Origin of the sequence: Litchfieldia sinesaloumensis, assembly GCF_900156865.1 — a bacterium.
Lineage (GTDB): Bacteria > Bacillota > Bacilli > Bacillales > Bacillaceae_L > Ferdinandcohnia > Ferdinandcohnia sinesaloumensis.
In genome coordinates, this window is record NZ_LT732529.1 from 2,931,616 (window position 1) to 3,046,958 (window position 115,343).

117 protein-coding genes (2 of these 117 only partly in view) are annotated in these 115,343 nt (G+C 39.9%); 15 read left to right on the forward strand and 102 right to left on the reverse strand.

Annotated elements, in window-relative coordinates:
- Both CZ490_RS14520 and CZ490_RS14525 read right to left on the reverse strand, forming a co-directional pair.
- A protein-coding gene (locus CZ490_RS14520; protein ID WP_077619555.1) for a hypothetical protein crosses the window boundary here: on the reverse strand, positions 1–159 show its 5' portion. It extends 282 nt beyond the left edge of the window; the window shows 159 of its 441 coding nt (coding positions 1–159); it begins with the start codon at positions 157–159; its stop codon lies beyond the left edge, outside the window.
- A 135-nt stretch (positions 160–294) separates the two neighbouring features.
- Positions 295–660 (reverse strand): S-Ena type endospore appendage, encoded by a 366-nt coding sequence (locus CZ490_RS14525; RefSeq protein WP_142255384.1) that lies wholly within the window; start codon positions 658–660, stop codon positions 295–297.
- A 271-nt stretch (positions 661–931) separates the two neighbouring features.
- On the opposite strand from CZ490_RS14525, the gene CZ490_RS14530 reads away from it, so the two are divergent.
- Positions 932–1,249 (forward strand): S-Ena type endospore appendage, encoded by a 318-nt coding sequence (locus CZ490_RS14530; protein ID WP_077619557.1) that lies wholly within the window; start codon positions 932–934, stop codon positions 1,247–1,249.
- Positions 1,250–1,396: 147 nt separating this feature from the next.
- Here the strand turns inward: CZ490_RS14530 and CZ490_RS14535 are convergent, their stop codons facing one another.
- The 9 genes from CZ490_RS14535 to CZ490_RS14575 form a co-directional block, all read right to left on the reverse strand.
- Positions 1,397–1,618, reverse strand: coding sequence for a hypothetical protein (locus tag CZ490_RS14535; protein WP_077619558.1), 222 nt, complete (start codon positions 1,616–1,618; stop codon positions 1,397–1,399).
- A 59-nt stretch (positions 1,619–1,677) separates the two neighbouring features.
- Complete coding sequence (locus tag CZ490_RS14540) at positions 1,678–2,208, reverse strand: histidine phosphatase family protein (RefSeq protein WP_077619559.1); 531 nt, start codon at positions 2,206–2,208, stop codon at positions 1,678–1,680.
- 21 nt (positions 2,209–2,229) lie between these two features.
- A complete protein-coding gene (locus tag CZ490_RS14545; protein ID WP_077619560.1) occupies positions 2,230–2,640 on the reverse strand; it encodes a GNAT family N-acetyltransferase in 411 nt (136 codons plus the stop codon).
- Between the two features lie 74 nt (positions 2,641–2,714).
- The gene (locus CZ490_RS14550; RefSeq protein WP_077619561.1) at positions 2,715–2,990 is read right to left on the reverse strand and encodes a glycerophosphodiester phosphodiesterase family protein; all 276 of its coding nucleotides are present in this window, start codon (positions 2,988–2,990) and stop codon (positions 2,715–2,717) included.
- A gap of 10 nt (positions 2,991–3,000) precedes the next feature.
- Positions 3,001–3,558: a histidine phosphatase family protein gene (locus CZ490_RS14555; RefSeq protein WP_077619562.1), complete on the reverse strand. Its 558-nt coding sequence runs from the start codon at positions 3,556–3,558 to the stop codon at positions 3,001–3,003.
- Between the two features lie 29 nt (positions 3,559–3,587).
- The gene (locus CZ490_RS14560) at positions 3,588–4,085 is read right to left on the reverse strand and encodes an NUDIX hydrolase (protein ID WP_077619563.1); all 498 of its coding nucleotides are present in this window, start codon (positions 4,083–4,085) and stop codon (positions 3,588–3,590) included.
- Positions 4,086–4,245: 160 nt separating this feature from the next.
- Positions 4,246–4,662, reverse strand: coding sequence for a hypothetical protein (locus CZ490_RS14565; RefSeq protein ID WP_077619564.1), 417 nt, complete (start codon positions 4,660–4,662; stop codon positions 4,246–4,248).
- 147 nt (positions 4,663–4,809) lie between these two features.
- Positions 4,810–5,175, reverse strand: coding sequence for a hypothetical protein (locus CZ490_RS14570; RefSeq protein ID WP_077619565.1), 366 nt, complete (start codon positions 5,173–5,175; stop codon positions 4,810–4,812).
- 270 nt (positions 5,176–5,445) lie between these two features.
- Entirely contained in the window at positions 5,446–5,712 is a 267-nt protein-coding gene (locus CZ490_RS14575; protein WP_077619566.1) for an adhesin, read from the reverse strand.
- A gap of 155 nt (positions 5,713–5,867) precedes the next feature.
- Here CZ490_RS14575 and CZ490_RS14580 point away from each other — a divergent pair, with 155 nt between their 5' ends.
- The gene (locus tag CZ490_RS14580) at positions 5,868–6,470 is read left to right on the forward strand and encodes a LysE/ArgO family amino acid transporter (protein WP_077619567.1); all 603 of its coding nucleotides are present in this window, start codon (positions 5,868–5,870) and stop codon (positions 6,468–6,470) included.
- A 111-nt stretch (positions 6,471–6,581) separates the two neighbouring features.
- Here the strand turns inward: CZ490_RS14580 and CZ490_RS14585 are convergent, their stop codons facing one another.
- The 8 genes from CZ490_RS14585 to norA all read right to left on the reverse strand — a co-directional run bounded on the left by CZ490_RS14585 (position 6,582) and on the right by norA (position 12,559).
- Entirely contained in the window at positions 6,582–7,034 is a 453-nt protein-coding gene (locus CZ490_RS14585) for a GNAT family N-acetyltransferase (protein WP_077621083.1), read from the reverse strand.
- Between the two features lie 34 nt (positions 7,035–7,068).
- A complete protein-coding gene (locus tag CZ490_RS14590; protein ID WP_077619568.1) occupies positions 7,069–7,527 on the reverse strand; it encodes a helix-hairpin-helix domain-containing protein in 459 nt (152 codons plus the stop codon).
- Positions 7,528–7,572: 45 nt separating this feature from the next.
- Entirely contained in the window at positions 7,573–8,004 is a 432-nt protein-coding gene (locus CZ490_RS14595; RefSeq protein ID WP_077619569.1) for an NUDIX hydrolase, read from the reverse strand.
- Positions 8,005–8,147: 143 nt separating this feature from the next.
- Complete coding sequence (locus CZ490_RS14600; RefSeq protein ID WP_077619570.1) at positions 8,148–9,317, reverse strand: MFS transporter; 1,170 nt, start codon at positions 9,315–9,317, stop codon at positions 8,148–8,150.
- Positions 9,318–9,617: 300 nt separating this feature from the next.
- The gene (locus CZ490_RS14605) at positions 9,618–10,409 is read right to left on the reverse strand and encodes a DUF817 domain-containing protein (protein WP_077619571.1); all 792 of its coding nucleotides are present in this window, start codon (positions 10,407–10,409) and stop codon (positions 9,618–9,620) included.
- A gap of 195 nt (positions 10,410–10,604) precedes the next feature.
- Positions 10,605–10,952: a DUF2178 domain-containing protein gene (locus CZ490_RS14610; protein WP_077619572.1), complete on the reverse strand. Its 348-nt coding sequence runs from the start codon at positions 10,950–10,952 to the stop codon at positions 10,605–10,607.
- Positions 10,945–11,181: a helix-turn-helix transcriptional regulator gene (locus CZ490_RS14615; RefSeq protein WP_077619573.1), complete on the reverse strand. Its 237-nt coding sequence runs from the start codon at positions 11,179–11,181 to the stop codon at positions 10,945–10,947. The genes CZ490_RS14610 and CZ490_RS14615 overlap by 8 nt, the downstream gene beginning before the upstream one ends.
- A gap of 190 nt (positions 11,182–11,371) precedes the next feature.
- Positions 11,372–12,559: a multidrug efflux MFS transporter NorA gene (gene norA, locus CZ490_RS14620; RefSeq protein WP_077619574.1), complete on the reverse strand. Its 1,188-nt coding sequence runs from the start codon at positions 12,557–12,559 to the stop codon at positions 11,372–11,374.
- Between the two features lie 97 nt (positions 12,560–12,656).
- Between norA and CZ490_RS14625 the strand changes: the two genes are divergently transcribed.
- Positions 12,657–13,490 (forward strand): MerR family transcriptional regulator, encoded by an 834-nt coding sequence (locus CZ490_RS14625; RefSeq protein WP_077619575.1) that lies wholly within the window; start codon positions 12,657–12,659, stop codon positions 13,488–13,490.
- 71 nt (positions 13,491–13,561) lie between these two features.
- On the opposite strand, the gene CZ490_RS14630 is transcribed toward CZ490_RS14625, so the two are convergent.
- Both CZ490_RS14630 and CZ490_RS14635 read right to left on the reverse strand, forming a co-directional pair.
- Positions 13,562–13,945, reverse strand: a complete 384-nt coding sequence (locus CZ490_RS14630) for a VOC family protein (protein WP_077619576.1) — start codon at positions 13,943–13,945, stop codon at positions 13,562–13,564.
- A gap of 63 nt (positions 13,946–14,008) precedes the next feature.
- Complete coding sequence (locus CZ490_RS14635) at positions 14,009–14,452, reverse strand: VOC family protein (protein WP_077619577.1); 444 nt, start codon at positions 14,450–14,452, stop codon at positions 14,009–14,011.
- Between the two features lie 158 nt (positions 14,453–14,610).
- Between CZ490_RS14635 and CZ490_RS14640 the strand changes: the two genes are divergently transcribed.
- Complete coding sequence (locus CZ490_RS14640) at positions 14,611–15,327, forward strand: LysM peptidoglycan-binding domain-containing protein (RefSeq protein WP_077619578.1); 717 nt, start codon at positions 14,611–14,613, stop codon at positions 15,325–15,327.
- A gap of 213 nt (positions 15,328–15,540) precedes the next feature.
- Here the strand turns inward: CZ490_RS14640 and CZ490_RS14645 are convergent, their stop codons facing one another.
- The 7 genes from CZ490_RS14645 to CZ490_RS14675 all read right to left on the reverse strand — a co-directional run bounded on the left by CZ490_RS14645 (position 15,541) and on the right by CZ490_RS14675 (position 21,683).
- Positions 15,541–17,061: an AMP-binding protein gene (locus CZ490_RS14645; protein WP_077619579.1), complete on the reverse strand. Its 1,521-nt coding sequence runs from the start codon at positions 17,059–17,061 to the stop codon at positions 15,541–15,543.
- The gene (locus tag CZ490_RS14650; RefSeq protein ID WP_077619580.1) at positions 17,048–17,881 is read right to left on the reverse strand and encodes an SDR family NAD(P)-dependent oxidoreductase; all 834 of its coding nucleotides are present in this window, start codon (positions 17,879–17,881) and stop codon (positions 17,048–17,050) included. Before CZ490_RS14650 ends, CZ490_RS14645 begins: the two co-directional genes overlap by 14 nt.
- Positions 17,882–18,369: 488 nt before the next feature.
- On the reverse strand, positions 18,370–18,831 hold the full coding sequence (locus CZ490_RS14655; protein WP_077619581.1) for a hypothetical protein: 462 nt from the start codon (positions 18,829–18,831) through the stop codon (positions 18,370–18,372).
- 91 nt (positions 18,832–18,922) lie between these two features.
- Positions 18,923–19,579, reverse strand: coding sequence for an MOSC domain-containing protein (locus CZ490_RS14660; protein ID WP_077619582.1), 657 nt, complete (start codon positions 19,577–19,579; stop codon positions 18,923–18,925).
- 1 nt (position 19,580) lies between these two features.
- A complete protein-coding gene (locus CZ490_RS14665; RefSeq protein ID WP_077619583.1) occupies positions 19,581–20,174 on the reverse strand; it encodes a DJ-1/PfpI family protein in 594 nt (197 codons plus the stop codon).
- Between the two features lie 92 nt (positions 20,175–20,266).
- A complete protein-coding gene (locus CZ490_RS14670) occupies positions 20,267–20,503 on the reverse strand; it encodes a hypothetical protein (protein WP_159439960.1) in 237 nt (78 codons plus the stop codon).
- A 58-nt stretch (positions 20,504–20,561) separates the two neighbouring features.
- Positions 20,562–21,683, reverse strand: coding sequence for a M20 metallopeptidase family protein (locus tag CZ490_RS14675; protein ID WP_077619585.1), 1,122 nt, complete (start codon positions 21,681–21,683; stop codon positions 20,562–20,564).
- A gap of 223 nt (positions 21,684–21,906) precedes the next feature.
- Between CZ490_RS14675 and treP the strand changes: the two genes are divergently transcribed.
- Positions 21,907–23,334: a PTS system trehalose-specific EIIBC component gene (gene treP, locus CZ490_RS14680; RefSeq protein ID WP_077619586.1), complete on the forward strand. Its 1,428-nt coding sequence runs from the start codon at positions 21,907–21,909 to the stop codon at positions 23,332–23,334.
- Positions 23,335–23,430: 96 nt separating this feature from the next.
- Positions 23,431–24,147 (forward strand): trehalose operon repressor, encoded by a 717-nt coding sequence (gene treR / locus CZ490_RS14685; protein WP_077619587.1) that lies wholly within the window; start codon positions 23,431–23,433, stop codon positions 24,145–24,147.
- A 1,166-nt stretch (positions 24,148–25,313) separates the two neighbouring features.
- On the opposite strand, the gene CZ490_RS14690 is transcribed toward treR, so the two are convergent.
- The 11 genes from CZ490_RS14690 to CZ490_RS14740 all read right to left on the reverse strand — a co-directional run bounded on the left by CZ490_RS14690 (position 25,314) and on the right by CZ490_RS14740 (position 31,594).
- Entirely contained in the window at positions 25,314–25,907 is a 594-nt protein-coding gene (locus CZ490_RS14690) for an NADPH-dependent FMN reductase (protein WP_077619588.1), read from the reverse strand.
- A gap of 177 nt (positions 25,908–26,084) precedes the next feature.
- On the reverse strand, positions 26,085–26,516 hold the full coding sequence (locus CZ490_RS14695; RefSeq protein ID WP_077619589.1) for a hypothetical protein: 432 nt from the start codon (positions 26,514–26,516) through the stop codon (positions 26,085–26,087).
- On the reverse strand, positions 26,513–26,722 hold the full coding sequence (locus tag CZ490_RS14700; RefSeq protein WP_077619590.1) for a helix-turn-helix transcriptional regulator: 210 nt from the start codon (positions 26,720–26,722) through the stop codon (positions 26,513–26,515). Before CZ490_RS14700 ends, CZ490_RS14695 begins: the two co-directional genes overlap by 4 nt.
- Before the next feature lie 116 nt (positions 26,723–26,838).
- Entirely contained in the window at positions 26,839–27,423 is a 585-nt protein-coding gene (locus CZ490_RS14705; RefSeq protein WP_077619591.1) for a putative ABC transporter permease, read from the reverse strand.
- 127 nt (positions 27,424–27,550) lie between these two features.
- Entirely contained in the window at positions 27,551–27,760 is a 210-nt protein-coding gene (locus CZ490_RS22695) for a hypothetical protein (protein WP_077619592.1), read from the reverse strand.
- 152 nt (positions 27,761–27,912) lie between these two features.
- Positions 27,913–28,320, reverse strand: a complete 408-nt coding sequence (locus tag CZ490_RS14715) for a VOC family protein (protein WP_077619593.1) — start codon at positions 28,318–28,320, stop codon at positions 27,913–27,915.
- Between the two features lie 87 nt (positions 28,321–28,407).
- Positions 28,408–29,574, reverse strand: a complete 1,167-nt coding sequence (locus CZ490_RS14720) for a DUF2812 domain-containing protein (RefSeq protein WP_077619594.1) — start codon at positions 29,572–29,574, stop codon at positions 28,408–28,410.
- Positions 29,567–29,887: a PadR family transcriptional regulator gene (locus CZ490_RS14725; protein ID WP_077619595.1), complete on the reverse strand. Its 321-nt coding sequence runs from the start codon at positions 29,885–29,887 to the stop codon at positions 29,567–29,569. The genes CZ490_RS14720 and CZ490_RS14725 overlap by 8 nt, the downstream gene beginning before the upstream one ends.
- Before the next feature lie 164 nt (positions 29,888–30,051).
- On the reverse strand, positions 30,052–30,816 hold the full coding sequence (locus tag CZ490_RS14730) for an isoprenyl transferase (RefSeq protein WP_077619596.1): 765 nt from the start codon (positions 30,814–30,816) through the stop codon (positions 30,052–30,054).
- Between the two features lie 63 nt (positions 30,817–30,879).
- Positions 30,880–31,092, reverse strand: coding sequence for a helix-turn-helix domain-containing protein (locus tag CZ490_RS14735; protein ID WP_077619597.1), 213 nt, complete (start codon positions 31,090–31,092; stop codon positions 30,880–30,882).
- A gap of 10 nt (positions 31,093–31,102) precedes the next feature.
- Entirely contained in the window at positions 31,103–31,594 is a 492-nt protein-coding gene (locus CZ490_RS14740) for a DUF2975 domain-containing protein (protein ID WP_077619598.1), read from the reverse strand.
- 215 nt (positions 31,595–31,809) lie between these two features.
- Here CZ490_RS14740 and CZ490_RS14745 point away from each other — a divergent pair, with 215 nt between their 5' ends.
- Positions 31,810–32,490, forward strand: coding sequence for a YczE/YyaS/YitT family protein (locus CZ490_RS14745; RefSeq protein WP_472924292.1), 681 nt, complete (start codon positions 31,810–31,812; stop codon positions 32,488–32,490).
- Between the two features lie 38 nt (positions 32,491–32,528).
- On the opposite strand, the gene CZ490_RS14750 is transcribed toward CZ490_RS14745, so the two are convergent.
- From CZ490_RS14750 to CZ490_RS14765, 4 genes are all read right to left on the reverse strand, one after another.
- Positions 32,529–32,723 carry a hypothetical protein gene (locus CZ490_RS14750; protein ID WP_077619599.1) on the reverse strand — a complete coding sequence of 65 codons (195 nt, stop codon included), beginning with the start codon at positions 32,721–32,723 and terminating at the stop codon, positions 32,529–32,531.
- A gap of 17 nt (positions 32,724–32,740) precedes the next feature.
- Entirely contained in the window at positions 32,741–33,658 is a 918-nt protein-coding gene (locus CZ490_RS14755) for a DMT family transporter (protein ID WP_077619600.1), read from the reverse strand.
- Positions 33,659–33,788: 130 nt separating this feature from the next.
- Positions 33,789–35,414, reverse strand: a complete 1,626-nt coding sequence (locus CZ490_RS14760; RefSeq protein WP_159439961.1) for a sensor domain-containing diguanylate cyclase — start codon at positions 35,412–35,414, stop codon at positions 33,789–33,791.
- A 110-nt stretch (positions 35,415–35,524) separates the two neighbouring features.
- Positions 35,525–36,409 (reverse strand): DMT family transporter, encoded by an 885-nt coding sequence (locus CZ490_RS14765; RefSeq protein WP_077619602.1) that lies wholly within the window; start codon positions 36,407–36,409, stop codon positions 35,525–35,527.
- Positions 36,410–36,786: 377 nt separating this feature from the next.
- Between CZ490_RS14765 and CZ490_RS14770 the strand changes: the two genes are divergently transcribed.
- Both CZ490_RS14770 and CZ490_RS14775 read left to right on the forward strand, forming a co-directional pair.
- Complete coding sequence (locus tag CZ490_RS14770) at positions 36,787–37,902, forward strand: YibE/F family protein (protein WP_077621085.1); 1,116 nt, start codon at positions 36,787–36,789, stop codon at positions 37,900–37,902.
- Entirely contained in the window at positions 37,899–38,654 is a 756-nt protein-coding gene (locus CZ490_RS14775) for a YibE/F family protein (RefSeq protein ID WP_077619603.1), read from the forward strand. Before CZ490_RS14770 ends, CZ490_RS14775 begins: the two co-directional genes overlap by 4 nt.
- A gap of 55 nt (positions 38,655–38,709) precedes the next feature.
- Here the strand turns inward: CZ490_RS14775 and CZ490_RS14780 are convergent, their stop codons facing one another.
- The 10 genes from CZ490_RS14780 to CZ490_RS14820 all read right to left on the reverse strand — a co-directional run bounded on the left by CZ490_RS14780 (position 38,710) and on the right by CZ490_RS14820 (position 47,601).
- Positions 38,710–39,081, reverse strand: a complete 372-nt coding sequence (locus CZ490_RS14780; RefSeq protein ID WP_077619604.1) for a metal-dependent transcriptional regulator — start codon at positions 39,079–39,081, stop codon at positions 38,710–38,712.
- A gap of 34 nt (positions 39,082–39,115) precedes the next feature.
- The gene (locus CZ490_RS22370) at positions 39,116–39,259 is read right to left on the reverse strand and encodes a hypothetical protein (protein WP_159439962.1); all 144 of its coding nucleotides are present in this window, start codon (positions 39,257–39,259) and stop codon (positions 39,116–39,118) included.
- A gap of 65 nt (positions 39,260–39,324) precedes the next feature.
- Positions 39,325–40,221, reverse strand: a complete 897-nt coding sequence (locus CZ490_RS14785; RefSeq protein ID WP_077619605.1) for a metal ABC transporter permease — start codon at positions 40,219–40,221, stop codon at positions 39,325–39,327.
- Positions 40,218–41,138, reverse strand: a complete 921-nt coding sequence (locus CZ490_RS14790; protein ID WP_077619606.1) for a metal ABC transporter permease — start codon at positions 41,136–41,138, stop codon at positions 40,218–40,220. The genes CZ490_RS14785 and CZ490_RS14790 overlap by 4 nt, the downstream gene beginning before the upstream one ends.
- Positions 41,116–41,871, reverse strand: a complete 756-nt coding sequence (locus CZ490_RS14795; RefSeq protein WP_077619607.1) for a metal ABC transporter ATP-binding protein — start codon at positions 41,869–41,871, stop codon at positions 41,116–41,118. Before CZ490_RS14795 ends, CZ490_RS14790 begins: the two co-directional genes overlap by 23 nt.
- Entirely contained in the window at positions 41,868–42,827 is a 960-nt protein-coding gene (locus CZ490_RS14800) for a metal ABC transporter solute-binding protein, Zn/Mn family (protein ID WP_234987240.1), read from the reverse strand. The genes CZ490_RS14795 and CZ490_RS14800 overlap by 4 nt, the downstream gene beginning before the upstream one ends.
- Before the next feature lie 288 nt (positions 42,828–43,115).
- The gene (locus tag CZ490_RS14805) at positions 43,116–45,062 is read right to left on the reverse strand and encodes an FtsX-like permease family protein (protein ID WP_077619608.1); all 1,947 of its coding nucleotides are present in this window, start codon (positions 45,060–45,062) and stop codon (positions 43,116–43,118) included.
- A complete protein-coding gene (locus CZ490_RS14810) occupies positions 45,052–45,813 on the reverse strand; it encodes an ABC transporter ATP-binding protein (protein ID WP_077619609.1) in 762 nt (253 codons plus the stop codon). The genes CZ490_RS14805 and CZ490_RS14810 overlap by 11 nt, the downstream gene beginning before the upstream one ends.
- 91 nt (positions 45,814–45,904) lie before the next feature.
- Entirely contained in the window at positions 45,905–46,909 is a 1,005-nt protein-coding gene (locus CZ490_RS14815; protein WP_077619610.1) for a sensor histidine kinase, read from the reverse strand.
- Positions 46,906–47,601, reverse strand: a complete 696-nt coding sequence (locus CZ490_RS14820) for a response regulator transcription factor (RefSeq protein ID WP_077619611.1) — start codon at positions 47,599–47,601, stop codon at positions 46,906–46,908. Before CZ490_RS14820 ends, CZ490_RS14815 begins: the two co-directional genes overlap by 4 nt.
- 823 nt (positions 47,602–48,424) lie before the next feature.
- Between CZ490_RS14820 and CZ490_RS14835 the strand changes: the two genes are divergently transcribed.
- Positions 48,425–48,811, forward strand: a complete 387-nt coding sequence (locus tag CZ490_RS14835; protein ID WP_077619614.1) for an SLAP domain-containing protein — start codon at positions 48,425–48,427, stop codon at positions 48,809–48,811.
- A 30-nt stretch (positions 48,812–48,841) separates the two neighbouring features.
- On the opposite strand, the gene CZ490_RS14840 is transcribed toward CZ490_RS14835, so the two are convergent.
- From CZ490_RS14840 to CZ490_RS14880, 9 genes are all read right to left on the reverse strand, one after another.
- On the reverse strand, positions 48,842–49,144 hold the full coding sequence (locus CZ490_RS14840) for a monooxygenase (RefSeq protein ID WP_077619615.1): 303 nt from the start codon (positions 49,142–49,144) through the stop codon (positions 48,842–48,844).
- A gap of 26 nt (positions 49,145–49,170) precedes the next feature.
- Positions 49,171–49,734, reverse strand: a complete 564-nt coding sequence (locus tag CZ490_RS14845; protein ID WP_077619616.1) for an NADPH-dependent FMN reductase — start codon at positions 49,732–49,734, stop codon at positions 49,171–49,173.
- Positions 49,735–49,886: 152 nt separating this feature from the next.
- Positions 49,887–50,117, reverse strand: a complete 231-nt coding sequence (locus CZ490_RS14850; RefSeq protein ID WP_077619617.1) for a hypothetical protein — start codon at positions 50,115–50,117, stop codon at positions 49,887–49,889.
- On the reverse strand, positions 50,110–50,640 hold the full coding sequence (locus CZ490_RS14855; protein ID WP_077619618.1) for an RNA polymerase sigma factor: 531 nt from the start codon (positions 50,638–50,640) through the stop codon (positions 50,110–50,112). Before CZ490_RS14855 ends, CZ490_RS14850 begins: the two co-directional genes overlap by 8 nt.
- Positions 50,627–51,004 (reverse strand): hypothetical protein, encoded by a 378-nt coding sequence (locus tag CZ490_RS14860; protein WP_077619619.1) that lies wholly within the window; start codon positions 51,002–51,004, stop codon positions 50,627–50,629. Before CZ490_RS14860 ends, CZ490_RS14855 begins: the two co-directional genes overlap by 14 nt.
- A gap of 93 nt (positions 51,005–51,097) precedes the next feature.
- Positions 51,098–51,634: an NADPH-dependent FMN reductase gene (locus CZ490_RS14865; protein ID WP_077619620.1), complete on the reverse strand. Its 537-nt coding sequence runs from the start codon at positions 51,632–51,634 to the stop codon at positions 51,098–51,100.
- Positions 51,635–51,767: 133 nt separating this feature from the next.
- Positions 51,768–52,118, reverse strand: coding sequence for a hypothetical protein (locus CZ490_RS14870; RefSeq protein ID WP_234987241.1), 351 nt, complete (start codon positions 52,116–52,118; stop codon positions 51,768–51,770).
- A 145-nt stretch (positions 52,119–52,263) separates the two neighbouring features.
- Positions 52,264–52,611, reverse strand: a complete 348-nt coding sequence (locus tag CZ490_RS14875; RefSeq protein WP_077619621.1) for a DUF4260 domain-containing protein — start codon at positions 52,609–52,611, stop codon at positions 52,264–52,266.
- Between the two features lie 223 nt (positions 52,612–52,834).
- A complete protein-coding gene (locus tag CZ490_RS14880) occupies positions 52,835–53,416 on the reverse strand; it encodes a GNAT family N-acetyltransferase (protein WP_077619622.1) in 582 nt (193 codons plus the stop codon).
- A gap of 90 nt (positions 53,417–53,506) precedes the next feature.
- Here CZ490_RS14880 and pdxR point away from each other — a divergent pair, with 90 nt between their 5' ends.
- Positions 53,507–54,868: a MocR-like pyridoxine biosynthesis transcription factor PdxR gene (gene pdxR / locus CZ490_RS14885; protein WP_077619623.1), complete on the forward strand. Its 1,362-nt coding sequence runs from the start codon at positions 53,507–53,509 to the stop codon at positions 54,866–54,868.
- A gap of 52 nt (positions 54,869–54,920) precedes the next feature.
- Here pdxR and CZ490_RS14890 read toward each other — a convergent pair whose 3' ends face one another.
- From CZ490_RS14890 to CZ490_RS14900, 3 genes are all read right to left on the reverse strand, one after another.
- Complete coding sequence (locus tag CZ490_RS14890) at positions 54,921–56,126, reverse strand: MFS transporter (protein WP_077619624.1); 1,206 nt, start codon at positions 56,124–56,126, stop codon at positions 54,921–54,923.
- A gap of 232 nt (positions 56,127–56,358) precedes the next feature.
- Positions 56,359–57,552: a PDZ domain-containing protein gene (locus CZ490_RS14895; protein ID WP_077619625.1), complete on the reverse strand. Its 1,194-nt coding sequence runs from the start codon at positions 57,550–57,552 to the stop codon at positions 56,359–56,361.
- 711 nt (positions 57,553–58,263) lie between these two features.
- A complete protein-coding gene (locus CZ490_RS14900) occupies positions 58,264–59,709 on the reverse strand; it encodes a S41 family peptidase (RefSeq protein ID WP_077619626.1) in 1,446 nt (481 codons plus the stop codon).
- 519 nt (positions 59,710–60,228) lie between these two features.
- On the opposite strand from CZ490_RS14900, the gene CZ490_RS14905 reads away from it, so the two are divergent.
- A complete protein-coding gene (locus CZ490_RS14905; protein ID WP_077619627.1) occupies positions 60,229–60,828 on the forward strand; it encodes a nitroreductase family protein in 600 nt (199 codons plus the stop codon).
- A 40-nt stretch (positions 60,829–60,868) separates the two neighbouring features.
- Here CZ490_RS14905 and CZ490_RS14910 read toward each other — a convergent pair whose 3' ends face one another.
- Positions 60,869–62,491 (reverse strand): catalase, encoded by a 1,623-nt coding sequence (locus tag CZ490_RS14910; RefSeq protein ID WP_077619628.1) that lies wholly within the window; start codon positions 62,489–62,491, stop codon positions 60,869–60,871.
- 323 nt (positions 62,492–62,814) lie between these two features.
- Here CZ490_RS14910 and katA point away from each other — a divergent pair, with 323 nt between their 5' ends.
- The 3 genes from katA to CZ490_RS14925 all read left to right on the forward strand — a co-directional run bounded on the left by katA (position 62,815) and on the right by CZ490_RS14925 (position 65,410).
- A complete protein-coding gene (gene katA / locus CZ490_RS14915) occupies positions 62,815–64,275 on the forward strand; it encodes a catalase KatA (RefSeq protein WP_077619629.1) in 1,461 nt (486 codons plus the stop codon).
- A 108-nt stretch (positions 64,276–64,383) separates the two neighbouring features.
- Positions 64,384–64,824, forward strand: coding sequence for a Fur family transcriptional regulator (locus tag CZ490_RS14920; RefSeq protein WP_077619630.1), 441 nt, complete (start codon positions 64,384–64,386; stop codon positions 64,822–64,824).
- Positions 64,825–65,059: 235 nt separating this feature from the next.
- Entirely contained in the window at positions 65,060–65,410 is a 351-nt protein-coding gene (locus tag CZ490_RS14925; RefSeq protein ID WP_077619631.1) for a hypothetical protein, read from the forward strand.
- Positions 65,411–65,447: 37 nt separating this feature from the next.
- Here CZ490_RS14925 and ftsX read toward each other — a convergent pair whose 3' ends face one another.
- The 36 genes from ftsX to CZ490_RS15115 form a co-directional block, all read right to left on the reverse strand.
- On the reverse strand, positions 65,448–66,341 hold the full coding sequence (gene ftsX, locus CZ490_RS14930) for a permease-like cell division protein FtsX (protein ID WP_077619632.1): 894 nt from the start codon (positions 66,339–66,341) through the stop codon (positions 65,448–65,450).
- Positions 66,331–67,017, reverse strand: a complete 687-nt coding sequence (gene ftsE, locus CZ490_RS14935; protein WP_077619633.1) for a cell division ATP-binding protein FtsE — start codon at positions 67,015–67,017, stop codon at positions 66,331–66,333. Before ftsE ends, ftsX begins: the two co-directional genes overlap by 11 nt.
- Positions 67,018–67,680: 663 nt before the next feature.
- On the reverse strand, positions 67,681–68,028 hold the full coding sequence (gene cccB / locus CZ490_RS14940; protein ID WP_077619634.1) for a cytochrome c551: 348 nt from the start codon (positions 68,026–68,028) through the stop codon (positions 67,681–67,683).
- Positions 68,029–68,084: 56 nt separating this feature from the next.
- Positions 68,085–68,951, reverse strand: coding sequence for a YitT family protein (locus CZ490_RS14945; protein ID WP_077619635.1), 867 nt, complete (start codon positions 68,949–68,951; stop codon positions 68,085–68,087).
- 195 nt (positions 68,952–69,146) lie between these two features.
- Entirely contained in the window at positions 69,147–72,899 is a 3,753-nt protein-coding gene (locus tag CZ490_RS14950) for a lamin tail domain-containing metallophosphoesterase family protein (protein ID WP_077619636.1), read from the reverse strand.
- A 160-nt stretch (positions 72,900–73,059) separates the two neighbouring features.
- On the reverse strand, positions 73,060–73,401 hold the full coding sequence (locus tag CZ490_RS14955; protein ID WP_077619637.1) for a hypothetical protein: 342 nt from the start codon (positions 73,399–73,401) through the stop codon (positions 73,060–73,062).
- Positions 73,402–73,425: 24 nt separating this feature from the next.
- Complete coding sequence (locus CZ490_RS14960) at positions 73,426–73,767, reverse strand: hypothetical protein (RefSeq protein WP_077619638.1); 342 nt, start codon at positions 73,765–73,767, stop codon at positions 73,426–73,428.
- 96 nt (positions 73,768–73,863) lie between these two features.
- Complete coding sequence (locus CZ490_RS14965; RefSeq protein ID WP_159439963.1) at positions 73,864–79,368, reverse strand: Ig-like domain-containing protein; 5,505 nt, start codon at positions 79,366–79,368, stop codon at positions 73,864–73,866.
- A 5-nt stretch (positions 79,369–79,373) separates the two neighbouring features.
- Positions 79,374–79,967, reverse strand: a complete 594-nt coding sequence (locus CZ490_RS14970) for a hypothetical protein (RefSeq protein WP_077619640.1) — start codon at positions 79,965–79,967, stop codon at positions 79,374–79,376.
- Positions 79,968–80,025: 58 nt separating this feature from the next.
- Entirely contained in the window at positions 80,026–81,966 is a 1,941-nt protein-coding gene (locus tag CZ490_RS14975) for a serine/threonine-protein kinase (RefSeq protein WP_077619641.1), read from the reverse strand.
- A gap of 249 nt (positions 81,967–82,215) precedes the next feature.
- The gene (locus CZ490_RS14980; protein WP_234987242.1) at positions 82,216–83,121 is read right to left on the reverse strand and encodes a PP2C family protein-serine/threonine phosphatase; all 906 of its coding nucleotides are present in this window, start codon (positions 83,119–83,121) and stop codon (positions 82,216–82,218) included.
- Positions 83,122–83,247: 126 nt separating this feature from the next.
- Complete coding sequence (locus CZ490_RS14985) at positions 83,248–84,501, reverse strand: DUF6382 domain-containing protein (protein ID WP_077619643.1); 1,254 nt, start codon at positions 84,499–84,501, stop codon at positions 83,248–83,250.
- 66 nt (positions 84,502–84,567) lie between these two features.
- Positions 84,568–84,870 carry a pore-forming ESAT-6 family protein gene (locus CZ490_RS14990; protein WP_077619644.1) on the reverse strand — a complete coding sequence of 101 codons (303 nt, stop codon included), beginning with the start codon at positions 84,868–84,870 and terminating at the stop codon, positions 84,568–84,570.
- Positions 84,871–84,909: 39 nt separating this feature from the next.
- Positions 84,910–85,212: a WXG100 family type VII secretion target gene (locus CZ490_RS14995; protein ID WP_077619645.1), complete on the reverse strand. Its 303-nt coding sequence runs from the start codon at positions 85,210–85,212 to the stop codon at positions 84,910–84,912.
- 100 nt (positions 85,213–85,312) lie between these two features.
- The gene (locus CZ490_RS15000) at positions 85,313–85,504 is read right to left on the reverse strand and encodes a hypothetical protein (RefSeq protein WP_077619646.1); all 192 of its coding nucleotides are present in this window, start codon (positions 85,502–85,504) and stop codon (positions 85,313–85,315) included.
- Between the two features lie 124 nt (positions 85,505–85,628).
- Positions 85,629–86,342 (reverse strand): hypothetical protein, encoded by a 714-nt coding sequence (locus CZ490_RS15005; protein ID WP_077619647.1) that lies wholly within the window; start codon positions 86,340–86,342, stop codon positions 85,629–85,631.
- Between the two features lie 216 nt (positions 86,343–86,558).
- On the reverse strand, positions 86,559–87,956 hold the full coding sequence (locus tag CZ490_RS15010; RefSeq protein WP_077619648.1) for an Mbeg1-like protein: 1,398 nt from the start codon (positions 87,954–87,956) through the stop codon (positions 86,559–86,561).
- A 6-nt stretch (positions 87,957–87,962) separates the two neighbouring features.
- A complete protein-coding gene (locus tag CZ490_RS15015; RefSeq protein ID WP_077619649.1) occupies positions 87,963–88,679 on the reverse strand; it encodes a hypothetical protein in 717 nt (238 codons plus the stop codon).
- A gap of 945 nt (positions 88,680–89,624) precedes the next feature.
- Positions 89,625–89,876: a DUF2604 domain-containing protein gene (locus CZ490_RS15030; RefSeq protein WP_077619652.1), complete on the reverse strand. Its 252-nt coding sequence runs from the start codon at positions 89,874–89,876 to the stop codon at positions 89,625–89,627.
- Positions 89,869–94,479, reverse strand: coding sequence for a type VII secretion protein EssC (essC, locus tag CZ490_RS15035; protein WP_077619653.1), 4,611 nt, complete (start codon positions 94,477–94,479; stop codon positions 89,869–89,871). The genes CZ490_RS15030 and essC overlap by 8 nt, the downstream gene beginning before the upstream one ends.
- Before the next feature lie 100 nt (positions 94,480–94,579).
- Complete coding sequence (locus tag CZ490_RS15040; RefSeq protein ID WP_142255385.1) at positions 94,580–94,948, reverse strand: hypothetical protein; 369 nt, start codon at positions 94,946–94,948, stop codon at positions 94,580–94,582.
- A gap of 54 nt (positions 94,949–95,002) precedes the next feature.
- Positions 95,003–95,686 (reverse strand): hypothetical protein, encoded by a 684-nt coding sequence (locus tag CZ490_RS15045; protein WP_142255386.1) that lies wholly within the window; start codon positions 95,684–95,686, stop codon positions 95,003–95,005.
- 61 nt (positions 95,687–95,747) lie between these two features.
- On the reverse strand, positions 95,748–96,092 hold the full coding sequence (locus CZ490_RS15050; protein ID WP_077619656.1) for a hypothetical protein: 345 nt from the start codon (positions 96,090–96,092) through the stop codon (positions 95,748–95,750).
- Between the two features lie 640 nt (positions 96,093–96,732).
- Positions 96,733–98,784: a beta-galactosidase gene (locus CZ490_RS15055; RefSeq protein ID WP_077621088.1), complete on the reverse strand. Its 2,052-nt coding sequence runs from the start codon at positions 98,782–98,784 to the stop codon at positions 96,733–96,735.
- An 84-nt stretch (positions 98,785–98,868) separates the two neighbouring features.
- Entirely contained in the window at positions 98,869–99,855 is a 987-nt protein-coding gene (locus CZ490_RS15060; RefSeq protein ID WP_077619657.1) for a LacI family DNA-binding transcriptional regulator, read from the reverse strand.
- Between the two features lie 523 nt (positions 99,856–100,378).
- The gene (locus tag CZ490_RS15065; protein WP_077619658.1) at positions 100,379–101,413 is read right to left on the reverse strand and encodes an aldose epimerase family protein; all 1,035 of its coding nucleotides are present in this window, start codon (positions 101,411–101,413) and stop codon (positions 100,379–100,381) included.
- Between the two features lie 12 nt (positions 101,414–101,425).
- On the reverse strand, positions 101,426–102,916 hold the full coding sequence (galT, locus tag CZ490_RS15070) for a UDP-glucose--hexose-1-phosphate uridylyltransferase (RefSeq protein ID WP_234987243.1): 1,491 nt from the start codon (positions 102,914–102,916) through the stop codon (positions 101,426–101,428).
- A 10-nt stretch (positions 102,917–102,926) separates the two neighbouring features.
- A complete protein-coding gene (galE, locus tag CZ490_RS15075; protein WP_077619660.1) occupies positions 102,927–103,916 on the reverse strand; it encodes a UDP-glucose 4-epimerase GalE in 990 nt (329 codons plus the stop codon).
- A gap of 85 nt (positions 103,917–104,001) precedes the next feature.
- On the reverse strand, positions 104,002–105,165 hold the full coding sequence (locus tag CZ490_RS15080; protein WP_077619661.1) for a galactokinase: 1,164 nt from the start codon (positions 105,163–105,165) through the stop codon (positions 104,002–104,004).
- A 167-nt stretch (positions 105,166–105,332) separates the two neighbouring features.
- Positions 105,333–108,485, reverse strand: coding sequence for a beta-galactosidase, LacZ type (gene lacZ, locus CZ490_RS15085; protein WP_077619662.1), 3,153 nt, complete (start codon positions 108,483–108,485; stop codon positions 105,333–105,335).
- Between the two features lie 84 nt (positions 108,486–108,569).
- The gene (locus CZ490_RS15090) at positions 108,570–109,403 is read right to left on the reverse strand and encodes a carbohydrate ABC transporter permease (protein ID WP_077619663.1); all 834 of its coding nucleotides are present in this window, start codon (positions 109,401–109,403) and stop codon (positions 108,570–108,572) included.
- A complete protein-coding gene (locus tag CZ490_RS15095; protein ID WP_077619664.1) occupies positions 109,403–110,266 on the reverse strand; it encodes a carbohydrate ABC transporter permease in 864 nt (287 codons plus the stop codon). The genes CZ490_RS15090 and CZ490_RS15095 overlap by 1 nt, the downstream gene beginning before the upstream one ends.
- A gap of 66 nt (positions 110,267–110,332) precedes the next feature.
- Positions 110,333–111,604 (reverse strand): ABC transporter substrate-binding protein, encoded by a 1,272-nt coding sequence (locus CZ490_RS15100; protein ID WP_077619665.1) that lies wholly within the window; start codon positions 111,602–111,604, stop codon positions 110,333–110,335.
- A gap of 240 nt (positions 111,605–111,844) precedes the next feature.
- Complete coding sequence (locus CZ490_RS15105) at positions 111,845–112,855, reverse strand: LacI family DNA-binding transcriptional regulator (protein WP_077619666.1); 1,011 nt, start codon at positions 112,853–112,855, stop codon at positions 111,845–111,847.
- 185 nt (positions 112,856–113,040) lie between these two features.
- Complete coding sequence (gene mgrA, locus CZ490_RS15110; RefSeq protein WP_077619667.1) at positions 113,041–114,030, reverse strand: L-glyceraldehyde 3-phosphate reductase; 990 nt, start codon at positions 114,028–114,030, stop codon at positions 113,041–113,043.
- A 43-nt stretch (positions 114,031–114,073) separates the two neighbouring features.
- Positions 114,074–115,343, reverse strand: partial view of a methyl-accepting chemotaxis protein gene (locus CZ490_RS15115; RefSeq protein WP_077619668.1) — the 3' portion only. 227 nt of this gene lie beyond the right edge of the window; only the last 1,270 of its 1,497 coding nucleotides appear in the window; its start codon lies off the right edge, out of view — the gene reads right to left on this strand; the stop codon is at positions 114,074–114,076.

Consider the following 115,343-nt stretch of genomic DNA (forward strand, 5'->3'; position numbering starts at 1 on the left):
AATCATCTTACCGAGCTCTGTTTGATTAATAGTCATATCTTCTTTCACTTCATATACTTTTCCGTCGTGAACAACAAATGCATATGCCCAGCTTAAAGCAGATACGGTTGCTGAAGATAGCAATAAACATACCATCGTTAAACAGACTATTTTTTTCATATTTTTCTCCACTTCCTCATGTATTTGCCCACTTCTTAATATGTACGCGAGATGTTGACAGAAGTTTCAGTTTTATTTACCTTTCCACAAATATAAGCGTTGATTTGTCAGAAATCAACGCTTACTTGTATTTAACTACTCCCTAGAAGAATGTAAATTAATGTCTAGACTATATCTCCCATCGATAGAGCCTTGATTCGTTCTTGAAACATTAATTCGTTCTGCATGATCCACCGTACCTGAACCCGTATTTCCAGGAGGAACATTGAAAAACAGAGAGGAACCATCTTGTCTAAACGCCTCCACTCTTATAGAGCCCGTGCTCGTAGGACTGTTGTAGACTGATACGAACACGGTTGCATCCTTCTCATGGTACCCCTCCCAAATATCTAGACTTCTGACTTGGTTATTTAACTGGAGGTTTCCACAGACAGTTCCAGTTTCTTCTTCGTGTTTAATGACCTCAACTTCCTTGTTTTTACACTTCTTTTTCTTTGACAATTTTCTTACACCTCTTCCAAACACAATTTCTTTATCATATGTATCTGAAAGTTTACTGGCTTGGACGAATACCTTAAGGAAATAGACCAAATTGGGAGATTTATATAGTAGATTCGCCCTAATTCCTTTAAACACTGGCATTGCGCCACGTTAACACCCCTTACAGTGCGATTGTCCATTCTCTAGTAAAATCCGCATCTGTATGGTTCGGGAAGTAGAAGAATTGCATTCTATGGTACTGTAGCAATTTTTTAAAAGGAGTTGATAGGATATGAGCGGAAGCAACAAATCATTTTGCTGCCCTGAGTCTAAGGTGTTAACAGAGGAAATATGCGGTGTACTTGATGGTCCAATTGATCAGGTAGTATGGACTGCCCCTTCACCAAGCGATTATTTTCAAGGTACCTTTACTGTGACAAACACTGGTCCAACATCTTTTATTTTTTCTGTTAATGGCGTTGTCTATACAGTGCCACCGGGAAACACAGTCTCAGTCTCAGTAAATAACCCCGCTAACTTCATCGTTACATTAGTTGAAGGTGACACAGGAAAGTATTGCATTACCCTTTATAAGCGTTTCTTTGTTTAAAAAATCCCCCGCACCTCTTTCAAAGGTAACTTGTACGGAATTCCCTATGAAAAAGTTGCCTTCAGTTTTTGTTAAGTAGGAAGTACGTGTAAAATGTACTTCCTGCTCATACATATAATCCATTGTACCGACGCTTTTGTAACTGGATTACTCGTTTTCTTTTTTTATTTCGTCAACGATATACCTTGCTCCAAAAATTGTACAGAGGATAATCGTAAATATCAACGTTACTAGTAATGCGTGAGTTTGAAGATGATAGGATGATTCAACCGAAGAGTAGCCGATATTAGACATAATTGGAGCTACGATAAATACACTACTAAAAAATAGGACAATTGTGGCTAAAAGTGAGATTCCAATTGTTTTCATGGGAGGGTTCTCCTTTCGTAAGCATTATTCTCATGTATATGATTAATGACGTAAGCGTATTATGTCTCCCAGATACGCTCCAACTTACCTGACGTTAAAAGGTATACATCTGGGTTGGTCAATTTGGCCCATTGCTCAAAGCCAAAGTTGTTATCATAATGATGTAAGAGCAGTGACAGTAAACCTCCATGAGTGACGATGATTGTATTTTCTGCATCTGCTTTTAAAACACCATCAACTACCTCAACAATACGGTTTGTTGCCTCTCGACTCGATTCCCCACCTTCATACTTGAGTTCAAAATCCTCATACGTGACTCTTAATCTTTCAAACCAATCTGGCATGTTTTGTGTACTCAAAACACGTTCAGCTAGCTTGCTACTCGTTTCAATCTCGATATTTAATCTAGTAGTAAGTGGTTCGATTGTTTGAATAGCCCGCTTAAATGGGCTTGAAATGACTCGATCAATTTTCCTACTTTCGAAAAAAGCAGCTAAATCAACAGCTTGTTGATGACCTACTTCTGTTAGAGCTGCACCCGCTTCCTGACCCTCGGCCGTGCAATGCCTAACAAGATATATTTTTTTCATGGCTCTCCCCCTTGTACCTACTTATATCCTTTTCTCCATTATAACGTAGGATTTACCACCTTTTGTAAAAAATATATCCGTTTCTTGTAAGCCAAATTTTTTATAGAAATCCACCTTGTTCTTTCTAGCGTTACACCATACTCTTTCTGCGCCCAGACTCTCAGCTTCCTTCATGACATAGGATAATAATGTGCTGCCATGACCCATCCCCTGTTCCTGCTGAAGAGTGGCGAACTTCCGAAACTGTGCTCCCCTTTGATTAATAAACAGGGAAACCACAGAAACTAATAGGTCTCCCTTAAAAAGTCCATAATGAAATCCAGCATCATCGTCTTCTAGTTTTATATAGTCAAAGTTCCTATCAGGCCACATTACTTTATGTCTGATTTCCCAAGCCATTTCCTTATCAATTTTTGCAATAGTCGTTTTCATAGGTCCTCCTTCGTCTTGAATAATCTCTAATATGTCCATCATATCGTTCTATATAGTTTTGGTCTAAAAACAGGTTACCTTTCCCCATGTTCCTGTAATAATGCCTGTGTAAACTGTACGTAATCTGTAAAGTATCCATCTACTTGGTACTCTTTAATTCTCTTTTGTTCGATTTTTTGCGTTTTGTTGTTTGTAAAATAAACATGGACTTTTTTTCCCTTTTCGTGTAACTTCTGGACTTTGTGTGGTGTTACATCACTTGATTCAATTCCGATTATGGAATAACTTGATGACATTGCCTTATTGAAATTAAATTGGTAATTCCAGTCCACAAATTCCTTCTTATACATTGTGTCTCTTCTACCTTTTCCAGACCTGTTTAACTTCTACTAATTTGTTCCTTTCAAAAGTGAGTCGATATATATCTGGCATATCGAGATTTTCCCAAAAGGCAAAGTCATACTTCTTATCAAAGTAATTCAAAATCAACACCATCAAATTCCCATGAGTTCCTATTACGACATTTTTCCCTTCGTAGTCTTGTAACAATTTTAAAGTAGCCGCAACTCCTCTTTTTTGTGCGGCGAGATTAGACTCTCCACCTTCCAAAGCAACGTTTTCATTCTCCCAAACTCTACGTATAGCTAAACTAAAATTCTCAACTGACCCCTCCGAGAGTTTGCGTTCTTTAAAATCATCCTCAATCAGTATTTTCTTAGCAATGTTGAGTGCGGTACCTTCAACTGTTTGAACTGCCCTTTTATATGGGCTCGAGACAACCACATCTATCTTGTTTTCAGTTAATATTTTTGTAACTTCCTCTGCATCAGCAAGACCTTTTTGTGATAGTGGCCTTGTATATTCTTCAGGTGTGTATTCTGAATGTGCGTGACGGACAAAATACAGATTGGTTCGCAAATTGAGCTACTCCCATCTCTAAGATATTTTCACTTCTTTACTACTGCATCAACCAGTGGAATTCTAGTAAACTCTACTACTTCTTCTCCATCGTATACAAAACGATGTTCATAGTTTGCTTCATCTTGTAAGACTTCCTCTAAATAGTAGTTTAAATTGGCTAACCCAGCATTTTTCGGGTGGAATATCCAAGATAATTCCTTCCAGTCCAGAATTCCTTCGTCGGTTTTAAGTGGTGTATGATAGTGATACGAATCTGATAGCTCTGCCACATATACATACATTCCATCCACATATGTATGTGCTGGATCTGTCCAAGTAATCGTACCTTTTTGTTTCACATTTTGGGGTGTGATCTTGATACCCGTTTCTTCCTTAATCTCACGTAGAATACTTTCAAAAGGAGTTTCTCCTTCCTCCAACTTTCCCCCTACACCATTCCAGATTCCCATCCACTCGGGGGATTCCCGATTAAGTAATAATAGTTTGTTACCTTGCTTGATGAAACAGATTGTATATGAATACATTTGAATTCCTCCGCTTTATATCTTCTACTTAGTACTTCAACAGAATCGCTTGTGAATCCTTTTATTCATTCCAGTCAAAAATAAAAATCACCGTACCCTCAATTGAAGGCCACAGTGATTGAATTTGTTCTTATTTATCGTTGGGAGTTACAGGGGGATTTCATTGTTGTTTTAATCGTTCTAATTCTGTCTCCACATTGAAAACCCGTTTGTTTAAGACTTCTGCTTTGTTTTCGAGATTTTTATTCATTCGCTCTAACATGGCAACAATATCTTGAGGTTGACTAAGTTCAATCCGATGAACAGCTGCTTTTATTTCTAGTATTTCGCTTTTCAGTTCCGTTTTTACTGCTGAAATTTCATCTTTTAAGTCTATTCTCACTGCCGAGATTTCATCTTTTAAGTCCACTTTCACTACCGAGATTTCATCTTTTAAGTCCACTCTCACTACCGAGATTTCATCTTTTAAGTCCACTCTCACTGCCGAGATTTCATCTTTTAAGTCCACTTTTACTGCCAAGATTTCATTTTTCAATTCATCTTGTCCATTAATAATTTGTCTTAATAGTTCTTCCATCCCGCACTCCCCTTTTCTTCTTTAAATTGTATCATGAGTTACTCCAATTTAAAATTAGAAATCCGGTCAGAACTATTTAATAAAGGGCTTCATAGTGTAAAACCACTTGGTAATCATTTTAACCATTTTGCTCTATCAAATTTTTGCTTAATTCCCATCCTTCAAAGCTATTAATGTAGAGCAAAGACTCCTCAATGTGTGTAGTCTACCCGTTAAGATAAAGAGGTCATCATAGTTTCGTTTGACGTATTCCTCAATTACCTCCAAGCCCTTACTAACATCATTCACTAAAAGAATGGAGTAATCTGCATTCCAAGAGAATGTATTAATTCTCCGAAGTTCAGATGAATTAAGTTGAAACTTAAACTCGTCAATTAGTAGGTTGACTTGATACAATTTATCTGGGTTTTCCACATAACTTTTATGTCTATTTTCATAGTTTTCCTGAACAAGTTGAACAAAGCCATCAATTGCGTCAGCCAACATTGTTGCAATCCGCATTTCGTATCTCATTTCTCCATCTCCCCTCTGCGACATGACTTGAAATAGGAGAACTTTTTCAAATGTATCTATTTTACCAGCAAGAATTGTAGTTCCATAGTTAAAACATTCGCTGTATCCTCCTTAAAATCCTTTCCAAGGATACGTAAAGTTGAATCGTACTAATTTGTTCATTAATTAGAAAAAGCGATTGCTATTTAGTAGCAACCGCTCCCTATCATTTTTTTGTTTTCAAAAATCCTATGGGCGTTACTTTTTTGAGAGACATGTTCGTTCCTTCTTTTATGAATAACTACCAGGACCTTTTAAAACTAATCCAACACCGTTCTCATTTTCTTCCTTGTCTAAGGTTAAAATATCAGTTCCGGTTACGCTCGGATCAAATGCTATCTTTATACCTTTAATCGTTTGAACACGGTCAAATTCATGTGGGTCTTCTAGCGCTAAGGCAATCTGAGGTCCATCACTGCCGCCCGGAACCGTGAATAGACGGATTCCCGCTACACCTGATTTCTCCAATAATCGCTTCGCCTCGTCAGTTATGTACATCCCTTTCTCCTCCTCAAACAACTATACATCTATTATATACTCTATTCCCACCCGGACCCAACCCCGGGACATAGGGATTTTATTTTCTAATTTATTTTGAATAATTGAAGAATTGGTAGTCATAGATTATTGTAGTATGAGAGGGAGTTGAGTGAATGGAAGCTATTTTACATGGAATCATCTTAGCATTTGGACTTATTTTACCTTTAGGTGTTCAAAATGTATTTGTATTTTCACAGGGAGCAACACAGCCAAAACTACTTCAGGCAGTTCCTGCGACGATTACAGCTGCGGTCTGTGATACGCTACTCATTCTCTTAGCTGTATTTGGATTATCCGTTATTGTCTTACAGTTCGAAGCCTTGAGGGTTACGTTAATGATTGTAGGAATATTGTTTTTGCTTTATATGGGGTATGCCATTTGGAAGTCTGAACCCGCAACAAATAATACCTCGAAAGCTCTACCAATTCGGCAACAAATTATCTTCACTTTATCTGTTTCACTATTAAACCCTCATGCAATCTTAGATATCGTAGGTGTGATTGGAACGAGTGCATTACGATATGTTGGGACAGATCAACTTTTATTTACATTAGCTTGTATTATCGTTTCGTGGATGTGGTTCTTTGGATTAATGCTAGCTGGGGCAATCGTGAAAAAACTAGATGGAACTGGATCACTAATGAACTTTTTCAACAAAGCTTCAGCCATCTTCATTTGGGCAACAGCCATTTACCTTCTTAGTGGTTTGCTATAAGAATGCAGAGGGACAGGTGCATAGTCCCAACGCTGTCTTTATTGGCAAACCCCTAATGGATTACCGTCTGGATCATAGAAGGTAAAGAATACCGGAAAAATGAGCTATAATTTATACAGATACCTCGTATATGCGAGAACTTTCTCCCCATGGATGGTAACCCGTACCAATATGAGTGAAGCCATATTTTTCATATAATCCTACGTGATCAGTGCAAAGGTATACGTTTGAGAATCCTCCTGATTTGGCGTCTTGCTTGGCACGCTCTATTAAAGCGGCCCCATACTTATTCCCTCTGCGCTCGTCTTCAACATATACTGCACAGACCCACGGATACAAATCCATCCTACTTATGAAATCATTTGTTATGAGACCCGCGCAGCCTACAATTCTTTCTTCAATAATGAGAAGATACCATTGTGGTAATGGGTTTTGGCTCGTTATACAATGTTCAATACAATCTTCATACACTTTCAGACTTTGTTCAGTCGCCCATTTACTTTGAATATATGTGATTGCCTGTTTTTTATATTCTGGCTTTTCTTTGACAGAAATTATTTGCACTTTTCCTACATCCCCTTGACTTTTTACAGTCTCATTATTCATACCAGGCTTTAGTTGGTCTATCCTTTGGATATCCGTAGACTTCGCGATACTGTTTTCTTTCTTCTGTAAAATCGAACCATTGTTTATCGCTACTTGGATGATTTGCAAAATGTATGACACAGCGTAATTGATCTTCAACACAGCTATCTGTCCATACACCTAGCTCTTTCTCCAATAGGTTGAATAAAGTGGCACCGTCTTTTTCTTTTAACTCTTGTAATGAAAATAGATGTAAATGGTTAACAAGCTTAGATGCCAATTCACCCCCGATTGATGGAACCGATTGAAATTCTGCTAACCCCTTAATATGTTGGGCTCTATCCTCAGGGATTTCTAGTAGTTGGATGATTTGAGCAATGGTAAGTTTATGGAGATCTGCGATTTTCACCTTCGCTTTTCTTAACTTTGCTTTTTCTTCAGAGGTTAACGGTAATTTTGGAGTTGAAGCCATTTAAGTCCCACCAGGTTAAATAATCTAGAGTATTTGGTTACCCATTTAAAACTCAACTAAAAACGGCTGATTCTCCTCATCCAAGCAGGATTCAATTCTTTGTCTAAAGTTAGTAAAGGTTACCATTTCTAATGCCTGCTGAATTGGGTAGAACCCGACTTCTAGGCTTTCTGGTGAAGTCGTTAATTTACCCAAGACTGGTTTAGCTAAGAACAGCGTATTGCATATCGATCTGTTCACATTTTGGAAAATACCACAAAACTTTATTACCTCGATATCAATTCCAGTTTCCTCTTTTGTTTCCCTAACGGCAGCATCCTTCAACGATTCGCCTTCTTCAACTTGTCCTCCAGGCATTTCCCAGTCTCTTCTTGGTCCTTTAATTAATAGAATTTCATTTTGGTCATTGATTACAATCGTTGCTGCTGAAACAATATGTTTGGGCGGTGAGTATATTTTTTGGCTGCTGTGTTCCAATTGAGTCCCCCATTTCTATAAATGATTATTAGTTATTTATTCTCCTGCATAATTGTAATATCCTTCTATTTCGGTATAGAAACTAGTAGGGATTTCCAGATAGACAAATTGACTACAAAAAAAGAGCACAAATTGAGATAAACTCAACTTGCGCTCTTTGTTTTATACGTAGTCTTCTTCTTACTGTTTACAGAAATTACGACTGTGAGTAGCGACAGGATAACAAAAATCCCGCCTGCGAATGGATTCATTTCAATTGACAGTGTGTCTACGATGCCAGCCCCGATCACTGAACCGACAGCAACACCTAAATGAAGAGCTGAGTTATTCAAGCTTTGCTGTATTTCAGAAGATTCGGGTGCAATTTCAATTAAATAAGATTGCATCGCAGGCGAAATCGCCCAACTCAGAATTCCCCAAACGATAATGACAGCGAAAAATAAGAGAAGAGATTCTGCTGTGAATGGAAATACAAAGAACACTGCACTAAAGATGAGTAAAGAAATAACCATCGTCTTTCTTGAGCCTAGTACATCTGCCAATAAGCCACCGATCCCCCCACCTGTTACAGCAGAAAAACCGAAAACAAAATAGATGATACTAATCCAAAACGCATTAAAATCAGTGGTTACTTCCAAATAAGGTTTAAAATAAGCATACATGATGGTGTGACCCGTCATATACAAGAACGTCGTTGCTAGTCCCAATGTAATTTTTTGATTTCTGAAGGATGCAAGCTGCTGTCGTAACGGAATTTGAGGCTTTGGATTGATACGCCCCATGAATAAATGGACACCAACAATAGATAATGCTGTCAATGCAGTGATGAGTACAAATGGTGCTCTCCATCCAAAGTTATTTCCGATAATTAAACCAATGGGTACTCCTAAAACCAATGAAGCACTTACCCCCATTGAGACAATCCCGATTGCCCTGCCCTTATACTGTTCACCAACTAAGCTTGGTGCCATCACTAAACACAAGATAATCAACAATGCTCCACTTAACGCTAAAATAATTCTACCTAAAAACAAGACTGAATATGTTGGGGCAAAAACTGTTACGATACACCCAACTAAGAATATATACAAGCAAATTAAGGTAAGTCGTTTTCTCTCAACCTTAGCTGTCATCACAAGTAGAATTGGTGAAGCCACCGCAAAAATAACTGCAAAAATAGTGATGAGCAACCCCGCTTGTCCGATGGTTACATGTAAATCGTCGGCTATTAAATCCAAAATCCCACTTATTATGAGTTCAACCAATCCTATGATGAAGGATATGATCATTAAAAAATAGATACGCTTATCCATGTTGTCTTCCTTCCCTATTTAAATCCCAATCTCTATATCATAACTATTGATAAAAGTTTACTCAAGTATTAAATAAAACATGTCACAAAGACATAATTACCTAAAACTTCAAGGTTTTGATAAAAGATTTAAATGGCTAGGAATCCACATAATATTAAGAAAGGTATTTTACTTTCTCTTGAATTGCTACTCTTTCTATTGGTTCTTTAATTTCATCCGGATACCTGACACCATATACTCCAATGACACCTTATCCGTCAGGAACCCCTAAAATAGTAAAGTATCAACGCACCACTGCATTTATAATGACTGCCCCGTATTTATCGGAGTAGAGCCTTTCCCCTTTACGAGTTTAAGCGTTGCGACGATTAGAAAACTAACGATTACGAGTAAGACCCAAGAACTCACCTTCCCTAAATGAACGAGGCTCCACGCGCTGGTTTGGTTAGGATATTCCCATGCACCAAAGAAAGTTGCTATATTTTCTGCAATCCAGATAAAAAATCCAATGAGTACAAATGAGAGCGCAATTGGCATACGATACAGAGTCCCATTTATCTCGTATGTGACCCATGATCTCCAAAAGACCACCATGACGAGTCCAGCCAAGTACCACCGGATATCAATCCAATAATGATGAGTGAAAAAGTTCAAATAAATCGCTGCTGCAAGTGGGACAACCACCAAAAATGGAGGCCATTTCACAAGTTCAACCTTAAGTCTGCGCCACGCCTGGCATAAATAACTAGCCACACTCGCGTACATAAAACCACTATACAAAGGAACGCCAAATAGCTTGACATAGCCCTCCTCAGGATATGACCACGATCCCATATGTGTTTTAAAAATCTCTAGTGCAAGTCCGATAAGGTGGAAAAGGGTTATCACCTTTAGTTCATCCCTTGTTTCTAGTCCCGAGCGTAGCATCCACCACTGCATCAACAGACAGATTATGAGCAGCCAGTCATATCGTGGCAAAAGAGGAAGGGGGATGACCTTTGTTAAAGCCAATGAGGCAAAAATCACGACCGGAAACAAACATGACAAGGCCTGCTCCCAACCAAACCGAACCAACTGCTTAAATGCCCTCATAACCGATAGCCTCCATTTTGGTACAGGGCGACAGTACCTCACCCATGAACCATTATTGTTTTTATTTATAGTAAACCATTATTTATCGTTTTTCAATAACTAATTATCCTCTTGGGTTACTTTTTTATTGAAATTTTTATTTTTTGATAAAGAAAAAGCATTCCTGTTGGAAGGAATGCCTCGATAAGAGTGTATTTAAAAGAAGTCTTTCTTATATCGAACTGCTAGGTAAATTCCTGAAGCAAGGAATGCAAGTGAATATTTAAATAGGAAAAATATTTGCCACATATGTTCTTTCGGGAAAATGATGTCGCATAAAATGACTACCCATAAAGCAATGAGGGCACTTTTCAAAGATATTTGAGTCGTTCTTTCGTCAGCTTCACCCATTTTTTTGTGAAATACGTATGTTAAAATCCCTCCGACTAAAACCAATACCAAACCGCTAACAATGAGAATATTCCAGTTGCCTGGTGATTGTTCAGCCCATGTTCTAACAGGGGAAAAAATTGCGTTATGGATATCCGAGAAAAACTTATTCATTTTGACCACTTCCTTTCTCATAAGTGAAAATATCATTTACATCAACATTAAAAAATTCGGCAATTCGAAAGGCTAACATTAGCGTCGGAACATAATTACCTTTTTCCATTACGAAGATGGTTTGTTTGGAGACCCCGACTTTTTCTGCTAACTCTTGCTGAGACATTCTGGCTAGTACGCGATATTCATAAACCTTATTTGATATTGAATCACCAAAATCTTTCTTCATGACCATCACCTCTTGAATAAAATTATAAATAAATCTTTTATAAAAGTAAAGTAAACTTATACAAAATTATAAAATTATTATATTTTATCTCAAATTAGTTTAACTATTTTCTACAAAAACGCAAAAAAGAACCTGACGAAATGTTGATTCCGTCAGGTTCACATATCTTGGTAGTCCTTACAAACAAAATTTAGTTTGCCACACTCGCTTTTACCTTACTGACCTGTTTTTCTTTTTTCCAGAATAGTGTTAAGACAATCCCGAAAGCTAGTATTACAGTTGCAAAATAGTAAGGATAATTAATATCGATATCAAACATCATCCCCCCAATAATTGGGCCAGTAACGTTAGCTAAACTTGTAAACATCGAGTTCATTCCACCAGCCCAGCCTTGCTCATTTCCAGCATTATTCGAAAGATACGAAGTTACCGCTGGTCGGAATAAGTCAAAACCGACAAAGAGAATGAACGTAACGAGTAAAATAGAGAAATACGATGAGACGACTGTCATTAAGAAGACCAGTACAGCGGAAATGATTAAACTATAACGAATCAGTTTAATTTCACCCCAAATTCGAGTCAACCGATCGAAAAGGAGCACTTGTGATACTGCTCCAAAGATGGCGCCACCCGTAATCACAATCGCGATATCAGCAGGTGTAAATTGAAACTTGTGGTCAACAAATAAACTAAAGAATGATTCGAAAGCGGCTAAACCGAATGAGGCAATGAATATTAAGATAAACGCAATGAAATACTTCGGCGCAAAAATGCGTTTGAATCCAACCTGTTCCTCTGAAAGTTGTTCGCTCGTTTCATGTTGACGCTCTGGTTCGGATAATAAAACAATCGAAAGAATTGCCGCTATTGTACCAAGTCCACCTGCGAAAAAGAACGGGACCCGTGTTCCTATTTCGGCAAGAAATCCACCAATACCAGGACCGATAATAAAACCTGTACTTATCGCAGCTGACATATAGCCAAGTGCTTTAGGGCGCGTCTTTGATGTCGTGATATCAGCAATAAAAGCCGTAACTGCTGGCATAATAAAAGCAGCACTGATTCCACCGAAAATCCGTGAGATGAATAATATTTCGATTTCTTTTCCAATACCGAACAGGAATTCCGAGAAGCCAAAAATAAATAGGCCAATCACAATCATGATTTTTCTTCCAAATTTATCAACAGCCTTTCCTGCGAAAGGCGAGACAATCAATTGAGCAATAGCAAACACAGCTGTTAAATAGCCAACCGTCGTTCCAGTAATGCCTAATTCATTCATCAATGTAGGTAAAACAGGAATGACAAGGCCAATCCCCAAGAACGCGATGAATAAATTCAATAGTAATAACCATAAGGTGACTTTTTGTGTTTTCATCTTTTCATTCTCCTTCACAAAATGAAATACAAAACCCTTCCATTTTTCTAATCCTAAGGTATATAGTAACTATATAGTCAAGGAGGCAATGTAAAAAATGAGTAAAAAAAATATTAAATATTTAACAACTGGAGAATTCGCAAAGCTCTGTAAAGTGAACAAACAGACACTCCTTTATTACGATCAAATCGGCCTGCTGACTCCTGTATACAAAAATCAAAAGGGATACCGTTTTTATTCCATCAACCAAATGGAATTCTTTTATGTGATTGATTTATTAAAAGATCTTGGAATGTCCCTCCACGATATCCAACAATATACACAAAACAAATCACCCGAACGCTTCTTGAAGTTAATGTATCAACAAAGAGAAGAGATTATCAAAAAGCGCCAGGAAATAGAAATGAAGGAAAAGCTAATTGAGGCAAAAATTGAATTAATGGAAGAAGCATCACAAACCGACTTTGATCAAATTACCCTTGAACATATGCCAGAGGCCACACTTTATTTAAGTAAAAACATCGATGAGAGTACGGATGAAGAATTTGTTGAGGTTGTGTCAGAATTTATTACTGAATTAAACGAATCACAGTTGGACACTGGATATCCTATCGGTGGAATTACAAAACGGGAGCAAGTTTTAAAAGGGGAATTCACGAAATACAGTTATTTATATATCGAGCAACCACACCCTAGAGAAGGGCATCCCTATTTTAAAGCCGTAAAGGGAGATTTTCTAATTGGTTATCATATCGGAGATGACAAGACAATCCATCATACATATAAGAAACTGTTCTCTGAGATGGAACGTCTAAATCTTAGTTTAGGCGAGTACGTGTACGAAGAGTATGTATATGATACAGTTGTTCATAATCAGAAAGAACAGTTTGTGACAAAAATTATGATGCAGGTGGTTAAGAATGATAAATAAGCTTGGGTAGATTAAGCCCAAGCTTTTCAATTACTCAATATCCTCAATTTGAATAATTGTTTATAAAACAACTAACGTTTTTTCTCCATAACCGCAAAATAATTTTCCTCGTTATCTGCAAAGTTAAATACCCTACCTGATGGCATGTTGATTATTTCTCCAACGGTCATATTTTCGTTTGTTAAGTCACTATGTAATTGTTCAATATTCTCCGTGAAGAACATTAAGGAAGGCGTTCCAAGATTCACTCCTGGAGACATCTTGGCAACGAAATCCTTGTTGTGAAGAATAATGCTTGTTTCTGCATCTGTTCTTGGTGCTATCTCTATCCATCTCATTCCTTGACCATTATCCTCTTCAGCTACGATAGTAAAGTTTAATTTCTCTGTCCAAAACTTCACTGCATCATCTTGATTATTGACGTACAACATTATTTGCCCGATTTGAGTAAACATCCTTTTTGACTCCTCTCTAATTTCTTATATTCATTCGTTACTACACAAATCCAAGATACCATCCTATTGATCCTCAATTACCAGCATATTACATTCATCAAATTCCCACATTTCACCGTAGGCCACTTCCCAATAGTAACCATCAAGGTCAGTAAAATAACCACCATAGCCACCCCATTCAGTTTTCTTTGGTGACTTTTGGATGACTGCCCCCGCTTGTTCGGCCTTTTGTATAATAGCATCCACTTCTTCGATTGATTTTGCATTATAAGAAAGAGTAATTCCAGAAAAGCCAGAGCCAGCTTGTGGTGGATTTTCTGAATTTATATCATGAGCTAACTCCTCTATAGGGTAAAGCGCAATTCTAGTTCCTTCATTCTTGAAGAAAATGATGGCTGGATTTGATTCAGAGCCTCTAATAGATGTATCAAAACCTAGCTTTTTGAAAAACTCATGAGCTCTTATAATATTCTTAGTACCGAGTGTGATGATATTTAACCGATTCATTCTTTTACCTCCTAGTATTTCTTTTTTTATTATTTCTCCATGTTTATCCAATTACCTTTTTTATATTCAAACTACCCTTGACTAAAAGTGACATTCACCTAGCCAAACCAACATGAATATACTAGTACGCATCTACATTTAAAAGGAGTGTCAAAAAATTGAATCGTTTTTACACACATTCCATTCAACCGGGGGATAACCTTTGGCAGTTGGCTAGAGCATACAAGTCAACTGTAGAAGAAATTTTAGAAGCCAATGCGGCGAGAAACCTCTATTATCTGCACGTTGGTGAACTTATTAGGATTCCAAATACCCATTTAGAAAAAGATCGTTGTATTAGCCAGGCTGAGGTTGATTATCGAAACGATATGCGTAGTCTGTGGGAAGAGCATGTTGCTTGGACAAGGATGGCGATTATTAGTCTAACCTTCAACTTACCGGATTTAGAATTTGTCCTTACTCGCCTTTTACAAAACGCAACAGACATGGGAAACATGATTCGTCGTTTATATGGAGACGCTGCCGCAACCACTTATGCAAACTTAATTAAGGAACACCTCTTAATTGCAGCTGACTTAGTGAAAGCCGCCATAGCTGGTGACCAGCAAGCTGCCACGGCTGCTGAAAAAAAGTGGTACCAAAACGCGGATGAGATATCAGCATTCTTAAGTAAAGGAAATCCAAATTTGTCTGAAGAGGAAGTTCGAAAAATGTTTTATGAACATTTAGACTTAACGAAACAAGAAGCAGTCTTTATGATTCAAAAGGAATATCAAAAAGACATTGAAGTTTACGATAAGATTGAAAAACAAGCACGTGAAATGGCCGATATGATTTCAGACGCGATGGTACTCCTTTATCCAGATATGTTTTGATAGATGAAATTGCATGTCTTTTAATGAATATAATTAACTATTCTTGGTGGTGAGTGAGTAAATCCATGCAGTTATATCTATAAAAAACAGAGTAAGGAATTTGTTGCAGAACCATATAAAGTTTGTTCTTAAGATTAGAAAACGAACCTTGAAGCGATGACCAAAAACACACGCTACTTTTAATGAAAAATAACGTGTGTTTTTTGACAAAATCTAGTAGAGATGTTTTTTATCTACCTTACCTAAAGGTGTGTATGGTAGATGGCTAACAAAGCTTACCTCTTTAGGAAGTTGAAATCTAGCTACTCTTGGACGCAGCCAGTTTAGCAAGTCATTTTCTGTCAAATTCACTTCTTTTTCGATGACAACAAATGCTTTTAAACGTTGACCAAAATGCTCATCCTCTATTCCGATAATCGCTACATCAGTAATGCTCGGGTGCTTGATTAAGATTTGTTCCACTTCAATGGGATACACATTTTCCCCACCGGAAACGACCATATCATCAATGCGGCCACATAAAAAATAATACCCCTCTTCATTCTGGTAACCTACGTCCCCTGTTTCAATCCATGTTTGCGTTCGAATCGACCAATCACTCTTCATACAAAGCTGGCCAATGGTTCCTCGTGGGACCTCATTTTGATTCTCATCTAAAATACTAAGTTTTAAACCTGTTATCTTTTTACCAATTGTTGTTTCACTATACTCCAGATTTTCTGGGGTTGCGATAAAGTTCAAGCCGGTTTCTGAGGTTCCGTAGAGATTGTAGAGGACTGGTCCTAGAGTATCTAATGTTTCCTCTACTAGCCTTGTTGAGAGTTTTGCACCTCCTGATGCGATACATTTCAGTGATTGTAGCTTTACTTTGTCGGTTTGCAGCATCTTTTGTAGCATTAATGGGACAACCGTGACGACCTCGATTTGGTGTTGCTGGATAAGATTGCACGCTTTCCTTGCATGAAAACCGCTTGTAATCACTACCTTTCTCCCCAATGGAATAAACAATAGCAAAACAGCAATCCCATACCCGTGGTAGATGGGGGTTGCGATATAAGCCTTGCTATAGTCCAAAATCCGGAGGCGTTTAATAAAAGACACAAACGGATCTAAATAGTGAAAAAGTGATGGTTTATGTGCTGCATCTTTTGACATCCCAGTCGTACCACTGGTTTGTAGGACGAGTTTCCCCTTAGTAGTTCGGGGTAACGGCATAGGATTTGCTTTTATTTTTAAAAAGTTACAGATTGCCGGTTGGTCCGAATGATAGCTCAAGATTTTCCGATTATTGTAGTTTTTTAGGATGGAACTCAAATCCTCATCATAGATAACCAGGTCGAAATGATGTCGTTCGGTGAAGGCATCGAACTGCTGTCTACTAATCTCAGTGTTTAACAGATAAATGTCGGCACCCGCTCGGGATACTGCAAAGATTGTCTTTACAAGTGAAGTATGATTTTTACATAAAATAGCGACTTTCTGTCCACTTTGAAGTTGAGCATGTTCTACTAGAATATGGGCAAGTTTTGTGGAATGATCTAGAAGTTGTTTGTAGGTGAGAGTTTCCTTATCGTCCACAATCGCAATTCTATCGGTGTATTTCTTTTCAGCAAAATGGAGAAGTGTCATCAAATTGATTCCGCACGTGAAAATGGAAGTGACAAGTTGGTATATGCCTGAGAGCGAGAGCAATTTAATTTTGAATAAGACATAAAACAGTTTAATTAGTTTCATTTCGCTTCCTCTTCTTAGAAAAGTCCATTAAATTCGTTAGAAAAACAGATGCCAATTGCCCAAAGATGAGCCACCATGGTTGATATTTTTTCCGTCTGGTATAGATGGATTTGCAGATTAGTTTTGCAGCTTGGTATGCTGACATTGCTGGAACATTACGATATCCGGGTGTTGGTTCTATCATCGGCGTCCGAACGAGCGGTAAATAGACGGTTGTTATCGCTATATTATTTTTGCGTAATTCAGGTAAAACCGACCTTACCCACACATCAAATGCTGCTTTGGAAGACTGATAAGCTGCGAAGTATGGAACCGGTGCTAATTTTGTGTTGATGGTCGAAACATTGATAATCTGTCCCTTGCTTTTTTGAAGAAGGGGAATCGTTGATAACAAGATTCTTACTGGAGCAAAGTAGTTAATTGTCATTGTCCGTGTAAAATCATGATAGCGCTCGAGTGATTCGTAGATTGACCTCCTGATAGAAAGCCCTGCGTTGTTTATGATGATATCAAGAGTACCCTGGTTGTGAAGAAAAGATAGAAAGGTAGTAAGTTCATCTTCTGCTCTTAGGTCTGCCTGAAAAATACTAACTTTGGCTTTTTGTTTTTCAATTTCAGCCTTGATGCTTTGCAGCAAATGTCCTCTTCTCGCTACTAGGATTAGGTGACATTCAAAGTCTGCTAGGAGGTATGCGACTTCCTTACCAATCCCCGAACTAGCACCAGTGATCAGAACCGTCTTACCCGCTAGATGGGAATGGAGCTTTTGCATATGTAGGGTTGTAGGTAGGAATAAAATGGACTCTAGTAATTTATTCATCTTAGCACCTTTTTCTTAGGATCATTTTAGTGGTTCTGCCGGTTTGAGATGCGTCTTGGTACTATGAAGACCTGGGCGTAGCGGCTGCATGAGGCTTCAGGTCTTCATCTATCTTATGATGTCATCTTTGCGCCGGTTGACGGTGGCTTCGGGTCTTCATCGCACTTATGATGACAGCTTCTTGGCGGGCCGCCGGGGACTTCGGGTCTTCATCGCACTTATGATGACAGCTTCACGGCCGTTGCCGGTGCCTTCAGGTCTTCATCAGCCTTATGATGACAGCTTCGCGGCGGTTGCTGGTGGATTTGCGTCTTCATCTATCTTATGATGACAGCTTTGCGGCGACATCCGGTGGATTCGAGTCTTCATCTACCTTATGAAGACATCTTCGCGACGACTTCGTATAACTTCAGGTCCTCATCCCCCGGCACTATCCGGTTTAGCCCCTCAATCCCCTCTAAAACACCAACTTCGTCTCTACACCACTATTATTCTTTTATTAAAAACACAATCTCTTCTTCTCGTTCCACTCGAAATGCTAGGTTATCTTCTGCATGTAAAACCGTTGCAAACTCTGATAGATTTTCCCCAGAGAATGAGATGTAATAGCCAATATTAGAAGGGTATCCGTAGACGTAACATACGACTTCTCCATCTTTTAAAAACACAAGTTGGTTCATGCCTTCATTCACCGTTTCTTGAATGCTGTCCCATTTGTAGCCCACAGTTTCATAGATTTTTTCCTTCGGAGTATAAGGGCTAAAGGTATAGACTGTATCCCATTCGAACGGAGTCACATCATTTAACTGAACTATCTCAACTGATTTTTCGAGGGATAAGACTTGTTCCCGAAGCAACTCCTCATTCTTATCCCACACATCCTTTTTAAAGATAAAAAACATGACGACGATAATTCCGATCCCGATAATAATGGTCTTTTTCGATTTCATGAAACGTACCTACTTCCTATCTCTTTAACAAAAAGGGTATTAATCCTGCATGGAATAATACCCTGAACGTCTTTATTTACCCCACCAAAAACTACTGTCGGGATTCCAATCTTGCTAATCTCTCATTCAACATCTCTTTCCATTCATCAGCCAATTCCTGAACTTCTAAAATCGTCTGAATCCCTTCAACATCCCGTGGACGTTTATAATAGATTTCATTCGCCTCGAGGATTGAAACCTGTTTCGCATTTCGCTCTTCTAACGAAATCGTAGAATCCTTTCGAACAATTCCTTCCTCTAGAACACGCGCTAAGTAACCCGTATAACCTGTTTGTACCAATAATTTTAAAAGATGTGGATTGTTGGTTCTTTTTGTGATCGTACTACATGGAATGCGTCCTTGAGTGATTTGAATAATAGCATCACCCATCCGATAAATATCGCCAATACAAACATCTTTTTCTTCCATTTGTGTGACTGTTAGATTCTCACCAAAAGTCGAAAGCGTGAGCGGTGTTAAGAACTCACCTTCCCACAATGAATAATGTTCAAATGGATAAAAACAAACTGCACGGTCTGGGCCACCATGATGCTTTAAATCTCCAACACCATCCCCACGAAATCCATCCTTTGCTAAAAATGCCTCTTCTACCGCTTGTTTACGAATGGCTGTAACAATCTCTTCATTTTCTCCGTATTTCATTCTCTTAGGTAAGCCAATTGAAAAATTCTTAATTTCGATGGTCACATTATTCTCCCCTTTTCACTCTCTCACTGGCTTCCATCAGCCAATTCCGTTGTCCTTTATAAAACTCACTTACAAATTGAGGATTCTTTAGTGCCCCCAGATGGTCGGCAATCGCAAGGGCAAAGTCAACATAAGCATGACCTTGTGCAGTGATGATCGTTCCTTTTTTCACAACAGGCTCATACCTGAAAAATTCCTCTTCAAAACATCCAAGAAAGCTCCGTTGATTTTGATCAAGAGTAACTGTATATGGTGTACCGGTAAGTACTCCCGCTCTTGCTAACACGTACGTACCACTACAAATGGCTGAAGTTAATTTGTTCTGTTCATGTAATCTTTTTGTAAGATTAAACAATTCCTGCGTATCTTTGACATTAATCAGGTCTCCACCTGGAATGATAATTCCTTCATAGTCGGATGGGTCTACCTGCTGATACATAAGATGGGGCATAAACTGCAGACCAGATTCGCTTGTCACTGTCTCTAGTGAATCTGAAACGGTAATAATCTCATAGTTACTCTTGAGCATCGCAGTCGCTACGGTTATCTCAAACTCAGAAAAAGTATGATAAATTGAGAGTAATATTTTTTTCATAAAAAAGCACCTCTTTTTCTATAGAGATTCTACAAGTTCAAAACATTTCCCTTCTAGAATTCTATTTTAAAAAGAGGAGCACAGTACAAATCTCATAGATTCATGTTCTCAATTCCTAGGATAAATGGTAAAAGAAGCACGATAAACCCTACAATCATAATAATGATTCCAAAAAACTTATTTGAAAAAGAATCACTAAAAGTTCCGCTTTGTTTAATAAATAAATCAAGTAAATTCGTGGCCTTCCCTTTCATAATAAGGAAGCCAAATAAGATAAACACGATTCCAATTATCCAAACAAAAAATACTTCAACAGGGATTTTCATCATCTCCTTGTAGAGGAATTTTCATTCTTTCATACGATTATGTTTTGAAAAGGTTACAGAATTATTCAATCCCGGCAAGACCTTTAAACATCTCGACGCCAACCTCAATGATGTCATCGCGAAAGTCATATTCGAACGTGTGGATTGACGGGTACTCTTCGCCATTTCCGATATAAAAAAGAGTCCCTTTTACATATTTTAAGTAGTGACCATAATCCTCCGATGCACGGTAGGGGGAAGATAACTCGCGTAATGAAATCCCTTTTTCACATGCGATTCGCCGAACCTTTTCGTTTGACTCCTTGTGATTGACCGTTTCCGGGAACTCATCTCGATAGGAACAATGAACATCAATTCCCTGCTCGATTCCAACTCTCCTTGCAAGATCTTCTATCTTATTTTGAAGCATCTCCAATTCTGTCTCTTTTTCAGCACGTATCGTTAACCGTAAAACACCTTTATGGGCTGCAATTCCATAATTCTCTGAGCCAATATCCACCTGGATGATAGTACTTAAAACAAGTCCTTCAAAATTTTCTAATGAGGTTAGTTCCGGCAGAGCCTCGATGATTTTTGCCATCGCAAAAGACGGATTCACTCCAACTTCAGGCTGACTGGCATGGGCAGGCGTGCCAATCATTTCAATCGACATTCCTTTTGAAGCAAAATGGGCTGTCCCATCAATGACATGTACGGCCTTGAATTCGATACCAGACATATTGTGATAACCATAAATCTCATCTATATTTTCATCTTTCAATACTTCAACCGCTTCGATTGCACCTTGACCTGTTTCCTCTGCATGTTGAAAAAGAAAAATGATATTTTTATCAGCACCTTTTTGGTCGACTTCAAGAGCAAACCCAACAAGTGTGGCAGCATGTCCATCATGTCCACATTTATGTGAAACTCCAGGAACCTTTGATTCCCATGGAAGGTCAATTGTTTCAGGTATCGGGAGTGCATCAAAATCAGCCCGAAATGCAATAGTAGGCTTGTCCTCACCCGCCACATATTTCGCATAGAAATAGTTACCCTTATCGATCATTTCTAGGTTTGTTGTATGTCTGTTAAGGAAATCCATTAAATATTGCTTTGTCCAAGTCTCTTGATACGACAATTCAGGGTGCGCGTGTAGCTCATGTCTTAATTGTATCGCTAGCTCCAGATTTTTCTTTTCCACTGATATCCCCCCCTTCTTATTTTTATTTTACTATTTTTTGGATACTTCGCGTACCTATAATAATGAAGATTTGGGATAAAAATCCTTTAATCGTAAAAGATAAAAAAGTCCGAAAGAAAATAATTGACACACCTGTATATACAGGTTAAACTGTAAACGTAATCATACTACTTGTATATACAGGATGAGCTGTTAATCATCCTTTATGTAAGGGGGAAAAATCATGAGTAAGTATACGGATCCTGCTAAAGAACTTCTTGAACACATCGGTGGGAAAGAGAATGTAGCAGCTGTTACACATTGTGCAACAAGAATGCGCTTTGTTCTAAACGATCCAAAAAATGCAGATATAGAAAAAATCGAAGGCATTGGACTTGTAAAAGGTACGTTTACACAGGCTGGCCAATTCCAGGTTATCGTAGGAAACGAGGTATCCTCTTTCTATAACGAGTTCGTCAAACATGCTGGAGTACAAGAGTCTAGCAAGGATGAAGCAAAGGTTGCTGCTAAACAAAATATGAACTGGCTGCAACGCTTAATGGGTCACTTAGCGGACATTTTCACACCGCTCATTCCAGCTCTTGTTGTTGGAGGTCTGATTCTAGGTTTCCGAAACGTAATTGGGGAAATTAACCTTGTTGATAATGGTACAAAGACAATTGTGGAAACCTCTCAATTCTGGGCTGGCGTGCACGCATTCCTTTGGTTAATAGGGGAAGCAATATTCCACTTCCTACCAGTCGGAATTACATGGGCGGTTACGCGTAAAATGGGTACATCCCAAATCCTTGGGATTGTTTTAGGTATCACGCTAGTTTCTCCTCAATTGCTAAATGCATATGGGGTTGCAAGCTCAGATGAAATACCAGTTTGGGACTTTGGTTTCGCAACAATTGAAATGATTGGTTATCAAGCACAAGTTATTCCGGCTATTCTAGCGGCGTTTGTACTTGTCTATTTAGAACGCTTTTTCCGTAAGATTTCACCAAACTCTATTTCAATGATTATTGTTCCATTTTTTGCTCTAGTACCTACAGTACTAATTGCACATACAGTTCTTGGTCCGATCGGTTGGACAATTGGTTCTTGGATTTCTGATGTTGTCTACACAAGCTTAACATCGGCATTTGGTTGGTTATTCGCAGCTATCTTTGGATTTGCGTACGCACCACTTGTTATTACTGGATTACACCATATGACAAATGCAATCGACCTTCAATTGATGAGTGAATTCGATGGCACGAACCTATGGCCAATGATTGCACTTTCCAATATTGCACAAGGTTCTGCAGTTCTTGCAATGATCTTTATTAATCGTAAAAATGAAGAAGAAAAACAAGTTTCCATCCCAGCATGTATTTCTTGTTACCTCGGCGTAACAGAACCAGCAATGTTCGGTATTAACTTGAAATACGGCTTCCCATTCCTAGCCGCAATGATCGGTTCAATGATAGCTGCAATCATCTCAGTAGGAAGCGGCGTTATGGCGAACTCAATCGGGGTTGGTGGAATTCCAGGAATTCTTTCCATCCAAGCTGCACACTGGTTAATGTTTGCGATTGCGATGCTAGTTGCGATTGCGGTCCCATTCATTCTAACTGTTATCTTTGCAAAAGCGAATGTGGGCAAAATTTCATTCGGCAAAAAATAATACGAAACGGGAGGGAGGGGAAAATACCCCTCCCTTTTTTCGCATTAACGCGGTAAAATTATACTATAAATAATAATATTTGATTGGAGATTCTTTATGAATAACAAGTATCTAACAATCTATAGTGAGTTAGTAGATGAAATTAAAAGTGGTAACATTCAGGCCAATAGCCTTTTGCCTTCCGAAAATGAACTAAAAGAATCCTATAATACCTCCCGCGAAACAATTCGAAAAGCGCTCAACCTTCTTTCCCAAAATGGGTATATTCAAAAAATGAAGGGCAAAGGTTCCATAGTAATCGATGTGAATAAGTTTGATTTTCCCGTTTCTGGACTCGTGAGCTTCAAGGAACTAGCGGAGAAAATGGGGGACAAGCCGAAAACCTTTGTCCATGACCTTTCCGTTGGTAAGCCTGATACGTTTATTAAGCAACAGCTCCAGCTTTCAAATAAAGATCAAGTATGGAAGGTCGTCCGCGTAAGGGAAATGGGCGGCGAGAAAATTATCCTGGACAAGGATTATATTTCGAAATCTTATGTCCCTGAACTCACGAAAGAAGTTTGTGAGGATTCTATATATGCTTTTATGGAGAATGAACTAAAGCTCACAATCAGTTTTGCCAAAAAGGAAATCACCGTAGTGGAGCCAACTGATGAAGATCGAGAGTTACTAGATTTGGATGGGTTTCATAATGTCGTAGTTATCAAGAACTTTGTGTATTTGGATAATGCGAGTCTATTTCAATACACCGAATCCCGCCACCGCCCTGACAAATTCCGCTTCGTCGACTTTGCGCGCCGGACGCACGTGTAGCGGAAGTTTTAAAATGGACTATCTTATCTTTTGGGGGCTGGTTCTGGTTTGCACTTGGAGTTAGTTAGGAGATTGTGGGGGTGCTGGCACTCTTTGCGGGTTCGCACTTGGGGTTTTTCAGGAGATTGCTAACTCGATTGCACGCCTTGCGGGTTCGCACTTGGAACTTTCTAGGAGATACCGTACCCGATTCCACCACTTGCGGGTTCGTACTTGGAACTTTTTAGGGGATACCGTACCCGATTCCACCACTTGCGGGTTCGTACTTGGGATTTTCTAGGAGATTGCGAACTCGATTGCACGCCTTGCAGGTTCACACTTGGAACTTTCTGGGAGATACCGTACCCGATTCCACCACTTGCGGGTTCGTACTTGGAACTTTCTGGGAGATACCGTACCCGATTCCACCACTTGCGGGTTCGCACCTGGAACTTTCTGGGAGATACCGTACCCGATTCCACCACTTGCGGGTTCGCACCTGGAACTTTCTAGGAGATACCAAACCCGATTCCACCATTTGCGGGTTCGTACTTGGGACTTTCTAGGAGATACTGAACCCGATTCCACCACTTGCGGGTTCGCACTTGGAGCTTTCTAGGAGATTGCTAACTCGATTGCACGCCTTGCGAGTTCGTACTTGGAACTTTCTAGGAGATACTGAACCCGATTCCACCACTTGCGGGTTCGCACTTGGGACTTTCTAGGAGATTGCGAACTCGATTGCACGCCTTGCGAGTTCGCACTTGGAACTTTTTAGGAGATACCGTACCCGATTCCACCACTTGCGGGTTCGCACTTGGAACTTTCTAGGAGATACCGTACCCGATTCCACCACTTGCGGGTTCGTACTTGGGATTTTCTAGGAGATTGCGAACTCGATTGCACGCCTTGCGGGTTCGTATTTGGAACTTTCTAGGAGATACCGTACTCGATTTCACCACTTGCGGGTTCGTACTTGGAACTTTCTAGGAGATACCAAACCTGATTCCACCATTTGCGGGTTCACTCTTGGAACTTTCTAGGAGTCACCGAACCCGCATACACGCCTTGCTAGCCCGCTTATAGAAATCACTTGCCCAAAAGGGGTCCAACTGGACCCCTTTTTCATTTGTCCCCAAAACAAAAACAGGACGAACCAATAGAGGTCCATCCTGTTTCTTCAATGATTAGCGTACTGTTTTTAATGCAGTGCTCCAAGATACTACTTGGTCTAGCATTAGGTTAACGTTATCTAGGTGTAGATCTTGTGGTTTGAAGTCTGCACCGTTTTCGAAGTCAGTGAATAATGAAAGTGTTGGATGTGTACGAACGTCCGCGATCATTAATTCACCCATGATTCCACGTAAGTGTTCAGCAGCACGTGCACCACCAGTTGAACCGTAGCTTACGATACCAGCAGCTTTGTTGTTCCAAGCTTCACGAGCTAGGTCTAATGCGTTTTTCAATGCACCAGTGATAGAGTGATTATATTCTTGAACGATGAATACGAATCCATCAAGGCTAGCTAATTTTTCATTCCATGCTCCGATTCCAGGTGCATCTGCTTCACCTAAGAATGGTAATTTGAAGTCTGCGATATCTACGATTTCGTAGTTAGCATCTCCACGCTTATCAGCGATTTCCTTTACCCATGCTCCTACTTGAGGACTTACGCGTCCTTCACGAGTACTACCTAAAATGATACCAATGTTTAATTTTTCGTTTGACATTACTTTTTCCTCCTTTTGTTGATTACCAAAAAGCTTATCTAGTAAACCCATGATGTCTCTCCTTTTATATTAAAGGATATTTCTGTAAAATACCTTTAATTTATTTATCTCTGAAATATTTATCTTAACTTCAAGATAAATAATATCTTATAACTAAACTATTGTCAACCGAATTAGCTTATTTCTTTCTCAAAAATAAAAACGCTTAGTTTACTAAGCGTCTACCTTCTATTCATCTAGATTTTCTTCTTGTCTTTTCGTACGTAAATAATGGATATATAGAATAGGAATGAGTCCGCAAATAAAAATGATCCCCCCCATTATCAAACCATCAACCGTTTCAAATCCAGCTGAAAATTTTACTGCAATACCAATTAATAGTGAGATGGCTGTTAAGATGATGAGTGAAATTAGGAATCCAATCTTTGGTGATTTTTCACTATTTTCATGATCTACGCTAATACTCATGGAAAGATAAACAGAAACAATGACTGTAATCATAAAAACCATCCACAAAGGGTTTTGCCTCATACCTTCCATCCCTTTAGTTAGTAAATCGTATCCCAAAATGCCTAGTATTCCTGCTGTTTGTACGACATATGCGATACGAATATTCTTAAGGTTTTTCAACAGTAAACGCTCATCCTTAATCTTTTTCATTTCGTTCCACTCCCCTTTTCGATCCAGAATAGTTCATCCAATTTTTTATTAACGGCATAACAGATTTCAAGACACAACTTCAAGGTTGGGTTGTATTTACCTTTTTCTATTAAACTAATCGTTTGACGAGTAACTCCAATTTTTTCGGCTAATTGTTGCTGTGTTAAATCCGCCTGAATACGAGCGATCTTCACTTTATTTTCCAAATGATCTAATCCCTCCTCAACAACATTGTAACATATACATTCCATTTAGCAATATATATGTTACATATACTATAAAAAAAATAGACCAAATCCCTATGATTTGATCTATGCGTATTTTATCGAATTGGATTTCCCGCACGAACTTTTTCCGGTATATGCCTTCTTATTGCGAAAAGGAGTTCACCAAGGAAGTACAGGGAAACTGATGGCCAAATCCACGACCAAAACCGCCCAATAATCCCATATAAGGCAACAATTCCTGGATGTAGATATGCTAGACACACTAGCGATAGTACAATCCAGCAAATCGAATAGGAAAAACAAATATGTCCTTGTAACTGCCACCTATGTCCTGAATAATCCCACCATTTTCGACCAAAGAACCACTCGAGTAGGAAACCGCTACAATATTCTACAACTGTAGGAATTAGAAAACAAAGTAGTAGCACCACGGACCAGTGCATTTCTCTGCCAATCAAAAGAATCAACAGAAGTGGAGCAAATCCATACATCGGCTTAAAGGGTCCGAAGAAGAAATTGTCCTTAAAAAACACGCGTTTCCTTGCAAAATTATAACTGTTCTCTAGTAACCAGCCGAAAAATGAATAAATGGTAAAGAAAAAGACAATCGCCATCACTCCATCCCAGGACAAGAGGCTAGGCATCTCAAAATCAAAACCACTTACTAAACCCTGAAACATTCATAAATCACCTCAAGGAAAATATTCCTAATTAGGATTTACACACAGCTATAGAAATATACAGGTTCAGTTTTTTAAAACAAATAAAAACTAGCATCCTTGATGGGAGCTAGCTTTAATTGGTAGGTTAACGTGACTCTTTAGGCGGCTGGCACACGTCACATTTACGTTGGTGGTTATTTTTAAATTTGGTAAATGTCTTTTCAAAATTGTTTCCACACGCACATTTAAATAATAACTTTTGAGAAAAACCGTGATATTCTGTTGTAAGCAATTTGCTATCTGAATTTTTCTCAACAAATTCGTTAATTTTTCCGATTGTCCATCGTTTATTCATTCTTATACACCTCTGTATGAAATCGCAAGCTCTAGTTGTCGCGACTCAGTCAATCTTTTACTTAGCCTCTAATTATAGCATGTGCTGTTTAACAATTAAATAGTATGTAAATATGAAAAACAGACTGAGCAAATGCCCGGTCTGATTCGTGTTTACTCTTCATGGCTAAATTGCCATTGGATGTTGTATTTATCAGTCAAGCTTCCGTACGATTTGCTCCATGGTACTTCTTGCAGCTCCATCTGAACAGTACCGCCCTCTTTCAACTTGTCAAAAGCATCTCTCATCGCTGCTTCATCACTACTAATATAAGCGAGTGTAAAATTGTTACCTTCTCGATATTCCATTCCTGGATAGTTATCCGAAAACATTAACTTGGTCCCCGCTATCTCAAGGTAAGTATGCATAATCAAATCTTTCGCTCCAGGAGGCAGTTCCTCTTCAGAGTGTATCGATCCAAAAGTCATAAAATTAGGTTCCTCTGTTCCAAACACTTTCGCACAAAACTCAACAACTTCACGAGTATTACCATCAAAAATTAAGTATGGATTCAAAGCCATAATATCACTCCTACAATTGTTTTATGTTTCAATTTTAGCATTTCAGAACAACAAAATCAAACGTATGTTCTATTTTTATCTTAAACTTCAATGTTCTAGCCTTTCTACTATGCTCTCGATAATCAAATCTACATTAGCGTTACCATAGTATCGAACAAATATAACTTCTTTTCCCTTAGAAGCATATACTTCTTTCATTTCTTTTTCTTCAAGGATAATTAATCGATCAAACTCTGGGTGCTTCGTTTCGACGTAATCATCCACTCGATCTGCATAGTTATGTCTCTTTACTAATTCAGATATCAAACGATCCGCCAAAGCTGGAATACTCAGTTGAAAATACTTTGTTTGGATACTTTGCAAGATTTCGCCTGGGACCATTCCATTTTCATCTGATTCATATTGCACGGGCGCAAACGGACTCCATTTAGTTGAAATCCGATTGGACCAATCAACTCCATCTCTGATATATTCAGACTCGCCTCGCTCTAATGCAGGATTCGTTTCGATATCTGCTAATCTAACAATCGGTAAGTCAGGGCTTTCATGTGGCAATGTTTTCGTATCCATGATTACAAGCTGTGTAAATGGTACAATTGCAGTCAGTCCAGCCACTATCATAAATAGAATAGCGCTTGTCGATTGGATCCGATGGCGCTTCTTCCAAGGTGCATGATGATTAATAGGTTTACCTTCAATTAAACTTTTTTGTAAAGCGCGAATGGAAATAGCAGCAAGTAATGAATTATAAGCCTGATATCCGATTACGATGGTTAAAATGGTTTGTGTAACAGCTGCCCCATCAACCAACATATAGACTGGGGTCCCATCAAGGAACCATAACGATGACAACATACCAATGATTAACAGCAACGCAACTACAATAAAACCAGCATTTAACATTAACTTTTTGTCGAGTTCCTTTAATGTAAAAGACTGCTCGGCAGGATCCGTATGAATCTCTGGTGCGTCACGCTCGACTGGAGATGAAAATACGTGAAACCCCTGATAACCAGTGACATAGTCCCAGCCACTTTCGGCATATATCTCGATCTGTTCTGGTTGCATTTTACTCTTCATAGAAACATCAATTCGGTATCTCATTTTTTGAGGCTCACCTTTTTCAAAGTACGCGAAAATTTTTCCCATCTTTTTGAGATGGAGCCCCTGAGACGCCATGTCAGCAAACCAACTCTCGTGCTCTCCAATTCGCCAATAATCACTTGGGCGTACTTTTCGTACTGTTTTATTCAATCTCATCACCACCCTCTAGTATTTTTCCATCTTGAATCTGAGACTTTAGTCGACGATACTCCATTCTTAATGCCTGTTCACCATCTGCTGTAATCTCGTAGGTCTTTCTGCGACCGTCATCTTCTGCCAACGAAATCAGTCCGTCCTTTTGCATTCGTGATAGCACTCCGTACAGTGTTCCTGGACCCATTTTGACTCTGCCATTCGATACTTGCGTAATTGCCTGCATGAGCTGATAGCCATGATTTGGATGCATTAATGCAAGTAGAACATAATACATCGCTTCCGTCATCGGTCCTCCATTATATGCCATATGTACTCTCCTTCTTTCTATCACCCTGTTATTATGTCACTCGATATTATGTATAACGATATATCGCATAACATAATAATATATAAAAAAATATCTCCTGTAAATATAAAAATGGAAAAAGGGACCAGATTCCTCATCCTAACTGGTACGAGGAACCTATCCCTTTACAATCCGCCGTATCTTCTTTTCCTTTGCCGATAGTCTTCTAGAGCCTCCATGAATTCCTTCTCAGAGAAGTCTGGCCAAAAAACATCTGAGAACCAAAACTCTGTATAGGCCAACTGCCACAGTAGAAAGTTACTTAATCGTCTTTCTCCACCCGTTCGAATCAACAGGTCTGGCTCTGGTAAATTCGAGGTATATAAATATCGTGAAACCATTTGTTCATCTAGTTCATCAGGTGAAAGCTTCGCCTCATTCATATCCTTGAGCATGGCCTTCATTGCATTCAGGAGTTCATGTCTGCTTCCATAGTTGAGTGCAAAATTGAGAACTAAACCATCATTATCTCGGGTACGGTTGATCGCGTACTGTATCGCTTCCTGCGTATGACTAGGAAGGTTTTCCATATCACCGATTGCCTCGATACGAACATTATTGGATATAAGTTCAGGCAAATATAGATGGAGAAACTCTTTAGGTAGTCTTAGTATTGTGTCCACCTCAGACTTTGGACGTTTCCAGTTCTCCGTAGAAAACGTATATAACGTCAGTACCTTTACATTGCATTTGACGGCTGCCTTCACTATTTTTATAACAGCAGATATCCCTTCCTTATGACCGGCAACTCGAGGAAGTCCACGTTTCTTTGCCCATCGACCATTTCCGTCCATAATGATCGCGATATGTTCCGGAACATGATCATCATGAAATTGGGTCGCTTCGTTCATTTGTTTATAACTGTTGAAAAAAGGTATCTTCATTACCATTGTTTTTTCCCCTTAAATGTAAATTATTACTTTGGGACGCCGTACCTGTCCCCTCGTCCGACTTTAATCCTCGTCACTGCTGTATTCTAAAATATCTCCTGGCTGACAGTCTAGCGCTTTACAGATAGCTTCTAGTGTTGAAAAACGAACTGCCTTTGCTTTTCCATTTTTCAAGATAGATAGGTTTGCCATTGTAATCCCAACTCTTTCTGAGAGTTCTGTCACACTCATTTTCCTTTTCGCCAACATCACGTCTATATTGATAATAATTGCCATTGTTTTCACCTCAGACCGTTAAATCATTTTCTGTTTTTATCTTGATTGCTTCTTGTAATAGTTTCTTGAGTAATGCAGTAAAAACGCCAACTACCATAGAAGCACCGACAATGACTAGCCCAATTAAGACAAGACCTGGGGCATCATCCCATTCCGCAACGATAAACACGAAAGGTAAGGCGACTACATATAAACCACAAACCACGATTGCACAAGTTCTAATTTTCTTTAGAGCTAGTACTGATAGATCCGAGAAAGCAATGTTTTTATCGATATAATTTAAAAGCTTAAACGCTTGAAACAGGGCAACATAAAACGGAATCGCCGAAGCATACATAATTGTTAAAATACCAAGTACCATATATCCTAATGATGCACCATTTGCTGCTTCTTTAAATGCTACACTTACAATCTGCGGAAGCCCAAATATACAAAGAGCTAAAACAGGAATTCCAATAACAATTATCGCAAACCTTAAAAAGTTTGTTGAACTTAGTTTCATAACATGCACCTCATTTATTTATTGTCAATTTAATTTACCATACCTTTTATCGTTTTACAATAAAATATTATTGATTACAAAAGTTTTTTTGTTGTTATTTTTAATAACATAGGTAACAAGATGAGTCTCAGCCCCATGTCTCACAAACAACCCAAGGATTAAAATGTATGTTAAGATTGGGAATGGACGATTTTTGGGGAGGTTGTTGAAATTTGATCAAGAAGAGAATTTGTTTATACATGATAGGCTTATTTCTGCTCTCGCTTGGTGTCAGCTTTTCCATACAGGCAGATCTCGGCGTTTCACCAGTATCATCATTAGCCTACGCCTTTGCTTTGGCAACAGGTTTGTCGGTAGGGATGATGACCGTTGTTGCAAATATATTATTTATCCTCATACAAATCATCATTAGTAAACGATTTGATTTACGAGAATCCTCTGTACAATTTATCATTGCATTTTTATTTGGGTTCTTTATGGATGTTACCTTATTTCTGGTGCAACTATTGCCAGCGCCTGAAACCTTATTGGTGCGTTGGGCATACCTAGTAGTCAGTTTGTTCGTTGTTGCATTTGGATTACTCGGTTATTTCGCATCTAAATTTCCTAAAATGCCATACGATGAGCTTACATTTGTCATCAGTGAAAGATTCAAAATGAAAGTAGGAAAAGCCAAAATCTCTAGTGATTTACTTAATGTCTGTGTAGCAGGTATTGTGTGTCTGATTTTTATTCAATCATTGGGATCCGTAGGGATTGGTACTGTGATAGCCGCCTATTTTATCGGGAAGATTTTAGGATGGTTAATCAAACACTATCAAGAACACATTGTACAGTGGATGAATTCAGGTAATGAGAGACACCCAAAAAAAGACAAAATGACTATTGCTTCTTAATTTGTCTAGACAACTAAAAAAGTGTCCAATCGGACACTTTATACATAAAATCGAATATATACCCCTACTGCGATTAATGAGAGAAGTATGACAACTGCGTAGATCACGGTTAAATTGATACTGTTCCGCTTCGTTTTTTCCCGGTAATTCGCATCTCCTTTACCCGCTATCGATATCGTTCCAACTAATGCTAGAACTCCAAGTATAATTACGATGATAAATGCCCAAGTCATTGTTTGATTTCACCTCTTTATAATGTTCTCTCTTGTTCTAGAAAGGACGATTTTTGATTTTTATCTGTTGTTTCTTGTACAATCATGACGGCTGCAAGAACCATGATAATCCCAACATATTGCCACATCTGCAAGGTTTCCTGGAAGACAAAAAAACCAATGATGGCGGCAACGACCGGTTCAATCGTGGCAATAATTGACGCTCGACTTGACTCAATATACTGTAACCCTTTTGTATAGAGAATAAATGCCATCATCGTCGAAAGAAAGCCCAGACCACCAATGTAAGCCCACGCTTTTACATCTGCAAATAGATTTCCTATTGACCAAATCCCACTGAATGGTGTGACAGCAACCGCTGCAAAGAGAAATGTGTACACGGTTACGGTAAGAGAATCATATTTTTCAAGAGCAAACTTTCCAAAGATACTATAAAGCGCATAAAAGAAACCAGAACCAATTCCGACGATTAGGCCAAAGAGCGAGATGGTGCCTGAAAAGTTTGGAAAGACTCCGACAACAAAAGCACAACCTATAATAGTCACCACAAGAGCAAGGATTTTTCGAACCGTTAGTTTTTCTTTAAAAAGAAACCTTGCAAAAATCGTAACGAATGCCGGTGCAGTATATAGTAGAATTGCAGCAACTGAAATTGACGTTTCCTCAATCGCGACAAACATACACCAGTTAAAAAAGACAATACTAATAATTCCTGTTCCGATAAAGTATTTACTATCGGCTACTTTGATTTTGAATGCGCTCGGATTCTTTAATAAAGTATATGTAATTAAAAAAATAGAGGCCGCAATCGCCCTCACTGCGACAACCTGTAGTGGTGTAAAACCAAGCTCATACAGATTGCTTACAAATAATCCAATAATCCCCCATAAAGCAGCCCCAGCTGCAATAAAGAGCCCCGCCATCTTTTTATTCATCAGCGTTCCCCCGATACACATATTGCCCATATGTTACCAGATTTTTATATTATTGAAAAGATTTCCACACCTTAATCCTATCACAATATAAACAAAATGGGCTCTTAGAATTCATCTAAGAACCCACATTTTATTGAATCTCACTTGAATAAAAATGATATTGATTCTTCCCTGTTTTTTTCGCTTGAAACATCGCTTCATCAGCACTCTTCACAAGAGCACCCGCGGTACTACTATCTTCAGGAAAAAATGCAATCCCAATACTTGATGTTACGTGAACTGTAACATCCTGAATGCTAACTGGTTGTTGGATGGAATGAATGATTGATTCAGCTACTCCTTTAGTTTCGTCGGTTGTAGTGTCAGGTAGAAAGATCGTAAATTCGTCTCCACCTAATCTCGACAGCACAGCTTTTTTCGGCACTATTTTTTTCAACCGCATTGATATCTCTTGAATCAGGCTATCCCCAACATCATGTCCATATGTGTCATTTACCGCCTTAAATCCATCTAAATCCAAAAATAACACGGAAAGTCGTTGCCCTAATTTCCCGCTTTCTGCTACTGCTTTGTTTAGTTCTTGTGCAAAAAATCGCCGATTAGGTAATCCTGATAGTGCATCGTGGAAGGCTAACTGAACCATCATTTCCTCAGCTTCTTTACGTGCAGTTATTTCAGTATAAAAAACTTGGACGTACGACTCTCCATCCATTTCATAGGGTGAAGCAGATACCTCAACGTAAATAGACTGCTTATCCAAGCGGATCATCTGTTCTTCAATCGCCTCAACTGACTTAATCCCCTTGCGAAGCGCATTCCATCTATTTTTTATAATATGATGATAATCAGGATGGATAAAATCAAGAAAGTGTCTACCAACAAATTGTCTTGAATTATTCCCAGCTAAGATGGTAATTCCAGCAGGATTTATATAATGAATAATTCCAAATTTATGTATCGTGATTCCAACGGGTGCTAATTCAACCAAGCGCTTATAGTGCTCCTCACTTACCAATAATCGATTTCGCAATCTCTCATCTCGATTTACCTGGTATAGAAGCAGAACTAGTAGAGTAAGGATGAAAATTGTGATGGCAGATGCAATCGTATACCCAGATAACACATATCCTGAAGCATTTTCTTGGTGATGGAAGTCCATTTTTTCAAAGGTTGTTGCACTCATTCCAATATAATGCATCCCGGCTATTCCGCTGCCTAAGGTGATGGCACCTACTATACCAAACCATTTTTGGTCACGATAATTTGAAAATAGCCAGAATGTAATCCATGATCCTATTATGGCTGCCAATAGTGAAAAAAGCAGGATTACTGTCGAATAAGTAAGATTAGCCTCCATTTCCATGGAACGCATACTTAAAAAATGCATGCTAAAAATCCCTAGCCCCATTAAACAACTACTAATCGTTACCGATCGTCGTGTTTGTCTTTTTGAAATCAGTGAAAAAGCTAGCATTGAAAAAGTAACGATTAAGAATAATGATGCTAAAACAATCCAAATATTGTAGGTTACTGTCACTTTAATATGGACGGCTAGCATCCCGATAAAATGGACCGCCCACACGCCCCCACCCATGACAAACGAGGATGAAATGAGCCAAAACACATCTTTCCTCGGAATTTTCTCGTGACGAATGACTATTTGAATCGCAACATACGATGTAAAAATCCCAATTAAAATGGAGAGTATGACCAATCCTATATGATACTCTGTTGTGTAATTACCATGAGATGACATCAACATACACCTTTTCTAAACATGATTGGGCGGTACTGCTCTGCTCTTCCAACTAAATGCTGTTGAATTAGCTTTCGCAGATTCCTAGTGCCCTATTCATGTTTCAAGGCTTACCCCTTAGTTGCCACTGACTTTCGGCTTTTCAAAAATTTGAGCTTCGTTTCCGAAATGATTATCGCGCATAAGATTAGTATCGCGCCTATGATCATTTTAATTGTTAGTACTTCGCTTAATAGAATGACAGAGAATACCGTCCCCCATAATGCCTCGGTTGATAAGATAATAGCTGCGTTCGTTTCAGTTGTATATTTTTGTGCGACTGTTTGAAGTAAGAAAGCAATCGTCGTGGAAAACACTCCTAAATAGAGAACATTGGATACTCCTTCGATGTCCATTGAAAAAGTCGTCTCTCCTTTAAATATGACAACAAGAAATCCTAAAATCGTAGCGACTGACATTTGGATAATTGTTAAAAGGACAGGGTCCTCATCCTTTACGAATTGAGCCGTATAAAAAATATGAAACGCAAAGCCAACAGCGCATAATAAAGTAAGCAGGTCCCCGATATTGACGTCCCCAGAGAATCGTAATGATAGTACTCCAATTCCGGTAATCGCCAATAAAGCACCAATCCATTCATACATATTCATTTTGCGCTTATAAATAAAAAATGCGATAAATGGGACAATAACCACGTTCACCGCAGTTAAAAACGCATTTTTCGATGGTGTTGTATATACCAATCCCACCGTTTGCAAGGCAAATGCTAAGTAAAGAAAAATACCAATAATGGCACCTTTGATGATTGTACTCTTCCTAATCTGTTTTAGTTTTTTTAAAAAGACAAGGCTTAACAATAGGACTCCGACAAGGAAACGAATGGCGAGAATTTGATACGGTGTGTAGTGATCAAGCGACACTGCACTCGCGACAAACCCGCTTCCCCAAATAATGGCCACAATTGTTAACCCTAACTCCCCAACATATTTACGCATGTACTCCTCCGCAAGCAAATCTTTTTTGTCTCATTCTATCACGAAAATGGGACAAGGGGACAGGTTCTTTGTCCCAGTAGAAGTTTGAAGGAGTTTTCACTGGTGCGACTGCTGTGTTCGGGATTTCATCCTGCTTATGAAGGACTTTTCGCGCAGCCAACTGCTCCGTTCGGGGCTTCAGCCAACTTATGAAGGACTTTTCGCGGGGGCGACCGCCACTTTCGGGACTTCATCGACTCCCATACCCGCCTTCTCAAAATGCAATTACCTTCATTTTCCAACCTGGATAAACCTGTCCCTTACTCCTATGTTATACTGGATTGGAAATTGTGGTTTGGGGTGATTTTTTGAACTCGATACTTGGCTTTTTTAGAAAAATGTCGTTTAAACATAGAGTATTTTATATAGTCGTTTTTCTTTGCTTTGTTGGTAGCTTAGTCTTTGTCTACAATAATCATGCATTTTATGAGCGCCCGATTGCGAAGGTGATTGAGGTGCAGATTACGGATGAAACTGAAGTGGTGGACGGACTTGATAACAGAGATGCTTTGTTCACTCAGCACATCATAGCCGAACTCAAAAACGGAGAGAAAAAAGGAAGTCAAATACATTTAGAAAATGAATACTCATTATCGAAAGCCTATGATTACGAATTTCAGGTTGGGAATGAATTGTTTGTTTCGTTTGATAAGAATTCCTCAGACGAATCCAAGTTAACGGGAACCATCCATGAAGTAAAACGCGATAAATATGTAATGTTTGTGGCCTGGATTTTTATTTTCATCTTGCTGTTGGTCGGAAAAAAGCAAGGGCTGTTTTCGATATTGAGTTTGGTCATTAATGCCGTCATTTTATCGTACGCCCTAGACCTTTATCTCGAAAAGCCTGACCGAAGTCTATTACTGATTTGTAGTGTCGCGATTATTCTCTTTACGGTTCTTTCATTATTACTCGTAAACGGACTTAACGAAAAAACATATTCGGCGATTATCGCTACTTTAGTAGGGACTTTTGTTTCTTTAGCTGTTGCCTTTCTTGTCATTCAAATTACCGGTGGTGAAGGCCTTCGCTATGAAGAATTACAATTTATTACTCGCCCTTATAAAACGGTATTTATGGCTGGGTTATTTATTGGATCTCTCGGAGCTGTCATGGATATTGCCATCACCATGTCATCTTCACTCTTTGGATTGTATGAAAAGAACAACAACATTTCGACAAAAGCACTCGTGAAATCTGGTATGGAAATTGGTCGAGATATTATGGGAACGATGACTAACATTCTGTTTTTTGCCTACATAAGTGGTTCGATTCCATTATTAATCTTGTATTTTAAAAATGCTTCACCCTTAGGATTTACACTGAACATGAACCTGTCGCTAGAATTGGCCCGTGCGCTAGCAGGAGGAATTGGGATTGTGCTAACGATTCCGATTGGGTTGTACACGACTTTATTTTTTATATCAATGACTAGAAAGAGGGCGAGGCTATGAATGCAATCGTCTTACTCGCAGCGATTCTATTTATATTAATGGCGATTATCGGGGGAAAAAAGGGAATCCGTTCGTTTTTAGCCTTGTTTTTCAACTTCGGCGTACTACTCGTTACGGTGATTTTCATGAATGACCCGAAGCTTAATCCGATTTACTTAACGCTTATCGCCTGTGTAGCGATTAGTGCGATTAACCTTTTTTATATAAATGAAATGAACAGTAAAACAAAAACGGCTTTCTTAGCTACGATTCTGACAACCATTATTCTCCTATTGTTTATTCTTGTGCTAACAAACAAGTCGATGATTCAAGGATTTGGTGAGGAGGAAATTGAAGAGCTTGGAGCATACTCCCTCTTTATCGGGGTCGATTTTGTAAAAATTGGGGCTTCCGTAATCATCATGAGTACAATTGGGGCTATTACGGATGCAGCCATCGCGATTTCATCACCGATGAGAGAAATCCATTACCATAATCCACATCTTAGTCGAAAAGAGTTGTTCGCGTCTGGCTTAAGCATTGGGAGGGATATCCTCGGAACAAGCACGAACACCCTGTTCTTTGCCTTCTTTGGTGGCTACCTCGCCCTGTTGATATGGTTTAAAGATTTATCGTATCCGATGGGTGAAATCGTCAACTCGAAGATTTTTGTTGCAGAGATGATTACCATTCTAATCGCTGGAATTAGTGTTACCCTGGTTATCCCAATCACCGCTTGGATTACCGCCCATTTTTTCGTTAAAAAGGCGTAGGTGACAGACGGGGCCAGTTTTCTAGAATACATAACCTGGCCCTAGATCCACCCATTCATGATAATTTTCTCTTTGATAGGAAATTGTCTAGTTTTTTGATGACTTCATGACTAATATAGGACTCTATTTTATTTACTTCTTCTTTTATACTATCCTCTTCCACCTCGATCAATTGGAAGAACCGAGCTAGTACGTCATGGTTTGACCTTACTTGCTTTACTATCTCATTCCCTTTTGGTGTCAGTGTAATCATTCCATATCGTTGAAATTCGATAAAACCTTCCTCCTTCAGCTTCCTTGCCATCTTTGAAACAGACGGGACAGACACATCGAGTGACTTTGCAAGCTGAGATACCCGCGTAAAACCATCCTCATTCAGATTCGCATAGATTTCCACAAGATACTTTTCCTGCTTAGCTGAAATCATATTTGTTTTAACACCCCTTAACTCTACACCATTACTATTCTTCTACATCTACAAACCCATTTTCATTTAAAGTGATATTTTTAATTTTGTTGTAATCCTCTTCATCGAGAACTCCCAATACCTTTAAAATAACCGAGTATTTTACCATCTTTGAATAAATCCTTGGACTTCTATGCATATTCCCACCATCCTTTCGCAGGGACAAGGGGACAGGTACCGTGTCCCGACTATTTTAATCCAAAATTAACTGGGACGATGTACCTGTCCCTCTGTCCCAGCTTTTGGGCGGATTAGGTTTGATAGGGCACCGTGTTTTGGTGAGCAGATGAAACTGATAAGGAAGATGATTCCTGTTGCAAAGGCCATTGATCCAGAGATGGATGTGTCAATCCAGAGAGCGAAATAATATCCCAATACTGCAGATATGACCCCAAAGGTTGCACTTAGGCCGAGCATAACTAGGAGTCTATCAGTCCATAAATAAGCTGATGCTGCGGGTGTGATGAGCATGGCAACAACCATGATGGCACCAACTGCATCGAAAGAAGCAACCGTCGTCACTGAAACTAGTGTCATAAACAAATAGTGCATCCCTAGGACCGGGATTCCCAGACTCGCTGCAAGTGCGGGGTCAAAAGTCGTAAGCTTCCATTCTTTATAAAATAGCCCAATGACCAGTAGCACGATAACGAACACAATGATTAACATAAGCGTGGCTAAAGGGATGTCTCCAAGTAGAGGTACAGAAACCGTATTCCATGGTACAAATGAGATTTCGCCCATTAATGCGTGCTGGACATCCAGATGAGCATTGCCTACCTTTGTTGCAATTAGGATCACTCCTATCGCAAACAATGTTGTAAAGACGACACCTATGGAGGCACCTTGATCGACCCCTTTTGCATGAAACCACTGAACGAAATAGGTGGTTAATATCCCCGCAACCGCTGCACCAATCACCATGTGGATGCCACTTAAACTATTTGTAACTAAGTAAGCAACCACAATTCCAAGTAACACTGTATGGCTAATTGCATCTGCCATCATCGCCATTTTACGGAGGATAAGAAAGACTCCCACAATTCCACAAGATACTCCAACGAGTGAGGCCGTTAGTAAAATCCATGCTGTGTAAGTCATCGATTACCCTCCTTTACAATAGAGGTCGAAAATTGCTGCTCGTAAACTTCTTTTCTTTTCGTACGTAGCAGTAACGATTCGACGATGATTCCCTTTTTCACTCCGAAAAATAAGGATACTAGAAAAAAAGAACCTGAAGTAACGACGATAAATGGACCAGTTGGTAATCCAGTTCCCAACGCGCTAATTGTTGTTCCAATTGCACCTGAGATTCCTCCAAATATACCTGATAACCACATCATCGTCTTAAATGAATGTGTCCAATACCTAGCACTGACAGGTGGAATGATTAATAAGGCCGACATGAGAATAACACCAACCGCCTGGATACCCACTACTACAGTAAGAACAAGAATCAGAGTATAGATGATATTCATTCCTTTAATTGATAGATTAAGACCCTTTGCAAAGTTCGCATCAAACAAAAATAACTTCCATTCTTTAAATCCAATCACCACTGTAAAAATAACCGCTGCTGCAAGAATGGACATGGTCATTACATCTGATGAGACCATTGAAGCCGCTTGCCCGAAGATGAAATTATTTAACCCAGCCTGATTACCTCCACTTGTCTTATTCACCAGGGTTAAAAGAACAATTCCTCCGCCAAAAAATACAGCTAAGATCATTCCCATTGCTGTGTCTTCTGTAATCCGGGTCGTGGATTTTATCAACATGATACAGAAGGCCCCTAGTAGCGCACTAATCGAGGCTCCAATCATCAAGAGAAACAAATCCTTCACTTGGAATAGAAGAAAGACCACTACCACTCCGGGAAGGGCAGCATGTGATAAAGCATCACTCATCAGGCTTTGTTTTTTCCAATAAGCCAGGCAACCTACTAGGCCTGCAGCTATTCCGAGTAGAAGTGTACTCACTAAAACCCACTGAAAGTTACTTGAGAGTAGAATTGACAATGCCCACTCCCTCCTTCAACCAACGAACAGTTCCACCATACGTTTTTTCAATATTTTCTGTAGTGAAGGTTGATGAAACATTACCATGTGCAATGACTGAACGATTTAAAAACAATACACGATCAAAATAATCCTCTACCGTTTGTAGATCATGGTGGACGACAAGAACGGTTCTTCCTTCATTTTTAAGTTCTTTTAAGATTGTCATGATGGCTCTTTCTGTGGCTGCATCAACACCAGCTAGTGGTTCATCCATGAAATACAAGTCAGCATCTTGGATAAGTGCTCTTGCTAAGAAAACCCGCTGCTGCTGCCCCCCTGACAATTCACTAATCTGTCGATGTGCGTAATCAGCCATGCCTACTTTATCCAGAGCCTCCAATGCTTTCTCGCGATGATGTTTGTTCGGCCACTTCACCCAGCCAATTTTTCCGTACATCCCCATCATCACAACATCCAGTGCATCAGTGGGAAAATCCCAGTCAACAGAGCCTCTTTGTGGTACGTATCCCACCCGTGCTTTTACCTTTTTTAGACTTGCATCAAAGAAGGTAGTGTCACCTGACAAACGTGGGTGTAAATCTAATAACACTTTAATGAGAGTTGACTTACCTGCTCCATTGGGTCCAACAATACATGTTAGAGACCCTTGCTTAATTTCAAACGAAACATCTTGTAGTACTGTATTTTTTCGGTATGCGGCACTTAGCCCATCCACAGTGAGAACGTTCATTCATTAACACTCCTTGTTAATCCTTCAAAAACCGTATTGACATTGTGATGGTACATGCCGAGGTAGGTTCCTTCTTCAGTACCAGCTTGCCCCATCGCATCTGAGAAGAGCTCGCCACCCAAGGTTACATCTAGACCCTTCTTAGCCGCTCCCTCAATCACGGCCTTGATGGAATTCTGGTTAATACTACTTTCTACAAAAACAGATGGTACTTGCTTTTCAAGGAGTAGGTCGACTGTTGACTGAATATCAGATAACCCGACTTCATCCTCCGTACTTAGGCCCTGTAATCCCACCACCTCAATATCATACATGCGACCAAAGTACCCAAATGCATCATGTGCTGTTACCAGAACTCGTTGTTCTGTTGGGATACTTGCCATTTTCTCAATAGCCTCTTCCTTTAACTCATCGATTTGAGAGAAATAATCTTGTTTGTTTTCTTCAAAATAGCTCGCATCATCCGGGGATAATTCTTTTAACTCATCTGTCGCACTTTCCAAAGCTTCCTTCCAAAGGTCTAAATCAAACCATATATGTGGATCGATTGCACCTTCCTCATCTCTTAGTAATTGACCTTCACTAATGGTCTCCCCAATCGCAAAGACGGGTTTTGTTTCTTTCAATTTCTCAAAGATTTCTCCTAAGTTTCCTTCAAGATGTAAACCATTGTAAAAAATAATATCTGCATCTTGGAGTGTAGAAATATCACCTTGAGTTGCTTCATACAAATGCGGGTCAACCCCTGGTCCCATAAGACTTGTAACCTTTACTTTATCTCCACCAATCACTTGCATCGGCTCACCAATTTGCGCAATCGTTGTGACAACTTGAATTGTCTTTTCAGAGGAATCCTCATCCTTCGGCTCACTTGTTGTCGTGCTACAACCTATAAGTACCAACGCCATACAAACTCCCACAACCAATAGTCGAATCATTGTTTTTACTTTTTTCACTTTTAGCTCCTCCTTGTATTAATGAAGAAATGTTGCACTAAGGAAACTTTTTGAGTAAAAAAAATAGAACCACCAACTTTTCCTATAAGACAAAAAGTTTCCTTAAGGAAAAATTAACTCATCCACGCTTGTTCTGTCAAGAGCAATTTTTAGAAAAATTAAAAAAGGGCGGAATAATTGCTCTCCAACTGTCGAGATTTATCGGATACACTTCAAATAAAATAGCCGTTTCCCATTGTGTAAGAAACGGCTATTCATGTCTGGGACGAGGGACCTGTCCCCCTGTCCCTAAAGCGCTTGTTTGATTAGTTTTTTATAATAGCTGACGGATAGAATTCCGAAGATGGAGTAGAGCAATGTGTAGAGGACCATGACAATGATCATCGGTGTCCATAGTTCGGTTCCGAACCAAAACCATCCTGATTTGACGGCAAAGTAACTGTGACTGAGCCCTACTAGTAACGGAATTCCAAAGTTAAATAATTGCTTGATTTTGATTCCATTTAGCAAATCTTTTCTTGTAAAACCTAATTTTCGAAGGATGGTATAGCTTCCCTTTTCCTCTTCACCTTCATCCATTTGTTTGAAGTACAGGATACATCCTGATGTAACCAAGAAGGTTAACCCTAAGAATCCGACGATGAACATGATCATGCCCATGCTTCTTTTTTGACTGTTAAAGGTTTCAAGCTGTGAAGCATGACCCGCATACTCATCTATCTGTAAGTCATTGTAGACCTCATTTGCAGCTAGTATATCCGATTTTTCGGCTATATCGACTCCAAAAAATAGAGGAAACTCATTCGTCACATCCGGGTCGAGGTCATTGGCCAATTGTTGATAAACCGTGTCATCTACGACAGCAACTGGGAAGCCTCCGCCCGTTAATCGTAGTGGAAGTATGCGTTTGTCCCTAAGTCCAATAAAATTCAAATCAAACACTTTGCTTTGCCCACTCATTGTGAGCGTTCCTTTGTTAAATGTCATAAAGGATTCTGTGGCTGTGTTGCTATTTATAAATACAGATTCGTCTTGTTCAACATCCATATCTTCAATAATGCGGTCCGAAATCACCACCATCGGCACTTCGGATCCATCTTCTACTGATGGTCGTTCAAAACTAAGGTTGATGATATTTGCAATGTCTGTTTTGATACTTAGTAACTCGATTTCTGTTGTCGAGTAGTCAATTTGTTTCTCATCCAGCTTTTCTAGGAACTGTCTTGCATTCTCTTCATTTGGAATCGAAAAGTCATAAACCACTGACTCCGCAGCCGATTTTTCTGCTGAATAATACGAGATATAGGTAAGTGATAATAACCCAATGGATAAGGCAGATACGGTTGTAATCACGGTTAAAAGGATTGAATTCGACCTCATTCTGAACATAATGGACGATAGCGACAGCACTTTATGAACAGAAAGATAGCCATTATTCTTTTTTCGAATCAGATTAAAAACAAACCGAATCGAGCCTTTATAAAAGAAAAACGTTCCAATAATGACGGATCCGAGGATGGCAAGCATCATTAAAAACATCTGCTCCATCATCGTAAATTGACCATCAAATAATTTAGTCGACAAATAATAACCCAATAGAATAAGACCTAGTCCAAGCACCCCGATGATGATTTCAAATACGGAGACCTTTTGTCTCTTCTCCTCTGATGTTGAAGTAGAATGGAACAAGGTAAGAATCTCTTGATTTTTTATAAACAACCCATTCATCACCAAGATTAAAATATAAATGGCCGCAAACACAATCACCGTTTGTACCAGCGCCTCTGATGAAAAACGAAGCTGTGCCACTTCTTCAATTCCTATCGTTTTTAGAAGTACCATCATGACAAGTTTAGAAGAAACAAAACCAAGAAAGACTCCTATAATCATTGATCCGAAGTACAGTACCATATTTTCAACACTTAATATCCAAAAAACTTTACCCTTAGGAATACCAACCAGTTGTAACAAGCCAATCTCTTTTCCACGCCTCTTAATAAATAGATTGTTGGCATACACAAGGAATACCATCACAATGGCAATAAGCATCACCGCTGCACTTCGGAGGGCAGCCTCACCTTTAACAGTTCCTTTCGCAGCATCCATAGAAGGGTCATATTGAAGGGTGACAAAAGCGAAATACAAGGCCACACTAAATACGAGTGCAAACACATATAGATAATAGTTTTTCATGTTTTTTACTAAATTTCGAAGGATGAGGCTTTTAAAGCTCATGCTGAACCCCACCTAACACCGCTTGCGTCTTAATAATATCGTTAAAAAACGCCTGTCTACTCTCATCTCCACGATTCAACTTCGTAAAAATTTGCCCATCTCTAATAAAAATCACACGGCTACAGTAGCTTGCTGCTTGCGGATCATGGGTAACCATTACAATCGTCGCTTCCCGCTTTTCATTTAAATCACTAAGCTTATTAAGTAAATCTGAAGCAGATTTGGAATCGAGTGCACCGGTTGGTTCATCTGCAAATATAATGCTAGGTTCATGAACAAACGCTCGTGCTGCTGAAGCCCGCTGCTTCTGACCTCCTGAAATCTCGTTTGGATACTTATCCTTCACTTCAAAGATTCCTAATTCCTTCGCCACATCCTCAAACATGATTTGTGCAGCTTTCGAAGTAATCTTATTGACTGTCAACGGTAGCATGATGTTTTCTTTTACAGTCAACGTATCCAACAAGTGATATTCCTGAAAAATAAACCCGAGGTGACGTTTGCGAAACTCGGCTAGTTCCTTATCCTTCATTCCTGTAAATTCCTTGCCTTCTACGAGAATGGTGCCTGAACTCACTCTGTCAATCGATGAAAGCACATTGAGTAATGTTGTTTTACCAGAACCTGAAGGGCCCATGATGCCGACAAACTCACCTTTTTTTACGTCGATATCAATTCCTTTTAGTACCTCTTGGCGGTTCCATTTATTTCCGTACGATTTTACAATTTTAGTTGCTTCTAAAATGTTCAACGTTATCAACTCCTTACCTATAGGATAGCCGGAAAGCATCAGTATTTCCTTCGAATCACCGAACAAAACATGAAAGCATGTGACATTCTTGTCACATGCTTGTTAGTTTAACGAAATCGTTCTTCTTCGGAAACGTTAATGTAAAAGTCGACCCTTCTCCGTATATAGAATGGACATCTATCGTTATTTTCAACGTTCTCGCAGCCTGTCTTGTTAAATACAAACCCATACCTGTTGCAGCATGACCATGATGGTCTGTTGTAGATGTAAAGCCCTTTTCAAAAATCCGAGGGAGATCTTTTGGCTTTATCCCACGACCGAAGTCCTGAATTTCCATCATAATCTGCTCGTCTTTTTGATAACTTCGGATTACAATCTCACTATTCTCACTGTATTTTACAGCATTAGTTATGATTTGCCTCAGGATAAACTGAAGCCATTTCCCATCAGAGACTACTTCTTGAGCATCTAGCGACATATCAAAGCCGATTCCTTTTTGGAAACACCATGATTTTAACGACTGGATTTCCTGAACAAGAATGGCTTTTAAATCAACCTTTTCAATATACAGGTCATTTTCCATAAATGGAATTCGACGCTGATGCAACTGCTGATCAAGAAGGAGATGAACGCGTAGCCACTCAGACATTATTTTTTCTTTTAAAGAGTGGTCCTCAACCTTTTCAATCATTAATTGCATCGTAGTGAGCGGAGTTTTAACCTCATGTATCCAAGACAGCAATTCATCCTTTTCTTGCTCGACACTTGTCGCATAATGATTAAGCTCGTTTTTATATAAATCATGTTGGTTAGTAATCACTGTTTCGACTACCTTTTCAAACGGAGTAGCACTTTCTTGTAATTGTTCCACACCGACTGTCGGATCCCAGTCCTCGATACTTTTATAAAAGGATACCTCACGAGTATAACGAATCAGTAGAAATAAGCTAAACACAACGAAAAAAACGGCAACAATATAGAGGACAGAGCGAAATGAAAGAGACGGATCGAGATATCCGATCAAAAGAATTAATGTCTGAAAGAAGAGAAAAAGAAAAAGCCAACTCCGCCTTTCAATGAGAAACCTCTTCATCATAGAGTGACAGCCTCTTCTCTCGCCATATATCCTTGTCCAACTTTTGTTTCGATATAGTGACCTAACCCGATTTCTTCAAGACGCTTTCGTAGGCGATTCACGTTTACCGTTAGGGTATTGTCACTTACAAATCGTTCATCGTCCCAAAGACTTTTAATAAGTTCTTCACGGCTCACAATTTGATTCACATGCTCAACTAGCATTTTTAAAATAAACATTTCATTCTTTGTGACTTCAATCGTTCCACTGTTCGTTTGCACGGTGTTTTTTACGAAATCAATGGTTGCCCCATTCCATACCTTTACATGAATCTGTTGTTCAAGGCTATAATTATAAACCCTGCGTAGCACAGCCTGAATTTTTGCAATCAGGACATCAAAATGAAACGGTTTTTGAACAAAATCATCTGCACCTAGCTGCATTGACATTACCATATCTGTCGGATGGTCACGCGATGATAGAAAAATGATCGGAACCTTCGAGTGAGTACGTATCGAGCGACACCAATGAAATCCATCAAACTTTGGCAACTGTATATCAATAATCACGAGATCAGGTTGAACCTTCGTAAACTCCTTCATCACATTGCTAAAATCCTCGATTCCATACACCTCATACGACCACTGCATCAACCGCTCCCGAATCTCTCCAAATAACGTCACATCATCCTCAATCAACAAAATCTTAAACACACAACCACCTCGATAGGGACTGTCCCCCTTGTCCCACTATTTTAACGATATCCCCGGGTGCTCCCGTAACAACTTGTACCCTCATTTTATACCATAATGCCAAAATATGCCTACCAAAAAGGGAAGGGGTCTAGAGATATAAGGAATTGGATGCGAAATCCCGACTTAGTTTGTCGCATTCACTTCGGCCGGTGCGACTTATGGGACACAGATTTCAGATTATGGGACACTGCGTTTGATTTATGGGACACTGGGTTCATTTTATGGGACACAAATCAAATTATATGGGACATTAACGTAAAGATATGGGACAAACCCGCAAATGCCAAAATATACTTACCAAAAAGGGTAAGGGTCTAGAGATATAAGGAATTGGCTGCGAAATCTCGACTTAGTTTGTCGCATTCACTTCGTCCGGTGCGACTTATGGGACACAGATTTCAGTTTATGGGACACTGCGTTTGATTTATGGGACACTGGGTTCATTTTATGGGACACAAATCAGATTATATGGGACATTAACGTAAATATATGGGACAAACTCGCAAATGCCAAAATATACTTACCAAAAAGGGTAAGGGTCTAGAGATATGAGGCATCGGATGCGAAATTCCGACTTAGTTTGTCGCATTCACTTCGGCCGGTGCGACTTATGGGACACAGATTTCAGTTTATGGGACACTGAGTTTGATTTATGGGACACTGGGTTCAGTTTATGGGACACAAATCAAATTATATGGGACATTAACGTAAAGATTTGGGACAAACCCACATTTCCTCCCGTTCCACCAAACTGATATACTTGTAGATAAGAGGTGAGGTTATGCAAAAACTACAATTCGAAGCAGCATGGGACCGGACCATTTCAGAGAAGGACCGCCGAGAGATCCAGAGCACTTTTCAAGAGGTAGCCCCGAGTTTAGAGCCTGGAATTCATTTTACAACGTTCCGGATTGCTGTAAACCACAAAAACGAACAGTTAGTAACGTCTATCATCCATAATTGTACGGAAGAAAGTTTCCTTTTTAAAAATACACCACTACAGATTTGGAACGGAGACACCTTGTTAGCCGAACAAGCCTTTACGATTTCATCACTTCAAGTAGGCCCTGAAACTAGCATGCCTTGGACCTTTATTTTTCCGGCTGATGGTTTTGAGATTTCGGAGTCTACTAAAGATGCCAAACTTAAGCTAAAGAAAGAGAAGTAGATTCCAATCTAGAATCCACTTCTCCATTTTTTATATTCGTCCTTTTGTAATTTCGGTTAGTTTTGGATTGACCGCTAAGATTTTTGCATTCACATCATTTATTCCAAACCCAGCTAGTCGCTTAGTGTGCATGTCTAAATATTGTTTTGCATTTTCCTTTGTCTCGAAAGCATAAATCCCACCCGCTATTTTTGCTTCGGGATCTTCTGTCCAAATTTTCCAGAGGAATCCTGGTTCGTCATTGATACTTTTCGCTAAATCAGTGAATGCCTCCACCATTTCATCACCGAATGGTCCATCCATTTTAAAATCAACCTGTAATACGTATGCCATTTTTTAGCCTCCTACACGTCTAAAATTTATTTTTCTCTAATTCCTTTCAATGCTGTAGACCAAGCCACAACATCGTCTATCGTTTTATGTAAGGAATCCTCGTGGTGTGCTGCTGGATTGAAGGTCCTCATATCTTGAAAATCCGTAAATAGGCTCATGGCAACTTGTGGTCCAACAGTTGCTACCTTTGGAACGGTTAAGATAAGGCGTAAATCATTTGCTGCGGTTACCCCTAAAGTTGATCCATAGCTAACAATTCCCGCTGCTTTGTGATTCCATTCTACATATAGATAATCGATGGCATCCTTTAACCCCGATGTAATAGCCTTATTATACTCTGGCGTTACAAAAATAAATCCGTCGAGACTGTTAATTTTTTCAGACCATGGATGTGCTTCTGGGGCTTGATAATCCTGTGACATAATTGCCGGAATAGGTTCATTAAATTTTGGTAGATTGTAATCCTTAATATCTATCAACTCAAAATCTGCATCATTTCTTTTGTCTGCGATAGACTTCACCCATTCCGCGACCTGAATATTTACTCTTGAATCCCTAGTGCTACCTGTAAGAATACCAATTTTAATCATTATGTTTCCTCCTTATATTGTATCTACATTCAGTGTAGCAAGGACGAAACCATTAACACACCAACAGTAAATTGGTAATGTTGCTTATCCAACACTTTTCAAAAACTGTATAAAAAATGCCCCTTTCTAGGAGGGGCAAGCAGAGATTCTCCTCACAACATGAAGAGAATAAAGGTTAATGGAAGTATCAATACTGGCAACCATGATATCGATAAAAAAGCGCCTTTTTTATAACCGAATTCTGGGAAGGGAATCGAAGCTGGATTGAAAAACCAATTCGTAATCCGACTTGACCTCGATTTTTTCATTGGAAAGTCAGGCACCTCAACGGAAAATTGATCAAGCTTTTCTTTTAATTCTTTTTCAAATTGGTCTTTATTCAACTTCGTTCACCTCTAATTCCTCTTTCAGTTTTTTTAATGCCCGATGCAGTTTAGATTTAACCGTTCCAACTGGTATCTGTAGGATTGCGGAGATTTCTTTTTGTGTGAGATCGTGGTAGTAGGTAAGTAATACGACGGCCCGTAAGTCTTCAGGTAGCGCTCGGATTGCAGTTTGAATGGTTATTTTTTCATCTGAGTTTTCATAGTGTGTTTGTCTATCAGCCAAAATCGGCATGAGTTTTCGAAAAAGGGTCTGTCGCCTCAGCCTTGTCATCATTGTGTTATAGGCGATCTGATAGAGATACGTTTTAAACTTCCCTTTCTCTACATCATATAGATGAGACTTCCGTTGCAGTTTCTCAAACGTGTCTTGGACAAGGTCGATGCTAAGCTGTTCATTGTTTGTATATCGAAAAATAAATTGATAGAGCGGTGCCTTGTACAGATTATAAATGACCTCAAGTGCTTCCTTATCCCCTTGTTGAAATTGGATAATTGCCTTTTCAACGTTACTGTAACTCATCTGACCACCGCTCTTTTATACCTTTATATACGTAAGCAAGCTTCGTGATAAACCAAAGAAATGTAATCAAACTGAACACGAATGTTTGATGGATGAAAAATTGGATGAACGGACTATTAATGTCGTCCCCTCTCAATAGAAAAACCAATAAACCGGTTATACATAAAAATGTATACACAGCTGCTATCGTAATAATTGTATCCCATCTCGACCAGTAAAAGTAGATGTTTGATTTACTAAAATCAATTCCACCCTTATGATTTCGAACAACCTTTTTATTTAATGAACCAATTACCGTCGCAAATACGGTTCCAAGAATAGCAACTACAATGGAACTAACGACCATCCCTGTTATTGTCGTCATTTTCTCCACTCCCTTATTTTCGTTCTTACTTCTTATACTAATAAGGGGCGTGCAAGGTTCATTTTAATTTTAATTTTAATTTTAATTTGCAGCCTACTTCTTCATACTATTTTGCAAAGAGAGCATTTCTTCGGCCAATTTTTGAATACGTTTCTTTAGTCCTGCATTCGTAATTTCCGTGTCATCGTCGAAATTGTCATTGTGAATAAAAACTTGATTAACCGGCACTGTCCCTTTCAAGTAGGTTAGAATCGGTCTTAAATGATACTCCGAAACAAGGAAGTGTTTTTCCGTACCACCGGTTGTAATCATACCTGTCACTTTCTTCTTAAAGGAATCCACGGGGAAGAAATCTAACAAATTCTTCAGTACTCCTGAAATAGAAGCCTGATAAATCGGTGTTCCAAAGACAAGCATGTCTGCCTCTAGGATTTTGTTTACCACTTTGATGGTATCATCATTGTAAAAGCTTAATGGACTTCCATTTACAAACTCGATCTCATACTCCTTGAGATCAATTAATTCGATTTGGACAGAAAAATCAAGTGCTTTTACAGCGGATAAGACTTCATATACGGCCTTTGATGTTTTTGCTCCAATCAATGAACCTGAAATACCAACGAGTTTCATGATGTAACCTCCTAAAATTTCGCATATGTTAATTCTTAGCGTTCTCCTATAGGCATTCAATTATGTTGATTTTGAGTTTGCCCCATAAAAAATACCACAGCCTAAGACTGTGGTACTCACGTTTTTCCAATTATCATGGAATTATATTGGTGTGTCCATGTTGATATCCATAGTCTGGATAGTACCCACTAGATCCATGGTGAAATCCATGTCCTGGATAATACCCGCTATGTCCATGGTGGTAACCATGTCCTGGATTGTAGCTTCCATGTCCGTGATGATAGCCATGTCCTGGATTGTAGCTTCCATGACCATGGTGATAACCCTGGCCTGGATTATAGCTTCCATGACCATGATGATAGCCGTAGCCTGGTTGATAACCTCCATGACCATGGTGATAGCCCTGTCCCGGATTATAACCTATTTGAAACGGCAGATTTAGGCCAGGGACTACTCCCGAAATTCCAAACATTTGTCTTTGCATCTTATCTCTCCTCCTCTTTTGGCTGCACATTAGTGTATGTGTCCCCAATCGAGGTGGTGTCAGTAAAATATAGGACAACACCCGGTCGTACCACTAAATTGGCCCATCTATGAGATAGGACATAGCAAATTCAAGGAAGCTGTTCTTAAACTCTATTTAAATGTGTATCTTTAAAATTAGTTGTATATTTAAGCCCGTAGCCAATTGCTCGATCCATCCCTATATGAGCTGACCAAATTAACCCTATTGCAAGCACCAACTGATTCGATAGGAGTATACCTACTAGTAAAATCGTAATCGTCAAACTATACGTATGAAAAATATTATAGCATTTTGCTCCAACTACATCGTTAACCAAATACCCTATCATTGAAATATCAGGTGCTAACAATAATAGTATAAACATCCACCAACTGTACTCATTGAACGAATATAGATATATACTTAACACTAAAACTGCCAGCCCTTCAATGTGTAACAAGATTTTATTCAACTCTATTTCCCCTCACTTTTTATGTATTGCTCTACTTTTTTATTACATAAAGTAAATCTCCTTTGTTAAAGATCACTGAATAGTTATTTGAATATTCGTAATATTATATTTTACATATTAACATAAAATACTAAAAAATACTCCAACAAATCGAAATAACATTTAAGGTGGAAACGAAATAGAGTGGAAATTCATCCAGATAACTGTTGCCTTATCCCCTTACTCAGTCAGTGAGGAGTTCATTAATGAATCGTTGTTTAATGTCTGGCCACTCTTCCTTAATAATGCTGTATAGTACGGTATGACGGATTTTACCTTCTTTACGAATCATATGATTTCTTAAGATGCCTTCTTTCGTAGCGCCTAATCGTTCGATTGCTTTTTGTGATCGGTAATTTTCATGCCCTGTCTTTATTTGTACGCGGTTCAGTTTTATTTCTTCAAAGCAGTATTGTAATAATAGAAATTTACAATTTGTATTCACATTAGTTCGCCAATACTTCGGTTGTAGCCAAGTTGAACCAATTTCGACTCTTTTATGCGACTTAGCAATATCTAAAAATGAAGTACTACCGATGATTTCATTTGATTCTTTATGGACGATTACAAACATGTAAGATAAATTGGTTTCACGTTCCCTAATTGCATTTTCCACATAGAGACGTACGGAATCCTTTGTATCTAACGTAACAGACATATGCTCCCATATCTCAGGATAACGTACCGCTTTTAACAACCCTTCACAATCTTCTAGCCTGACAGGTCTTAAAATAACAACATCATTTTCTAAATAAATATCTTCCATTTTATCCCCTCCTTATTCCTAGTTAATTAAATTTTTGATACGATAAACAGTATCAAAAATGTTTATTTTAACCATACCAGGGGGATTATTTTGCAGATATCAATCATCTTTTCTCAAAAGCAACCGAAGTATCTGGATATTTATGAGCAATTGAAAACTATGATAATTAAACAAACATTGACCTGTGATGAAAAACTACCATCCAAAAGAGACCTAGCCTCTCATTTAAATGTTAGCATCCATACGGTTCAAGAGGCCTATGAACAACTAGCAAGCGAAGGATATATTTATAGCATTGAGCGTTCTGGCTATTATATTTCACCTTACGATTTAGATTGGGATATCCCCAATCAGAAGAGAGCGCGAGAGGTCATTAAGCATCCACCAACCATTCAATATAATTTTAAAAACGGACAAGTAGATGAAAACAAGTTTCCACTTAAAGAATGGCTAAAACTGTATCGAAAACATCTCATATCTGACATTGTACCGAATGGACAATGGCAAGGTGAAATTGCCTTAAGGGAACAAATTGCGCGATATGTTGAAAAATCGAGAGGGTTTTCGTGTGACCTTGATCAAATCTATGTGTACAGTGGTACACAGCATCAACTTCAAGAAGTATGCAGATTTTTTGGAGATGTAAAAGTAGCGATTGAGGAACCTGGTTTTAAAAGAGCAGCAAGCGTTTTTCATCAAAATCAATCTGTGACCTGTCACATACCTATCGATGAAAAAGGAGCAACCATTCCAGTTGAGCCTTGTCAGTTATACTATATAACCCCCGCACATCAATTCCCACTTGGTGGGGTTATGCCGATTGAACGAAGGATAGCATTATTAAAATGGGCAACGGAAACCAACGCCTATATTATTGAAGATGACTATGATTCTGAATTTCGCTATAAAGGAAACCCGATTCCTCCACTAGCCCAAATCGATCAATTGCAACGTGTCATCTATTTCGGTACCTTTTCTAAAACAATTATGCCTTCTGTCCGGATTAGCTATATGATTTTACCAAAATCGCTCATTGACAAATTCAATAATTATTACAAGGACCAAAAGACAACTGTATCTAAAATCGACCAGCTTGTCATTGCTGATTTTATGAAGACTCAATTATATCCAAAGCATATTGCGAAAATGAGGACCTTGTATCGTAGAAAAAGGGAGAAGTTAATCGACAGTATCCAAACTATCCTAGGCCCACAGTATGAAATCATTGGGGATGAGGCGGGCTTACACATTGTTCTGAAGTTACCGAATCCGCTTAAAGAGCAGGACGCAATTAAACTTGCCAATGAAAACGGAATTGCAATTGACCCCATCTCTACCTCCTATCAACTACAAGAGATCGATAATTACGTCATGATTGGATACGGGGCAATACCCATTGAATTTATTGAAGAAGCGATTGCTATACTTGCTCATCAATGGAACCAGAGGTGACGGTGCTTAATAACTGAGCTGCATTTTATAAAAAATGCAGCCCTTTTGTTTTCTATTCGTTAATTGGTAGGAATACATTTTTCTTTGTCAATAGATAGAAACCTGAAGTTGCCAGGAGTGTTCCTGCCAAGATAAACGCTAATTGAACGTTTAGATACTCGGCTATACCACCGAATACCAATGTTGAAAGTCCAAATACTACTGACACCATACTGTGTTGTGCACTATAGATCTTTGGCAATTCTTCTGCTGATGCGTTTCTTTGTAAATAAGTGTGTATGGTGATGCCTTTCATTTGTTCAATTAACCCGCTCAATACAACTAGGATCAATGCCAGCCAAGCAATTGCGTTTATTCCAAATAATAGAGTTACGATAGAGACACCAAATGAAGAGAACAATACCGCCTTTCTCATGTGCTTTTCGAATGTCACTGAAAGTTTCGAGCAAATGACGCCTCCAAGGATTAGACCGATAAAAAACGCAGTGTTAATATAGCCCCACCATGTTTCATTTACTTGTAAGACCTCGCTAACAAATACATAGAGAATAGCGGCTACCCAAACGACGTTTGCAATAGCTTCTAAAAAGAAAACGACATGGATGCTTCGAAGGACAGGATTATGCCAGATGGTCAACCAACCTTCTTTTAAAACTTCAACCGTTTTTTGATTTTCACTTTTCACTTGGAAAGGTGTTTTGTCTACAATCCCTATCATTAAAATCGTAGAAACGATAAACATTGAAAAGGTTAGCCAAATGACATGTTCCCCACCTATTATCGCAACCAGCATTCCACCTAAGGCCCAGCCACCTAATTGAGCTGTCTCATTCATAACTGAAGTAAAACTATTTGCCTTCAACAATTGAGATTCTTCGACGATTCTAGGTAGAATCGCGTTTGTCGCAGGCATCGCCCAGCCATCAAAAAAGGATATAAGGAAGATACAGCAAACAATACCTACAATTCCGGGATTTGATTGTGAGCTAACCCATACAGCAAGCAATAATAGGATTATCGTTTTGCTAAACTGCGAGCTTACTAGAAGAGATTTTAATTTGTATTTATTTAAAAGCAACGGTGAAATGATACCGCTCATAAATCTTCCAAACGTATTTAAAAAAGGTAACAGCGCCAAGTACATGGCCGATTCTGTTACAGAATATAAGATAGCGATCAACCCAACCACATAAAATACATCGCCTAAATTGGCAAACAATTGACCAATCCACAAAAATCGGAAAGAACTACTTTTCACTTATTTCTACCCCTTATTCATCAATATTGATATATGAAATAATAAGGGAATTTTACAATGGACGAAGCCTCCTACTGGATATCTTTCTTTTACTACGCTTGACTGTTATTTAATGCTTTTCATAAAACATTCACTTAAGGATAAAAAATATGTAGGGGTAGTTATTGAAAAGTAAGTCTTTCTTAGTAAAAGAGAAACGACTAGAAGCCGTTTCTCTGGTTGTTCTATTTAATTAAACCGCTTTGCCCTTCCATCCCTTGCCTTCGTTCACAAACAGGATGCCGAGTTCATGGTGCTCACCTTCATAAAGGGCACGTTGGACGTATCGAACCTCACCATTGATGTCCAATACATCGAGCTTACATAATGCCCTATTCTTTTGAAGTGCCATGTAAAATTCTTGAACCGTTTTGACTTGAATGCCGTTAACCTTTGAAATTGTCTCACCAATGGTGATCTGCATTTTTTCTGCTGGTGAGTACGGAATAATGCCTAGTACGAGAAGGCCATGATTTCGTTGAGAAAAAATCGATGGTTTTGATTCATCCATAATATAGTGCTGCAAGTAGATGAGTTCCCGTCCTACTAGTGCAAAGCTCGCGGCAATAATGGCTGTGACTGGATACCAAATGCTTGCAATTGCTATCCCCCCAACGACAATTCCTAATAGAATTACACGTTTTCCGACAATCGGTATACTCTGTTTCGGAAGCATGCTTTTTACTTTATGATAGAAGCCAATTCCGAACGGAACCAAAATTAATGAATATGCTTGTCCAGACACTGTAAAGACTGGCCACCATTCATAATGTGTGGTGAGTGCCTCTCCTGGCATTAATAAAAACACCGGTGCAAGCCATAATCGTTGTGAAATATGGGCTCCTACTGGAAGTCCTCGTTTGCTTTTTAAAAGGTCAGGTGACGTTCCAATGTGACCTCTTTTCACAATTAAGATTCCTTCAGCTACTAGCAATGCTCCTAGTAAAATCGCGATTGAAGCTAGGCTTGTATTCCCCATATCGTCTAGCAATCTCGCAATAAATGTATTTTCAACCGTTAAATTTGATAATAAAATAATTGCAAAAAACGATGCACCTAAAATGTAAGCAGGTGATAATAGGCGTGTACTAATCGGCAAACTAAGTAGGAATGTGACGATTGCGATTACCACAATGCTCCCAAAGGGAATGACTACACCGGCGGCTATCGTTACAACCGAAATGAGTAATCCTGCGAGCCATCCACCAGGAAGTAAGGATCTCAGGTCGAAAAATCCATCCTCTACTCTTATATGAAAAGCGCGTCGCTCACGTTTGACACGAAAATAGCCTAATAGTACGCAATATCCGACGAAATAATAAAACATCGGATGCAGAAAAAAACGCCCAATCCCTTTTGCAAATTCGAGTAACCATGTCTCAATCAATTTTTTCACCACCTATAGTTATGACTTGAATATGTAAAATATTTACGTTCGATTTCCTAACTTTTATTGTACCAAATACTTGACATAATGCATACGTTGATTTTTATGGAAAAAGAATATCGGGGGTGGACTTTTAAAACATCCACATCTTGGCTCAACTATATTTGAGTCATCTATATTCCTCTTTGCTTTGTTTTACTTGGTCGTTAAACATTGAGACAAAACGGAATACCATGACTCTTTTCTATTACATAATTCCTCTATACTGTTTTAGTTAGTCTGCCTTCCAGTTGCTACTGGAAGGTTTTTAATATGGGTCAAAATTTGGGTTTGTCCCATATGTTGTGAGTTGTGTCCCTTAAAGTGCTGTGTCTGTCCCATATAATTGGAGTTATGTCCCATAAATTTCCGCACTGTCCCATATATCGATAACTCTGTCCCATATCTTAAAAAAGGGCAACCCGAACTTGCGCTAATTAACTGGAGTTAGCTCCCCATCCCAGCCTCCCGCTCGGACGAAAAAGCGGTTTGTCCCATATATTTGAGGTTGTGTCCCATAAAATCCAATGTTTGTCCTATATAATGGAATCTCTGTCCCATATCTCACCGACTTTGTCCCATTTATCTAAATTTCTGTCCCATAACCGCTAAACCAATAGATCGTCAAAACTAAAAAACACCTCTCCGCCATGGGAGAGGTGCATTCAGATCTTATTTAAATAGTACTTCCATTGCTTTTTTAAGTTGTTGGTCGTTCTTTTCGTCGCGGATGGCTTCGATGACTTTTGCTTCAATAGCTCCGGCTGTTTTTTCGTTAATTGTGCCTGTTACTTCTAATTTGTTGGCTTCTTGGAAGGATTTTACGGCCTCGACAGTTTCTTCACTATAGTAGCCGTCCTCACGACCTGGATCAAATCCAATTCCCTTAAGCATTAGTTGCGCATTTTTGATTTTTTCATTGTTCATATTTTGTGTCAGTTCATTTTCGAACTGAATTGGGTTTGCATAGAAAAAGTCTGGTTGTTTAACCTCAACAGTTGGTTCGATTCCTTTTTGATGAATCCAATTTCCATCTGGTGTAAGCCACTTGAACATCGTTAACTTCAAGTTACTTCCGTCGCCCATGTCGCGCGCTTGTTGGACGGTTCCCTTACCAAATGTTTTTTCCCCAACGATATCATATCCACCTGATTCTTTTAATGCACCTGCTAGAATCTCGGAAGCAGACGCACTACCTTGGTCCGTTAACACGACAATTGGATAGTCCTTTTGTTTTTCAAGAGTGGAGAAGAAGCGCTGCTTTTCGCCGTCTCTGTTTTCAATTTGTACATATGGCTTCTCTTTTGTAACGAGCTGTTTTAAAATTTCTTCAACACTTTCAAGGAGACCACCCGGATTGCCACGAACATCGATGATCAGGCCTTCCATTCCCTGCTCTTCTAACTCAATTAATCCGGTGACGAAATCCTCTGCTGTTTCTTGTGCAAATGAAGTGATTTCAATATACCCGAGTTTTTTATTATCGTGTTCCTTCAAATCAGTATAGACTGTTTCGATTGGGATCGTATCACGCGTTACTTTTACTTCCATTAAGTCTGTTGCACCTGGTCGCATCACCTGCAGTGTCACAACGGTACCTTTTTCACCGCGAATTTTTAATACAGCCTCATATAGATCAAGTCCTTCGATGCTTTCGCCGTCTATCTTGATAATTTGGTCATTTGGCTTTAGACCTGATTTTTCAGCTGGTGAGTCCTTGAATGGTGCGACGATTGTAACCTTGCCCTCCATCATGCTCACTTCAGCACCAATTCCTTCAAAAGAGGATTCCAATGAGTCATTGAATTGGGCTGCTGTTTCTTCATCCATATATGCGGAATATGGGTCACCCAGAGTACCTACCATCCCCTGAATTGCGCCCTCAATTAGTTGTTTTTCGTCAACCTTTTCAACATAGTTAGATAAAATCATGTTGTATGCTTGACCGATTTTCGATAGATTGTCTGAGTTTTCTTTATTAGTTCCTTCGTTGTTTTGGCTTGGCTGTTGAACGAGTGGTTGTTCATTATTATCAAGCAACTGAACCACTAAAAATGTAACACTCGCCCCTAATAGTAAGGATAGTGCCATGTATAATGCGACAATTTTACGACTCACCTGTGTTCCTCCTCATCACGAATACAAATACAAATTCATACCGTTAATTTTTGTAGCTTTTACGTTCTTATTCATGCCTTACTCACGCTTAATAGCCAAAAAGTCTCAATCCGCTTATGTACTTAGACCTTTTTGACTATCTCCGTAGAGCTGTAGCAAAAGGCACCACACATGCGTTAGTGCGATGCCTTTGTATAAAAATATGAAATGCTTGTACACTTTATGACAAAAATGAGGCGTTGCCTCGATGTGTAATTGGTAAAAATTTTGCTACTCTCCCATTATAAAAGTTTTAGCAGAATGAAGTAAAGAAAAATGTGGTAAGGATTGGGTTGAAAGAGAATGGCTTTTTTTTCGCTAAGAACCATAAATAATAGCCGTAAGTTGTAGTTTTAATGGAGAAACTATGGATTCAACCAAATCTCCAGCTAAATAATCGACCATACAAGCAATTTTCTAGAAAAGTCAGAAAGAAATCTATAAAATAGAAACAATGACTATCACGAGGAGGTTTACATTTTGGTACAAACAGCAACAAAGGTTGAAAATAACCGAAAAGCAGAATATCCAATTGACCCAGTTTTCACCAATCGTTGGTCACCACGCGCTTTTTTAGATAAGGAAGTGCCTGAGGAGATCTTATTAAGTGTATTTGAGGCAGCACGTTGGGCTCCATCTGGTTTTAACATTCAGCCATGGCGCTTTATTCTGGCTCGCACTGAAGAAAATCGTGAGCTGTTTCATTCCTTTATTTTACCGAATAATCTCACATGGTGTAAAAATGCACCTGCACTTGCCCTAATCGTTTCAGAATCAGAAACTGAACAAGGTCCAAACGAATACCATACATTTGATGCTGGTACAGCTTCGGGTTACCTTGAGATTCAAGCTGCAAAGCACGGCCTGAGCACTCATGTTGTTGGTGGGATTGACCGTGACAAAGCACGTGAAGTCTTGCAGATTCCGGAAAAATTTCAAATCCAAAACTTAATTGTAATTGGATATCGCGGTGACAAAGAAACGTTACCAGAAATACTTCAAGAGCGCGAACAACCAAATGCTCGCCGTCCCTTAAATGAAATCTTGTTTGAAGGAAAATTCAATCAAAAAATCGATTAATAGTTAAAGCATCGGTCCTTTTAAGAACCGATGCTTTCTTTTAATAGCCGTCCGTTTTTTGTCCCATCGTTTTCGACTTCTCTACTGCCTCTTGTGCTGCTGCAGAGCTATTGTCTGTCGTGTCTTTTGCATTTGCTAGACCTTCACGCACACGGCGGCCGTAATCCTCATCAGCATTCGTGAAGTACTCGATCATTTTGTTCTGAATGTCTGGATGGCACACTCTCAAGTTTTCCACCAGGTTGCTAATAAGCTCATCCCGCTCAGCATCTGAAAAGTTACGATATGTTTCACCCGCTTGTCCGAAATCATTCGGGCGGTCAATTTTTTCTCGAACCAGCTTATCATTGTAATGCGGCTCGTGTACTTTGCCTTCTTGTTTCGCTTCCTTCAGACCACCAAGCATGGATGGCTCATAATTGATATGCGGATTGCCACTCGGTGGTACATCCACATGATAAGACATTTGACCCCCACGTTGGTTCGTTGCCACACGCTTCTTCGGTGCATTTATTGGCAGTTGTAAATAGTTTGCCCCAACTCGGTGTCGTTGCGTATCTGAATAAGAGAACGTTCTTCCTTGGAGCATTTTATCATCTGAAAAATCAAGCCCATCTACGAGAACGCCCGTACCGAACGCAGCCTGTTCAACTTCATTAAAATAGTTTTCTGGATTTTTGTTTAACACCATTTTTCCGACCTTCAAGAATGGAAACTTATCTGTCGGCCACAGCTTTGTATCATCAAGTGGATCGAAATCAAGTTCAGGATGATAGTCATCACTCATAATTTGCACACAAAGCTCCCACTCTGGATAATCGCCACGCTCAATTGCTTCATATAAATCTTGAGTTGCATGGCTAACATTTGTCGCTTGAATTTCATTTGCTTCCTTTTGCGTCAAATTCTTAATTCCTTGCTTTAGCGGCTCCCAGTGATATTTTACTAAGACAGCCTCGCCGTCCTTGTTCACCCATTTGTATGTATTTACGCCCGACCCTTGCATTTGGCGATAGTTTGCCGGAATACCCCATGGTGAAAATAGAAATGTAATCATATGCGTTGCTTCAGGTGTTTTCGATACAAAATCAAACATTCTTTCTGGGCTCGAAAGGTTTGAAACGGGGTCTGGCTTGAACGCATGAATCATGTCTGGAAATTTAATAGCATCGCGAATAAAAAAGATTTTTAAATTGTTTCCGACTAAATCCCAGTTTCCATCTTCCGTGTAAAATTTCACTGCAAAACCTCGTGGATCCCTTGCTGTCTCAGGAGACTCCATAGCACCAGCAACCGTTGAAAAACGTACAAATACAGGTGTCCTTTTACCAGCCTCTTGGAACAATTTCGCACGTGTGTACTTTGAAACCGGCTCGTCACCAACTTTGCCGTATGCCTCGAAATAACCATGTGCACCTGCACCTCTAGCATGCACAACGCGCTCAGGTACACGCTCGCGATCAAAATGTGACATTTTTTCAAGAAAATCATAATTCTCCATTGTAGTAGGGCCACGATTTCCAACCGTACGGATATTCTGATTATCAGTAACAGGGTGTCCTTGCCTGTTTGTTAAGGAATCATGTGATTCCCCTGTTCCTAAACGGTTATCGTCTGATTCTCCTACTCCTTCCAAACTGTCTAGTTTATTTTCATCCTTCATGTTGCACTTCCTCTCTTAAATGAAAATTCATTGTAATTATTTCCTTCCCAGCATTTTCTATGTACTTTAAATCCTACTAGCTTTTAATATTCTCAAACAAAACCTTCTAACTGAAAATAGCTAAGAATCCAAAATATGAAACGCACCTATTATCATGCATATTACTAGCGTCCTAATACCTTTTGACTCTATAATGAATAATAAGTATTAGAATTTAATCTCTATTACTTTATAATAATTATAAAAAAGTATTGATTTTTATTTTGGAGATGTTATTATAGTAAATGTATTACAAAACAACTAACAATTATGAGGTGATTTACTTGAGTAACAATAGACTCACTACAAGTTGGGGTGCTCCTGTTGGAGATAACCAAAACTCAATTACAGCTGGTTCAAGAGGACCTGTATTAATCCAGGATGTACACCTCCTAGAAAAATTAGCGCATTTTAATAGAGAACGAGTTCCAGAACGTGTTGTTCACGCAAAAGGTAGCGGCGCGCATGGATATTTCGAAGTAACAAATGATGTTTCAAAATATACAAAAGCGAAAGTATTTAATGGAGTTGGCAAACGAACTCCTCTATTCATCCGTTTCTCAACCGTTGCAGGGGAAAATGGTTCTGCTGATACAGTTCGTGACCCACGTGGTTTTGCAGTTAAATTTTATACAGAAGAAGGAAACTATGACATCGTTGGTAACAACACACCGATTTTCTTTATCCGCGATGCGATTAAGTTCCCTGACTTCATCCATACACAAAAGCGTCACCCACAAACACACTTAAAAAACCCTACAGCAGTATGGGATTTCTGGTCTCACTCTCCTGAATCATTACACCAAGTAACTTGGTTAATGGGTGACCGCGGTATTCCGGCAACATGGCGTCACATGCACGGTTACGGAAGCCATACGTTTAAATGGACAAACGCTGAAGGAGAAGGTGTTTGGATTAAGTACCACTTCCGTACAGAGCAAGGCGTGAAGAGCTTAACAAATGAAGTTGCTACACAAATCGCTGGGGAAAATCCTGATTACCACACAGAGGATCTTTTCAATGCAATTGAAAAAGGTGACTTCCCTGAATGGAAGCTTTACGTTCAAATCATGCCATTGGAGGACGCGAATACATACCGTTTCGATCCGTTCGATGTGACAAAAGTATGGTCTCAAAAAGACTATCCATTAATCGAAGTTGGTCGCATGGTATTAGACCGCAACCCTGAAAACTATTTTGCAGAAGTAGAACAAGCTACATTCTCACCTGGAACATTAGTACCTGGTGTCGATGTATCACCTGACAAAATGCTTCAAGGTCGTTTATTCGCTTACCATGATGCACACCGTTACCGTGTTGGTGCAAACCACCAAACTCTACCAATTAACCGTGCACGAGTTGATGTGAACAACTATCAACGCGATGGTCAAATGCGTGTTGATAATAACGGTGGTAGTTCAGTATATTACGAGCCTAATAGCTTTAGCGGTCCAAAAGAAACACCTGAAGCAAAACAACATGCATTCGCAGTTGAAGGCATCGCGGACAGCGTAGCCTATGATCACAACGATCACTATACACAAGCTGGTGACCTTTACCGCTTAATGACTGAGGAAGAGCGCACTCGCCTAGTTGAAACAATTGTTGGCGCAATGAAGCCAGTTGAATTAGAAGAAATCAAACTTCGTCAAATCAGCCATTTCTACAAAGCAGATCCTGAATACGGAACTCGCATCGCAGAAGGACTTGGTCTAGAAGTTCAAGGTGAAGTAGTAGCGAAGTAAGTAGCAAAACTGTAGCGTTAAAAATTGAACATCTTATTTTATTCTCACACAAAGAGGTATCCGTAACCCGGATACCTTTCTTATCATCTAAAAAAGAGGTTGCTAATCGTGCAAAAAGAACAAATGACAAAACTTATTCCTTTTTTAAAAGAACGTGGATTACGTATTACACCTCAACGAACGCTAATCTTACAAACTATTCTTACCTTGAAAGGTCATCCTACTGTGGAAGACATACATCGACAAATACCACAAATTAGTATTGCCACTATCTATAACAATATCAAGCTATTCGTATCATTACGAATTTTAAAAGAACTGCCTTATGGTAATGGATTGAGCAAATATGAACTTGCCAACCAACCAAATCACTACCATATATTATGTGAGTCTTGCGGTGATATTTTCGACTTTAATTATCCAACGCTAACACAGATTGAACATGTTGCCCGTAAGCTTACCCAATATCAAATATTCTCACACCAAATGGAAGTGTACGGACTTTGCCCCACTTGCCAAAATGAAACCAAAGTAAAAGAAGGTGATTGATAATGCCTAAAACAATCTGTCCAACTTGTAAATCTGAAATGAAAATTCTTAAACATAGCACTAGCTGTGCATGCGGAATGAAATTAAAAAAAGCGAAAATGACGTATGCCAGTTAAGCCCATTATAGTCGGGCTTTTTATTTTGGATTAGGTAACAGGTTCCTAACAACTGTCTAAAAATATGATAACAGTCCGAGCATTAGGTGAATATCCTACTAATGCAAAGGAGGGATCATATGCACTACAATCCATATGGTATGCACATGCAACAAGGACAGGACATTCAAAACGTCTGTCATAAGCTTCAAAACTATTATGTAATCGGTCAAATGAGTGACGGTACACAGATGCAAGGAATCATCGAAGACATCGATGATAACGGGGTAACGATGCTCGTTCCCGAGGATGTAGAAGATGGTGAAATGGATCGCCAATTCGGTGGATATGGCGGTTTCGGAGGATATGGTGGCTTTGGTGGTGGATACGGCGGATATGGTCGCAGACGGTATCGCCGCTTCCGTCGTCGCCATTACCCATTTAGCGTCTTCGCATTTCCATTCTTCTTCCCATTTCCATTTTATTACTAAGAATCAAAAAAGCACACTCAGGCGAGTGTGCTTTTCGTTATACTTTAAGGAACTTTCGAACGGACATTAAGCTGCCCCATACTCCAATGAATGCACCAACTAGTAGCAATAGCGCTGTTACTTGGAACGCAAATGGATTAAATGGCAATAGCTTTAGGAATGTTCCAGCTAGTTGCGGTTGAATCAAATCATATAAGAAATTGTAGAATCCAAGGATAATTCCAATTGGTAATAGTGAACCTAGAATCCCAAGGAATAACCCCTCAAGGAAAAACGGCCAGCGAATAAACGCGTTAGTCGCCCCTACTAGTTTCATAATCTCAATTTCTCTTTTTCTCGCAAAAATGGTAATTTTAATTGTATTTGAAATTAAGAACATCGCTGTGAAAAGCAAACCGATAATCAGCCCAATACCAATGTTTCGTGAAACACCGACTGTGCTAAAAATCTTCTCTACTTTACCTTTTCCGTAGTTCACACTGTGAACATGTTCCATTTTTTCAACTGCTTCTGCAACCTTCATGATATCTTGTGGATTCTCCGTCTTCACGACAAACACATCATGTAGTGGGTTACTTTGTTCATACAATGCAAAGACTTTTCCATCCTCACCAAAGCTGTCAATCATCTTATATAACTCTTGGTCTTTGGATGAAAAAACAACCTCATCAACACCAGCTACTTTTTCGATTTCTGCTTGCAGGGCTTTATGCTCTTCCTCAGTCGAAGTTAATTCCATGTGAACACTGATACGAACATCCTTTTCAAGAGATGTTGCCATGCTGTTTAAGTTCATCATGATAACTAAAAACACACCTACAAGAAGAAGCGTAACTGTTACGGCACTGACTGATGCAAATGTCATCCAGCCATTACGGCCAAGGTTTTTTGTACTTTCTCTCAAATGACGGCGGAGTGTATTAAGCTTCATACCCGTAATCACCCCTTACTTCATCACGCGCAATTTTACCACTTTCAATGGCGATTACACGTCTTTTAATCGTATTTACAATTTCACGGTTATGAGTGGCCATAACAATTGTCGTCCCGCGAAAATTAATTTCTTCAAAAATGTTCATGATTTCCCAAGATGTTTCAGGATCAAGGTTTCCTGTAGGCTCGTCCGCGATTAAAGCACCCGGATTATTTACAATCGAGCGCGCAATTGATACACGCTGCTGTTCCCCACCAGATAGCTCATCTGGAAGAAATCGTGCTTTATGCTTAAGACGAACAAGGTCAAGCACATCCATAACACGCTTTTTAATGTTTTTTGGATTTTCTTCAATTACTTCAAGCGCAAATGCCACGTTTTCATACACCGTCAATCGTGGTAAAAGCTTGAAATCCTGGAACACGACCCCGATATTTCTACGTAGTAGTGGAACTTTTTTTTCCTTTAACCTCGAAAGGTCAATACCATTAATAACGATTGAGCCTTTTGTCGGTTTCTCTTCACGGTACATCATTTTAATAAACGTTGACTTCCCTGCACCACTGGGACCAACCACGTACACAAACTCACCTTGTTTGATACTTACATTTATTCCATTAACGGCCATAACGCCGTTCGGATACTTTTTATAAACATCTTTCATTTCAATCATTACGAATCACCTATCATCGTTTTTTTATCCATCATCCTCTGGCAATCAAGACCCCCACCGGATTAGTGGGGGAATATGTTAAGTTAATAATCTATTAAATGAAAATGAGAGCGCCTATGTCCTCTTAGACATACTTGCGCCCTATTTGACTATGCAACATGTAATTATAAGATAATTTAAAGTTTATTTCACTACGTTTTTCATTATAACATCATTATTCGTCAAAAAACGACTCAAAAATATTACAATTTTATTTCACGGAAGTAAGGATGCGATATCGATAGGGTTCAGTTGGTCGTGTGTAAATATTGGTAGTAGGAAAGGTTGTAGATTCTTCCTTTATTCTTTCCAACAAATTGAAGATTCATTGAGGTTAGGACACACCAATCATATATGGGACACTACACTCCGTTTATGGGACAAACCCTAATTTGTCCTTTTTAAAAGCCTTCCGGTTCATCCGGAAGGCCGACTATCTATTCTATTGGTTTTGGGATATGGGACATCCTTTGCAATTTATGGACAGTACTCGCCGGATATGGGACATTACATCCGATTTATGGGACACACCTCTTCATATATGGGACACTACACTCCATTTATGGAACAAACCCTAATTTGACCATTATAAAAGCCTTCCGGTCCACCCGGAAGGCCTGCTCATTATTTTTTCTCAGATAGCCATGAAGCTACTGCGTCTTTTTCTTCACCTTCGATGATTCCAGGACGCATTGCGCCTTGACCATGCTCGATGATGTCAGCAATTTCGTCTGAACCATACTTTGATCCAACCTTAGTTAGATCTGGACCAGCACCACCACTTAAGTCTTGACCGTGGCAAGCTGCACAGTTTTGTTGATAGATTTCTTCAGCGTTAGCGACAGAAGCTCCTCCGCCGTTATCGCCACCGTCACCTGCTGGCGCGTCTCCTGCATTGTCGTCCCCACCACAAGCAGCTAGAGCGAAAACAAGTGTTGTTCCTAATAGAAATCCGAATAGCTTACGTTTCACTAAAATTTACCCCCTGTAATAAAATTTTCCATTATACAAACCTTATTATACCCCTTTTACGCTCGTTTAAAACCCTCTCCAACTACCTCTGCAGCATCCATAACCACGACAAATGCAGATGTATCAATGCTTCGGACCACTTGTTTCAATTTTGTGAACTCTGTCTGATCAACTACACACATAAGCATTGGACGTTCATCGTCGGTGTAGCCGCCATATCCTGATAGCTTTGTTACCCCTCGGTCCAACTTATCAAAGATTGCCTGTCGCACTTCATCCTGTTGATTCGTAATAATGAGAGCCATTTTCGAATTGCCGATTCCAACCTGTACCAAATCAATCGTCTTACTTGTAACGAAAAGTCCAATTAACGCATAAAGTCCACTCTCAATATCGAACACAATAGCAGAAGTTACAACAATCAAGCCATCAATAAATGCAACGCATTTTCCAAGAGAAATTCCTGAAAACGTATGGACAATTTGAGCGGCTAGATCTGTCCCGCCAGTCGAAGCATTACCGCGGAATGTAATGCCAAGCCCTAGGCCTACTCCAATTCCTCCAAACAAGGCACCGAGCAATGGGTCGAGCGTAGCCGGTTCCAGATTCCTAGAAAGGTAAACAACAAATGGCAAAAAGAGTGTGCCAATTAACGTCCTGGCACCATACACCTTCCCAAGAATCATAACCCCAGCGATGAATAAAGGGATATTTAAAGCCCACTGAACATAGGCTGCTTCCCATCCGAAAAGGGAGTTCAGGATAATACTAATCCCACTTACACCACCGGATGCAACCTTGTTCGGTAACAAAAACAAATTAAACGATAGAGCCACAGTGGCCGAACCAAGCAGTATGTATATGTATTCCTTTACCTTGTGAAGTGTTGGGTGCACTTCCTGCCGACGTCTTCTCTTACTCATGAAAATACCCCCGTATGCAAGCCATAAAATGCTTTAAATCTTCCTTTTTCAACTTAAGCCTTTGGAAGTATATCACGGCTTCAAAACCATGTAAACGCCAGCCATATAACGTGGTAAAGCAACAAAATATACACCTACAACTTTAGTTTGTATCGTTTCATGAATATTATTACAAAAAGATGAAGCAGACCGTTTCTACTTCTTAAAAAATGTCCAAATATCAGAAACGGTCCTTCCTGTGTATTTGTCTTCCACGACAGTGTACCAGGAATACGTTCGGTTCCTTCTTAATTCAGGCCAGACAACTTCCGCTGTTTTACCACTCTTTGCTCTGTCCGAGCCGATTACATTGTTTGTGTACACATGAACGGAAAAATAATCAGTTGCAACACGCTTCGTCATTGGTGCTAAGTCCATTTTAATCTCAAACTCATCCTTTTCAGGATACTCATCTTGATCATAAAAATTATAATCATCAAGATAAGGCGAGTACGTGTTGACCAAAATACGATTATTATCCTGATCAAAATGCAACAACCTCATATAACCCTGCCCACCTTCAGGACCTGCCTGATAATCTGCAAGCATTTGTGTCACTGTACGGTCTGGTTTCCCATCGCCATCATCATCGATTTCATCAACATAGGTTTGAGCCTCATGATAATGACCACACAAAACCGCGAGCACATTTTTATTCGGCACTACGATCTCTTGATAGAGCCTGTCACCCATTGGATGTCTCGTCCCTGTCGCAAGCAAATACTCATGGAAGTTTAAAATGGCTTTGCGTTCCGGATAGGCTGCTAGCACATCGTTAACCCACTGAATCCCTTCATCTGTCACACCCCAACCTAAGTACACCATGATAAAATCATTGCCACCCGCTGAAATTAAATCATAGTGACCTCGATTGTTTAGGTACGATCCTCCATAGTAGGGCTTATTTTTAAAACGCTCTTCTCCAAAATACTGAGTGTACTTTGAGTAATCATTATTTACCTGGTCCACATCATGGTTACCAGCCAAGACACCGTATGGAATCTTATGTTTATCAAGAATACCCATGTATTTATCAGCATTTCTCCACTGCTTTTCTTTTACCGATTGATTGACTAAATCACCCGTATGGAAGACGTATTTGATGTTCAATTTCTCTTGCATATCGGCAATCCATTGGGTTTGTTGCTTAAAAATATTTGGATAGCTTTCTGAGTAAAACTGGGTATCCGACAACCAGACAAAGGTATAATCGAATTCTTCTGGTGTTTGTGCAATCTCATCTTGAACCAGGACTTGTATTTTCGAATCACGCACATAGTCGCGGACTTCCACATCTGACAACAACTTAAAATCCTTAGGACCTGCTATTTTGTAATCAAGTAAATTCCATTTCGCTTCATTGTAGTTCCAGGCATACATCGAAACCTTCCGACCTTCAAGTGAATTTCCTTGCCACACAAGCTCAACTCGGTCACTTTCAGTAAGAGTATCCACTGTTACCTCAAAACGATGATACGGGAATTGCGTATCTGAATCGGTAGCTAGATATTTTCCGTCCGCCTTAGACACGAGTGAAATATCTTCAGCTGTGAAGGCTTCTTCACCTTTTGGAGCCATTTCATTTGGTGGTTCAAAGTCACTTTTATTTTTAAAGCCTTTTACATTCGTTTTGATGTCGTATTTGTACGCCTCATAAAAGGTAACATCAAGTCTGTCCTTTGTGGGATCCTTTACCTTCACCTGTAACAGTGGATTTCCGTCAACCGTTGACTTTGGTGAAACCTTGGTTGGCTTTTTCGGATTTTCATTGACGACCTTAAAATAGAAAACTTCTTTCTTTTTGTTTCCTACCAGGTCCTCCGCATGGACAATAAGCTTATATTTGCCAGGTTTGAGCTTGGAGGACGCTGTATCATACGGAACCTCAATTTCCTCCCCATCCAAGGTAACTTTCGTTTTTTCAACAGCCATATGCTTATCAAACACATCTACATCAATTGTAAAAGCACCCTTGTATGGCTTCTTTTTCAGATTTGTTTTTATCGTAGGTGCAGTGTTGTCGACATGTACCTCTGAACGAATCTCATCTTCACCTAAACGTGCTGCAATCACATGTCTTTTATCCTGCACTTCTGCTGTTTTCCATTTATATGTGAGAGAGCGTGCCTCTTCCTTAGTAATAGGAAACGTAAAATCGATATGGGTATTTTTATCTCCCAGATTTAGTACTTGATTAGGATCACGATAATTCTGAGGCAAAACCACCGTGCCATCACCTAGTATCAATCGAACGTTCCGCAAATGGAAATCATCACGATTTTCCCTCGACCAGAGTTCAAATGGCGAGGCTTTGTTTCCCGAACGAATCGTAATCTTGTTGTCACCAACCGGAAGTCGCTCAGGCTCAATTGGCACCGTGAAGGTTTTCCAATCGGTGAGCCAATCCTTGTCCATCACATATAAAACCTCTTTACCCATGGTGACCGCATTTTGAAAATACGTATTCAAACCATTTGCCTCAAACGCAAAATAGGCAGTGTGTTCTAATGAATGATAGACGCCATCTGTAATCTCCTTGCCGTCAATCAACAACTTCATCTCAGAATCCCCAGAGGTAGTAGCCTTAATAACTTTTTCCCCGCGAAGCATGTCTTCATTTTTTACATTGAGTCGGATTCTTGAGTGGTCAAGTTCATTACTAATTTTTACACGATGAGGTTTACTTTTCGTTTTGTTGGTTCCATCCGAAACCTCAAAGTAATAGTCAATATACTCGTGTCCAATTAATTCGGTTGAATGAACACTATGGTGAAAAAGGGAGTCATCGTAGTTTCTAGCTAGTATGACGTCAGTGAATATTTCCTGTTGATCATTTTTATAAAATAAACGAACGGACTTAACTTCCTGGTCATCACTTGCTTGTGCAACCAATTCAAGACTGTCCTGTTGATTGATTTCAGTTATTTTCGTAAGGTCATCTATTTTCGGGTGAACGGTATCCTCTTCAATTTGAACAGGCTGTTTTGGTACCTGATGCCTTTCAACCTTACCGGGAGTCGCATCTTTTGTACCGATTTTTTTAGAGACTGTTGATTTATTAGTTGGATAGCGATAGACAATTCCTTCATCAACGTCCGGCTTCTTTTTATAGTAGGCCACTGAAATTTCGCGGCCTGCATTCGTGCCTATCACAAGACCGCGCAAGCTATTATTGGCCATCCCGCCACTGTAGACGCGAACAATATCCTGATTTTCCTTCAAGTTAGTCCCATAATATGCATTAAAATCGTCCACCGTTAGTTCGCTGTTTTGATGATTGTTAATCCAAAACACAAGCGTTTTACGGGGTGGTATCACAATATTCTCGATAACGGTTGGCCACATCACATCTTTTTGTTGATTTTTTCCGTACCGGTAATAGAGCTTATAGTCCCTAAAAGGAATCGATTTGTTGCTGTTATTGTAGATTTCTACAAATTCATAGCCATCAGCATTTCCTATATTAGTTGAATTAGGGACAATCTCCGTAATCAACAAGGGAGGAAGTTTCGTATAATCAACCTCTAACAACTTCACCTTTAGTGTGTACTCATCCGTTTTATTCGAATTGGTCCCGTCATTCGCTTCGATATAATAGGTGATTTCGTCGTACACATGGTAGCCCGGGATCTCGGCTATGTATGTTTGTTCATGTTTCGTCATTGATATAGATGTAAATTTTGCTCTATCATCCGTTTTATAGAAAAGCGTCACACTTTCTATTGTGTCATGGTCAGTGACATCGGCCTTTATTTTTATCGACGAAAGGGGCTTGCTGGTCAAAACGGGCTTGTGTGTAATCACAGGTGGTTCTGTGTCACGTTGACCCAAAACCACTTCAGGGCTTGCTATAGCGTGTAATAGTAGAAGTAAAAGAATGATTTTCGGCACAAATTGCCACAATTTCATACAGCATACCCTCCTGTAAAATTTTCCATTCTTAGTGTTTCAAAGATGGCTAAAAATGATGTACAAAAGGGCTGAAATACGCAAAAAGGCCTAAAAAAAAATGACTTTCGAAAAAGTCATCTCGCACCAACGCCTACAGCGTCGAGCAGTCCATTCCACTTTATAAAAATAACGCATGCAGTACTAACTTAATAATGGAGTAGATAATTATAGATAAAAAACCAACACCTACTGTGATTAACAGCATAAGTAGTCTTTTCGTAATCCATGAGAATTTTGTTAACTTTTTATAAAAATATGGACCTGCTCCTAATAAGAAAAGAGTGATAAATGTAAAGAGTTTTAGGATTGGATTATTTGTATCTCTAAAAACACCTAGTTCTACATGTTCAACCATCACGTTCCCCAATATGACAACGACTAGACAACTGACAAACTGTAGAGTTAACCACATTCCCAATAGGAGCGTCGTTGTTTCAATCATTTCACTAACATCATTCAATATTCTTCATCCTATTCAATGATTTTATAATAAAACGGCGTGCAATACTGTTTTAACAATATAGTAGATTATCATGGACAGGATTCCCATACCCAGTGTGATGACAAGCATAAGAATTCTCCTCATGATCCACGAGAACTTAGCTAGCTTTTTGTAAATGAATGGCCCTAGTCCCAAAAGTAGAAGAACGATTATCGTAAAAAGTCTTAGAAATGGGTTCTTTGTGTTTCTAAAAACACCCGTTTCCACATGCTCAACCATTACGTTCCCTAGGAAAATAGTGATGAAACTAATTCCAACCTGTAGGGATAACCATGCTCCAAAAAACAATGTAATTAAATCAATGGTTTCTTTTGCATTGTCCATACGTTTTCATCCTAACAATATAGATTTAACCAACTACTCATTAAAAACAGGCATTCGCTAAACCTGCGAATGCCTGCACATTATTACCTTTTTTGGTTACATATCCTTTGCGTCTCTTCTACGGATGATGCTACGACGGAGGGCAACTGCACCTGCTGCTGCAACACCGACAAGTCCAATCATTGAGCCCGCAAATAAAGGTTTATTTTCGTAGAACTTCACGAGAACGCTCTTCTCTACGATTTCAAACTCAACTACCTCGTTTATTTCGTTACCTGCTTCATCAAATGCAACTACCTCAACCTTGTATTGGTCGATATCAGAAAGTGAAACTGTCACTACTTTTAACCCGTTTACTTCTTTTACATCACCGTCGAACAATTCTCCATTGATCATGACAGACTTGAGTGTGTCACTTGGGTTATCAAGGCTAATAGAGAAGGTTACCGGGTCACGGTATGTTTCGTTTTTCTCGACTCCATCCACAATTACGTTTGGTGGAGTTTTGTCGATAATGAACTCAACACTTAGTTGCTGGATGTTTCCTGCTTGGTCCTTCACCTCGAAGAAGAGCACATGCTTTCCTTCATCTTCAATCGGATCACCTAAATTATATGGTTGACCATTTAACGTAAGTGAAATGATGTCATAGTTATTTAGATCCTCGATTAGTAGCTCAGGAATTAAGCTTTCATTAAAATACTGATCAGAAATAGCTTCCTTAAATCGGATGACCGGTGCTGTTTTATCAATCGTAAACACGATTGTTCGAGATGATACATTGTTTGCTAAATCATAAATTTCAGCTTTTAAAATGTAATCTCCCTCATCAGCAAGCTGCACTCCATTTTCAAATGGACGGCCGTTTAAAGTTACACTTGAACGACTTGAATCTAAGTGACGATCTGAGTATGTTACAGTCGGTGCTTGGTTATTGTTGAAGAAACCATCGATAACACCTGTGATACTTAAGTTCGGCTTCGTCGTATCAAGGGTAAAGCTAATGTTGATTGTTGACTCGTTTCCTGCTTTATCACGTGCTAACACACTATACTCATACTTCATTTCTAGTGATGCAGTCGGAATTCGACCCGTCACGTTTGAACCATTCATCGTTGCTGAAACGATTGTGTCTTCTGCTTGGTCTAGCGCGAATTCAGGTGTGAAGACTTCATTAATAAACTCTCCATCCTTGATTATACGGCTTTGACCTTTGAATTTTGGTGTGATAACCGGTGCAGTTTTATCGATTGTAAAAGCAATCTGTCTGCTGAATTGGTTACCCGCTTTGTCAATTGCCTCAACATTGATTGAGTAATCTCCTTCTTGGCTAAAGTTATGGCTGAGGCGTGCAGTCTGGTTCGCTACAGCGAATCCACCTGCATTATACCCTCTTCCATTACGTGTAACCGTAACGCGGTTCACATCTAAGTTTACATCGCGAATTTCAATATTAACTGGTTTATCCACATTGTAGTGTTGTGCATTCTCAACACCTGTGATTTCAATCGCTGGCTTCGTTGTATCAATCGTGAACGTCTTGTTTGCGGTAATCGGTCCGTTTCCAGCCTTATCTTCCGCACTAATCCCCACGGTATACAAGCCATCATCATTGAAATTGTAGCCTAAGCTTGAAAGCTTATTGTTGTTTTCCCACTTACCAATATTAAATACTTTGCCATCCTTTGTGACTGAAAGAACAACATAGTTCGTACCGAAGTTTAATTCATCAACAGAAACAGTTACTCTTTTTCCAGTTGGGTTGAACGACTGGTGATCAACACCATCAATTTTTACAACTGGATTGGTTTTGTCGATAATAAACGCAATTTCATCATGTGTTGTTTTGTTTCCTGATTTATCCGTTGCGTTAAAGTACAGAACATAGCTGCCTTCTTGAGCAAAGTTATGTGTTAAGCTTGCTTTTGTTCTAGATTGTTGAATAGCACCAACATCATATGCCTGACCATTTCTGGTCACGCGTAATGAAGTTTGGTCAATATTTGCATCAGTTACTTCAAATGAAACCTGCTTTGTCACATTGTAATTCGTCATATGCTCGACACCAGTGATTTTCACTGTTGGGTGCGTTTCGTCCACCGTGAATTTCACTTGTTTTGTTTCTGCAATATTCCCAGCAGCATCCTTTGAAGTGACCTTAATGACATAGTCACCATCTTCGTTAAATGGAATTGCAAGACTTGATGTCACACCTTGGTTATTCCATTTCCCAATTGAATACGGTCCACCATTTTTCGTTACTTCGATATTTACTTCATTGTTTGCAAAGTTCAGCTCATTAACCTTAACGGTAGCCGTTTGCTTTTTATCATAAAATGAACCGTCTTTTACATCTTCAATATCGATAACCGGTTTTACGTTATCCACTGTGAATTTGTGTTTTTTCTCAACCGATTTGTTACCTGCAAAGTCCTCGGAATGAACAATGACTTCATAGACACCATCTTCTGGGAAGCTTTGCTTGAACTGATAACCTCTATCTGTTTTTTTCCATTCCGCGTTCTCAACGGCTTTGCCGTTAACAAGCACTTCATGTTTACTATCGTCAAAGTGAGTGTCATTGATGTCTACAATTAACTCGTTATCACCTTGAACAAAGCCTTCATGTGGAATATCTCCACTAATATGAATTTCTGGCGGTGTACGGTCAATGGTAAAACCTAGATCCTTTTTGCTTTCAGCTCCAAAGTAGTCTTTCGCTTTTACCTGAACGGAATATACATTTTCATCCTCAAATGAAATAGTTAGCTTTTGAGTAAAGAACCAGATTACTTCCTGGATCCAGCTCTCTTCTAAAACCTCACCATTTACTGTGATTTCAGGCACAAATGGTGTGTAGTCGTCAACGGTAACCGTTAAGTTTACTTTGTTATCGTTAAAATACGTACCGTCTTCGATTGAATACTTAATCGCAGGTCCTGTCTTATCCACCGTAAACTTAATGTATTCTCTTGCTTCGTTTCCTGCTTTATCTGTTGAAACGACCTCTAGCTCGTAAACACCTTCTTCAGTAAACATGTGTTTCGTAGTTGCCATCTTGCCTTCAGTAACAAGTGGGTCGATTTCATAAGACTCACCGTTGTATTTCACGGTTGCAGTTGACTTACCCATGTTAAGGTCAGTAACTGTAATCGTTACGTCACGGTCATCGTTATATCTACCGTCTTCTCCGATGTTTGTTACAACGATCTCTGGAGCAATTTTATCAATTGTGAACGTAACTTGTTTTAATGCTGATGTATTTCCTGCTTCATCAGTAGACTTTAATGTTGCAACATAAACACCATCATCAGTGAAGGTATGAACTGCTTCAGCAATTCGGTTCTTATGTTTTTTGAATTTGATATCTTCTGTTGGATAGTCGTTGCCATCCTTTGTAATGGTAAGGTCAATCTGGTCTAGGTCAATATTCCAATCCTCAACCGTAAACTTGACCTCTTTATCATTCTTTGAATACTCATTATCACTTACGCCTGTGATATCAACCTCTGGATTAGAAGTATCAATGATGAACGTAGTTGTTGACTCGGCCTTGTTTCCAGCTTTGTCAAAGTAGGCTACGTGAATTTCATAGACACCTTCTTGTTTGAAGCTATGTGTTTGGTGAGCTTTGTCACCTTTATAAGTAGTTGTCTTGTCATCTTTTGTGACCGTTAAAATCGTACTACTGTCATCTTTGTTTGTGTCTTCTGCAACAACAGCCACATTCACTTGCTCGTTATATTTTTTGTTGTTTTCAACACCTTCAAATGAAACAGTTGGCTTTGTTTTATCAATTGTGAATGCCTTCGTGACTGTATCTGCAGCATTCCCTAATTGGTCAGTCGAGTTTAACTCGAGTGTATATTTGCCTTCTGCACTAAACGTATAGCTTGCTTCACCTTTTGTACCGTCTTGCTCAAACGGAATTTCTTCCGTAAAGTCGGTATCATTATGCTTTACAATAAGCGTCGTTTGCGTCAAGTCGACCGTTAAATCTTCTACGGTAAAATGAACAGTTTGATCATCCGGATAAAATTTCCCATTTTCAACTCCATCGATGGAAACGACTGGGTTCTGTGTATCAATTGTAAAATTGAGCGCCGGAGAGACCGTTTCATTTCCAGCTTTGTCATAAACACGTAGTTCAACATTGTATACACCGTCTGATAGTGTACGTTCTTCAAGAGCTGCTTTTCCTCTAATGGTTTCAACTTCACCATTTTTCGTTAGCTTTAATACCGATTTCTCTTCATCGAGGTACGTATCTGTTGCAGATACGACCATTTCCTTGGACTCAGTGTATTTACCGCCGTTTGCTACTTCAGTGATTTCTAATGCTGGTGGTGTGTTGTCGACGATGATGTTTTCAATAGGGCCAAGTTTAACTTCCTTGGTTCTCCAATAATCCGTCACCACTGCACTTATTTCATAGGTTCCCTCTTCTGCAAGGGTATGGGTTGCCTTCTTTACAAAGAGTCCGTTTTCAATCAATTTAACAGTCTGTGGCTCGCCACCGTCTTTTTTATACGTGAGCTGTGCTGTTTTAATGGAAAGTGGATGCTTGATTTCAATCGTTACACCATCTTTATAATGGTCATTTTCTGTTTTATCTTTGATAGACATTTCAGCTTCCCAACTAACGTTTGCAAACGAAATGGACTTGGTTTCACCCACATTTCCTGCTTTGTCAGTAGCCGTTACTGTTACTTCATATTCTCCAACTTGATCAAATGATAGTGATGCCTCATTGTTCTCATTCCACTGTACAGAATCGATTCCTAACTTTGATCCATCTTTCATAACTAGGATATCAACACCGTCTTGTAAAAAATGCTCCTCATTCACTTTGATTCCAAGATTAATTGGTTTGTCATAGTACTTTCCATCTTCTGGACCAGAAAGTTCCACAACTGGTGCATTCACATCTTTAGTTACATAGAATTCCGTATTCTTCGTTGGTGGTTCACTTACCCATGTATCACTTTTAAAATCAATATCGAATGTGATTTTACCGTCTTTGTTTAGGTCTGTAACAGATACCTTATAAAGACCCTTGAACACACCATCTACTGTGATTGGCGTTATTGTAGCTGTACCTGGACCCTCTTTAACTTTAACTTCAAAAGGATTTTCGCCTTCAGGGATTTCACCTTCTCCAGGAGGCGTTACTGGGTTCTCTATAGGTTCAGTTTCCACCGAGGGTTCTGTTGTCCCGGTTTCTTCTGTTCCTTCTGATTCTTCTTGTCCTGCAGTATCTTCTGTTTCTTGCGTTCCTTCAGTTTGTTCCGTTGTTGCAGTAGTCTTGGTTTCTTCCGGTTGCTCTGGCTCTTTTGGTGGCACTATTTTATCTAGATAATTTTGATAGTCTATTGATAAATCAACCTGAAACTCAAAATTAGTAGCATTTATGTACCATTCTTTTGAAAAGTCCTGACCAATTTCCCATTGGTTTTCCGGACCTTCTCCAATTTTCACAAACTGTTTCGACTCAACCTGCGAGGATACATTCAGGCTGAACAAAACAACCGAGAGCACCAAAACAAACGCAATCGGCAACCAAAAGACCGATTTGTTTTTTCGGTAACTTCTTGAAATCATTCCTATCACTTTACTACGCTCCTTTGTTCGATCACTTTATTTGTATGGACAATCATGACATCGACTTCGATTTGAAAATCGGAATCTTCCTCAGCTTCATTGAGAATAGCGGCTGTTTCACCGTCGCCCTCTAGAAGAATCGATGTTTCGTCATCATCAACTAGCAATGTAGTCTCATCGTCATCCTGTAGCAGAGCCGTTTCCTCCGCTAACAGTGAGGTTTCTTCGAGAAGTGAGGTTTCCTCCAATAAGGAAGTCTCCTCCAACGAATTCTGTTCCACTAGCAAAGCCGTCGGTGCCATGTTCGTTTCATCTAGCATGGAGGTCTCTTCTTTAAACTCCTGGCTCATGAGGGCTGTATCTTCTACAGATGTCGCAACCGGATCCTCTTTCTTCCGGAGCTTGATTTCGCTCGTTGTTCGTTTTGTTTCCGCCGTTTCATGAGACATGCGGCCATTCTCTTTCTTTCTCCTGAAGCTTTTTCCCGTAATGTCTTCAAGTACCTGCGAGATTTGTAGCTTCATATAAACGATAATGGAGATAACAAGCGTAATGACCGCACCCGCTAATCCCCCATAAAACATAATCTGGTATTCCAATCGAGAGCCCCCCTTCTATGTAGGACACTGGGACAGTGTACCTGTCCCTTCGTCCCACCTATCTAATATTTAAGTTCCCCATGCGTCGTGATAGTTTTTTATAGGATTCGTTGTCACTTGCACCTTCGAGCTTACCGCCCTGGTCAAAGACTTCTTTTGCCTTGCTGTAGTTGCGTTGGTCCTCCTGTTTGCCTTGTTCAATATCTAGCAAGAGATTACCCAGTCTCACATAGGCATTCAGGCTGTTCGGGAACTCTTTAATAATCCTTTCAAATTGCTCAACCGCTTGAGAATGCTCACCCATCTCATGATAAATGACACCAACATTGACCATAACCTCTTCCTGGTTCGGCACATTCAAATCAAGAAGCTTGTTGTAGTGATCAATTGCCTGTTCAAAATCATCACGAGCCGCAACCTGATCCTCTGAATTAACACCTCTACTGTAAAAGGCTTGAGCGAGTTTTTGCTCGAATTCAATCTCGTATTTTAGCTGTAGCTGCTCATCAGGGGACAACCCGAGAACCTCTTGTGCTTTCTGTACGACATTGATTGCTTTTGTATTAGCATCCGCAATCTGCCCTTTATACGAGATGTAAATATTCGCTAGTGAATTATAGTTATCTACCTTTTTAGGGTTGTTCGGCAGGTTATCATTGAACGCCTCAAAATCTAATAGATTCGTAGAGAACTGTTCATAATCAATGTTCATTCCGCCCAATGTTGCCGCAAGGGTAATATAGTAGCCCGCGTCTGGTATTTCTTTTTCATCAACCTGTTTAAAATACTTCAGTGCCACAGGGTAATCTCGTTTCCGGTCAAAATACGTCATCCCCAGTTTGAATAGGACTTCATTGTTCTTGTGGACGTTCCCGTACTTATCTTTCACATAGGCCTCAATTCTCGACAGCCCCGTGTCCACTTCATTTCGATTAATATACACATCGAGTAGATTGATATAAGCCGATGCGCGTCCATTATCCACATCGATAGCTTTTTCCAGAAGCTTGATTGCTTCTGTATCATTGCCCTCAATTAGCGAAATACTAGATTCATTAACGAGCCCCATATAATCCTGGAACTGCTCATTTTTCATCCCTTGGTAACCGAACACTGAAGTTGTTGTAAAACCTAGACAAAGAACGGCAGGAATTAAAAACAAGTACAATCGCTTCATCATTTTCTTCCGGTATCCTGCAGTGAGCTTGTTGATATTTTGCAAATCGTAAAGCAGCTCTTCACTCGTTTGGTACCGATTTTCTGGTTCAGCCTGGGTACATTTTAAAATGATGTGCTCGAGTCCCTCCGGTAAGGTTGGGTCCCATTGCCTGATTGGCCTTACCTCATACGGTGGGTCAGCTAAACTTTTTCCTGTAATTAGCTGATATAACGTCAAGCCCAAGCTATAAATGTCCGTTCGGGCATCCGTACGCTTACCAGAAAGTTGCTCGGGTGCAGCATAAGTCTTCGTTCCGAGATTCGTTGTATCTGTTAGACTCTCATCCTTAAATTCACGCGCAATCCCGAAATCAATCAGCTTGATCTTACCTTCAGGCGTCAGCATGATATTATCCGGCTTCATGTCACGGTAAATAATTGGATGCGGCTTTCTCGTATGTAAATAATCGAGCACCTCAGCAAGCTGCTTTGCCCAGTTAATCACAAGCTTTGCTGAGATCACCTTTTCCCGCTTCAGCTTTTGCTTAAGTGATTCACCCTCGACATAGTCCATTACCACATAGATGTCGCCTTCCGATTCAATGATGTCGTAAATTTTCGGAAGTGCACCATGATCGAGTTTTTTGAGCATATTCGCTTCGACAACAAGGCTATTAATGAGAAGCTCATTATTGCTGTTGCCCCGCTTTCGGATATCCTTGACGACAAGGGACTTGTTGAGCCGGTTGTCCATCGCCAAATAGACAATACTCATCCCACCGCGGCCGATTTCCTTCAATATTTCATATCTATCATCTATAAAACTTCCGATTTTAATCAAAATTGATTCCTCCAAAATTGAAAAGCGCAAGGCGCCCGAAAGTGGAACATCGACTAACCTCTGCCACGTCCTGTGGCAAACGTCGATGTCAGCACGTCCTGTGCAAGTACAAGCACTAGATAAGCGCTGACAGAAGGTGCATTATACCTTCCGAAGCGATTAGCTTAGACTAGAGAGCCGATGGCGCCTGGAGCTAGACACCGAAATCCTTATTAGAAATCTATCTTATACGCCCCGAAGTTCCGCCCTTCACACTACATGCGCGAGAACGATTGAGATATTATCGACCTCTTTTCGTTCCTTCACTGCATCGACGAGTTTAATCGCCTTGTATTTCAATTGCTTTTCGTTCAAAAATTGGTTCGGACGAAGTTCCTCAAACAGCTCATCCTCCGTGATTTTATGGTAAAATCCATCGGTGCAGAGCAAGAACAAGGTACCAGGCTCAGTCTCACCGGTGTGGATGACAACATCAATATCCCTCGTTGCACCAACACATTGTAGGAGCACATTGCGACGTGGGTCTTTCAACGCTTGCTCCGGCGTAATATTACCGCGTGCCACCTCACGTGCCACCAATGTCTGATCCTCTGTCAATCTCGTTACCTGCTCCCGGATTTGATACGCACGGCTGTCACCAATATGAACAATGTAATAACGCGAATGAATGAAGAGTAGCGCCGTTACCGTTGTACCAATTTGAGATTCCGTTTCATCACCGTACTCAAGGATTTTTTCATTTTGTTGTGTTACACACGTTTCCAATGCTGTACGGATTGCATCGTCCTGTTGTTCTGAATGAAGCAGATCTGGTAGGTCTTCCTCAAACCACTCGGATAGCCCTCGGACGACCGTTGCACTCGCCAGTTCACCCTGGTCGAGCCCACCCATTCCGTCGCAGACTACAAACAGCCCGACATACCCATTAGGCGTTTTTGCCGTTTTAACAAGCACAGCATCCTGATTCGTTTTCTTCTTAATCCCGACATCCGTATGGTATGCATGAATAAATGCCATATTTTTCACCTCTGGTAGAAATGCGTTAGGCGCCTGCTCATCGGCGACAAGTATAAGACGAGACCAGACAGAAGGTGTATTTACCTTCCGAATGGATTGGCTTAGACCAAAGAGCCGATGGCGCCTGAAGCTGGACAAATAGAAAAGCGCAAGCGCCTTGGTCAGCCCCGACAAGCATAAGACGAGACCTGACAGAAGGTGTATTTTACCTTCCGAAGGGATTGGCTTATGACCTCGAGGGGCTAGGCGCTGAAGCTGGACAAATTAGAAAAGACGGAAGACAAATTCCTCATTCGCTAGCTTGATTTTGTCCTCATGTTTGATTTTCACCTTATTTTTGGGGACGAGTTTGATGCCATTTACATAGCTACCGTTTCGGGATTCTTGATCGACGATAAAATACTCCCCGTTTTCAGTAATCAACTCAGCATGTACGCGCCCAACTACTTTGTTTTTAGATGTGTAATCGGTTTGCTGTGGATCACGGCCAATTTTGAATACTTGCTTTGTCACCATAATTTTTTCTTTAGAAGTTGTAAGCAAGAATGGCTGATTCTGGAATCGTGTACCCACACCAAGGGCAGTTGTTCCTTCTTCCTCTTCCGGTTCCCTGTAGGCAGTTAGGACTGTTGTGCCCTCTTCTTCTTCTGGCTCATCCGTGTCAAATGAAATAGGACTTCCCACGTTTGGTTTGATGTTAATCGAAGTGCCTCCTGGTAGGAGAGGATTTCCATCACCAAGCTCAGTACGAGTGATTCGCTTATACTGAACCTCTTCTTCGATTTCAAGTTTTTGGTTCGTCTTTTTATCTACCTTTTTACTGCTGTATTCTGAAGTAATGATCCCGTTTTCCTCAGATGCCTTGACCTCAGTACCAGGGCTATAGTAGTTCGGTGTTTGTGGTTCCTCATCTTGGATAGGTACCTTCGCAAAGTCTTGAGGCGAAGCCGGCTTGTTCCACAACAACTCATGCAGCTTTTTTTGAAGCGCATATAAATTGATTTCCTCTGATGTTGCGAAATAATTATGTAGTCTTACAAAAAACGCCAGGTCATCATTTTCATCGTAGGAATGGGAGTGTAAGAAACGTGTGAAAAATTCCCGGATTGATACCTTTTCAAAAATATTATTTTTTATGGGCATATACAGTAGAATTAATCTGTTTGAAAAATTATCAATGAAGATGTAGTTCTCATCAAAAACAAAGTTGTTCACATTTAACCCAAAGCGTTCCGACTCAATCAATGTTTCAACGATATTTGTAAAAAAATGATGGAGTTGTTCTTTAGTGAGTTGGCTTGATGTCTGCTGGGCTAGGGTTACTTCGGAAACAAGATCATAGCGAAAGTATGCCTCATCTTCCTTGTTAATTACGACACACGGTAAAAGCCCTGGAACCTTGCTGTTTTTTAGCTTATCAGCCTCTGTAAAATCAACCCGAAGCTCAGGTGGAACCTTATAAAAAATGAATTTCGAAACACCATAGTTCTCAATATGTAAATCAACATGTTTTATCATTTTCTTGCACTCCCATACGTATTGAAGATGAGGACAACCGGCGAGGCCAATTGCCCTCCTCATGGATTATTTAAATGCGCTAGCGTTGTTGTTGATTGCAGTTTCTGCAGCGTTGTAGTTAGTAACTGTGTTATCTAGGAATTTCGCATAGCTATCAATAACTTGACGATACTCCTCAAAACGTGGAGCCAAAGCATTGAAGTTACCGCGAATTGTATTAGAAGCATCAGAGTTCCATGTAGCAGCTAAGCCATTCATTTCCTTCTTGATGTCTTCTAGTGCAGTCGAAAGCTGTTGGTTAAGGTTACGGATTTGCCCGGCGGTTTTACTAACCTCACCAAGGGAAATCTTGATTCCATCAACTGACATAGTGACACCTCCTTTTTAGTAGTTTGGTAGGTAAAGAGATTAGTTAGTTAAGCGACGTGCTTGGTTCACTACCTCGTTTTGTGTTTCACGGTATGTCTTTGAGCTCAATTTTAAGAACTCAGAGTATTGTCTCATCAAGTTCGTCATTTTTTGGAAGTCATCCATGAAGCCCTTGATTTGATTTACATATGCCATATTATCAGTACCTTGCCAAGCTGCTCCCATACCTTCAACCTCTGTGTAAAGAGCCTTGTAAAGTCTCTCGTAATCAGCAGATTGTTGGTCAATACGAGTAGCTGCAGTTTCTAATTTCGCTGGATCAACTGTAATTGAACGTGCCATTTGTTTTCACCTCCTTTAAATGAAATATGTATCAGTTAACTCGGCTCCGGCCGAGAGAACTTATAAATGTAATAGTGTGCTAGCCTACTAGCTTTAAAAGTTAAATTCTTCTCAGGTCATAGCTAACTCTTCGATATTTATCAGCTGCATTCTGCAGACTAGATGCACTTTTCGTAGAGCCAATTCCCTTGAACTCTCGATTGAGGCCATTTGAGATCTCATCGAGTTCCTTCGAGATGGCATTTATTTCAAAGATGATGCTATTGATTTTGTGTCGAACATGAGGCTTCATTTGGTTACCTCCTTGTGATCTGTTATTAAAGCTGTTTTCGTAATCTTTGTTGTTTAATTCCGTTGATTTACTCTTCAGGCGGACTCCCTTGCCTTGCCCACAAGCTTTTTAAGAGACATCCCAATCACTCCTCAAAGGATTCGTAATTCTCAATAACGTTTTCGGGACTGCTTAAAATCATGTTTGGTTCTACATTAGAACTCGGGTTCTCTGGGTCCAAGCGAAAATCAACATTCACTTCTCCATAAACCTTCGCATCTAAATTTGACCACGGTAAATTACTGATATAAGCAGTATTGATATAGTCCGTGATGTCTTCTGCCTCATCCACAAATCCTATTGAGAGAACATATTGTCGAGTATCCAAACCTTTCAACAAATTAAACAAATTATAAATCCCTTGGCTATACTGATTCACGTCGGGAATCCCAGAGGTTTGAATACCAGCAATGATACTAACACTAGCGTTTTTACTTGTTTTAAGTATTTCTTCTACAGATTTTTTCTGCTGGCTCTCGTCATTCCCTGTGTTACGTAAAATGACTTTGAATGGTGTCCCCGGTGGTAATTCACTAGTAATTTGATCTTCTAACTTCTGTTGAAGTTCGTTTGCCCACTTAGCTGGTAAATAAAGATCAATATACTCTTCCCCATCCTCTTGAACTGTAAAAACTACCTCAGGTTTTCCTTTAGGGTGAACAGTTATAAGGCCACCGCCATATAAATCTTCAAAAAGCTTACTTCCCTCTTTTGACCACATAACCTCAAATTCGGTATCATACTTCTCTTCCAAATACTCAATGGCTTTTTCTTCCTTACTCGCGCTACTTGCACTCATACACCCTGTTCCTCCTATTAGGAGAAGGAATAGAAGAAGGAATAAAACTCCCCTCTGTTGTAACCTCATTTGGCACCTTCCTTATGTAAAAATGACGATTATCTTTTATAAAGTGTGTCTATTGCCGCGTTATGTTGTACGTTGGGCTCAGAGTGTTGCTCCTTCTTTCAATACATTTTCTGTTGAGGAACCGTCCCCCTGGATCTCTTTTCATAGCTAACGAATAACCCTCGCCTTACTCAGGAGCTTCGTTTCACTCGAATCCAGCAAACGTGCCGTCGTATTTAGGTAGTCAATGTTTTGATTGAGCCTGTAAGAAAAGGAAGTCAGGATATCAGCCTTCAACACATGGCGCATATCTAGGAAATCAACCTCCCAATAGAGCGAATCGATTCTGTCATTGAGAATGCTGACTCTTCGTTTAATCTTTTCCAGTCTTTGTGCATAGTAGTAAAGTCGGTCGACGTTCACCTTTAGATATGGTTCAACTGGGAAGTAGCCACCCATTTTCGCGACTACCTTTACAAATAGGATCGCAGCTTTTGATGCTACATCTGCTAGAAACTGGTTGATTTCAGCCTTGACTTGTTTGGTTAGCTCTTTTACATTGTTGATTAATTTAGATGTTTCTTCTTTCACCCAGTTAATTGCTTTTTCGAGCCCTTTTTCCGCTGCCTCTAAGATATATAAAGTGGCGTCTCGAATTGCTGCCGCCGCCCTATATGCAAGTACCTTTGGATGAAGTGAAGCAGCTAGCATAATCGTCCCAGCAATTGGATTTGCAATATCACGGACTAAGGACGCACCATCAGATGCATTTTTAAAGTCGCCTCCTGGAGCGAAATCAACACTGTCCAACCCATGTGCATACATAAGACCTTCATCCGTGCTATTCAACTTAACCGTCTTATCTACATATGGCGCGTATCCAAGGGACGAAACAAAGTCACCCTCATGGACGATAAACGTATTCCGATCCTCAAGTGCTCTTTTTTGCTCCATAGTTAAGGTCCAATAATAAAGAGGAGCCCCGTTTACAACGTACGAAGTCAGACTTTCATCCTCGAGATTATTAACCAGTACGTATTCTGCTAGATTCCCACCTTTGGAATGACCAAATACGTACTGCTGTCCATCTAACCCTTTAATGAACCGTTCATAAAATTCATTTGCTTCTCGTTGCTGTTGAATCGTAATTCCGATCCCAGCCTCGACATTGGAAACCCAGTCCGTTGCAATATGGCCTACATCCTTTAAATCCTCACTACCCCTATAGATGGCAGTTCCATTTCCCTGCTTGTCGGTAAAGGCGTACCCCACAAAGCCTGAGTACGAGTCTCCGTCTGTATTTCCACCATTAGGATTGTTATTTTGATAGCCAACTAACTGGATTTCCTTCAAAGGAGTATTTGAGTTCATTCGAATGTACTCATCGATAGCGTCATATTTTAATTGAGCTTTCGGATCTAAACCGTCGTAATCGATATATCCCATAATATCCTCAACCGAATGTGGGCTATTTGCAGAGATTTCGCCTACACTATTCGGTACATCTAAATAGGACAACTGTAATAAAATATATTTTTCATGTTCAGATAAATTTGAGAGAGACACTTAACATCACTCCTCAATCGGTGTGTAATTTTCAACTACACTATTTACATCTCTGATAATTAGATTTGGATTCACAAGATCACTTGGATTGTCAGGATTTTTTCGATCGTCGATTGCAATGACCCCGTAAACATTAGCCTTTAAATTTTCCCAAGTGATGTTGTTTACGTAAGATGTTCGAATAAAGTCACTTACATCTTCCGATTGGTCCACAAACCCTACAGAGACAACATATTTATTTACTCCAAGATTTTTAAGCATGTTATAAAGATTATAAATACCTTGACTATATTGACTTACTTCAGGTTCGCCATCTGTTTGAATCGCTGTCATGATACTAACAACGACCGTATTACTTTCATTCAACACTTCATCGACCGTTTTATTCTTGTTTGTGGAGTCACTCATTCTCGAATTACTGATAATTACTTTATAAGGAGTGTCTGTCGGTAACTCTTTTTCAATATCTGCTTTTAGTTTCTCCTGTAATTCTTGTGACCACTTAGCCTGTAGGTATGTTTCTGTGTATGGCTCTTCACTACCCTTTATTGTAAAAATGACATCAGGCTCGCCTTTTGGATGAACTGTTACAACATCCCCGCCATACAGGTCCTCAAAAAGTTTGCTACCTTCTTCTACATGCATAACTTCAAATTCGGTATCATACTTTTCTTCCAAATACTTAACTGCCTTTTCTTCCGTACTCGCGCTACTTGAGTTCATACACCCTGTTCCTCCTATTATGAGAATGAATAGAAGAAGGAATAAAACTACCCTCTTTTGTAACCTCATTTGGCACCTTCCTTATGTAAAAATGACGATTATTTTTTATAAAGTGTGTGTATTGCCTCGTGATGTTCTGGTTTGGCTTGGGCTGTTGGGCCTTCTTTCGTTATATGGGACACATTCCCCGATTTATGGGACATTACTTTGGATTTATGGGACACTTCTATAACTTTAAGGGACAATCTTGGCCTTTTATGGGACAGTACTCCGATTTTATGGGACAAACCAGTATCCCGGTCGAACCCGCAGCCGGGATTGTGCCCTAACTTCGAATAATTGTGCCCCAAGTAGGGAGAATCCCTCCCTAACCCGCATTATTTGTGCCCGACCTACTAAAATTTCTGCCTAAACACCAAATCATTGCTCCCAAGCCAAAATCCAGCCGGCCATTTTTTCGGATATGGGACACATTCCCCGATTTATGGGACAGTACTTTGGATTTATGGGACACTTCTTTAACTTAAAGGGACAATCTTGGCCGTTTATGGGACAGTACTCCTATTTTATGGGACAAACCAGTATTCCGGTCGAAACCGCAGCCGGGATTGTGCCCTAAGTCCGAATGTTTGTGCCCTAAGCCGGGAGAATCCCTCCCTAACCCGCACTATTTGTGCCCGACCTACCAAAATTTCTGCCTAAACACCAAATCATTGCTCCCAAGCCAAAATCCAGCCGGCCATTTTTTCGGATATGGGACACATTCCCCGATTTATGGGACATTACTTTGGATTTATGGGACACTTCTATAACTTTAAGGGACAATCTTGGCCGTTTATGGGACAGTACTCCGATTTTATGGGACAAAACAGTATCCCGGTCGAACCCGCAGCCGGGATTGTGCCCTAGCCCAAATTCAAATCCAGCACCAACCATCCCCCAAACCTACACCAACATCAGTTTCTTCCCGTTTGCGAATCCTAGTTCTTCAACGGTTTGGTTTATATCAAAAATCGTGCCTGTTTCGCGGTCGCACACCACCGTGGTGTCGGTTGCGACGAAGTAACCGTTTGAGAGCTCTGTCATTGTGTTTGCGAGTAAGAAAGTCACTTCATAGAGCTTGCTTTGGGCCGGAATGAAGACGTCGTAGGATTCGCCAGAGGCTGGAATGAACACTTCGACTAACACGTTATCCATGGTAGACTGCCTCCTCTTCACGAACTGCCGAACCCGTTAGTAACTTAACTAACTTTGGTTTTCCTTTTAAAAGCACGTATCCAAAGCCTTCTGGAATCTCTTGGTACATGCTGTTTGTCACTTTTGAAACTTTTAATAAAAATTGATCGGTTATACCATTTCCAACCCAGATGCCATCACTTAACGATGCTTGCTTTTTGAACCATGGCTCGAATGCCACTGAATTCAAGGCATCGGCGCGGTCTGAGATAATGATGAATACATTGAGTCCATCTCCGCGTTCTAAGAACACCTTCAATTTATCTTGGCCATCCTCTGATAAAAGCATCATCATGTCGTTGAAGGAATGAACGATGCAGTAGAGTGGTTCGAACACTGGTGGTTCCGTCCCCTCTTCAATTGCATCCTTTGTCGTATTGTTTCGGTACACCAATGTGTTGAACAGCTCAACCACCGTACTTTCGATGTCTGCTGCAATTGTCACATGCTTTCCACCCACATGGGCAAGCTCCTCGTTCGGGTCAATCACGACAACTTCATTTTTCTCATTTGTACAAACAATTTCCGTTAGCCCCTGCATCACGCCTGCACAGTTTTCACTGCTACTGCCCAAGACGAGATTCACAAACGATTGACCAAAATCAAAGTACTGAACAGCTAGTGAATCTTTTTCAACACCAATTGGTAGCTTACTTAACTTGGTGTGACGAATTTCATCTTGCAGATACTCAATATCGACTTTTTCAGGTAAGACCGGAATTCGTTTTGCTCCACTCTTGCCCCAACTATCACGCAAGCTACGACAGTAATCGGTGATGTATTGATACATATCACGGGCACCCTCGGTAATGAGCGCAACCTGGAACTCATACACATCGTCAGCTTTGAAGATACCTCGCCCCTTATGTTTCGATGGGTACACACCGTCGACATTACCAAGTACCGCTGAATATTCTGATGTGTCATTAAGCTGCAACACATAGAGCTGCTTGAAGTTTTGCATCAAGCGGTAACGAATCGCTCCAGTATGAGAAGCCGTTACGATAAAATAAATCCCGTACTTCGTGCCTTCACGAGTGAGGTACGAAATCGTCTCCTCGTGTGCTTCATACATTTCTGAAAACGCCGAGTAGTTGTGAATCACGATTACAATTGACGGTAAGCCATCCTCTGATAGACGGTTGTATGTTTGTAAATCACCGCCATAATTCGAAAGGAGCTTCTTACGTGTTTCGATCTCGCCGCCTAACATTTTAAAGAGATTATCAATCTTCTCACTATCATGTGATAAAAGAACATCCCCGATATGTGGCGCTTCACGGAACCAACTTAATGTCTCCGAACTAAAGTCTAGTAGATACGCATGCAGCTCATCTGGCGTATGGGATTCCATTAACGAGTACATTAACGACGCGATAAACGTTGTCTTCCCGCTACCCGCAACACCATAAATAATAGTATTGCCATCTTGGGTGATTGGTAGTCTCATAACCTGCTGGCGTTGGTTCGCCGGATCGTCGTACTCCCCAATCACAGGGTTCAGTTCAAAGCGAGTTGTTGTCTCATCTTGATATTTCTCAGCTAACTGATCTAAATAAATCAACGCAGGTATCGGGTCTAGCCATAGCTGCTTGACCTTGATATTTTCCTGTTTTGCTAGACTTTCTAAGTACTTCGTCACTTCATCAATTTGCTTCGGTGGATTCTTGACCCCTGTTTTACGATCAATCTTCGCACTCTTGATGACGCGACCTAAATGGTCAATCACGCGAATGCTTTCATCCACACGTTTCTCAATTTTTTCAGATGGGTAGTACGGTGCACCACCCCAAGCGGATTGACCAAGCTCGAATAGCTCGTTATATCCAACCTGTAGGTAAAAACGACCTGTCGTAGAGAGCTCTGCAGCATCTGGTCGCTTGATGACCTCCATACTATCCGCTTTTTCCTGTACCTTCAGACTAATTCGGAACTTCGAGTTACTCCAAATTTGGTCATCAACCACACCGGACGGTTTTTGTGTCGCCAAAATCAAATGGACACCTAAGCTTCGTCCAATACGAGCCGCACTTACTAGCTGCTCCATGAACTCTGGTTGCTGTGTTTTCAGCTCGGCGAACTCGTCTGAAATCATAAACAAATGCTGTAACGGTTCTTGTACTAACCCTTCACGATACAGCTTCTGGTATTTATAAATGTCAATATTACTCTCGTTCATCCGGCGACTCGTCTCGCTGAAAATCGACTGGCGACGCTTCAGCTCACTTTGAATCGAGATCAATGAACGTTTAACTGCTGCTCCATCAAGGTTTGTAATCGTACCAGCTAGATGTGGCAGGTTTAAAAAGGCATTCGCCATTCCACCACCCTTATAGTCGATTAAAATAAACGCAACTTCATCTGGGTGATAATTCACAGCAAGCGATAAGATGAATGTCATGATGAATTCACTCTTACCAGACCCTGTCATACCCGCAATCAGCCCGTGTGGTCCATGGTATTTTTCATGAAGGTCCAGCTTAAACAATTCACCCATCGTGTCGACTCCAATTGGCGTTTCAATCGAGAGGACTGGATTGTTTTCCTTCCAGCGAGTTAGAGCGTTCAAATGCTCAATTTTACTTACTCCGAACATTTCAAGGAAAGTCAGCATTTCAGGTAGCGTGTAGGCTTCAACAGAAGATGCGAGCTTAATATTGGCTAAGCGAATCGCAACCTCTTCCGCATCATCACGCTCATAAAATTCAGCATCAAATGCAGTATATGAACCAGAAATATCATCCTTGTCATAAATTTTCGACATGTCATCGGCAAGCTCCACAACCATTGTACATTCCTTCGGTAAGTTTTTAAGCTCATCGTATAATGTCACAAGGCTAATGCCGATGTTCTGTTTTTCTTCTAATAGAAGGTTGATCATCTCGGCTCTTGATGCGAGCGACTTACTCATTGAGAAAATCAAGTAGTGCTGGTCAAGGTCCTTTAACTGTTCCTCATCAAGGCTTGCACGATAGGCAATTTCCTTTTCAAAGTAAGAAGACAGCTCCTTTACCTCAGTTGCATCCGTCGCAATAAAGCGAATCTGCATCGACTCATCCCAAACATGTGGGAGCCATCTAGCAAACTTCCAGTACTCCTCTTCATTCTTATCGTAAAGGAATACAAGCTTTAGCTCGTCATAGCTGTGGAGGGCGGTTAATTGAAAAATAAGCCCCTTCACAAAATCCTGGACTCGACTGCGACGCCCAATCACACCACTGACATATTCCTCCACAAAGCTTAGAGTCACGGGCACTTGTTTTAAAATGTGTGGTGCCTCGACCATTTTATATAGCTCATCCTGAAGATTATCATCCTCAAGAGTAAATTTTTTCTCCGGGTACTTCAGCTCTGCATTTAGAGGCAAATCACCTAGCCCAAGACGGACCTTAAGAAAATCATTCTGCCCAATCCCACGCTCCCACAGATTTCTTTTTTGCATCGTAATCCGTGAGATTAGATTTTGCAGGGCCACATGGTTTTCATGAAGAATTTCACTTTGACGTTCACATTCTTCTTCAATCACCCCAGCCATTTCTTCGATGTATGCCGAGTATTTTTCCTGTCGTTTGCCTTCAAGCTTAATTCGTTGCTTCTTCTCGTGACGCTTCGTTAAAATCGGCCAGAGTACCGTTCCGATTAACATACTAAGTGACATCATCAAGGTCGGCATTGCATACATGATGTCGCCACCACGTGCCATCACATTATTCAACGTGAAAAGCCCGGTGAACAAGGACGCCATCCCCATCGTGATGGACGGACCAAGCATGAACATCAATGGCGTTTCATCAATATTCGGTTTCTGTGGCGGCGGATCAATTCTGATTTCTTTCCTTTCAATGTCGCGTTTAAACCGAGGCGAACGATAAAATAGATCATCATTTATTTCTTCTGTCTGGAAGTCATCAAGTGGTTCTTCATCTTCTATAATCGGCTTTTGCACCTGGAACGGACGAAACGCATTGCGGTCTAAAAATACCAATTGGTGTGGGTTATTCAGTGATAGCAGCTTGCCATTGTAGATGATTTTTAATCCCATGATGTAGATCACATCACCGGTTGATAGCACTTTTTCCGTAACTCGCTCCCCATTCACATAGGTACCGTTCGAGCTGTTGTTGTCACGTATAATCGCATGACCTTGTGCATCATACTGGATCACACAATGGGAGCTTGAAACAAGCTTATTTGCAAAACGGATGTGAGAGTCATTACCACGCCCGATTCGAATACTAGTACCTGTTACTTCATGCTTTGTATACTCATTTCGATCGTTCGTTGGCGGCTCTACATATAAAAGTGCAGAAGTGTCATTGTTGCGGGAAATCGTGTATGTCTTAAATGGCTCAATTTCCTGCTTCACAAGCGTCTCCTGCTTGTCGTTAGCAAGAAATGCGGTTTTGTTCGACTTTAAAAACCACTTGCCATCCTCTGCCTCAATCGCGATCATATCCTTCGGCTCGCCGTTATTGTCCTCAGACTTTAAAATATAGCGACCCGTAATCCGCTCTGGCAGAACATATGTAAATGCCTTTTCCCGATCAAATAGAGTTAAAATCAAAGCATATCTCTCCTTAAAAGAAAAGCGTGAGATGCTATAAATCGACACCTCGAGCTAAACAGTTATACTTAGTTCAAATAGTGTAAAACTGACAATCGAATCAGCTACTCCTTTTAAACGACTTCTTTTTGTTACCTTTGGGCGTACCCTTTTTCCTTCTAAATACGTTTAATATATTAAAATTCCACCAAAACACAGCAGATAAGAGACCCAGTATCAGAATCGAGTAACTTATACCATCTCCAAAGTTACGTCTGCCTGTAATGAAAATAATTAAATAGATGATAAAAATAAAACTAATGAGAGTTAGCATCCCATTCAAGAAATACATCCCTGGATAGGAGACAGGATACTTACTCATCCATTTTAAAATCCAATAGTTTAGTAGTAGGAGTATGATAAGTCCAATCCCCCCACCAACCACGTTCCCTAGATAGATACTTTCTAAGGCATCAATGTAGAAAATCATGACGAAAAACAAGGAAAGGTACTGGAACCCTTTTATAAGAAAAATCACAGCTTTTTACCGCCTTTCCTGAAGGATCGGTTGTGTGCTTTTCTGTTGCTTTTTAATCAGGTAATATCTATGTAACTCCAGCATGTGATACAACATGATGTAGGACATCATGAAATACATACTGATAATCACAATGACCATCGTGTTATCAGATACAAAACGTAGACTCCATGTCCCGACGAGATAACCAAGGGCCGGAAACATTGAAACACTTATTCTCAATCCTTTTTTGGGACGTTTTTTCTCTTTCTTTTTCGGGGTATAGATCTTTTTAATCTGGTCTTTAAAAAAGAGATACAAGACCACAAAGTACCCCAGTACCGATAAAACAAAAAACCAGATTGATTGTATGCCCAGCATGCCGTATGCGAATTTTTGAATGATAATCAAGCACCCTAGTGAATCTACACAACCGTAAACTCCTTTTAATAGAAAGAAGGTGGTATTTTGATACCTTTTCCCATCATGCCGAGATGTGATTCGGTACCACACTGTAGCAACCATCATGATAAAAAATGGTGGTAGCACGACAATTGCATACACCATTTCAAACGGTGGCGCTAATACCGGAATCAATACGAACATCGCAGGTAATAGAAAAACCAACACCGTAAAATTTGACTGCTCAGTTGGTGAAGCTATATGAGTGAGGTATTTTTTCAGATTTCGATTTAGGGTTCCATCATTCATCTGAGTCAACCCACCCCATCTCCTTTTCGATGTTGGTTTTAGCATTTTCAAGCTTTAACTCTTAGCGTAGATGAGGAGCTCTTGCATCTCGTAGCTTTCGCGCTTCCTCTTCAGCCTTACGTCTCGCCTCAGCTTCTGCACGTGCAGCAGCTTCTTCTTCACGCTTAATTTGGTTTGCAGCCTGAATAATATCCGGTGCGACAGATTCAAGTTTAGAGGCAATCGTGCTTAATTCACGATTAATCTCAGCAATCGCTTGATTGATATACTTAACCTCCGGAGCCCGCCAGACAGAGTTGATATTCCCGTTAACGCCATTCAACGTACTTTTTATGCTTCTAAGCTGTGATGCGTAGCTACGTAATTGGTTTGCCTGCGAGATGGCCGCAGAAACGTTAATTCCCATTAAGATCACCTGCTTATTTATAAATGTAGCCCTAAGGCGAAAATTACACAGTTCGTTCACACATTTTCCAAATATCTACTAAAAAACTACTCGATAATTAGGATTAGGTCAATTTTTACAAAATATTCTAATTAATTAAAAATGCATACTAAAGGCCTGTTTATTCTACATTTTTCTACAAATTCACTGTGTTATCGGTCTCGTTTACTACCTAAGGTGTACTACTCCTCTAGTACTTTCAGTAATTCCAAATAAATGAAAAGCATTGATATGTCTCAACATAATATCTTGAAATCAAGCCTCTTAATCCCTTTATTACAATTAGTAGTTCATTAGTCCTTTTCTTATTCATTTTTGTAACACAAATGTAACTTGACACAAAAACATAGATTGATTGATTTTGAAAACCCTTCCATTCGAGAGGAATCTTCTGCGCTAAAATAGTAATGGATTTGTAAAAGAGAGGGAAAAGGTAAATGCATAGTGATGAAGGTATAGAAAATGATACATTTTTAGACAAATTGAAATGAGAAGTTTGAACTAAAACTCTAGAACTCTAATAGTCAATACAGGGTGTAAAATATCCAATAAATAGTACAAGAAAAAACCTAGTCGTTTGACTAGGCTTATTACGTTCTCATTATTTACTTTTTTCTACTACACGTACTTCATATTTTTCAAACGTGACGTCACCGTGCAGCGTTTCACCGGTTATCACATCGGTAACCTGCGATTCAAAATGAACGTGTTGCTCGTCTTCTGTGAAGTTCATGACGAAGATATAATCGCATTCAGGTGCCTGTCGCACTTGAACTGAAACGCCTCTTTCATGCTTCACATCTGCAACCGGATGGATTTCTAATTCCTTCATGACTCCTTCGTAAAAATCACGTTGGAAGTCATCCTCAAGGCGACCACCGATGTAATACGTTTTTCCAGCTCCATATGTGTGGCTTGTTACAGCTGGTGTATTTGCATAGTAATCTTCCTCGTAGGTAGCCTCTACCTTTGCTTCCGCCACATCAAGAGTAGTCGCATAGTCTTTTAATTCATAGGACTTTCCGTTGTAGGACACACGGTTTCGATCAGCAGGGTATAACGTATCTGTTTCAAGTGGCTTCATGCCAAATATCTCTTGCAGCTCGTGTGGCCAACCACCTAAATAGGTTAAATCCGATTCATTGACAAGACCACTGATATACGTCATCACAAGTGTACCGCCATTTTTCACGAAATCCTTGAACCGACTAATGAGATCTTCACTCGCTAAATACAGCATTGGCACAACTAGTAGTTTATAGGAAGAGAAATCATGTTCCTTGGTAATGACATCAACCGGGATGTCATTTTCCCAGAACGCACGATAATGCTGGTGCATCGTCTGTGCATATCGCTTCGTTTCATTGCTAAAACCTTGCGCATCCTGTAGCGCCCAGTGGTTATCCCAATCATATAAGAACGCCACCTCTGCAGAACGATTGGTTCCCGCTACCTCTGAAAGCTTCTCTAATGTTCGTCCAACCTCTGCAACATCCTTGAAGACGCGGTTTTCTGAGCTGTTATCATGGTCAACAACCGCACCATGGAATTTTTCTGAAGAGCCTCTTGATTTACGCCATTGGAAATACAAGATACTATCAGAACCATGGGCCACCATCTGCATCGATGATAATAAATGCATACCTGGACGTTTCGCCTTGTTAACTTTATGCCAGTTTACTAGACTCGGTGTTGATTCCATGAGTAAAAATGGCTGACCTTTTAAACTACGATATAAATCGTCAATGAACGCAACCTTCATCGCTAAGTCAGCAGTCGTTTCCCAATCATTATGCCACGCCGGATACGCATCCCAGCTAATCACATCAATATGCTTTGCAAATTTACTATAATCGAGTCCTTGGAATGGAATTAAGTCCGGGGTATCTCCCATAAAATTGGTTGTAATTGGAATGTCTGGTGTCAACTCGCGAATCGGGACTATTTCATTTTTATAAAAATCAATGGTTTGATCGGTGACGAATCGGCGCCAATCCAAATTATGACCGTGTACCTTGCTTTCCCCAATTGGTGATGGCGATTCAATTTGCGACCAATCTGTAAACGTGTGGCTCCAGAATGGCCCCCACCACGCATCATTTAGCGCTTTCAAATTATGATTATATTTTTCTTTTAGCCACGTCCGGAATGCATCCTGACACAGATCACAGTGACATGCTCCACCATATTCATTGGAAATATGCCACATAATCAATGCCGGATGGTTCCCGTAGCGCTCCGCAAGCAGACGGTTCATTTGCTGTGTCTTTTCCCGGTACACAGGTGAAGTAAAACAATGATTATGTCTCGCTCCATGTAATTGTTTGACCCTAGATGCGTTAACACGAAGAACCTCTGGGTATTTTTGCGACATCCAAGCCGGACGAGCCCCACTTGGTGTCGCTAAAATCACGTTTCCACCAATCCCATGAATGTCGTCTATAATCTTGTCTAACCATTCAAAATGGTAGACACCCTCTTCTGGTTCAAGTGTACTCCACGCAAAGATTCCTACCGAGAAAGTATTTGTATGTGAAAGCTTCATCAACTTAATATCATCCGCTAAAATTTCTGGGTAATCCAGCCATTGATCTGGATTATAATCTCCACCATGTAGCATCTGCTTTGCTTTAGTAACAAACGTTTTACTCATTCGTGTATTTGACATAATAATCTCCCTTTTGAGGGACAGGCTGTCCCATATTTCCAGCCCTATGATTCGATAGGGCGGTAGACTCTAGCGACTACTATCACGGATGACTAACTCAGTTGATATAAATATTTTCTTCGCAATTTGACGGCCAGCGATTCGTTCAAGGATCGTATCAACCGCCGTTTCACCCATCACTTCTGTGTGGACCTTCACCGTGGATAACGGTGGAAAAACATATTTTGAGACACTGATATCGTTGATACCAATGAGACTAACCCGCTCTGGCACAGCAATTTTTTCTTCATTTAAAGCTCGTAATGCACCAATTGCAAGTAAATCATTCGCCGCAAAAAAGGCAGTCGGGAGTGCATCACCCTTCGTTTGAATGGCTTGCTTCATTAGATTGTAGCCATCCTCAACTGTGAATCTTCCTATATATAGGTTGCTTTCATCTAATAGATTCGCATCTAGTAGAGAGGCTTTGAACGTTTTTTCCCGTGTCTCTTCAATTTCAGCCGAATGGTCCTTGAATTCCTCACGCCCACCTAAATAGCCGATATTTGTATGACCACTTTCAGTAAAATGTTTCAGGACTGTTTTAGTCGCCTTTTCAAAATCAACAACAACTGCGTCGTAGACATCCTCATCTGGGCTAGAATCAACAAACACAAGATGCTCTACCATTTGTGAAAGCTCTTCAACTTGGCCCGCGCTGAACTTCCCAACTGCGATAATTCCCTGAAGATCCTCCTGCTTGATGCTTTCAATGCTATTGTAAAAGTTCGCTACCTGAACGCCGTGCTGCTCGCAACGCTGCTCAATCCCCAGTCGAATCGACATATAGTACAGGTCATTAAGCTCTTCCTTTTCGGTATACCAAAGGAGAATCCCAATCCGAGCAGACGAGGACTTTTTGGAAGGACGTTTTTTATACGAAAGTGCCTCGGCAATCTCAAAGATTCTCTTCTTCGTATCATCACCTACCGACAAGCTGGCATCATAGTTGAGCACACGTGATACCGTCGCAATCGAAACGCCCGCCTTCTCCGCTATATCTTTAATCGTCGCCATGATTCATCTCCTCTCTGTGGGAATATCATATTTGTTTGCGTTGTTAATTGTACCCCGGGCCAGATTTGTCCGGGGTATTTTTCGGATATGGGACACTATTTCTGATTTATGGGACAAACCACTGCAGATATGGGACACTGCTTTTATTTTATGGGACAATCTTCGCAGTTTATGGGACAGTACTCCGGATTTATGGGACAAACCGAGATTTCGCCCGAGTCGGCCGCTGGGATTGTTCCCTAACTGCGGATGATTGTGCCCCTACGTAGGAAAATCTCTCTCTATACTTGCGATAATTGTGTCTAAATCAAAATTTTCGTGCCTTAGATCAGATTTGGCCGGAGCCTGTTCCAGATATGGGACACTATTTCTGATTTATGGGACAAACACCTGCAGATATGGGACACTGCTTTTATTTTATGGGACAATCTTCGCAGTTTATGGGACAGTACTCCGGATTTATGGGACAAACCGAGATTTCGGCCGAAGGACTTGCCCTAACTGCAAAACTATGAAATACTCCCTATTTCACCGAAAATCGATATTTCGTTTCCCAATAGTACTTCTCATCTTTTTTCACTACAATTGATGGGAAGTTTGGATGATTAATCGCATCTGGTGCACCTTGGGTTTCAAGGCAAATGGCTTGGTACGGACGGGCTTCACCGTGACGCATTGTAAAACCCTCCATCGTATTGCTCGTATAGACGACCACCGCTTTTTGATTGGTCTCAATTGCTAATTGACGCCCGGACGCTTCGTCATAGAGCTCGATTTCTTGTTCATCAAGCATAAACGGATGGTCATAGCCTTGTCCAACAAGGACAATCTGCTCGTCCTCTGAGTTTGGACCGTCTGCGACTTTTCGGCCCTGTCTAAAATCAAATACCGTTCCAGTCACATCAATCAGTTCACCTGTTGGTAAAGACTCTTGACCTAACTCTATGTAGCGACTACTTTTTATCGTTAGTTCATGGTCCAGTATGTCACGTTTCACATCACCAGATAGGTTAAAATACGCATGGTTGGTGATGTTCAGTAAAGTGTCTGCCTCTGGAATACCGGTTCCAGTAATCTCGAGTTCACCCTTGTTGTTGAGTGAATAAGTTATCTTCATTTCCACAGTTCCAGGGTAGCCCCCTTCGCAATCCTCGCTCACATATGTGAACTCAACGCCAACTCTATCCTCTTCCTCAATCACTTTAGAATCCCAAACAACATTGCTAAACCGAGTCAATCCACCATGAAGATGGTTATTATTTTCATTTTTGTCTAGGGAATAGGTTTTACCGTTTAACTCAAACTCCGCGGCACTGATGCGTCCTGCGACACGACCAATGATTGCTCCTTGGTAGGTTACATCTGATAGATAGCCTTCTAGATTGTCATAACCGAGTACCACATTTTCTAAGGTGCCATTGCGATCAGGTGTCAAAATTTCCGTAATAATACAGCCATAATCAATGCAGGTCACGCTTAGCCCTGCTTCATTTTTTAATGTAAATGCCTGAACTTCTTGGTTATCGAAGGTTCCATAAGGATATGTTTTGATTTCCATTTATCTAATCTCCTATTTTGTAAAATGATTGATAAATCTTTTAAATGCTGCTTGCCCCGCTTCATCACGTTTGTACACACCTGCATCCTCGAGCACACGCATGAACTTTTTACCGACTTCACGCTTCACAAGCTCTGAAACGTTCTCTTTGGTTGGATTAAAAGCTTTCAACTCATCCGCCCACGCTTGATGCAGAGGATTGACTGAGTTTCCTTCTCCGATTAGGTACTTCTCAACCTCTTGTAACTCTGTTTTGAGTCGAGCTGGAAGGACTGCTAATCCCATTACTTCAATCAGACCGATGTTTTCCTTTTTGATATGGTGCACATCAGCATGTGGATGGAAGATGCCCAGTGGATGCTCATCATTTGTACGATTGTTACGCAGCACAAGATCTAGTTCATATTTTCCGTCTCGTACTCTTGCAATTGGTGTAATCGTGTTATGTGGTGTATCGCCAGAGAACGCGTGGATATCCACCTCAGAGTCACTGTACGAGCGCCACTCCTGTAAAATTTGGTCGCCTGCTGCAACCAATGCCTCTTTATCCGCACTTCTTAGGCGAAGAACGGACATCGGCCATTTCACAGTTGAGAACTTGATATTGTCATATCGATCCCATGTAAAAGTGAAATCATCCTCTGCCTTTGCCATTGCAAATTCATAGTTTCCACCTTGATAATGATCATGTGTTAAAATCGAGCCTCCAACGATTGGAATGTCCGCATTTGAACCGATGAAGTAATGTGGGAACTTCTCAACAAAGCCAAGTAAACGTGCGAATGTAGACTTACTGATTTTCATATCACGGTGCTCTTCGCACAGAACGATACAGTGCTCGTTATAGTACACATATGGTGAATATTGCAAATACCAGTTTTCATCTTCTAGTAAAACCGGAATGATTCGGTGGTTGGAGCGAGCCGGATGACCAATGCGTCCAGCGTACCCCTCATTCTCCACACAGAGCAAACACTTCGGATACTTCTCACCACCACTTGGTTTCGCCTCTTTTTCAAGCGCAATTTGCTTTGGATCCTTCTCAGGCTTTGACAAATTGATGGTGATATCAAGTTCGCCGTACTCTGTTTCCACCTTGTATTCGATGTTCTTTTCGATTCGCTTCATTTGTATATAGTTACTATTTTTACTCAACTCATAAAAATAGTTAGTTGCAGCAGTTGGGTTTTCCTGATGAAGCTGATAAAAATGACGCGCCACCGCAGACGGAAGTGGAATCATCGTATTCATGATTTTACTTGCTAGAATTTCCTTTGCGTCAAAATAATCTTCAATTATCTTTTGCTCGCATGCGTAATCCACTAGGTCCTCAACTAAGGTTGGGATGTCCTTTTCAGGTGTAACATGCTCTGTTGGTGCGAAATTTTCAAGTTGTAGTAAAGACAGAACCTGGTTGCGAACGTAAATCATATCTTCTTTTTCAATGAGTCCAATCTTAATAGCCTGTTCTGTTAGCTGTTGAACGCTACCATATATGTTCAATTCTATCGCCTCAGCTTTCATACCCATTTGGGTGGTTTACATGCCAGTTCCACGCATCCTTAATGATTTCGTTAATGGACGTACGCTTCGGTTCCCAACCGAGCACTTCTTTCGCTTTACCTGATGAAGCGATAAGTGTACTTGGGTCTCCCGCACGACGCTCACCGATTTTCACTGGGATGTTACGTTGTGTGACTTCTTTTGCTGCTTCGACCATTTCTTTTACCGAGAAGCCACTGTTACTGCCTAGATTGAAGTAATTGCTCTCGCCGCCATTTTGAAGGTATTTTAATGCTAAAATATGAGCATCAATTAAATCCTCAACATGGATGTAATCCCGGATACATGTACCGTCCGGAGTATCGTAGTCCTCTCCAAAAATAGTGATGGCATCTCGTTTTCCAAGGGCTGCTTGTAAAATCACTGGAATGAGATGTGTTTCTGGATCATGGTCTTCTCCGATTTCACCTGTTGAACGTGCACCTGCCACGTTAAAATAACGCAGTGACACAAATTTAGTGTCATGTGCAATTTCTGACCATTTCATCATTTTTTCCATCGCAAGCTTTGTTTCACCGTATGTGTTTGCTGGAACGGTTGGCATATCCTCAGTGATTGGTACCTGCTCAGGTTCACCGTAGGTTGCTGCCGTTGAAGAAAAGACGATGTATTTTACATTGTTGTTTTTCATCGTTTCAAGGACAACCTGTGTACCGAACACATTGTTGTCATAGTATTTTAACGGGTCAACCATCGATTCGCCGACAAGGGAATTTGCCGCAAAATGGATAACTGCATCAATGCTTTCTTTTTCAAATACTGATTGTAAAAATGCGCGATCACGGATGTCACCTTGATAAAACTTCGCTTTCGGATGAACCGCCTCTTTGTGACCTGTTTGAAGATTATCAACCACGACAACCTCCTCATTCGCATCAATCAGTTGATAAACCGCATGTGAGCCAATATAGCCCGCTCCACCTAAAACCAAAATACTCATTTAAAATCCGCTCCTTCTTTAGGACAAATTCCTCGTCCTAACATATTTTCACCGGGACACTGTACCTGTCCCCTTTGTCCCATTATTATAGTTCTTTTGCGCCATCGCCAATGCTGACTTCATAGAAGGATGCTTGGTAGCCGATGGTTTTCTCGTAGATGTTTCCGACTGCTTCGATAATAGTTTGTGCTTTGTCTTTTTCGACAAGAGCAATCGCACAGCCCCCGAAGCCTGCACCGGTCATACGCGCACCAAGTACACCTTCTTGTTTCCACGCTGCTTCTGCTAGCGTATCAAGCTCGATACCGGTTACTTCATAATCATCACGCAATGACGTGTGTGAAGCATTCAGTAGTCTTCCGAATTCTGTTAGGTCACCGGCCTTTAATGCCTTCAGCGCCTCAAGTGTACGTTCATTTTCGTAGACCGCATGCTTGGCACGTTTTTGTAAAATGTCATTATCTATTAAATTCTTATGTTGTTCAAACTGCTCACTCGTAATATTCCCAAGTGCTTGAACATCGAGCTCCTTTTGTATCAGGGCAAGCGCACTTTCGCACTCACTGCGACGTTCATTGTATTTGGAATCCGCAAGCTCACGACGCTTGTTCGTATTCATAATTAAAATGAGGTGCTCATCCAATTCAATTGGGGCATATTCATACTTTAATGTATCACAATCTAGTAAAATCCCGGCATTCTTTTTACCCATGCCGATTGCAAATTGGTCCATAATTCCGCTGTTGACACCAATAAACTGGTTCTCCACTCGTTGGCCAATTTTCACAAGGTCTACGCGATCAATAGTGAGGTTAAATAGCTTTTCAAACATCACACCTGAGACAAGCTCAATCGACGCCGATGAGGACAGGCCAGCACCATTTGGAATATTCCCGTAAAACAGGACATCCACCCCAGATGAAATGTCATAGCCTTCCTCACGCATATAACGAAGCATACCCTTCGGATAGTTCGCCCAATCATGAGCCTTGTTGTAGTCGAGGTTGTGAAGGTCAAACTCAATCACACCAAGCTGTTCGAAATTCATCGAATACATTCTGATTTTATCATCAACACGCTTTCTCGCAAGCGCATACGTTCCTTTTGTGATGGAAGCCGGAAATACATGGCCCCCGTTATAGTCTGTATGTTCACCTATTAAGTTAATCCGACCAGGAGCGAAGAAGGTTCTGTAATCGGTTTCGTTAAATACTGCTGTAAATGTATCTGAAAGTTGGTTGAGATTCATGGCGAATTGCCTCCAATACGTTAGTTTCTAACTCTATTGTAGAGGCGTAAGTAAAAAAGGTCAATAAATTTTAGTTAAACTTTACTAAAGGGTTAACGAAATTAATTCAACAAACAAAAAAACCTGTTACCTTTGGATAAAAAAACAATGGTAACAGGCAAATATTTTTAAATCATTTTACTTAATTCAATCGGAGAATGCTCCCTTTTTGAGTAAGCACGAAGGCTCACTGTAAAATGGAAGTCCTCGTTTTTCAATTGATATTGTTCAAGAACGCCAGGTCCACAGCTAGCTGAACCCAAGCCTTGTTGCTTGTGATCAATGTTAAACGTGATAAAATCATTTTTTACTAAATCATAGGTATGACCTGCATTTTCAAGCTTTTCAGTTGAGTAATAGCTGGCACTAAAATCAAAGTCTGGTTTTCCAGCCACAAGTATACCAACACCTGAGAGGTCTGTTACCGACGCCCATCTCACCTCATGTCTGTTTCCATTTTCTTGAGGAACAACATATGGTGTGTGTAGGTCATCTACCGAATTCGACCATACCCCAAAACGATTCGCTAACTTGCTATCAGAGTAGGATTCTCCTGGACCTCTGCCATACCAATCAACTTGATTCATTTGAGACTTCAATTTCATCTGTAAGCCGACCTTAGGTAAAGTAGTGGATGCCTCGCCTTGTTTTTTGCCGTCCACTTCAATCGTCATTGATCCGTTTTTTGAAATTGTGTAGATCGTCTTTGTATCAAAGCCCCACGCATGTACAGGTGGCGCTAGACGAGATTGCACACAAATTTTCACTAGATCATTTGATGATGATACCTTAACTTCAACTGCTTTAACGTGAGTCTGCATATGATGCAAACCGAAACGCTTCCACTCTGGTTCTTCTTTCTTCACGCTAAACTCTTCTAGCCCTAATTTGTCATTATCCGTTGGTGCTCGCCAAACATTTACCTTCGGGCCTTGCTCTAGCAATTCAATCCCCTGATGTGTCCAAGACTCAAGCACCCCGTAAACTTTATTGAAGCTATACGTGAAATTCTCTCCACTCACAGCAAGCTTATGGTCAGTATCTTCTACATGTAAAGGTCGATACACTCTACTTTCTTTTACATCCAATGATACGTTAACAGGCAACTCAAATTGAGCCCACGCTACTTCATGACCAGCTTTCGCCCATTTTGTATCAGTCGCCTGATTAAATTGAAGGTTTAACCAATAATCTGTATTCGCTTTGATCATACTCGGTAACGTAAATGGAATTTTTATTTCACTCGACTCTCCCGGAGTAATCGTTGGCATGTCTAGCGTACCACTGTCTACTACTTTCCCATCTGAAACCACACACCATGAAAGCGTTAAGTGATCTAATGTACTAAAATTATATAGATTATCAATGCGAACAGTACCTTCATTGAAATCAACCATTTCAGCTCGAACTGGTTCAATGACCTTTTTATACTCTAAAAGTGCGGGTGACGGGGTACGGTCTGGCATGACAAGTCCATCGATAACAAATGTACCATCATGTGGTGTTTCTCCAAAATCGCCACCATAAGCAAAGTATTCTTTGCCATCTTCCGTATATTGACGGATTCCATGATCAAGCCACTCCCAAACGAATGCACCTTGAAGGCGGTCATACTTATAGAACAAATCAAAATACTCTTTGATCCCACCAGGGCCATTGCCCATCGCATGAGCAAACTCACATAGGATATGAGGCTGTGCTAAATCGTCTCGTTGACCTAACCGCTCCATAATGCCATGCGGAGTATACATCGTCGAGAACATGTCTGCCGCTTCATGCAAACGGGTAGGATTGTTATTTTCTTGTGTCATAATGAGACGAGTTTCCCCTTCATAATGAACAAGTCTTGTTGGATCCTTTTGTTTTGCCCACTCGGCCATTGCCACATGGTTCTCACCAAACCCGGATTCATTTCCTAATGACCAAATGATAATCGATGGATGGTTCTTGTCACGTTCAACCATTCGCTTCATTCGGTCAACAAATGCTTCCTTCCACTCTGGATCTTGAGCCAATTGGTGGGGCTTTCCAATCCGATCAAAGCCATGACACTCAAGGTCTGCTTCATCAATCACATACACCCCATATTCATCACATAAATCATAAAATCGTGGGTCGTTTGGATAGTGTGCTGATCGTACAGCATTGATATTATGCTGCTTCATCAGTTCGATATCTTTTTTCATCCAATCAAATGGTACCGCACGCCCTAAGTCCGGATGATGGTCATGGCGATTGACACCTTTAAAAAGAATCGGAACTCCATTCACTTGGATTAAGCCATTCTTTAGCTCCACTTGTCTAAAGCCAACCTTACTTGGAATCACCTCAACGATGTTACCCTCAGCATCTTTTAAGGTCATTACTAAGGTATATAAATAAGGTGTTTCTGCCGTCCATTTAGAAGGATCAGTCACTCGTATACTAGTATCTAGCTTTGTTTCACTCGACCCACTTAATTGTACGGAAATAGTTCGTTTCGCTTCCTCAACTTCTTTCATATTCGCATCAAAAAGTTGAATCGCTAACTGGTACTCTTTTAAACTATCATTAGAAGAATGGAGAACAGATTCAATCTGTAATTCCGCATCTTGATAATCTTCGTCTAATTTTGTTTTCACGAAGAAGTCATGTGTATACACTTTCGGCTTCGCAAGCAAATACACATCTCTAAAAATACCACTTAACCACCACATGTCCTGATCTTCAATATAACTTCCATCAGACCATTGATAGACCCGAACAGCAATGGTATTATTCCCTTCCTCAACAAACTCAGTTACATCAAATTCAGACGCTACACGACTGCCTTGACTGTAGCCAACAAATTGACCATTAATCCACACATGAAAGGCACTATCTACTCCTTCAAAACGTAGAAAAACAAGGCCTTTTAGCATATCATCAGTTACATAAAAATCACGACGATAGGAACCCGTTGGATTTTCAGTTGGAATATAGGGAGGATTGACCGGAAATGGATATTGAACATTTGTATAATGCGGATTTCCATACCCATGCATTTGCCAACTTGAAGGGACCTGTAACTCATCCCAATTACTAGTGTCATAATCTTTTTCATAGAAAGAGCTTGGAGCATGTTCCGGAGTCTCCGAATAATGAAATTTCCACAACCCATTTAATAATGTAAATCCATTAGCACGACCTCTATCAAAGCTAATCGCATCCTCAAGATTCTGATAGGACATAAAATAAGAACGATCTTTCACTCGATTCCTTTGAAGGATATGTTGATTCTCATAATCTCTAAGCAATGTCATGTTGACCTCCATTGTGGGACAGAGGGACAGGTCCCTCGTCTCATATTTTTAGCCAAGTGGGACAGTGAACCTGTCCCCTTGTCCCTATTTAATCGCACTTCCCAGCATGCCCTGGATAAAGTGTTTTTGTAGTGCAAGGAAGAAGATAATAATTGGGATTGTCGCAATCATAATCCCTACGTTAATTTGACCATAGTCTATGATTGAAACTCCCTTTAGACTGGATAATGCAACCGGGAATGTATACATATCCGTTGATGTAGTGACAACCAATGGCCACAGAAAGTTATTCCATTGTGAGAGGAATAAGAAGATGGATGTCGCAGCAAGCGCTGGCTTCATAGACGGGATTACAATCCGGAAGAAGATTTTCATTTCTCCAGCCCCGTCCATTCTCGCAGCTTCAATTAATTCTGTTGGAAAGGCCATAAAGTTTTGTCTCATTAGAAAGATTGCGAACGGTGTACAAACCGTTGGTAAAATAAGCGCAATATACGTATTTAATAATCCGTAATCAGCCATCATCCTAAACTGCGGAATCAAAAGGGCTTGATACGGAATCATCATTGACAATAGAAATACTGTAAATATAAATTTATTCCCTTTAAAATGAAATTTCGCTAGTGCGTATGCAGCCATGGTAGAGACCATAAGAGCCAAAACGACATATACACCTGAAACAAATAATGAATTAAATAGTACACGCCAAATATTGATACTCTCATTCAAATTCGTAAAGTTGGTTATAAACTGATCTCCAAACGTCAATGTTGGAGGATTTGAAAACATCTTACTCGTATGATTGGTTGCTCCAACTAACATCCAATAAAATGGGAAGATTGAAATCACGATACCGACAGCAAGAAGTAAATAAATTCCTGCTTTTCTCGAGAATCTTGATGCTTTATTTTCCTGCATTATTTACCATCTCCCGTCACTCTTGATTGAATAAGTGATAGAATCGCAACGATGACTACAACGACATATGCAATGGCAGACGCATAGCTAAAGTCATAGTATTTGAATCCATTGTTATAAATCATTAATCCTAGTGTTGTTGTTGAATCACCAGGTCCACCTTTTGTAAGGTTGAAAGGTTCATCAAATAGCTGTAAGGTTGCAATCGTTGATATAATCGAGGTGAATAAAATAATCGGCTTCAATTGCGGAATCGTGATTGATAGGAATTGGCGAATCTTTCCTGCACCATCTATGGAAGCCGCCTCATATGTTTCCTCTGAAATATTCTGCATCGCAGCTAGATAGATCACCATATTGTAGCCTGTCCATCTCCATGTCATCGCGATGATAATCGATACCTTCGCCCAGAACGGATTATTCAACCACGGAATAGCATCAATCCCAATCAAAGTTAAAAATTGATTTAAAATTCCTTTATCCATCATGATAATTGAGAACAAAATCGAATAAGCAACTAATGAGGTTACAGCCGGTAGAAAGAATCCTGTGCGGAAAAACCCTTTAAACTTTAGTAGTTTACTATTTAATAGAGCTGCTAAAATAAGTGCTAATAGAATCATAATCGGCACTTGAACAATGAAAATGATAAATGTGTTATATAAGGCTTGATGGAACGTTGTATCTTTTAATAATCGAATATAGTTATCAAATCCTGTAAAAACGTAGACGCCACCTTGAGACGTTTGAAAGCTTAAGATAAACGAAGAAATGATTGGGTACACCGTGAATATAAGAAATAAAATAAGCGCCGGGGCTAAAAATAAATACGGTGTCAATTTTGCTTTGTTTATTTGATTCATCTTGTTGTCTAACCCCCTTATTCATAGGAGAGGTAATGAAAGAATCCTCTCATTACCTCTAATTTATTATTTCATTCGATTTTCAATATTTTTTCTAGCCTGTTGCATCGCTTCTTCTGCATCTGTACCATTCAAGGCTTCACCTTGTGCTTTTACAATTTCATCACGAGCAATTGGATCATTCTTTGTATAAATAATCGTCGGAATCTTATTCATTTCGTCAGCTAGGAAACGCCAGATTTTCTGATTTCCGAAAAATGACTCTTCAGCATCAAATAATTCAGATTCAAACACTGGTGCATAGGTAGGGAATAAGCCACCCTCCATTGCGATTTCTTGTGCTTCAACACTTGTCGTAAACCATGATAAGAAATCATACGTTTCTTGAATCTTGTTACCTGTGGATGGAATAACAAATGAGCTACCACCTTGAACAGATGAACGTGAACCATTTTCTTCATGTGCAGGTAACGGCATTAAGCCCCACTTACCGTCTGTTTCAGGTGCTTGTTGTTTAATCGTACCAACTAACCAACCGCCAGCAACTACGGATGCCGTTTCTGAATTCGCAATTGATGTTACCCATGCATCCCAACCAGTTACACCTAATAGCGCGTCTTTTTCATGTAAACCTTTCAGTACTTCAAGAGCATTGACAGACGCTTCACTACCAACGATTAATTGATTATCTTCGTCATAATACCCTTCACCTTGTTGATTTAAAATGATGGTGTACACGTTCGCATCTGCTTGGTCAAAGCTAAGCATTGCTGTACCAGTTGCTTCTTTCATTTTGCCTCCAGCTTCAACAAAGTCTTCCCATGTTTGAAGATCTTCTGGATTAATTCCTGCTTCTTCATATAAATCTGTACGATAGAAGATTGCTGCAGGACCTGTATCGAAAGGCATTGCATAGATATTGCCATCTTTTGAAACAGCATCTATTTTAAAATCTGGGAAATCACCCTTAAAATCGTCATAGCCAAGCTCGCTTAGGTTCGCAAACGCATTCGGAAATGCTTCTAATTTCCCTTGAAGCTCATCATCTGTTTGGAGTAGTCCATCTGGTAGACCTTTTCCTCCAGCTTGTAAACCAGTTGTTGTTTTACTCTTAATGTCTTGTCCACCTGTTTCAATAATTTCTACTTTAAAATCAGGATTGTCTTCTTTATAGATTTCTGCTGCTTTTTCTAAAACTGGAACGTTGATATTATTGGCCCAGATGGTAATAACATCATCACTTGAACCTGATCCACCTTCACTACCCGAAGAACCACAAGCAGTAAGTAAGGATAATAATAAAAGACCTAAAATCACTAAACCGAATTTGTTTTTCATAAAAATCGCTTCCCCTTTTAGTAATTTGTTTACTAATAAAATAATATCACCTTTAACTAAACATGTAAACGTTTAATTATATATTTTTTACTAAAAATTAGTTGTGTTTTTACTAATTAACTACACTTTTTCCTTTTTTTTACAAGATATATCCCTAGATTTCACCGGTTTCACATGTAGTACGCCTTTAAACGAAGGAGATACACAATTGAATGAAATAAAAAAAGCGAGCATTTTTGCTCACTTTTTGTCATTGATAGGTGGTGTACTTTTTCGAAAAATGGGTTTTCCTTGTAAATACACTGTTTTCGCGGTTGTTCTATTTTTTGTTAACCTTTCCTCTACCAAATCCAAACCTGTCTCACAAAGGGTAGGAATATCAATATGGAAGGTTGTTAATGGTGGGGATACGTATTTTGTAACACTGATATTATTTATACTAAAGAATGCAACTCGTTGCGGTATGGGAATTTGCATCTCATTAAATGCTTGTAACGCACCAATCGCAAGAGGATCTGTCGCAACACAAAAGGCTTCTGGGAGATCATCGCCCATTTCCTCAATCACCTTCAATGCAGCTTTATAGCCATTTTTCACCGTACTAGCAGGAACGATTAAGATGTCCTCTTCTCTTAATTTATTACGTTCGCGTTGATACTCTCTAAATGTAACCTCTCTTAACTGAGGGATAGGTTCATTTGTCTCAACATCATAATCCTGCGCACCAATAAATCCAATGCGGTTATAGCCTATCCCTTCAAAAAATTGAATCATATATTCAGTCATTAGCTTTAAATCTGGCACAACTGCATCAAGATTATGAGGGTCTCTTCTCGTATTTAAGAAAACGCCGTGGGGGGTGATTTCTTCTAAGTATTTTATTTCTCGATCCGTTAATTTTCCAATCGCAATAAACGCAGTTGTATTCTTATCTACCTTTTCGATTCCATCATTTATATGATAACGAACCAATTCTATTTTTCGCTCTTTTGCTTGCTTTTCAAGCTCAGTTCGAATCCCCTTAAAAAATACATCTTCTAATTCTTCTTCATTCGAAATCCAATATAGGAAGGCGATATTGTTTAACTGCGTAATTCCTTGTCTCTTTTTATAGCCCAACGTTTCCGCAACGGATTTTATTTTCTCTCTCGTTTCTTCACTAACAGATAAATTCGCATCATTATTCAGTACTCTTGAAACGGTCGCAATTGAAAAGCCAGACTTCTGGGCTATATCACGAATCGTAGCCATATTTTCTCATCCCTTCTGTCTTTCCTCTATCTATATAGTATACAGAAACTATCTTAAAGTAAACATTTTTAGTAAACATTTTTATCTTATCCATCTGATATATTAGTATCCATAAATATAAAAGAGGAGCAGCCAACGTGCAAGCTACTCCTCTTTCATTATGCGCTTTACTAGTATAGCTAGATTTATTTTAAAATATCCTCGATTTTCGTTAATTCGTCTTCAGAAAACGAGAGATTTTGAATGGCTGCAACACTGTCTTCGACTTGGCTCACCTTGCTTGCACCAACTAATGCAGAGGTTACGCGTCCCTCTCGTAGAACCCATGATAACGCCATTTGCGCGAGACTTTGTCCTCTCTCTTTTGCAAGTTCGTTTAACTGTTCAATTTTACCTAAAACATCCTCTGTGATTTGTTCCTTTTTAAGGAATGTATTTTCCTTAGACGCTCGTGAATCACTTGGAATACCACCAAGGTATTTATTTGTTAATAAACCTTGAGCCATCGGTGAAAATACAATCGACCCTACACCATTTTCGCTCAACACATCCTGTAAACCGTCTTCTATCCAGCGGTCAAACATTGAATATCTTGGTTGGTGAATCAGAAGTGGTGTCCCGAGCTCTTTTAATATACGTACAGCTTCTTTTGTTTGTTCAGGATTATAGTTTGAAATCCCGACATACAGTGCTTTTCCTTGTTTTACGATATGGTCAAGCGCACCCATAGTTTCCTCAAGCGGTGTATTTGGGTCTGGACGATGCGAATAAAAAATATCTACATAGTCTAAGTTCATTCGTTTTAAGCTTTGATCAAGACTTGAGACTAAGTATTTGCGTGAACCCCAATCCCCATACGGCCCTTCCCACATATAGTAACCAGCCTTTGTGGAAATCACCATTTCGTCGCGATACGGCGCAAAATCTGCCTTGATCATTTTCCCAAACATTTCTTCAGCACTACCAGGTGGTGGACCGTAATTATTGGCGAGGTCAAAATGAGTAACGCCTAAATCGAATGCTCTTCTTAAAATATTTCGGCCGTTCTCGAACGAATCGACGGCTCCAAAATTATGCCATAACCCTAACGATATCGCCGGTAATAATAAACCTGAATTCCCAACACGATTATATTTCATTTCTTGATAACGACCTGCATTAGCTTGATAGACCATGATATTCCCCTTTCTAATAGGCCGGGACAATAGATTCGTCCCATTACTTTTCTTTGAAGATTTCCATTAGTTCGGTTGTAGCGTCATCTGTGTTTTGAACATAGGAGACGAGATGCCTCATTTGGTTGTTTTGGTTTTCGATTGAAGCAGTGATTTCTTCAAGTGACGCTGTCGTTTCTTCGATAATTGCAGCAAACTCACTGACTGATGTCTCAATTGAAACAGACGAATTACCGATCTCGTTTGATATTTTTTCGAAATGCTTAACAGCTTCATTCAATTCAGAAACGGTATCATCAATTACTGTGAAGACGCCCTTCGTATCATTCGTCAGCTTCACACTTTCTTCCATTTTCACCGCATTTTCTGCCATTTGTTTCTGCGTTAATGTTGTACTTTCGTTAACCTCTTTTAGATTTTCAGAGATGAGGTTCGCTGTATTTGAGGTAACCTCAGAAAGCTTACGAATCTCAGATGCAACAACCGCAAATCCTCTACCACTATCACCTGCACGAGCCGCTTCAATTGACGCATTCAATGCTAATAAGTTCGTTTGTGATGCGATTTCCTGTATGCGGTCCGTAAATCCATTTGTCTCATTGATTTTCTCAACTAATAGATTCATAGTTTCAGACATCGAGTGAACGGAATCCTGGAAGTCAGTGATTTTTGAAAGTAGTTCAGAAATCGTTTCATTTCCATTGTCAGCCGCTTCATTTGCATTTTCCGTTTGAACCCCAAGGTGGTTCGAGCCTTTTACAAGTTCCTTCACTACCCGGTTTAGATCCTCGATAGATTCAGTAATCGTAGCTGCAGCTTCATTTTGCGTATTCATTCCGGCGGAGATTTCAGAAACGGCAATCGTCATCTCGTTAAAGGAATGCATTTGCTCCTCACCTTGGGTGCGGATGTTGGTTATGTTCTTGCTGATCGTTTGCGAACTTGTCTCAAGCTGAACCGCATGCTGTTTTCTCATTTCTAAGAGATGTTCAGTATGCATATGTGTCGCTTGAATATCCTTTGTCAAACGACTTGTCACCAGACTTTGGAAAAACAGCGTTGCAACGATCACGGTGAAAATCAGATAAAAGATGACCGTTTCTTTTGAGGTATACCCAAATTGCGGACCTTTTGTGATAAAAAATAGGACCGTTAACACAATCGCACAGGCTACACCAAAAATTAGCGTCTCACGCTTGTTATAAATTGCAACCGCTGTCATTAGGTACAAGGGTAATAAGATAATTGGTGCTGATTGCGAACTAAACATAATGAGGAATATAACCACCGCAATCCCTACCACCGCAATATAA

Excerpts from the sequence above, each read along its gene's own strand:
- galE (WP_077619660.1), bottom strand. The coding sequence starts at position 103,916 with ATGAGTATTTTGGTTTTAGGTGGAGCGGGCTATATTGGCTCACATGCG.
- CZ490_RS14645 (WP_077619579.1), bottom strand. The coding sequence starts at position 17,061 with ATGAAACTAATTAAACTGTTTTATGTCTTATTCAAAATTAAATTGCTC.
- CZ490_RS14795 (WP_077619607.1), bottom strand. The coding sequence starts at position 41,871 with ATGAACGTTCTCACTGTGGATGGGCTAAGTGCCGCATACCGAAAAAAT.
- CZ490_RS14550 (WP_077619561.1), bottom strand. The coding sequence starts at position 2,990 with ATGTATAAGAAGGAATTTGTGGACTGGAATTACCAATTTAATTTCAAT.
- CZ490_RS14785 (WP_077619605.1), bottom strand. The coding sequence starts at position 40,221 with ATGACTTACACAGCATGGATTTTACTAACGGCCTCACTCGTTGGAGTA.
- CZ490_RS15105 (WP_077619666.1), bottom strand. The coding sequence starts at position 112,855 with ATGGCTACGATTCGTGATATAGCCCAGAAGTCTGGCTTTTCAATTGCG.
- CZ490_RS14780 (WP_077619604.1), bottom strand. The coding sequence starts at position 39,081 with ATGATTTCAGCTAAGCAGGAAAAGTATCTTGTGGAAATCTATGCGAAT.
- CZ490_RS14965 (WP_159439963.1), bottom strand. The coding sequence starts at position 79,368 with ATGATTTCAAGAAGTTACCGAAAAAACAAATCGGTCTTTTGGTTGCCG.
- CZ490_RS14635 (WP_077619577.1), bottom strand. The coding sequence starts at position 14,452 with ATGAATCGGTTAAATATCATCACACTCGGTACTAAGAATATTATAAGA.
- CZ490_RS14750 (WP_077619599.1), bottom strand. The coding sequence starts at position 32,723 with ATGACTTGGGCATTTATCATCGTAATTATACTTGGAGTTCTAGCATTA.
- CZ490_RS15015 (WP_077619649.1), bottom strand. The coding sequence starts at position 88,679 with ATGAACTCAAGTAGCGCGAGTACGGAAGAAAAGGCAGTTAAGTATTTG.
- CZ490_RS14615 (WP_077619573.1), bottom strand. The coding sequence starts at position 11,181 with ATGAAGAAAGATTTTGGTGATTCAATATCAAATAAGGTTTATGAATAT.
- CZ490_RS14625 (WP_077619575.1), top strand. The coding sequence starts at position 12,657 with ATGAGTAAAAAAAATATTAAATATTTAACAACTGGAGAATTCGCAAAG.
- CZ490_RS14530 (WP_077619557.1), top strand. The coding sequence starts at position 932 with ATGAGCGGAAGCAACAAATCATTTTGCTGCCCTGAGTCTAAGGTGTTA.
- CZ490_RS14590 (WP_077619568.1), bottom strand. The coding sequence starts at position 7,527 with ATGGCTTCAACTCCAAAATTACCGTTAACCTCTGAAGAAAAAGCAAAG.
- CZ490_RS14560 (WP_077619563.1), bottom strand. The coding sequence starts at position 4,085 with ATGTATTCATATACAATCTGTTTCATCAAGCAAGGTAACAAACTATTA.
- CZ490_RS14990 (WP_077619644.1), bottom strand. The coding sequence starts at position 84,870 with ATGTCAGTTGATGGAATCAAGATTTCCCTTGGTGAGGTTAGTAAAACC.
- CZ490_RS14845 (WP_077619616.1), bottom strand. The coding sequence starts at position 49,734 with ATGATTAAAATTGGTATTCTTACAGGTAGCACTAGGGATTCAAGAGTA.
- treP (WP_077619586.1), top strand. The coding sequence starts at position 21,907 with ATGAGTAAGTATACGGATCCTGCTAAAGAACTTCTTGAACACATCGGT.
- CZ490_RS14705 (WP_077619591.1), bottom strand. The coding sequence starts at position 27,423 with ATGTTTCAGGGTTTAGTAAGTGGTTTTGATTTTGAGATGCCTAGCCTC.
- CZ490_RS15100 (WP_077619665.1), bottom strand. The coding sequence starts at position 111,604 with ATGAAAAACAAATTCGGTTTAGTGATTTTAGGTCTTTTATTATTATCC.
- CZ490_RS15050 (WP_077619656.1), bottom strand. The coding sequence starts at position 96,092 with ATGGGAATTAACGTTTCTGCGGCCATCTCGCAGGCAAACCAATTACGT.
- CZ490_RS14665 (WP_077619583.1), bottom strand. The coding sequence starts at position 20,174 with ATGAAAAAAATATTACTCTCAATTTATCATACTTTTTCTGAGTTTGAG.
- CZ490_RS15080 (WP_077619661.1), bottom strand. The coding sequence starts at position 105,165 with ATGAATCTCAACCAACTTTCAGATACATTTACAGCAGTATTTAACGAA.
- ftsX (WP_077619632.1), bottom strand. The coding sequence starts at position 66,341 with ATGAAGCTTAATACACTCCGCCGTCATTTGAGAGAAAGTACAAAAAAC.
- CZ490_RS14725 (WP_077619595.1), bottom strand. The coding sequence starts at position 29,887 with ATGGCATATAATGGAGGACCGATGACGGAAGCGATGTATTATGTTCTA.
- CZ490_RS14910 (WP_077619628.1), bottom strand. The coding sequence starts at position 62,491 with ATGAAGGATGAAAATAAACTAGACAGTTTGGAAGGAGTAGGAGAATCA.
- treR (WP_077619587.1), top strand. The coding sequence starts at position 23,431 with ATGAATAACAAGTATCTAACAATCTATAGTGAGTTAGTAGATGAAATT.
- CZ490_RS15040 (WP_142255385.1), bottom strand. The coding sequence starts at position 94,948 with ATGATTTTCTACATTGATGCCTTAGAAAGTATCTATCTAGGGAACGTG.
- CZ490_RS15055 (WP_077621088.1), bottom strand. The coding sequence starts at position 98,784 with ATGAGTAAAACGTTTGTTACTAAAGCAAAGCAGATGCTACATGGTGGA.
- mgrA (WP_077619667.1), bottom strand. The coding sequence starts at position 114,030 with ATGGTCTATCAAGCTAATGCAGGTCGTTATCAAGAAATGAAATATAAT.
- CZ490_RS15095 (WP_077619664.1), bottom strand. The coding sequence starts at position 110,266 with ATGAATCAAATAAACAAAGCAAAATTGACACCGTATTTATTTTTAGCC.
- CZ490_RS14855 (WP_077619618.1), bottom strand. The coding sequence starts at position 50,640 with ATGAGTTACAGTAACGTTGAAAAGGCAATTATCCAATTTCAACAAGGG.
- CZ490_RS14870 (WP_234987241.1), bottom strand. The coding sequence starts at position 52,118 with ATGCAAAGACAAATGTTTGGAATTTCGGGAGTAGTCCCTGGCCTAAAT.
- CZ490_RS14765 (WP_077619602.1), bottom strand. The coding sequence starts at position 36,409 with ATGCGTAAATATGTTGGGGAGTTAGGGTTAACAATTGTGGCCATTATT.
- CZ490_RS14605 (WP_077619571.1), bottom strand. The coding sequence starts at position 10,409 with ATGAGGGCATTTAAGCAGTTGGTTCGGTTTGGTTGGGAGCAGGCCTTG.
- CZ490_RS14985 (WP_077619643.1), bottom strand. The coding sequence starts at position 84,501 with ATGATAAAACATGTTGATTTACATATTGAGAACTATGGTGTTTCGAAA.
- CZ490_RS14655 (WP_077619581.1), bottom strand. The coding sequence starts at position 18,831 with ATGAAATCGAAAAAGACCATTATTATCGGGATCGGAATTATCGTCGTC.
- CZ490_RS14715 (WP_077619593.1), bottom strand. The coding sequence starts at position 28,320 with ATGGCTTTGAATCCATACTTAATTTTTGATGGTAATACTCGTGAAGTT.
- CZ490_RS14630 (WP_077619576.1), bottom strand. The coding sequence starts at position 13,945 with ATGTTTACTCAAATCGGGCAAATAATGTTGTACGTCAATAATCAAGAT.
- CZ490_RS14805 (WP_077619608.1), bottom strand. The coding sequence starts at position 45,062 with ATGAGCTTTAAAAGCCTCATCCTTCGAAATTTAGTAAAAAACATGAAA.
- CZ490_RS14540 (WP_077619559.1), bottom strand. The coding sequence starts at position 2,208 with ATGAAAAAAATATATCTTGTTAGGCATTGCACGGCCGAGGGTCAGGAA.
- CZ490_RS14580 (WP_077619567.1), top strand. The coding sequence starts at position 5,868 with ATGGAAGCTATTTTACATGGAATCATCTTAGCATTTGGACTTATTTTA.
- CZ490_RS14995 (WP_077619645.1), bottom strand. The coding sequence starts at position 85,212 with ATGGCACGTTCAATTACAGTTGATCCAGCGAAATTAGAAACTGCAGCT.
- CZ490_RS14865 (WP_077619620.1), bottom strand. The coding sequence starts at position 51,634 with ATGAAACTCGTTGGTATTTCAGGTTCATTGATTGGAGCAAAAACATCA.
- CZ490_RS14600 (WP_077619570.1), bottom strand. The coding sequence starts at position 9,317 with ATGGATAAGCGTATCTATTTTTTAATGATCATATCCTTCATCATAGGA.
- CZ490_RS15060 (WP_077619657.1), bottom strand. The coding sequence starts at position 99,855 with ATGGCGACGATTAAAGATATAGCGGAGAAGGCGGGCGTTTCGATTGCG.
- CZ490_RS14610 (WP_077619572.1), bottom strand. The coding sequence starts at position 10,952 with ATGAATAAGTTTTTCTCGGATATCCATAACGCAATTTTTTCCCCTGTT.
- CZ490_RS14535 (WP_077619558.1), bottom strand. The coding sequence starts at position 1,618 with ATGAAAACAATTGGAATCTCACTTTTAGCCACAATTGTCCTATTTTTT.
- CZ490_RS14650 (WP_077619580.1), bottom strand. The coding sequence starts at position 17,881 with ATGAATAAATTACTAGAGTCCATTTTATTCCTACCTACAACCCTACAT.
- CZ490_RS15030 (WP_077619652.1), bottom strand. The coding sequence starts at position 89,876 with ATGGATAACGTGTTAGTCGAAGTGTTCATTCCAGCCTCTGGCGAATCC.
- norA (WP_077619574.1), bottom strand. The coding sequence starts at position 12,559 with ATGAAAACACAAAAAGTCACCTTATGGTTATTACTATTGAATTTATTC.
- CZ490_RS15000 (WP_077619646.1), bottom strand. The coding sequence starts at position 85,504 with ATGAAGCCTCATGTTCGACACAAAATCAATAGCATCATCTTTGAAATA.
- CZ490_RS15005 (WP_077619647.1), bottom strand. The coding sequence starts at position 86,342 with ATGAGTGCAAGTAGCGCGAGTAAGGAAGAAAAAGCCATTGAGTATTTG.
- CZ490_RS14565 (WP_077619564.1), bottom strand. The coding sequence starts at position 4,662 with ATGGAAGAACTATTAAGACAAATTATTAATGGACAAGATGAATTGAAA.
- CZ490_RS15065 (WP_077619658.1), bottom strand. The coding sequence starts at position 101,413 with ATGGAAATCAAAACATATCCTTATGGAACCTTCGATAACCAAGAAGTT.
- CZ490_RS14575 (WP_077619566.1), bottom strand. The coding sequence starts at position 5,712 with ATGTACATAACTGACGAGGCGAAGCGATTATTGGAGAAATCAGGTGTA.
- CZ490_RS14925 (WP_077619631.1), top strand. The coding sequence starts at position 65,060 with ATGCACTACAATCCATATGGTATGCACATGCAACAAGGACAGGACATT.
- CZ490_RS14690 (WP_077619588.1), bottom strand. The coding sequence starts at position 25,907 with ATGGGTTTACTAGATAAGCTTTTTGGTAATCAACAAAAGGAGGAAAAA.
- CZ490_RS14880 (WP_077619622.1), bottom strand. The coding sequence starts at position 53,416 with ATGGAAGATATTTATTTAGAAAATGATGTTGTTATTTTAAGACCTGTC.
- lacZ (WP_077619662.1), bottom strand. The coding sequence starts at position 108,485 with ATGACATTGCTTAGAGATTATGAGAATCAACATATCCTTCAAAGGAAT.
- CZ490_RS14695 (WP_077619589.1), bottom strand. The coding sequence starts at position 26,516 with ATGAAAAAGATTAAGGATGAGCGTTTACTGTTGAAAAACCTTAAGAAT.
- CZ490_RS14860 (WP_077619619.1), bottom strand. The coding sequence starts at position 51,004 with ATGACGACAATAACAGGGATGGTCGTTAGTTCCATTGTAGTTGCTATT.
- CZ490_RS14545 (WP_077619560.1), bottom strand. The coding sequence starts at position 2,640 with ATGAAAACGACTATTGCAAAAATTGATAAGGAAATGGCTTGGGAAATC.
- CZ490_RS22695 (WP_077619592.1), bottom strand. The coding sequence starts at position 27,760 with ATGAATAAACGATGGACAATCGGAAAAATTAACGAATTTGTTGAGAAA.
- CZ490_RS14840 (WP_077619615.1), bottom strand. The coding sequence starts at position 49,144 with ATGGCATACGTATTACAGGTTGATTTTAAAATGGATGGACCATTCGGT.
- CZ490_RS14670 (WP_159439960.1), bottom strand. The coding sequence starts at position 20,503 with ATGATGAAAATCCCTGTTGAAGTATTTTTTGTTTGGATAATTGGAATC.
- CZ490_RS14835 (WP_077619614.1), top strand. The coding sequence starts at position 48,425 with ATGCAAAAACTACAATTCGAAGCAGCATGGGACCGGACCATTTCAGAG.
- ftsE (WP_077619633.1), bottom strand. The coding sequence starts at position 67,017 with ATGATTGAAATGAAAGATGTTTATAAAAAGTATCCGAACGGCGTTATG.
- CZ490_RS22370 (WP_159439962.1), bottom strand. The coding sequence starts at position 39,259 with ATGCATAGAAGTCCAAGGATTTATTCAAAGATGGTAAAATACTCGGTT.
- CZ490_RS14960 (WP_077619638.1), bottom strand. The coding sequence starts at position 73,767 with ATGGACAATGCAAAAGAAACCATTGATTTAATTACATTGTTTTTTGGA.
- CZ490_RS14735 (WP_077619597.1), bottom strand. The coding sequence starts at position 31,092 with ATGGCAATTATTATCAATATAGACGTGATGTTGGCGAAAAGGAAAATG.
- CZ490_RS14770 (WP_077621085.1), top strand. The coding sequence starts at position 36,787 with ATGTCGTTTAAACATAGAGTATTTTATATAGTCGTTTTTCTTTGCTTT.
- CZ490_RS14755 (WP_077619600.1), bottom strand. The coding sequence starts at position 33,658 with ATGAATAAAAAGATGGCGGGGCTCTTTATTGCAGCTGGGGCTGCTTTA.
- CZ490_RS14740 (WP_077619598.1), bottom strand. The coding sequence starts at position 31,594 with ATGAAACTAAGTTCAACAAACTTTTTAAGGTTTGCGATAATTGTTATT.
- CZ490_RS14730 (WP_077619596.1), bottom strand. The coding sequence starts at position 30,816 with ATGGTAATGAAGATACCTTTTTTCAACAGTTATAAACAAATGAACGAA.
- CZ490_RS14815 (WP_077619610.1), bottom strand. The coding sequence starts at position 46,909 with ATGATGAAGAGGTTTCTCATTGAAAGGCGGAGTTGGCTTTTTCTTTTT.
- CZ490_RS14775 (WP_077619603.1), top strand. The coding sequence starts at position 37,899 with ATGAATGCAATCGTCTTACTCGCAGCGATTCTATTTATATTAATGGCG.
- CZ490_RS14945 (WP_077619635.1), bottom strand. The coding sequence starts at position 68,951 with ATGAGTAAGAGAAGACGTCGGCAGGAAGTGCACCCAACACTTCACAAG.
- CZ490_RS14570 (WP_077619565.1), bottom strand. The coding sequence starts at position 5,175 with ATGAGATACGAAATGCGGATTGCAACAATGTTGGCTGACGCAATTGAT.
- CZ490_RS15045 (WP_142255386.1), bottom strand. The coding sequence starts at position 95,686 with ATGAATGATGGAACCCTAAATCGAAATCTGAAAAAATACCTCACTCAT.
- CZ490_RS14950 (WP_077619636.1), bottom strand. The coding sequence starts at position 72,899 with ATGAAATTGTGGCAATTTGTGCCGAAAATCATTCTTTTACTTCTACTA.
- CZ490_RS14760 (WP_159439961.1), bottom strand. The coding sequence starts at position 35,414 with ATGTCATCTCATGGTAATTACACAACAGAGTATCATATAGGATTGGTC.
- CZ490_RS15090 (WP_077619663.1), bottom strand. The coding sequence starts at position 109,403 with ATGCAGGAAAATAAAGCATCAAGATTCTCGAGAAAAGCAGGAATTTAT.